General features: G+C 71.6%; 94 protein-coding genes and 2 riboswitches. Of the genes, 67 read left to right on the top strand and 27 right to left on the bottom strand.

Translation table 11 applies throughout. The annotated features are described in order from the left end of the window. Positions 1-1,760 (bottom strand): alpha-1,4-glucan--maltose-1-phosphate maltosyltransferase (locus tag ACTYVM_RS29460; RefSeq protein ID WP_445528879.1); only part of this gene is annotated, 1,760 nt, incomplete at its 3' end. 363 nt (positions 1,761-2,123) lie between these two features. Between ACTYVM_RS29460 and ACTYVM_RS29465 the strand changes: the two genes are divergently transcribed. Continuing rightward, complete coding sequence (locus tag ACTYVM_RS29465) at positions 2,124-4,763, top strand: glycosyltransferase family 1 protein (RefSeq protein WP_445528880.1); 2,640 nt, start codon at positions 2,124-2,126, stop codon at positions 4,761-4,763. 59 nt (positions 4,764-4,822) lie between these two features. Here the strand turns inward: ACTYVM_RS29465 and ACTYVM_RS29470 are convergent, their stop codons facing one another. The 6 genes from ACTYVM_RS29470 to ACTYVM_RS29495 form a co-directional block, all read right to left on the bottom strand. After that, positions 4,823-5,341, bottom strand: a complete 519-nt coding sequence (locus ACTYVM_RS29470; RefSeq protein WP_445528881.1) for a DUF1990 domain-containing protein — start codon at positions 5,339-5,341, stop codon at positions 4,823-4,825. A gap of 55 nt (positions 5,342-5,396) precedes the next feature. Next, positions 5,397-7,055: a M4 family metallopeptidase gene (locus ACTYVM_RS29475; protein ID WP_445528882.1), complete on the bottom strand. Its 1,659-nt coding sequence runs from the start codon at positions 7,053-7,055 to the stop codon at positions 5,397-5,399. Positions 7,056-7,430: 375 nt separating this feature from the next. Continuing rightward, positions 7,431-9,215, bottom strand: a complete 1,785-nt coding sequence (locus ACTYVM_RS29480) for an ABC transporter ATP-binding protein (RefSeq protein ID WP_445528883.1) — start codon at positions 9,213-9,215, stop codon at positions 7,431-7,433. Further along, on the bottom strand, positions 9,212-10,939 hold the full coding sequence (locus tag ACTYVM_RS29485) for an ABC transporter transmembrane domain-containing protein (protein WP_445528884.1): 1,728 nt from the start codon (positions 10,937-10,939) through the stop codon (positions 9,212-9,214). Before ACTYVM_RS29485 ends, ACTYVM_RS29480 begins: the two co-directional genes overlap by 4 nt. A 22-nt stretch (positions 10,940-10,961) precedes the next feature. Continuing rightward, entirely contained in the window at positions 10,962-12,821 is a 1,860-nt protein-coding gene (locus ACTYVM_RS29490; RefSeq protein WP_445528885.1) for an ABC transporter ATP-binding protein, read from the bottom strand. Next, entirely contained in the window at positions 12,818-14,653 is a 1,836-nt protein-coding gene (locus ACTYVM_RS29495; protein WP_445528886.1) for an ABC transporter ATP-binding protein, read from the bottom strand. Before ACTYVM_RS29495 ends, ACTYVM_RS29490 begins: the two co-directional genes overlap by 4 nt. A 208-nt stretch (positions 14,654-14,861) precedes the next feature. Between ACTYVM_RS29495 and ACTYVM_RS29500 the strand changes: the two genes are divergently transcribed. From ACTYVM_RS29500 to ACTYVM_RS29515, 4 genes are read left to right on the top strand one after another with little or no spacing between them, the layout of a single operon-like run. Beyond that, complete coding sequence (locus ACTYVM_RS29500; RefSeq protein WP_445528887.1) at positions 14,862-15,764, top strand: ABC transporter ATP-binding protein; 903 nt, start codon at positions 14,862-14,864, stop codon at positions 15,762-15,764. Continuing rightward, positions 15,761-16,510, top strand: coding sequence for an ABC transporter permease (locus tag ACTYVM_RS29505; protein WP_445528888.1), 750 nt, complete (start codon positions 15,761-15,763; stop codon positions 16,508-16,510). The genes ACTYVM_RS29500 and ACTYVM_RS29505 overlap by 4 nt, the downstream gene beginning before the upstream one ends. A gap of 38 nt (positions 16,511-16,548) precedes the next feature. Beyond that, positions 16,549-17,802, top strand: a complete 1,254-nt coding sequence (locus ACTYVM_RS29510) for a sensor histidine kinase (protein WP_445528959.1) — start codon at positions 16,549-16,551, stop codon at positions 17,800-17,802. Further along, a complete protein-coding gene (locus tag ACTYVM_RS29515) occupies positions 17,792-18,433 on the top strand; it encodes a response regulator (RefSeq protein ID WP_400037572.1) in 642 nt (213 codons plus the stop codon). Before ACTYVM_RS29510 ends, ACTYVM_RS29515 begins: the two co-directional genes overlap by 11 nt. A gap of 7 nt (positions 18,434-18,440) precedes the next feature. Here ACTYVM_RS29515 and glgX read toward each other — a convergent pair whose 3' ends face one another. Continuing rightward, on the bottom strand, positions 18,441-20,717 hold the full coding sequence (gene glgX, locus ACTYVM_RS29520) for a glycogen debranching protein GlgX (RefSeq protein ID WP_445528889.1): 2,277 nt from the start codon (positions 20,715-20,717) through the stop codon (positions 18,441-18,443). A gap of 350 nt (positions 20,718-21,067) precedes the next feature. On the opposite strand from glgX, the gene ACTYVM_RS29525 reads away from it, so the two are divergent. The 6 genes from ACTYVM_RS29525 to ACTYVM_RS29550 all read left to right on the top strand — a co-directional run bounded on the left by ACTYVM_RS29525 (position 21,068) and on the right by ACTYVM_RS29550 (position 26,974). Further along, complete coding sequence (locus ACTYVM_RS29525; protein WP_445528890.1) at positions 21,068-22,312, top strand: L,D-transpeptidase; 1,245 nt, start codon at positions 21,068-21,070, stop codon at positions 22,310-22,312. A gap of 94 nt (positions 22,313-22,406) precedes the next feature. Further along, complete coding sequence (locus ACTYVM_RS29530) at positions 22,407-23,174, top strand: enoyl-CoA hydratase/isomerase family protein (protein ID WP_445528891.1); 768 nt, start codon at positions 22,407-22,409, stop codon at positions 23,172-23,174. Between the two features lie 273 nt (positions 23,175-23,447). Then, a complete protein-coding gene (locus tag ACTYVM_RS29535; protein ID WP_445528892.1) occupies positions 23,448-23,951 on the top strand; it encodes an ATP-binding protein in 504 nt (167 codons plus the stop codon). Between the two features lie 91 nt (positions 23,952-24,042). After that, positions 24,043-24,834: a polysaccharide deacetylase family protein gene (locus tag ACTYVM_RS29540; RefSeq protein ID WP_445528893.1), complete on the top strand. Its 792-nt coding sequence runs from the start codon at positions 24,043-24,045 to the stop codon at positions 24,832-24,834. After that, the gene (locus ACTYVM_RS29545; RefSeq protein ID WP_445528894.1) at positions 24,834-26,018 is read left to right on the top strand and encodes a YncE family protein; all 1,185 of its coding nucleotides are present in this window, start codon (positions 24,834-24,836) and stop codon (positions 26,016-26,018) included. The genes ACTYVM_RS29540 and ACTYVM_RS29545 overlap by 1 nt, the downstream gene beginning before the upstream one ends. 44 nt (positions 26,019-26,062) lie before the next feature. After that, positions 26,063-26,974: a MerR family transcriptional regulator gene (locus ACTYVM_RS29550; protein WP_445528895.1), complete on the top strand. Its 912-nt coding sequence runs from the start codon at positions 26,063-26,065 to the stop codon at positions 26,972-26,974. A 36-nt stretch (positions 26,975-27,010) separates the two neighbouring features. Here the strand turns inward: ACTYVM_RS29550 and ACTYVM_RS29555 are convergent, their stop codons facing one another. Beyond that, entirely contained in the window at positions 27,011-27,565 is a 555-nt protein-coding gene (locus ACTYVM_RS29555; RefSeq protein WP_445528896.1) for a GH25 family lysozyme, read from the bottom strand. A 213-nt stretch (positions 27,566-27,778) separates the two neighbouring features. Here ACTYVM_RS29555 and ACTYVM_RS29560 point away from each other — a divergent pair, with 213 nt between their 5' ends. Then, positions 27,779-28,888, top strand: a complete 1,110-nt coding sequence (locus ACTYVM_RS29560) for an SPFH domain-containing protein (protein ID WP_445528897.1) — start codon at positions 27,779-27,781, stop codon at positions 28,886-28,888. 19 nt (positions 28,889-28,907) lie between these two features. Continuing rightward, positions 28,908-29,993, top strand: a complete 1,086-nt coding sequence (locus ACTYVM_RS29565) for a TFIIB-type zinc ribbon-containing protein (RefSeq protein WP_445528898.1) — start codon at positions 28,908-28,910, stop codon at positions 29,991-29,993. A gap of 32 nt (positions 29,994-30,025) precedes the next feature. Here ACTYVM_RS29565 and ACTYVM_RS29570 read toward each other — a convergent pair whose 3' ends face one another. The 4 genes from ACTYVM_RS29570 to gcvT all read right to left on the bottom strand — a co-directional run bounded on the left by ACTYVM_RS29570 (position 30,026) and on the right by gcvT (position 34,389). Beyond that, positions 30,026-31,393 carry an L-serine ammonia-lyase gene (locus ACTYVM_RS29570; RefSeq protein ID WP_445528899.1) on the bottom strand — a complete coding sequence of 456 codons (1,368 nt, stop codon included), beginning with the start codon at positions 31,391-31,393 and terminating at the stop codon, positions 30,026-30,028. A 100-nt stretch (positions 31,394-31,493) separates the two neighbouring features. Then, positions 31,494-32,756: a serine hydroxymethyltransferase gene (gene glyA, locus ACTYVM_RS29575; protein ID WP_445528900.1), complete on the bottom strand. Its 1,263-nt coding sequence runs from the start codon at positions 32,754-32,756 to the stop codon at positions 31,494-31,496. A gap of 17 nt (positions 32,757-32,773) precedes the next feature. Beyond that, positions 32,774-33,151, bottom strand: a complete 378-nt coding sequence (gene gcvH / locus ACTYVM_RS29580) for a glycine cleavage system protein GcvH (protein WP_400037597.1) — start codon at positions 33,149-33,151, stop codon at positions 32,774-32,776. A gap of 110 nt (positions 33,152-33,261) precedes the next feature. Beyond that, positions 33,262-34,389: a glycine cleavage system aminomethyltransferase GcvT gene (gcvT, locus tag ACTYVM_RS29585; RefSeq protein WP_445528901.1), complete on the bottom strand. Its 1,128-nt coding sequence runs from the start codon at positions 34,387-34,389 to the stop codon at positions 33,262-33,264. A 75-nt stretch (positions 34,390-34,464) separates the two neighbouring features. Then, positions 34,465-34,582, bottom strand: a riboswitch (glycine riboswitch). Then, a riboswitch (glycine riboswitch) is annotated at positions 34,583-34,679 on the bottom strand. A 213-nt stretch (positions 34,680-34,892) separates the two neighbouring features. Here gcvT and ACTYVM_RS29590 point away from each other — a divergent pair. The 8 genes from ACTYVM_RS29590 (at position 34,893) to ACTYVM_RS29625 (ending at position 44,710) form a co-directional block, all read left to right on the top strand. Then, positions 34,893-35,684, top strand: coding sequence for an enhanced serine sensitivity protein SseB (locus ACTYVM_RS29590; RefSeq protein ID WP_445528902.1), 792 nt, complete (start codon positions 34,893-34,895; stop codon positions 35,682-35,684). 199 nt (positions 35,685-35,883) lie between these two features. Continuing rightward, on the top strand, positions 35,884-36,678 hold the full coding sequence (locus ACTYVM_RS29595; protein ID WP_445528903.1) for an enhanced serine sensitivity protein SseB C-terminal domain-containing protein: 795 nt from the start codon (positions 35,884-35,886) through the stop codon (positions 36,676-36,678). 704 nt (positions 36,679-37,382) lie between these two features. Beyond that, positions 37,383-38,381: an ABC transporter permease gene (locus ACTYVM_RS29600; protein WP_445528904.1), complete on the top strand. Its 999-nt coding sequence runs from the start codon at positions 37,383-37,385 to the stop codon at positions 38,379-38,381. A 66-nt stretch (positions 38,382-38,447) separates the two neighbouring features. Further along, complete coding sequence (locus ACTYVM_RS29605; RefSeq protein WP_445528960.1) at positions 38,448-40,169, top strand: ABC transporter substrate-binding protein; 1,722 nt, start codon at positions 38,448-38,450, stop codon at positions 40,167-40,169. A gap of 90 nt (positions 40,170-40,259) precedes the next feature. Further along, complete coding sequence (locus tag ACTYVM_RS29610) at positions 40,260-41,270, top strand: ABC transporter permease (RefSeq protein WP_445528905.1); 1,011 nt, start codon at positions 40,260-40,262, stop codon at positions 41,268-41,270. After that, positions 41,267-42,349: an ABC transporter ATP-binding protein gene (locus ACTYVM_RS29615; RefSeq protein ID WP_445528906.1), complete on the top strand. Its 1,083-nt coding sequence runs from the start codon at positions 41,267-41,269 to the stop codon at positions 42,347-42,349. Before ACTYVM_RS29610 ends, ACTYVM_RS29615 begins: the two co-directional genes overlap by 4 nt. A 23-nt stretch (positions 42,350-42,372) precedes the next feature. Continuing rightward, positions 42,373-43,926, top strand: a complete 1,554-nt coding sequence (locus ACTYVM_RS29620) for an ABC transporter ATP-binding protein (RefSeq protein WP_445528907.1) — start codon at positions 42,373-42,375, stop codon at positions 43,924-43,926. 127 nt (positions 43,927-44,053) lie between these two features. Continuing rightward, positions 44,054-44,710 (top strand): trimeric intracellular cation channel family protein, encoded by a 657-nt coding sequence (locus ACTYVM_RS29625; RefSeq protein WP_400037613.1) that lies wholly within the window; start codon positions 44,054-44,056, stop codon positions 44,708-44,710. On the opposite strand, the gene ACTYVM_RS29630 is transcribed toward ACTYVM_RS29625, so the two are convergent. Continuing rightward, on the bottom strand, positions 44,619-45,857 hold the full coding sequence (locus tag ACTYVM_RS29630) for an alpha/beta hydrolase (protein WP_445528961.1): 1,239 nt from the start codon (positions 45,855-45,857) through the stop codon (positions 44,619-44,621). The genes ACTYVM_RS29625 and ACTYVM_RS29630 overlap by 92 nt on opposite strands. 152 nt (positions 45,858-46,009) lie before the next feature. Between ACTYVM_RS29630 and ACTYVM_RS29635 the strand changes: the two genes are divergently transcribed. Next, entirely contained in the window at positions 46,010-46,879 is an 870-nt protein-coding gene (locus ACTYVM_RS29635) for a thioesterase family protein (RefSeq protein ID WP_445528908.1), read from the top strand. 33 nt (positions 46,880-46,912) lie between these two features. Here the strand turns inward: ACTYVM_RS29635 and ACTYVM_RS29640 are convergent, their stop codons facing one another. Then, a complete protein-coding gene (locus tag ACTYVM_RS29640; RefSeq protein ID WP_445528909.1) occupies positions 46,913-47,539 on the bottom strand; it encodes a TetR family transcriptional regulator in 627 nt (208 codons plus the stop codon). 113 nt (positions 47,540-47,652) lie between these two features. On the opposite strand from ACTYVM_RS29640, the gene ACTYVM_RS29645 reads away from it, so the two are divergent. The 3 genes from ACTYVM_RS29645 to ACTYVM_RS29655 are packed head-to-tail and all read left to right on the top strand — an operon-like array spanning position 47,653 to position 49,362. Further along, positions 47,653-47,817 (top strand): hypothetical protein, encoded by a 165-nt coding sequence (locus ACTYVM_RS29645; RefSeq protein WP_400037619.1) that lies wholly within the window; start codon positions 47,653-47,655, stop codon positions 47,815-47,817. Between the two features lie 50 nt (positions 47,818-47,867). Then, positions 47,868-48,134, top strand: a complete 267-nt coding sequence (locus ACTYVM_RS29650; protein ID WP_445528910.1) for a DUF4190 domain-containing protein — start codon at positions 47,868-47,870, stop codon at positions 48,132-48,134. 58 nt (positions 48,135-48,192) lie between these two features. Next, complete coding sequence (locus ACTYVM_RS29655; protein ID WP_445528911.1) at positions 48,193-49,362, top strand: cysteine desulfurase family protein; 1,170 nt, start codon at positions 48,193-48,195, stop codon at positions 49,360-49,362. Between the two features lie 51 nt (positions 49,363-49,413). On the opposite strand, the gene ACTYVM_RS29660 is transcribed toward ACTYVM_RS29655, so the two are convergent. Then, on the bottom strand, positions 49,414-50,073 hold the full coding sequence (locus tag ACTYVM_RS29660; RefSeq protein ID WP_445528912.1) for an N-acetylmuramoyl-L-alanine amidase: 660 nt from the start codon (positions 50,071-50,073) through the stop codon (positions 49,414-49,416). A 59-nt stretch (positions 50,074-50,132) separates the two neighbouring features. Here ACTYVM_RS29660 and mnmA point away from each other — a divergent pair, with 59 nt between their 5' ends. Then, on the top strand, positions 50,133-51,269 hold the full coding sequence (mnmA, locus tag ACTYVM_RS29665) for a tRNA 2-thiouridine(34) synthase MnmA (protein ID WP_445528913.1): 1,137 nt from the start codon (positions 50,133-50,135) through the stop codon (positions 51,267-51,269). 22 nt (positions 51,270-51,291) lie between these two features. On the opposite strand, the gene ACTYVM_RS29670 is transcribed toward mnmA, so the two are convergent. The 3 genes from ACTYVM_RS29670 to ACTYVM_RS29680 form a co-directional block, all read right to left on the bottom strand. Then, the gene (locus tag ACTYVM_RS29670; protein WP_445528914.1) at positions 51,292-51,825 is read right to left on the bottom strand and encodes an SRPBCC family protein; all 534 of its coding nucleotides are present in this window, start codon (positions 51,823-51,825) and stop codon (positions 51,292-51,294) included. A gap of 87 nt (positions 51,826-51,912) precedes the next feature. After that, a complete protein-coding gene (locus tag ACTYVM_RS29675; RefSeq protein WP_445528915.1) occupies positions 51,913-52,851 on the bottom strand; it encodes a ketopantoate reductase family protein in 939 nt (312 codons plus the stop codon). A gap of 366 nt (positions 52,852-53,217) precedes the next feature. After that, a complete protein-coding gene (locus ACTYVM_RS29680) occupies positions 53,218-53,997 on the bottom strand; it encodes an alpha/beta fold hydrolase (protein WP_445528916.1) in 780 nt (259 codons plus the stop codon). A gap of 249 nt (positions 53,998-54,246) precedes the next feature. Here ACTYVM_RS29680 and ACTYVM_RS29685 point away from each other — a divergent pair, with 249 nt between their 5' ends. Continuing rightward, positions 54,247-55,449: an RNA-guided endonuclease InsQ/TnpB family protein gene (locus ACTYVM_RS29685; RefSeq protein WP_445528917.1), complete on the top strand. Its 1,203-nt coding sequence runs from the start codon at positions 54,247-54,249 to the stop codon at positions 55,447-55,449. A gap of 36 nt (positions 55,450-55,485) precedes the next feature. On the opposite strand, the gene ACTYVM_RS29690 is transcribed toward ACTYVM_RS29685, so the two are convergent. Beyond that, complete coding sequence (locus tag ACTYVM_RS29690; RefSeq protein WP_445528918.1) at positions 55,486-55,809, bottom strand: DUF427 domain-containing protein; 324 nt, start codon at positions 55,807-55,809, stop codon at positions 55,486-55,488. Between the two features lie 114 nt (positions 55,810-55,923). On the opposite strand from ACTYVM_RS29690, the gene ACTYVM_RS29695 reads away from it, so the two are divergent. The 5 genes from ACTYVM_RS29695 to ACTYVM_RS29715 all read left to right on the top strand — a co-directional run bounded on the left by ACTYVM_RS29695 (position 55,924) and on the right by ACTYVM_RS29715 (position 62,964). Beyond that, entirely contained in the window at positions 55,924-56,463 is a 540-nt protein-coding gene (locus ACTYVM_RS29695; protein WP_445528919.1) for an LOG family protein, read from the top strand. A 15-nt stretch (positions 56,464-56,478) separates the two neighbouring features. Beyond that, the gene (locus ACTYVM_RS29700; RefSeq protein WP_445528920.1) at positions 56,479-57,177 is read left to right on the top strand and encodes an SDR family oxidoreductase; all 699 of its coding nucleotides are present in this window, start codon (positions 56,479-56,481) and stop codon (positions 57,175-57,177) included. 79 nt (positions 57,178-57,256) lie between these two features. Beyond that, entirely contained in the window at positions 57,257-58,264 is a 1,008-nt protein-coding gene (locus ACTYVM_RS29705; RefSeq protein WP_445528921.1) for a methionine synthase, read from the top strand. A gap of 15 nt (positions 58,265-58,279) precedes the next feature. Further along, on the top strand, positions 58,280-60,475 hold the full coding sequence (ligA, locus tag ACTYVM_RS29710) for an NAD-dependent DNA ligase LigA (RefSeq protein ID WP_445528922.1): 2,196 nt from the start codon (positions 58,280-58,282) through the stop codon (positions 60,473-60,475). Between the two features lie 260 nt (positions 60,476-60,735). Continuing rightward, positions 60,736-62,964 carry a putative bifunctional diguanylate cyclase/phosphodiesterase gene (locus ACTYVM_RS29715; RefSeq protein ID WP_445528923.1) on the top strand — a complete coding sequence of 743 codons (2,229 nt, stop codon included), beginning with the start codon at positions 60,736-60,738 and terminating at the stop codon, positions 62,962-62,964. A gap of 64 nt (positions 62,965-63,028) precedes the next feature. Here ACTYVM_RS29715 and ACTYVM_RS29720 read toward each other — a convergent pair whose 3' ends face one another. After that, complete coding sequence (locus ACTYVM_RS29720) at positions 63,029-63,616, bottom strand: TetR/AcrR family transcriptional regulator (RefSeq protein WP_400037645.1); 588 nt, start codon at positions 63,614-63,616, stop codon at positions 63,029-63,031. Positions 63,617-63,705: 89 nt separating this feature from the next. Here ACTYVM_RS29720 and ACTYVM_RS29725 point away from each other — a divergent pair, with 89 nt between their 5' ends. The 12 genes from ACTYVM_RS29725 to ACTYVM_RS29780 all read left to right on the top strand — a co-directional run bounded on the left by ACTYVM_RS29725 (position 63,706) and on the right by ACTYVM_RS29780 (position 75,773). Next, positions 63,706-64,077, top strand: a complete 372-nt coding sequence (locus ACTYVM_RS29725; RefSeq protein ID WP_400037647.1) for a DUF4267 domain-containing protein — start codon at positions 63,706-63,708, stop codon at positions 64,075-64,077. Between the two features lie 220 nt (positions 64,078-64,297). Further along, a complete protein-coding gene (gene gatC / locus ACTYVM_RS29730) occupies positions 64,298-64,594 on the top strand; it encodes an Asp-tRNA(Asn)/Glu-tRNA(Gln) amidotransferase subunit GatC (protein ID WP_100572135.1) in 297 nt (98 codons plus the stop codon). Positions 64,595-64,599: 5 nt separating this feature from the next. Continuing rightward, positions 64,600-66,102, top strand: a complete 1,503-nt coding sequence (gene gatA / locus ACTYVM_RS29735; protein WP_445528924.1) for an Asp-tRNA(Asn)/Glu-tRNA(Gln) amidotransferase subunit GatA — start codon at positions 64,600-64,602, stop codon at positions 66,100-66,102. Continuing rightward, positions 66,099-66,341: a hypothetical protein gene (locus ACTYVM_RS29740; RefSeq protein ID WP_445528925.1), complete on the top strand. Its 243-nt coding sequence runs from the start codon at positions 66,099-66,101 to the stop codon at positions 66,339-66,341. The genes gatA and ACTYVM_RS29740 overlap by 4 nt, the downstream gene beginning before the upstream one ends. Positions 66,342-66,357: 16 nt before the next feature. Further along, positions 66,358-67,869 (top strand): Asp-tRNA(Asn)/Glu-tRNA(Gln) amidotransferase subunit GatB, encoded by a 1,512-nt coding sequence (gatB, locus tag ACTYVM_RS29745; protein ID WP_445528926.1) that lies wholly within the window; start codon positions 66,358-66,360, stop codon positions 67,867-67,869. Positions 67,870-67,990: 121 nt separating this feature from the next. Continuing rightward, a complete protein-coding gene (locus tag ACTYVM_RS29750) occupies positions 67,991-68,320 on the top strand; it encodes a hypothetical protein (RefSeq protein WP_445528927.1) in 330 nt (109 codons plus the stop codon). Between the two features lie 180 nt (positions 68,321-68,500). Then, positions 68,501-70,738 (top strand): MMPL family transporter, encoded by a 2,238-nt coding sequence (locus tag ACTYVM_RS29755; RefSeq protein ID WP_445528928.1) that lies wholly within the window; start codon positions 68,501-68,503, stop codon positions 70,736-70,738. Further along, positions 70,716-71,294 carry a GNAT family N-acetyltransferase gene (locus tag ACTYVM_RS29760; protein ID WP_445528929.1) on the top strand — a complete coding sequence of 193 codons (579 nt, stop codon included), beginning with the start codon at positions 70,716-70,718 and terminating at the stop codon, positions 71,292-71,294. The genes ACTYVM_RS29755 and ACTYVM_RS29760 overlap by 23 nt, the downstream gene beginning before the upstream one ends. A gap of 35 nt (positions 71,295-71,329) precedes the next feature. Further along, positions 71,330-71,920 carry a hypothetical protein gene (locus ACTYVM_RS29765; protein WP_445528930.1) on the top strand — a complete coding sequence of 197 codons (591 nt, stop codon included), beginning with the start codon at positions 71,330-71,332 and terminating at the stop codon, positions 71,918-71,920. 211 nt (positions 71,921-72,131) lie between these two features. Continuing rightward, complete coding sequence (locus ACTYVM_RS29770) at positions 72,132-72,317, top strand: hypothetical protein (RefSeq protein WP_445528931.1); 186 nt, start codon at positions 72,132-72,134, stop codon at positions 72,315-72,317. Positions 72,318-72,496: 179 nt separating this feature from the next. Beyond that, positions 72,497-75,556: a helix-turn-helix transcriptional regulator gene (locus ACTYVM_RS29775; protein ID WP_445528962.1), complete on the top strand. Its 3,060-nt coding sequence runs from the start codon at positions 72,497-72,499 to the stop codon at positions 75,554-75,556. 22 nt (positions 75,557-75,578) lie between these two features. After that, positions 75,579-75,773: a DUF6191 domain-containing protein gene (locus ACTYVM_RS29780; protein WP_445528932.1), complete on the top strand. Its 195-nt coding sequence runs from the start codon at positions 75,579-75,581 to the stop codon at positions 75,771-75,773. A gap of 10 nt (positions 75,774-75,783) precedes the next feature. Here ACTYVM_RS29780 and ACTYVM_RS29785 read toward each other — a convergent pair whose 3' ends face one another. Together ACTYVM_RS29785 and ACTYVM_RS29790 are read right to left on the bottom strand one after the other, a co-directional pair. Then, the gene (locus ACTYVM_RS29785; RefSeq protein WP_445528933.1) at positions 75,784-76,941 is read right to left on the bottom strand and encodes a PQQ-dependent sugar dehydrogenase; all 1,158 of its coding nucleotides are present in this window, start codon (positions 76,939-76,941) and stop codon (positions 75,784-75,786) included. A 140-nt stretch (positions 76,942-77,081) separates the two neighbouring features. Continuing rightward, positions 77,082-78,080 (bottom strand): aldo/keto reductase, encoded by a 999-nt coding sequence (locus tag ACTYVM_RS29790; protein WP_445528934.1) that lies wholly within the window; start codon positions 78,078-78,080, stop codon positions 77,082-77,084. Between the two features lie 78 nt (positions 78,081-78,158). Here ACTYVM_RS29790 and ACTYVM_RS29795 point away from each other — a divergent pair, with 78 nt between their 5' ends. From ACTYVM_RS29795 to serA, 6 genes are all read left to right on the top strand, one after another. Continuing rightward, positions 78,159-79,109 (top strand): 2-hydroxyacid dehydrogenase, encoded by a 951-nt coding sequence (locus tag ACTYVM_RS29795; protein ID WP_445528935.1) that lies wholly within the window; start codon positions 78,159-78,161, stop codon positions 79,107-79,109. 399 nt (positions 79,110-79,508) lie between these two features. Continuing rightward, complete coding sequence (locus ACTYVM_RS29800; protein ID WP_445528936.1) at positions 79,509-82,634, top strand: putative bifunctional diguanylate cyclase/phosphodiesterase; 3,126 nt, start codon at positions 79,509-79,511, stop codon at positions 82,632-82,634. Between the two features lie 242 nt (positions 82,635-82,876). Next, positions 82,877-84,721, top strand: a complete 1,845-nt coding sequence (locus ACTYVM_RS29805; protein WP_445528937.1) for an acetolactate synthase large subunit — start codon at positions 82,877-82,879, stop codon at positions 84,719-84,721. A gap of 20 nt (positions 84,722-84,741) precedes the next feature. Continuing rightward, on the top strand, positions 84,742-85,266 hold the full coding sequence (gene ilvN / locus ACTYVM_RS29810; RefSeq protein ID WP_400034823.1) for an acetolactate synthase small subunit: 525 nt from the start codon (positions 84,742-84,744) through the stop codon (positions 85,264-85,266). A 118-nt stretch (positions 85,267-85,384) separates the two neighbouring features. Next, entirely contained in the window at positions 85,385-86,383 is a 999-nt protein-coding gene (ilvC, locus tag ACTYVM_RS29815) for a ketol-acid reductoisomerase (protein WP_445528938.1), read from the top strand. 311 nt (positions 86,384-86,694) lie between these two features. Next, a complete protein-coding gene (gene serA, locus ACTYVM_RS29820; protein WP_445528939.1) occupies positions 86,695-88,284 on the top strand; it encodes a phosphoglycerate dehydrogenase in 1,590 nt (529 codons plus the stop codon). Positions 88,285-88,391: 107 nt separating this feature from the next. Here the strand turns inward: serA and ACTYVM_RS29825 are convergent, their stop codons facing one another. Beyond that, positions 88,392-89,963 carry an MFS transporter gene (locus ACTYVM_RS29825; protein WP_445528940.1) on the bottom strand — a complete coding sequence of 524 codons (1,572 nt, stop codon included), beginning with the start codon at positions 89,961-89,963 and terminating at the stop codon, positions 88,392-88,394. 97 nt (positions 89,964-90,060) lie between these two features. Between ACTYVM_RS29825 and ACTYVM_RS29830 the strand changes: the two genes are divergently transcribed. After that, positions 90,061-90,663, top strand: a complete 603-nt coding sequence (locus ACTYVM_RS29830; RefSeq protein WP_445528941.1) for a TetR/AcrR family transcriptional regulator — start codon at positions 90,061-90,063, stop codon at positions 90,661-90,663. Between the two features lie 231 nt (positions 90,664-90,894). Here the strand turns inward: ACTYVM_RS29830 and ACTYVM_RS29835 are convergent, their stop codons facing one another. After that, entirely contained in the window at positions 90,895-92,223 is a 1,329-nt protein-coding gene (locus tag ACTYVM_RS29835; RefSeq protein ID WP_445528942.1) for a PucR family transcriptional regulator, read from the bottom strand. 165 nt (positions 92,224-92,388) lie between these two features. On the opposite strand from ACTYVM_RS29835, the gene ACTYVM_RS29840 reads away from it, so the two are divergent. The 12 genes from ACTYVM_RS29840 (at position 92,389) to cimA (ending at position 106,571) form a co-directional block, all read left to right on the top strand. After that, positions 92,389-93,315, top strand: coding sequence for a proline dehydrogenase family protein (locus tag ACTYVM_RS29840; protein WP_445528943.1), 927 nt, complete (start codon positions 92,389-92,391; stop codon positions 93,313-93,315). A gap of 50 nt (positions 93,316-93,365) precedes the next feature. Next, the gene (gene pruA, locus ACTYVM_RS29845; protein WP_445528944.1) at positions 93,366-95,006 is read left to right on the top strand and encodes an L-glutamate gamma-semialdehyde dehydrogenase; all 1,641 of its coding nucleotides are present in this window, start codon (positions 93,366-93,368) and stop codon (positions 95,004-95,006) included. 87 nt (positions 95,007-95,093) lie between these two features. Continuing rightward, positions 95,094-95,957, top strand: a complete 864-nt coding sequence (locus ACTYVM_RS29850; protein ID WP_445528945.1) for an alpha/beta fold hydrolase — start codon at positions 95,094-95,096, stop codon at positions 95,955-95,957. Positions 95,958-96,225: 268 nt separating this feature from the next. Beyond that, positions 96,226-96,357 carry a hypothetical protein gene (locus ACTYVM_RS29855; protein WP_400034805.1) on the top strand — a complete coding sequence of 44 codons (132 nt, stop codon included), beginning with the start codon at positions 96,226-96,228 and terminating at the stop codon, positions 96,355-96,357. Between the two features lie 78 nt (positions 96,358-96,435). Next, positions 96,436-97,479, top strand: a complete 1,044-nt coding sequence (locus ACTYVM_RS29860) for a 3-isopropylmalate dehydrogenase (protein WP_445528946.1) — start codon at positions 96,436-96,438, stop codon at positions 97,477-97,479. Between the two features lie 250 nt (positions 97,480-97,729). Continuing rightward, positions 97,730-98,818 (top strand): branched-chain amino acid aminotransferase, encoded by a 1,089-nt coding sequence (locus tag ACTYVM_RS29865; protein ID WP_445528947.1) that lies wholly within the window; start codon positions 97,730-97,732, stop codon positions 98,816-98,818. 291 nt (positions 98,819-99,109) lie between these two features. Beyond that, positions 99,110-99,793, top strand: coding sequence for an urease subunit gamma (gene ureA / locus ACTYVM_RS29870; protein WP_445528948.1), 684 nt, complete (start codon positions 99,110-99,112; stop codon positions 99,791-99,793). Then, a complete protein-coding gene (locus ACTYVM_RS29875) occupies positions 99,790-101,478 on the top strand; it encodes an urease subunit alpha (RefSeq protein ID WP_445528949.1) in 1,689 nt (562 codons plus the stop codon). Before ureA ends, ACTYVM_RS29875 begins: the two co-directional genes overlap by 4 nt. Positions 101,479-101,507: 29 nt before the next feature. After that, positions 101,508-102,557 carry an agmatine deiminase family protein gene (locus ACTYVM_RS29880; RefSeq protein WP_445528950.1) on the top strand — a complete coding sequence of 350 codons (1,050 nt, stop codon included), beginning with the start codon at positions 101,508-101,510 and terminating at the stop codon, positions 102,555-102,557. Positions 102,558-102,687: 130 nt separating this feature from the next. Then, a complete protein-coding gene (locus tag ACTYVM_RS29885) occupies positions 102,688-103,314 on the top strand; it encodes a TetR/AcrR family transcriptional regulator (RefSeq protein WP_445528951.1) in 627 nt (208 codons plus the stop codon). A 64-nt stretch (positions 103,315-103,378) separates the two neighbouring features. Then, entirely contained in the window at positions 103,379-104,680 is a 1,302-nt protein-coding gene (locus ACTYVM_RS29890) for an MFS transporter (protein ID WP_445528952.1), read from the top strand. A gap of 286 nt (positions 104,681-104,966) precedes the next feature. Then, complete coding sequence (gene cimA / locus ACTYVM_RS29895; protein ID WP_445528953.1) at positions 104,967-106,571, top strand: citramalate synthase; 1,605 nt, start codon at positions 104,967-104,969, stop codon at positions 106,569-106,571. A 22-nt stretch (positions 106,572-106,593) separates the two neighbouring features. Here the strand turns inward: cimA and ACTYVM_RS29900 are convergent, their stop codons facing one another. Continuing rightward, complete coding sequence (locus tag ACTYVM_RS29900) at positions 106,594-107,199, bottom strand: GPP34 family phosphoprotein (protein ID WP_445528954.1); 606 nt, start codon at positions 107,197-107,199, stop codon at positions 106,594-106,596. Between the two features lie 222 nt (positions 107,200-107,421). On the opposite strand from ACTYVM_RS29900, the gene ACTYVM_RS29905 reads away from it, so the two are divergent. Then, entirely contained in the window at positions 107,422-110,439 is a 3,018-nt protein-coding gene (locus tag ACTYVM_RS29905) for a glycoside hydrolase family 3 protein (RefSeq protein ID WP_445528955.1), read from the top strand. A gap of 120 nt (positions 110,440-110,559) precedes the next feature. Further along, positions 110,560-112,074: a hypothetical protein gene (locus ACTYVM_RS29910; RefSeq protein ID WP_445528956.1), complete on the top strand. Its 1,515-nt coding sequence runs from the start codon at positions 110,560-110,562 to the stop codon at positions 112,072-112,074. Between the two features lie 7 nt (positions 112,075-112,081). On the opposite strand, the gene ACTYVM_RS29915 is transcribed toward ACTYVM_RS29910, so the two are convergent. Beyond that, entirely contained in the window at positions 112,082-112,693 is a 612-nt protein-coding gene (locus ACTYVM_RS29915) for a YceI family protein (RefSeq protein WP_445528957.1), read from the bottom strand. Positions 112,694-112,955: 262 nt separating this feature from the next. Between ACTYVM_RS29915 and ACTYVM_RS29920 the strand changes: the two genes are divergently transcribed. Next, positions 112,956-113,480, top strand: a complete 525-nt coding sequence (locus ACTYVM_RS29920) for a hypothetical protein (protein WP_400034779.1) — start codon at positions 112,956-112,958, stop codon at positions 113,478-113,480. A gap of 274 nt (positions 113,481-113,754) precedes the next feature. Beyond that, on the top strand, positions 113,755-115,338 hold the full coding sequence (locus tag ACTYVM_RS29925) for an acyl-CoA carboxylase subunit beta (protein WP_400034777.1): 1,584 nt from the start codon (positions 113,755-113,757) through the stop codon (positions 115,336-115,338). Positions 115,339-115,343 lie beyond the last annotated feature (5 nt).

Genomic DNA, 115,343 nt, shown 5'->3' on the forward strand with positions numbered 1-115,343 from the left:
CGTCGGCGGATGTCGTTGAGGCGGGTGATGAGGGGGGCGATGGTGCGGCCCTCGCGTGCGGCGGCCGCCCAGTCGCGGGGTTTGAGCTGGTACTTCTCCGAGTCGAGGTATTCCTCGCTGCCCGGTTTCAGGGCGGTGTTCTCGCACAGTTCGTAGCCGCTGTAGATGCCCCAGGAGGGGGCGAGGGTGGCGGCGAGGACGGCGCGGACCTCGAAGGCGGGACGGCCGCCGTCCTGGAGGTAGGCGTGCAGGATGTCGGGGGTGTTGGTGAAGAGGTTCGGGCGCATCCAGGCCGCCGCCTCGCCGGACAGCTCGGTCAGGTACTCGGTGAGTTCCTGCTTGGTGGTGCGCCAGGTGAAGTAGGTGTAGGACTGCTGGAAGCCGATCTGGGCCAGGGTGTGCATCATCGCGGGCCGGGTGAACGCCTCCGCCAGGAAGATCACGTCGGGGTCGGTGGCGTTGACGGCGGCGATCACGCGTTCCCAGAACATCACCGGTTTGGTGTGGGGGTTGTCGACGCGGAAGATCCGCACGCCGTGGTCCATCCAGTGCCGCAGCACGCGCAGGGTCTCGTCGATCAGGCCGTCCGGGTCGGCGTCGAAGGCCAGGGGGTAGATGTCCTGGTACTTCTTGGGCGGGTTCTCGGCGTAGGCGATGGTGCCGTCGGGGCGGTGGTGGAACCACTGGGGGTGCTTGTGCACCCAGGGGTGGTCCGGGGAGCACTGCAGGGCGAGGTCGAGGGCGACCTCCAGGCCGAGTTCGGCGGCCCGGGCGACGAAGTGGCCGAAGTCCTCCAGGGTGCCCAGGGCGGGGTGGACGGTGTCGTGGCCGCCCTCGGGGGAGCCGATGGCCCAGGGCACGCCGACGTCGTCGGGGTGGGCGTCGAGGGAGTTGTTGCGGCCCTTGCGGTAGGTGGTGCCGATGGGGTGGATCGGGGGGAGGTAGACGACGTCGAAGCCCATCGCGGCGATCGCGGGCAGGCGGCGGGCGGCGGTGCGGAAGGTGCCGTGCGGCTGCTCGGGGGTGCCCTCGGAGCGGGGGAAGAACTCGTACCAGGACCCGTACAGGGCCCGCTCGCGTTCGACGAGCAGGGCGAGTGGTTCGGAGGCGGTGACCAGGTCCCGCAGCGGGTGCCGCGCGAGGACCGCGTCCACCTCCGGTGTCAACGCCGCCGCCAGCCGGGCCGCGGCCGGCCGGTTCTCGTCCCGCAGCGCCGCCACGGCGGCCAGGACGACCTCACGGCCACCGCCGTCCCGGGGCACTGAGGCGGCGGCGCGCTCGTACAGGCGCGCGCCCTCCTCCAGGACCAGGTCGGTGTCCAGACCGGCGGGGATCTTGATCTGCGCGTGGTGCCGCCAGGTGGTGACCGGATCCGACCAGGCCTCGACCGTGTACGTCCAGTGGCCGGGGTCGCCGGCGGTCACGGTGGCGACCCAGCGGTCGGTGCCGGGGTTCTGCTCGTGCATCGGCGTCCACGGGCCGGGCCGGCCCTCCGGATCGCGCAGGACGACGTTCGCGGCCACGGCGTCGTGACCCTCGCGGAAGACGGTGGCCGAGATCTCGAACGATTCTCCGGTCACCGCCTTGGCGGGCCTGCGGCCGTGCTGGACGACCGGGCGGACGTCGAGGACGGGTATCCGGCCGACGGCCGTGGCACCCCCCGCGGAGGACCGATCCGGGGCCGGCGGGGTCTGCCGCGCGGCGCCGGGGCCGCTCTTGCTGGTTTTCCGTGGTGCTGCCGAGTGGTGCGTGGCGGGCATGACCGCTCCTGTCCGCGTCAACGAGGGTGTGGGCGGATGTGTGTGGGGAGGTGGGTCCTGCGGTGTTCTACGGGTCCTGCGAGGTTCTGCGGAGTTCTACGGGGTCCTGTCGTCGGTGTACCGGTGGAGCCTTCCCACCCTATTCGGGTGAGCAATCCGCCACTTTGTTAACTACTCGCGCGTATGTCCACACACAAGACCGGTCCCATCCGGACACGGACGCCACGGGGGTCGAACCGGTCCGTTCAGGTCGATGTCGGACGGTGTCCGAACCCAGCGGTGCCCGCACTCGGACCGGTACGGTGCTGTGTGACGGGGCGCACAGCGCAGTGCGTCCATCCAGCGAACGCGCCGAGGTGGCATGTGAAGGCGATCCGTCGGTTCACCGTCCGTCCCGTTCTCCCCGAGCCCCTGCGCCCGCTCAGCGAGCTGGCCCGCAACCTGCGCTGGTCCTGGCACGCCGAGACCCGTGACCTCTTCCAGTCCGTCGACCCCGAGCGCTGGGCCTCCTCGGGCGGCGACCCCGTACGCCTGCTCGGCAGTGTGCGTGCGGCACGGCTGACCGAGCTGGCCGGCGACCGTCGCTTCCTGCGCCGGCTGAGCGCCGCCGCCGACGACCTGCACGACTACGTGATCGGTGACCGCTGGTACCAGGCCAGGGCCGAGGGCCTGCCCGCCGCGGTCGCCTACTTCTCGCCCGAGTTCGGTATCACGGCCGCGCTGCCGCAGTACTCCGGCGGCCTCGGCATCCTCGCCGGCGACCATCTGAAGGCGGCCAGCGACCTCGGCGTGCCGCTGATCGGGGTCGGGCTGCTGTACCGGCACGGCTACTTCCGGCAGACCCTGTCCCGGGACGGCTGGCAGCAGGAGCACTACCCGGTCCTGGACCCCAACGAGCTGCCCGTCACCCTGTTGAAGGAGGCCGACGGCGCCTCGGCGCGGGTCTCGCTCGCGCTGCCCGGCGGCAAGGCCCTGCACGCCCGGATCTGGGTCGCCCAGGTCGGCCGGATTCCGCTGCTGATGCTGGACTCCGACATCGAGGAGAACGACCTCGGCGAGCGCGGGGTGACCGACCGGCTCTACGGCGGGGGCAGCGAGCACCGGCTCCTCCAGGAGATGCTGCTGGGCATAGGAGGGGTGCGGGCGGTGCGGACGTACTGCCGCCTCACCGGCCACCCCGAACCGGAGGTGTTCCACACCAACGAGGGCCACGCGGGCTTCCTCGGCCTGGAGCGCATCGCCGAGCTGTGCGACCGGGGGCTGGACTTCGACGCCGGTCTGGAGGCGGTGCGCGCGGGGACCGTCTTCACCACCCACACGCCCGTCCCGGCCGGGATCGACCGCTTCGACCGGGAACTGGTCGCCCGCCACTTCGGGCCCGACGCCGAGCTGCCCCGCATCGACGTCGAGCGGATCCTGCGGCTGGGCATGGAGACGTACCCGGGCGGCGAGCCGAACCTGTTCAACATGGCGGTGATGGGCCTGAGGCTGGCCCAGCGGGCCAACGGCGTCTCGCTGCTGCACGGGAGGGTCAGCCGGGAGATGTTCGCCGGGCTGTGGCCGGGATTCGACCCCGAGGAGGTGCCGATCACCTCGGTGACCAACGGCGTGCACGCCCCGACCTGGGTGGCCCCCGAGGTGTTCCGGCTCGGTGCCCGGCGGGTCGGCGCCCAGCGCACCGAGGACGCGCTGAGCGTGGGCGGCTCCGAGCGCTGGGACGCCGTCGCCGACATTCCCGACCAGGATGTCTGGGAGCTGCGCCGCGAACTGCGCGAGCAACTGGTGACGGAGGTGCGGGACCGGCTGCGGGCCTCCTGGCGGCAGCGCGGCGCCGGGACCGCCGAGCTGGGCTGGATCGACGGCGTCCTCGACCCGGAGGTGCTGACGATCGGCTTCGCGCGCCGGGTCCCGTCGTACAAGCGGCTGACGCTGATGCTGCGTGACCGGGACCGGCTGATGGACCTGCTGCTGCACCCCGAGCGGCCGGTGCAGATCGTGGTCGCGGGCAAGGCGCATCCGGCGGACGACGGCGGCAAACGGCTCATCCAGGAGCTGGTCCGCTTCGCCGACGACCCGCGGGTGCGCCACCGGATCGTCTTCCTGCCGGACTACGGCATGGCGATGGCGCAGAAGCTCTACCACGGCTGCGACGTCTGGCTGAACAACCCGCTGCGGCCGCTGGAGGCGTGCGGGACGTCCGGGATGAAGGCCGCGCTCAACGGCTGTCTGAACCTGTCCGTGCTGGACGGCTGGTGGGACGAGTGGTTCCAGCCGGACTTCGGCTGGGCCATCCCGACCGCGGACGGGGGTACCCCCATGCGTTCGGCCATGGGGGACGATCCTGACCACCGCGACGACGTCGAGGCCGCCGCGCTGTACGACCTGCTGGAGCAGCGGGTGGCGCCCCGCTTCTACGAGCGTGGCCGGGGCGGGCTGCCCGAGCGCTGGATCGAGATGGTCCGCCGGACCCTGTCCCTGCTCGGCCCGAAGGTGCTGGCGGGGCGCATGGTCCGCGAGTACGTGGAGCGGCTGTACGCTCCCGCCGCCCAGGCCCACCGCGCCCTCGGCCCGGACGCGGCGCGTGAGCTGGCGGCGTGGAAGGCGCGGGTGCGCGCGGCGTGGCACGAGGTGACCGTCGACCACGTGGAGACGTCGGCCAGTACGGCCACCGCCGAACTCGGTGCCACCCTCGGCCTGCGGGTGCGTGTGGGCCTCGGCGGTCTCGGCCCGGACGACGTGGAGGTGCAGGCCGTCTCCGGCCGGGTGGACGAGGAGGACCGCATCACCGACGCCACGGCCGTCCCGCTGAAGCCCGCGGGCGCCCCCGACTCCGACGGCCGCTGGGCCTACGAGGGTCCTCTGTCCCTGGACCGCACCGGCCCCTACGGCTACACGGTCCGCATCCTCCCGGCCCACCGCCTGCTCGCCTCACCCGCGGAGCTGGGCCTCCTGACCACCCCGCCGGAGAACCCCACCGAAAAGGCAGGCGTACTCCTGCGCTGACGGTCGGGGTCCGCCGCGCGCTGCCGGGCGGGGCGGGGTGCGGGGTGTGGTGTGCCGGGTCAGGGCTGCGGGATGTCGGCGCACAGCTTGCGCAGGACCGTGCCGCAGCGGCGGGCGTAGGCGTGTTGGAAACCGCGGGTGGCCGGGCCGGCCGCCCGGGCGTACCACTTGGCGGGGCGGCTGAACGCGGTGACCGTGAGCCAGACGGTGCCGTCGCCCGTGCGGTCGACCAGGAAGGCCTCCTCACCGCACTCCGGATGTCCGGGCAGGGTGCCGTAGGCCCAGCCGGCGCGGCGATGCTCCTGGGCCGTCCAGACCACCTGGCAGGGGGCCCTGACCAGGCCGGCGAGGCTGACGGTGACGTCGACGCCGGGCGCGGCCCGGTCGGCGCTCGCCTCGATGCCGACGCCGAGGGCGCGGTGCATCTCCCATGTCATCACGGCCTCGGAGGCCCGGTGGAAGACCTCCGTGCCCTCGCCTATGCGGGTGCGCACGTACAGAGGGTGGAAGCCGGGCGGGCAGTGACCCTGCTCGCGGGTCGCGCCGACCTCCTCGTAGGTGAAATGTGCCGTCGACATGCCACCCAAGCGTAGGGCGGCCCCCGGGGGCCGCCCCCGTTCAACGAGCCGGAGGTCAGGTCACGTTGACCGCGGACCAGGCGGCCGCGACCGCGTTGTACTCGGTGCTGCCGGAGCCGTACAGCGCCGACGCCGCGTTCAGGGTCGCCGTGCGGGCGGCCTTGTAGTTGGTGGTCGACGTCATGTACGTGGTCAGCGCCTTGTACCAGATCTGCAGCGCCTTGTCCCGGCCGATGCCGCTGACCGAGGAGCCGCTGTACGTCGGCGAGTTGTAGCTGACGCCGTTGATCGTCTTGGCGCCGCTGCCCTCCGAGAGGAGGTAGAAGAAGTGGTTCGCGACACCGGAGGAGTAGTGCACGTCCTTGTTGCCGACGGTGGAGGACCAGTAGTCGGCGGAGGCGCCGTCCTTGCTGGGCTTGTCCATGTAGCGCAGCGGAGTGCCGTTGCCGTTGAGGTTGAGCTGCTCCCCGATCAGGTAGTTGCCCGGGTTCTGCGCGGTGTGGGCGTAGAACTCCACACCGGTGCCGAAGATGTCGGAGGTGGCCTCGTTCAGGCCGCCGGACTCACCCGAGTAGTTGAGGCGGGCGGTGTTGGCGGTGACGCCGTGGCTCATCTCGTGGCCGGCGACGTCCAGCGAGGTCAGCGGGTGGGTGTTGCCCGAGCCGTCGCCGTAGGTCATGCAGAAGCAGCTGTCGTCCCAGAAGGCGTTGACGTAGTTGTTGCCGTAGTGGACCCGGGAGTAGGCGGCCGCGCCGTTGTTCTTGATGCCGTTGCGGCCGAAGGTGTTCTTGTAGAAGTCCCAGGTCATCTGGGCGCCGTAGGCGGCGTCCGCGGCCGCCGTCTGGTCGTTGATGGAGCTGGAGGCGGTGCCGGTGCCCCACACGTCGGTGGTGTTGGTGAACAGGGTGCCGGTGCCGGAGGTCCCCCCGGCCAGGTTGTTCGTCTTGTGACCGCCGCGGGTGGTGTCGTACAGCTGGTACGTCGACCCCGACAGGGTGGTGCTGAGGGTCACCGTGCCCGAGTACAGGGTCTTGCCGGTGCCGGTCTCGATGCCCTGGTACTCGAAGAGCTTCTTGCCGGTGGCCGCGTCGGTGATGACGTGCAGCTGGTTCGGGGTGCCGTCGTCCTGGAAGCCGCCGACGACGGTCTCGTAGGCGAGGACCGGCGTGCCGTCGCCCGCCCAGATGACCTTGCGGGGGGCCTGGTCGGCGGTGGTGTTCTCCGAGCCGGCGGCCTGGGCCAGGGTCACCGCCTGCTTCTCGGCCTTGGCCGTGGCGACCTTCGGGGTGAGCGTGGCGACCTTGATGGCCGTCTTGTTCGCTCTGGTCACGCCCTGGGTCTTGCCGGCCTTGGAGGTGTGGACGATCAGGTCGCCGCCGAGGACGGGCAGACCGGCGTAGGTGCGCTCGTAGCGGGTGTGCAGGGTGCCGTCGGCGTCCTGGACGACGTCTCGGGCGACCAGCTTCTCCTTGACGCCGAGGCCTATCTCCTGGGCGGTCCCGGAGGCGTCGGTCTGCGCCTGTTCGATCAGGGAGGTGCGGGCCGCGGCGGTCAGGTAGGTGGGGGCGGCGGCGAGGTGGGCCGCGCCGGTGGATTCGGCCGTGGTCTGGGCCGAGGCACTGGTGGTCAGACCGGTGCTGAGGAGGGCTCCGGCGGCGACAGCGGTGGCGACGGCCAGAGTGATGCGCTTGTGACGCGCGTAGCGGGGAGTCACACAAGCTCCTTATGTGGGGGTGATCCGGAAGGGCGTGGGGCTGCCGACCCGGATCGGGGGTGGGGGTGCTGTGCTCGTGCGGCGGGTGGAGGAAGAGTGGCACTGCGGACGCGTACATGTCAGCGCCCCGAAGTGATGTTGGCCGAAAAATGGATGTCCGGTAAACGGTGCGGCGTCCTGAACGGGCCTCAGCAGGCCGTGTGGGCAACGGAGCGGCGCCCGAGGTCCCGGCCTCGGGGTGGGCCGGAACAGGGGCGGTTTTCAGCCATCGGGGCGGCCGGATCGATACGGAGGCCACCGCGCCGGGAAGGCCCGATGTCGACCGAAACCCGAAGGTTGTGCGGCCTGTCGCGACCGGGCGAGGCGTGGTGGCCGCTACGAGACGGCGCCGCCGCCCCCACCCGGCGGCGTCGCGCCGTTCCCGTGCCAGGTGTGCCACAGCGCCGCGTACGCGCCGCCGGAGGCGACCAGGTCGTCGTGGGTGCCCAGTTCGGTCAGGTGGCCGTCCTCCATGACGGCCACCCGGTCGGCGTCGTGGGCGGTGTGGAGGCGGTGGGCGATGGCGATGACGGTCCGGCCCTGGAGGACGGCGGCGAGGGCCCGCTCGGTGTGGCGGGCCGTGGCCGGGTCGAGCAACGCCGTGGCCTCGTCCAGGATCAGGGTGTGCGGGTCGGCCAGCACCACGCGGGCGAGGGCGAGTTGCTGGGCCTGTGAGCCGTCGGTGCGGTGACCGGCCGCACCCAGGGCGGTGTCCAGGCCTTCCGGCAGGTCCCGCACCCAGATGTCGGCCCCCACGGCCGCCAGGGCCGACCACAATTGCTCGTCGGCGGCGGCGGGTTCGGCGATCCGCAGGTTGTCCCGGACCGTGCCGAGGAACACGTGGTGCTCCTGGGTGACCAGGACGACCTGGCGGCGCAGCCGCTCCGGTTCCAGACCGGCGACGGGCACCCCGCCCACCGTGACCGAGCCCGCGGTCGGCGCGTCGACGCCGGCCAGCAGCCTGCTCAGCGTGGTCTTGCCCGCGCCGGACGGCCCGACCACGGCGAGCCGCTCCCCGGGCCGCACCGTCAGGTCGACCCCGCGCAGCACCTCGCCGCCGCGCTCGTAGGCGTAGCGCGCCCCGGTCATGTCGATGCGGTCGTCCGCCGGTGCCGGACCGTCGCCCTCCGGCGCGGGCCCCAGGGCCCGGGCGAGCCCCTCCACCCGGGCGAAGGAGGCACCGCTGTTCTGCAGTTGCTCGACCCGCATCAGGATCTCGTCGAGCGGCTGGCTGAACTGGCGCAGATACAGCGCGGCCGCCACCACCGCGCCCAGGCTCACCGTCCCGTGCGCGTGCAGCACCCCGCCGACCAGGAGCACTCCGGCAACGGGCAGCACGTAGGACACTTCCACCACGGGGAAGAACACCGTGCGCAGGTACAGCGTGTGGAACCGGGTGCGCCGGGACGTCTCCAGCGCCTCGCGGCTGGCGGCGGTCCGCACCTTCGCCAGCCGGAACGCCTCGACCGTGCGCGAGCCCGCCGCCGTCGCCGCGAGGATTTCGGCGACCTCGGAGGTGGCCGCGCCCTCGGCGAGGTAACCGGCCCGCGCCCGGCGCAGGTACCAGCGCAGGGCGAACCAGATGGGCACCAGGCCCACGATGCCCACCGCGCCGAGCAACGGGTCGAGCACGAAGACCGCGCCGAGCACGAACAGCGCCTGCACGGTGCTGATGAGCAGCTCGGGTCCGGCATCGCGCAGGGTGGTGCCGGCGGTGGCCACGTCGGCCGTGCCGCGCGCCGTCAGGTCGCCGGTGCCGGCCCGCTCCACCACGGACGCGGGCAGCGCCAGCGCACGGTCCACGAACTCCTCGCGCACCCGGGCCAGCGTCCGCTCCCCGAACCGGTACCCCACGTACCGCGCCCAGCGCACCAGCAGAAGCTGCGCCAGCGAGCACAGCAGGATGCCGAGGGCCATCCGGTCCACGGCACCGACCCCGCCCCCGGCCCGCACCGCGTCCACGATGCGCCCGAGCAGCCACGGCCCGGCCAGCCCCGCCGCGGCCGCCGCCGCGTTCAGCGCCAGGACACCGGCGAAGGCGCGCGCGTCGGCCCGCACCAGCCGCACGGCGGCGCGACGCACCTCGGCGGGTTCGGCGACCGGAAGGTGACGGTCTGTCATCGCGCTACCTCCTCGGTCTCGTCCGCGTCCCGTGCCACCAGCGCCCGGTAGCCGGCCTCCTCCGCCAGCAGCCGCTGGTGGCTTCCGGTGGCCGTCACCTTGCCGTCGACCAGGAAGTGCACGACGTCCGCGCAGTCCAGGACGAGCGGGGAGGTGGTCGTCACCACGGTCGTACGGCCCTCGCGGGCCACCCGCAGCCGGTCCGCCACCGTCGCCTCGGTGTGCGCGTCCAGCGCGGAGGTGGGCTCCACGGCGAGCAGCACCTCCGGGTCGGCCAGCAGCGCGCGCACCAGCCGTACGCGTTGGCGCTGGCCGCCGGAGAGGTTGCGGCCCTGTGCGTCGATCGCCGAGTCGAGCCCTTCCGGCAGGCCCTGCACGATGTCGTCGGCCGCCGCCGTGCGCACGGCCCGCGCGATCTCCGCCTCGTCGATGTCGCCCGGCTCCCGGCAGCCGCCGACCAGGTGCCGCAGCGGCCCGGCGAACAGGTCCGCCTCGTGGTCGGCGACCAGGATCCGCTCGCGGACCCGCGGCAGGGCGATGCTGTCCAGGCGCACGCCGCCCCAGGTGGCCTCGGAGGGCGCGTACCGGCCCAGGCGGTCGACGACGTCGGCGGCGTCGGCGGGCCGCGCCGCGGCCAGCGCGGTCAGCCGTCCGGGCAGCACCCGCACCCCCGACTCCGGATCGTGCAACGGCGACGGCTCGGCCGGCGCGTCCGCCGTGCCGGCGTCCGGCGCGGGCTCCAGCCGCAGCAGCCGCACGACACGCCGGGCGGCGACCACGCCCCGGCTGAGCAGGTAGCTGCCCTCGATCAGGAAGGCCACCGGCCACCCGGCCAGCACCGCGACATACCCGTACACCGACACCAACTCGCCGATGCTGATGGCGCCCTGGGCGGCCATCCGGGCCGCCAGCCAGGTCACCACGGCGAGGAACAGCGTCGGCAGCCCCACTCCGAGCGCCTGGATCCAGCTGGTCACCGCCCCGACCCGATACCCCTGGGCGCGCAGCCCCTGCGAGTCCCGGCGGAAGGCGTCGGCGAACAGCGACTTGCCGCCGAGGCCGTTGAGGACGCGCAGCCCGCCCGCCAGGTCGCCGATCCGCGCGGTCAGCACGCCCTGACGCTCGCGGTACTCCGTCTCCGTGCCCTGGAGCCGCCCGAGCAGCGGCCCGACGATCACGCCGAGCAGCGGCACCCCGACCAGCACCACCACGGCCAGCGGTACCGACAGCGTGAGCAGCAGCCCCGCGACCACCAGGTAGGCGACGACCGCGCCGACGCCCGGTCCGACGACCGTCAGGGACTGGCTGATGGTCTGCACGTCGCCCACCCCGATCGTCACCACCTCCCCGGCCCCGACCTGGGCGGGCAGCGTGGCACCCAGCCGTACCGCCTGCCGGACGACCACCTTCACCGTGCGGAAGTTGGCGTCCATCCGCACCCGGGTCATCGTGCGGTGCCGCATGATGCTCAGCCAGGCGTTGAACGCGCCCACCAGGAACAGCAGCGTCGTCCACCCGGCCAGCGCGCCCATGTCGCCGGGCTCCAGACCCTCGTCGATCGCCTTGGCCATCAGATAGGGCGTCGCCGCCAGCAGCACCATCCAGATGCTGCCGTACACCGCCCCGGCGACGGACCGCCCCGGCTGCCGGGTCACCAGCCACCACAGGTAGCGCGGGCCGCTGCGGCGGTCGGCGTCGCCGGGGTCCTCGTATGCGTCGATCATCCGCGCCGGATCCCCCGTTCGCTCAAGCAAGGCTCTCCCGCCAGGCCCGGTGCAGCTCCGAGAACCGCCCGGTGCCCGCGATCAACTGCTCCGGGCTGCCGTCCTCGACGATGCGCCCGTGCTCCATCACCAGCACCCGGTCGGCGATCTCCACGGTGGACAGCCGGTGGGCGATCACCACCGCCGTACGTCCCCGCAGCACCGTGGCCATCGCCGTCTGCACCGACCGCTCGCCCGGGATGTCCAGGGAGCTGGTCGCCTCGTCGAGGATGAGCACCGCCGGATCGGCGAGCAACGCCCGTGCAAAGGAGACCAGTTGCCGCTGGCCCGCGGAGATGCGGCCGCCCCGCTTGCGTACGTCCGTGTCGTAGCCGTCGGGCAGGGCGCTGATGAAGTCGTGCGCGCCGATCGCCTTCGCCGCCTGCTCGATCTCCTCGCGGGTGGCGTCCGGGCGGCCGATCGCGATGTTCTCCGCGACCGTGCCGGAGAACAGGAAGGCCTCCTGCGTCACCATGACCACCCCGCGCCGCAGTTCGCTCACCGCGAGGTCGCGCAGGTCCACCCCGTCGAGCAGCACCCGCCCGGCGGTGGGGTCGTAGAAGCGGGCCAGCAGCTTGGCCAGGGTGGACTTGCCCGCGCCGGTGGAGCCGACCACGGCGACGGTCTGCCCGGCCGGGACGACCAGCTCGAAGCGGGGCAGCACCTCGCCGCCCGTGCGGTAGCCGAAGCCGACCCCGTCGAAGACCACCTCGCGGCCGGGCAGGTCCGTCCTCGGCGCCGGGAGCGGCCGGGGCGCCGGCGACTCGGGCACGGACGGCGTCTGCGCCAGCAAACCCGCGATCTTCTCCAGCGACGCGGCCGCCGACTCGTACGAGTTGAGGAACATGCCGAGCCGGTCGATCGGGTCGTACAGCCGGCGCAGGTACAGCACCGCCGCCGCCAGCACCCCCAGCTCCAGCGAGCCGTCCGCCACCCGGTAGGCGCCCCACAGCACGATCGCCGCGACCGCCGTGTTGGCCACCAGCCGGGAGCCGACGACATAGCGGGCCATCTCCAGCAGGGCGTCGCCGTTGGTGCGCTCGTGGCGCCGGTTCAGGACGCGGAAGGCGGCGTCGTTGGCGGCCTCGCGGCGGAACGCACGCACCGGCCGGATGCCGTTCATCGTCTCCACGAACTTCACGATCACCGCGGCGATCGCGGTCGACCGCTCCTGGAACACCCGCCCCGCGCGCCGCCGGTACGCCCGGATCAGCAGGTGCAGCGGCACGAACGACGCCACCGCCACCGCGCCGAGCCCCAGGTCCAGCCACAGCAGCATCGCCGAGATGCAGAGGAAGGACAGCACGACCGTGACGAGTTCCTGGAGCCCCTCGCTGAGCAGTTCGCGCAGCGACTCCACGTCCGTGGTGGAGCGGGAGATCAGTCGGCCCGAGGTGTAACGCTCGTGGAAGTCGACGCTGAGCGCCTGCCCCTGGCGGAAGATCCGGCCGCGCAGATCCAGCAGCACGTCCTGGTTGACCCGGGCCGAGGCGACGATGAAGGCCCACTGGAGTCCGCCGGAGGCGAGCGCGCACAGCAGATAACCGACCGCCACCGCGACCAGCGGGCCCCGGTCGTGGTCGCGGAACGCCGGTACGGCGGTGTCGATCGCGTACGCCACGAGGAGCGGGCCCGCCTGGACGGCCAGCTGCTGGAGCAGCAGCAGGAGCGTGGTGCCGGCGACCCGGGCCTTCATGGGCGCGAGCAGGGAGCGCAGCAGGGCGGCGGTGGCGCCCGGCGGGGTGGGCAGGACGTCGCGGTCGAAGGGGTCGCCGGTGTCCTCGGGGCGCGGCGGGTCCTGCTCGTCCCCGGTGGCCGGGACGGGTTTCGTGGGGGCCGTCATCGCTCGGCGTCCTCCTCGTGCGGCGAGCGTCCGCCCGACATCAGGTGGGCGTACTCGGCGTTGGTACGCAGCAGTTCGTGGTGGGTGCCCACGGCGGCGATCCGGCCGCCGGAGAGCAGGGCGACCCGGTCGGCCAGCAGGACCGTGGAGGGGCGGTGCGCCACGATCAGCGCGGTGGTGTCGGCCAGCACCTGGCGCAGGGCCGCCTCCACGGCCGCCTCGGTGTGCACGTCCAGGGCGGACAGCGGGTCGTCCAGGATCAGGAACCGGGGCCGCCCCACGACGGCGCGGGCCAGCGCGAGGCGCTGCCGCTGGCCGCCGGAAAGGCTGAGGCCCTGCTCGCCCACCTGGGTCGCGGTGCCCTGGGGGAGGGCGTGCGCGAAGCCGGCCTGGGCGACGGACAGCGCGCGGTCCAGTTCGGCGTCCCCGGCGCTGCCGTCGGCGCCCATCAGGACGTTGTCGCCGACGCTCGCCGAGAACAGGGTCGGCTCCTCGAAGGCCACCGCGACCCTGGTGCGCAACTCCTCGCGGGACAGCGCGGTGATGTCCTCGCCGTCCAGCGTGATCCGCCCCGACGTCACCTCGTGGAGGCGGGGGACGAGCGCCGTCAGGGTCGTCTTGCCGCTTCCGGTCGCACCGACCAGGGCCATCGACTCACCGGGGCGGATGTGCAGGTCGACACGGTCCAGGAGGGGCGGGGAGCCGGGCGGGGCGTCGGGGTAGCGGAAACGGACGCCGTCGAAGCGGAGCCCCGCGTGTGCCGGGTCGGGCAGCTCCGGGCCGCGCGTCGCCGGCTCCCCGGAGCCTGCCTCCTCGTCTTCCTCGTCCATCACTTCGAAGTACCGCTCGGTCGCCGTGGCCGCCTCCTGACTCATCGCCAGCAGGAAGCCGATCGACTCCACCGGCCAGCGCAGGGCGAGTGCCGTGGACAGGAAGGCGACCAGCGTCCCCGCCGAGAGACCGCCCGAGGCGACCTGCACCGCGCCCACCACCAGCGTGGCCCCGATGGCCACCTCCGGCAGGGTCATGATGACCGCCCAGATGGCCGCCAGCAGACGGGCCTTGTGCAACTCCGTGCCGCGCAGGGTCCGCGACAGGTCCCGGAACGCCCGGGCCTGACTGCGGTGCCGGCCGAACCCCTTGATGACGCGGATGCCGAGCACGCTCTCCTCGACCACCGTCGTCAGGTCCCCGACCTGGTCCTGCGCCAGCCGTGCCACGTGCGCGTACCGCTTCTCGAAGACCGCGCTGAGGGCGACCAGCGGCACGGCGGGCGCCAGCATCACCAGCCCCAGCGTCCAGTCCTGCAGCAGCATGATGGCCACGCCCACCAGGATCGTGACCCCGTTGACCAGCAGGAACGTCAACGGGAAGGCGAGGAACATGCGCACCAGCATCAGGTCCGTCGTGCCCCGGGACAGCAACTGCCCGGACGCCCACCGGTCGTGGAAGGCGACCGGCAGCCGTTGCAGACGCCCGTACAGGTCCGCCCGCATCTGAGCCTCGACGTTCGACAGCGGCCGCGCCACCAGCCACCGCCGCAGCCCGAACAGCACCGCCTCCCCGACCCCGAGCAGCAGCAGGTACAGCGCGCCGAGCCACACGCCGCGCGGATCCCGCTCGGCGATCGGCCCGTCCACCATCCACTTCAGGACGAGCGGGATCACCAGCCCCACGCAGGAGGCGACGATCGCGATGAACGCGGCGATGGACAGCCGTACGCGGACGGGCCGTACGTACGGCCACAGGCGCAGCAGGGTGCGGACGGCCGAACGGCCGGCCGGACCGGAGCGGTCGGTACGCTCCTCGGGGGTGTCAGGTGTCGTGGGCATCAGGGGCGAGCCTACGGACCGGCGCCGACATCGCCCACCGAGTTTTGGCCGGACCGGGCTCCGCCGCTGGTCCTACGACCTGCGTGTTCGACCGCGGGAACCGGCATGGGACCGGTTCGGTCGTAGGGCCGCGTCAACCGATCGGCTGATGCGGCATCGAGCGCGCCGGGCGATGTACGCGGGCGCCGTCCACCGGGATCCTGGTCGCATGTCCGTCATCGAAGTCAGCGAACTGCGCAAGTCCTACGGCGGTCGGGCCGTCGTCGACGGCGTCTCCTTCGCCGTCGAGGAGGGCGAGATCTTCGGCATCCTCGGCCCGAACGGCGCCGGCAAGACCACCACCGTCGAGTGCGTCGAGGGCCTGCGTGTCCCCGACGCGGGCCGCATCCGCGTCACCGGCCTCGACCCCGTCGCGGACCACGAACAGGTCGCCCGCGTGCTCGGTGCCCAGCTCCAGCAGAGCGAGTTGCAGGCCAAGCTCACCGTCCGCGAGGCGCTTCAGCTGTACGCGTCCTTCTACCCGGCTCCGGCCGACTGGCGGCCCCTTGCCGAACGCCTCGGCCTGGAGCAGAAGCTCACCACCCGCTTCGCCAAGCTCTCCGGCGGCCAGAAGCAGCGGCTGTTCATCGCGCTCGCCCTCATCGGCAACCCCCGGATCGTCGTGCTCGACGAGCTGACCACCGGGCTCGACCCACGCGCCCGCCGCGACACCTGGCAGCTCATCGAGGACGTCCGGGACCGCGGCGTCACCATCCTCCTGGTCACCCACTTCATGGAGGAGGCCCAGCGGTTGTGCGACCGGATCGCCGTCATCGACCGGGGACGGATCGCCGCCCTGGACACCCCGGACGGCCTGATCCGGAGCGCGGCGGGCGCCACCGTCATCAGCTTCACCCCGTCCGAGCCGCTGGACGAGGACGATCTGAACGGGCTGCCCGAACTCCACTCCGTGGCGCACAGGGACGGCCGTGTCACCCTCTCCGGGACCGACAGGACCGTCAACGCCGTCATCACGCTGCTCGCCCGCCACCACATCACCGCCCATCAACTCCGCGTCACCGACGCCACACTCGACGACGCCTACCTGGACCTGACGGAGGTCGAGGCATGAGCAACACCCTGGTCAACCCGGCCGTCCTGCGCGCCGAGATCCGCCTGTTCCGCCGTGAGCCCGGGGCGATCTTCTGGATCCTGCTGTTCCCCGTCCTGCTGCTGGTGATCCTGGGCTCCATCCCGTCCTTCCGCCACGCCGACGAGTCCTTCGGGGGCCTGCGCCCCATCGACGCCTACGCGCCGATCGCGGTGCTGCTCGGGCTGATCGTCAGCGGCGTGCAGGGCCTGCCGCAGGTCCTCACCGGCTATCGCGAACGCGGCATCCTGCGCCGGATGTCGACCACCCCGGTCCGGCCCGCCGCCCTGCTGTCCACGTACATGGTGGTGTTCGGCGGCGCGGCCCTGGCCTCGGCGCTGCTCGCGCTCACCGTCGGCCGGCTCGCCTTCGACGTGGCCCTGCCGAGGCAGCCCTTCGGCTACCTCCTCGCCCTGCTGCTGGCCGTGTCCGCCTCGCTCGCCCTGGGCTCGGTGGTCTCCGCGCTGTCCCGCACCACGAGGATCGCGGGCGCGATCGGGTCCGCGGCGCTCTTCCCGATGATGTTCTGCGCGGGCCTGTGGCTGCCCGTGCAGGCCATGCCGGACCTGCTCGCCCGGATCGTCGGCTACACCCCGTTCGGCGCCGCCGCGCAGGCCCTGAACCAGGCCGCGGCGGGCCACTGGCCGGGCTGGTCCCACCTGGGGGTGACGGCGGGGTGGGCGGTGCTGCTGACCGCGGCGGCCTCACGCTGGTTCCGCTGGGAGTGAGCAAAGACGTGCGCTGCTCCCGTCACCACACCGAGGGGATGGACGTCATCGAGGTGGTCGAACAGCGGTGGGCGATGTTCCACCGCTGGGGGCCGGTCGCGCTGCTGACCGTCGCCACCCTGGTCGCCTCGGCGTCGGCCGACGTGGTCGGCACGACCGGCGGCAAGCGGTACGCGGCCGCCGGCCTGGTCGTCGCGGCGTACGTCCTGGAGACGTGGTGGATGCGGGCCTCGCGCCGCGGCCCCGCCCCGTCCCGGGCGAGCGCCGGCTACTACGTCCTGCGCTGGGCGCTCGCCTTCACCCTGACCTGGCTGAACACGTTCTTCGCCTTCTACGCCATCATCGGCTACTTCTACGTCGACCGGCTGCTGCCGCAACGGCTGCGCAAGGCCGGCCTGTTCGCCTCCGCCGTGACGGTCGCCGGCTCCCAGGCGGGCGGGCTGCCCCCGCACGACCACGTGGCCTGGGCCATGTTCGGGGCGATCCTCGCGGTGAACGTCATGCTGCTGGCGCTGTTCGCCCACCTCGCCGGCCTCGAGGACGCCCGGGCCCGCGTCCAGGCCGAGACCATCGCCGAACTGGGGCGCACCAACGTGGCGTTGCAGCAGGCCCTCGACGAGAACGCCGCCCTGCACGCGCAACTCCTCGTGCAGGCCCGCGAGGCCGGGGTCGCCGACGAGCGCCGGCGGCTGGCCGCCGAGATCCACGACACCCTCGCCCAGGGCCTGACCGGCATCATCGCCCAGCTCCACGTCGTCGCCGGCACACCGGACGGGACCGTGGCCCGCGAGCACGTCGACCGCGCCCTCGGCCTCGCCCGGCACAGCCTGGGCGAGGCCCGCCGCTCCGTGCACAACCTCGCCCCCGTGGCCCTCGACGGCAACGGCCTGCCCGAGGCGCTCAAGCGGACGGTCGCCGAGTGGGGCGAACGCACCGGTGCCCGGGCCGACTTCACCGTCACCGGCACCGCCGAGCACCTGCACGACGAGGTCGCGGCCACCCTGCTGCGGATCACCGAGGAGGCCCTGTCCAACGCCGCCCGGCACGCCGGTGCCTTCCGTGTCGGCGTCACCCTGTCCTTCATGGGCGACGAGGTCGTGCTCGACATCCGCGACGACGGCCACGGCTTCGACCCGCTCGATGTCCCCGCCCGCACCCGCGCCGGCGGCTTCGGCCTGGACGGCATGCGCGCCCGCGCCCAACGCATCGCCGGCACCCTCACGGTCGAGTCCGAGCCCGGGCACGGCACGGCCGTCTCGGCTCGCGTACCGTTGGTGCGCCATGACCGATGACGCCGTGATCTCCCTGCTGATCGTCGACGACCATCCCGTCGTACGCGACGGCCTGCGCGGCATGTTCGAGTCCGCGCCCGGATTCACCGTCCTCGGCGAGGCGCCGAACGGCGTCGAGGCGGTCCGTATGGCCGCCGCGCTCGACCCGGACGTGATCCTGATGGACCTGCGCATGCCGGGCGGCTCCGGCGTGGACGCCATCCGCGAGCTGACCCGCCGCCGCGCCCGCGCCAAGGTGCTCGTGCTGACCACGTACGACACCGACTCCGACACCCTGCCCGCGATCGAGGCGGGCGCGACGGGCTACCTGCTCAAGGACGCCCCGCGCGAGGAGCTGTTCACCGCCGTCCGCGCCGCCGCGGAGGGCCGTACGGTCCTCTCTCCGGCGGTGGCCTCCCGGCTGGTCTCCGCCGTCCGCGCGCCCGCGCCCGGCAACGAGCCGCTCTCGGCCCGCGAGCGCGAGGTGCTGGCCCTGGTCGCCAGGGGGACCTCCAACCGGGAGATCGCCCGCGAGCTGTTCATCAGCGAGGCCACCGTGAAGACCCACCTCACCCACCTGTACGCCAAGCTCGGCGTCAAGGACCGGGCGGCGGCGGTCGCGGTCGCCTACGACCGGGGCATCCTCGGCTGAGGTCCGTCTACTCCACGACCTCGAGCAGCAGCACGGACCTCGCCGGCACGGTGATCGTGGCGCCCGAGACGTGCGCCGTGCCCGGCGGCCGGGCCTGCTCCTCCCGCGAGGTGTCCACGACCACCTCGTACCGCCGCGCCCACGGCGGCCCCGGCAGGACGAAGCCCACCGGGCGGTCCCCGGCGTGCAGCACCGCCAGGAAGCTGTCGTCGACGATCGGGTCTCCGCGCTCGTCGCGGCCCGGGATGTCGCGGCCGGACAGGTACATCCCCAGGGTGGCCGCGGGCGCGTACCAGTCCCGCTCCGTCATCTCCGTGCCGCGCGCGGTGAACCAGGCCAGGTCCCGCAGGCCGTCCGCCGAGTGCGCGCGGCCCGAGAAGAACGCGCGGCGGCGCAGCACCGGATGCCGGTGGCGGAGCGCGATCAGACGGGCGGTCAGCCGGCACAGCTCCCGCCAGCCGGGGTCCTCGAGCAGGCTCCAGTCCAGCCAGCCGGTCTCGTTGTCCTGGCAGTAGGCGTTGTTGTTGCCGCCCTGGGTGCGCCCCAGTTCGTCGCCCGCGACCAGCATCGGCACACCCGTCGACAGCAGCAGGGTGGTCACGAGGTTGCGCAGTTGCCTGCGCCGCAGCGCCCGCACCCGCTCGTCGTCGGTCTCGCCCTCGACGCCGCAGTTCCAGGAGCGGTTGTCGTCCGTGCCGTCCCGGTTGTCCTCGCCGTTGGCCTCGTTGTGCTTGCGCTCGTAGGACACCAGGTCGCGCAGGGTGAAACCGTCGTGCGACGTGACGAAGTTGACGGAGGCGTAGGGGCGTCGGCCGCCCCAGGCGTACAGGTCGCTGGAGCCGGACAGCCGGTAGCCCATCTCCCGCACGTCCGGCAGCGCGTGCCGCCAGAAGTCCCGCACCGTGTCGCGGTAGCGGTCGTTCCACTCCGTCCACAGCGGGGGGAAGGCACCCACCTGGTAGCCGCCCGAGCCGACGTCCCACGGCTCGGCGATCAGCTTGACCCGGCGCAGCACCGGGTCCTGGGCGATCACCGCGAGGAACGGCGAGAGCATGTCGACGTCGTGCATGGCGCGGGCCAGCGCGGCGGCGAGGTCGAAGCGGAAGCCGTCCACGCCCATCTCCGTCACCCAGTACCGCAGCGAGTCGGTGATCAGGCGCAGCACGTTCGGCTGGACCACGTGCAGGGTGTTGCCGCAGCCGGTGTAGTCCGCGTACCTGCGGGCGTCCGTCTGGAGGCGGTAGTAGCGCTGGTTGTCGACGCCCTTCAGGGACAGGGTCGGGCCGTACTCGCCGGCCTCCGCCGTGTGGTTGTAGACCACGTCGAGGATCACCTCGATCCCGGCCGCGTGCAGCGCGCGCACCATCCGCTTGAACTCGCCCACCTGCGGGCCCGCGGTGCCGGAGGAGGCGTAGCCGGCGTGCGGGGCGAAGTAGCCGATCGAGTTGTAGCCCCAGTGGTTGCGCAGGCCGCGGCGCAGCAGGTGGTCCTCGTGCGCGAACTGGTGCACCGGCAGCAGTTCCACCGCGGTCACGCCCAGCCTCACCAGGTGCTCGATCGCCGCCGGGTGGGCGAGACCGGCGTACGTCCCCCGCAACTCCTCGGGGATCCCCGGGTGCAGCCTGGTGAAGCCGCGCACATGCAGCTCGTAGATCACCGAGTCCGCCCACGGCGTACCGGGGCGGCGGTCGTCGGACCAGTCGTCGTCGTCGTGGACCACGACGCCCTTGGGCACGTACGGCGCCGAGTCCCGCTCGTCGCGCACGGTGTCCGCGACCTGCTGGTCCGGCCAGTCGCGGACGTGCCCGTAGACCTCGGGCGGCAGCCGGCTGTAATCATTTCCCTTGCCACCGTCCACCGCGCGCGCGTACGGGTCGAGCAGCAGCTTCGCCGGGTTCCAGCGGGCGCCCGTCCACGGGTCCCAGCGGCCGTGCACCCGGTAGCCGTAGCGCTGCCCCGGCAGGACTCCGGGCACGAAACCGTGCCAGGTCTCGTGGGTCAGCTCGGTCAGCGGGACCCTCGTCTCCTCCGCGTCCGGGCCCGGACCGTCGAACAGGCACAGTTCGACCGCCTCCGCCCCGCCCGCCCACAGCGCGAAGCCGGTGCCCGACGTCCCGTCAGGGCCGGCCCGGAAACGGGCGCCCAGCGGCGTCGGGGCTCCCGGCCACACGGGCACGCCGGGGCGCGGCGCGGCCCGGTCCGCGCCGTTCACGGCGGCGGGCGGGCGCCCCTCCTCGGTGGCGTGCCCGCCCGCCACCGCCTCCTGCTCGGCTGCGCTGGACACCAGGGCGGCCCCTCTTGTTCGGCTGTGCGGCTCTGTGCGGCTCTTCCGGCTCGTGTCCGCCTCCGGCCCGCCCCCCTGCGGCTGACCCCCGGTCGCGGCTCCCCGTCGCGCGGTCCTCCCCACTGTTCTGCCCAGAGCTTGCCTCGCACTCACGTTTCCCGGACGCGGTCGGACGACCGGGTGGGGGCGGAGCCGAGGGGTGAGGGGCGTTTGCGGGGAGCCGTCGAACTTGGGACGGAACAGTGACAATCGCCTGACAGCTTGCTCCTGACCTTGTGGTTACTATGCGCCAGAGCGCGTACGGCGCGCTGGGGCGCGGGTCTGTTCCGGCCCGGGGAGGGGAGAACAAGGTGAACGTGCGGCCGATTTCGGGGGCATCGGTGGGTGCGCGGAAACGACGGGGGAGCAAGGGGCTGCTGACGCTGGCCACCGGGGTGCTGCTCCTCGCCGTCACCGCGTGCGGCGGAGGCGGCGCCCACGACCCGTCGTCCCGTGGGGGGAAGGACAAGGACGTCGACACGGTGCGCAGTGAGCAGTCGCAGGCGGTCGTGACCATCGCGCCCGAGAACGGCGCGAAGGCCGTCGACACGAGCGGCGCCCTCAAGGTCGGTGCGAGCAAGGGCAAGCTCACCCAGGTCGTCGTCAAGGACGCCAAGGGCACCGCGATATCCGGGCAGATAGCCGCCGACGGTTCCTCGTGGACCCCGGACATCCACCTGGCCGCCTCCACCAAGTACACGGTGCACGCCGTCGCCAAGGACGCCGCGGGCCGTGAGGCGGCCGAGGACTCCGGCTTCACCACCCTGACGCCGCAGAACACCTTCGTCGGCTACTTCACGCCCGAGGACGGCTCCACCGTGGGCGTCGGAATGCCGTTCTCCCTCCGCTTCACCCGGGGCATCACGGCCCCGAAGGCCGTCGAGAAGGCGATCGAGATCACGACCGAGCCGGCCGTCGAGGTCGCCGGCCACTGGTTCGGCAACGACCGCCTCGACTTCCGGCCCGAGCACTACTGGAAGGCCGGCACCAAGGTCACCGTCAAGCTCAACTTCGACGGTGTCGAGGGCCGCCCCGGCGTCTACGGCAAGCAGACCAAGACGGTCTCCTTCACCATCGGCCGCAACCAGGTCTCCGTGGTCGACGCCAAGAAGCACACCATGAAGGTCATGCGGGAGGGCAAGGTCGTCAGGACCATCCCCATCACCGCGGGAGCGCCGGGCACCGCCACCTGGAACGGACAGATGGTCATCACCGAGAAGCTCACGGTCACCCGGATGAACGGTGAGACGGTCGGCTTCGGCGGCGAGTACGACATCAAGGACGTCCCGCACGCCATGCGCCTGACCAACTCCGGCACCTTCATCCACGGCAACTACTGGGGCGGCGGCGCCTTCGGCAACTACAACGCCAGCCACGGCTGCGTCGGCCTGCGCGACGTGCGCGGCGGCTACGACAGCGGGGTGCCGGCCGCCTGGTTCTTCAACCGCTCGATCATCGGCGACGTGGTCGTCGTGAAGAACTCCCAGGACCGTACCGTCGCCCCGGACAACGGGATGAACGGATGGAACATGTCCTGGGACGAGTGGAAGGCCTGACCGTCCCCGACGGCAGCAGGGCAGCACGACGGCACCGCCCGGTGTGAGGGACCGCACCGGGCGGTTCGCCGTTAGTGGACGTTAACCTGCACTCATGACCGTATCTCTGGAAGTCGCCGAGGGCGTCGGCACGCTGCGCCTGGACCGCCCGCCGATGAACGCGCTCGACGTCGCGACGCAGGACCGGATCAAGGAGCTCGCCGAGGAGGCCACCCGCCGCGAGGACGTGCGCGCCGTGGTGATCTACGGCGGGGAGAAGGTGTTCGCGGCCGGCGCGGACATCAAGGAGATGCAGGTGATGGACCACGCGGCGATGGTCGTGCGGGCCCGTGCCCTGCAGGACTCCTTCACCGCCGTGGCCCGCATCCCCAAGCCGGTGGTCGCCGCCGTCACCGGTTACGCGCTGGGCGGCGGTTGCGAGCTCGCGCTCTGCGCGGACTACCGGATCGCCGCCGACAACGCCAAGCTCGGCCAGCCGGAGATCCTGCTCGGCCTCATCCCCGGCGCGGGCGGCACGCAGCGGCTGTCCCGGCTGATCGGCCCCTCCAAGGCCAAGGACCTCATCTTCACGGGCCGTCAGGTCAAGGCCGACGAGGCCCTCGCCATCGGCCTGGTGGACCGCGTGGTCCCGGCCGCCGAGGTCTACGAGGCCGCGCACGCCTGGGCCGCGCGGCTGGCCCAGGGACCGGCCATCGCGCTGCGCGCGGCCAAGGAGTCGATCGACGCCGGCCTGGAGACGGACCTCGAGACCGGACTCGCCATCGAGCGCAACTGGTTCGCGGGCCTGTTCGCCACGGAGGACCGCGAGCGCGGGATGCGCAGCTTCGTCGAGGAGGGCCCCGGCAAGGCGAAGTTCCTGTGAATCCCCGCCCGCCCTCTTGCAAATGACGCGGCGTCTGATTCCGGGCCCCCCGGCGGGCGGTTTGTGGCAGCCTTGACGCAGCCGTGAGCCCGCCGTGCCGAGGGAGCCGGTCGATTGCCTCCAGCCGATCCGTCCGCCCAGGTCAACGGGGCCGCCGACGAGCCCGAAGTGCCATCGGCATATGCCGTTCGAATCCCGTGCGCAGAGGACACCCGGGGGGCGTATTCCGCGGGAACCGCCCCGCGGGGGGCCGCGGACGGCCATGATGGGGGCATGGCCGGGCTGGAAGGCATCGAACAGCCGCGGGGGCAGTCACGTGCGGCCGCGGCGCGCTGGTCGCCCGCGGTCGAGGACGAACGGGCGCTCAAGGCGCTGGAGTTGTACGGCAACCCGACGGAGTCGGAGGTTCCGCTGCCGTCCCGCCCCGAATCCGCCGCCACCGCCCGCAGGCTCGCCCAGGTCGTCGTCCTGCGCCAGTGGGGACTGTCCCCGAAACTGACCGAGGACACCGTCCTGCTCGTCTCCGAACTGGTGGGAAACGCCGTGCGGCACACCGGCGCCCGCGTCTTCGGGCTGCGGATGCGCCGCCGCCGCGGCTGGCTCCGCGTCGAGGTCCGCGACCCCTCCCGGGGGCTGCCCTGCCTGATGCCCGTGCAGGAGCTGGACATCAGCGGGCGCGGCCTGTTCCTCGTCGACCAGCTGTCCGACCGCTGGGGGGTCGACCTGCTGCCGCGGGGCAAGACGACGTGGTTCGAGATGCGCGTGGCCGACCGCTGACCCCCGGTTCGGCCGGACCTGACGGACGCTCATCCCGTATCCCTACGTGTGAATCGCCCGTTTTCTTACTCTCTGCCTCTTAAATGGTGCGGTGACCACGACCGACCGCCGCGGTGTGCTGCGGGCCGGTGCCGGGCTCGTCGCCGGTGCCGGGCTCGCCGCCGGGTGCTCCTCCACCGGTGCCGCCCCGCACGCCACCGCGTCCTCCACCTCGTTCGCCGCGTCCTCGGCCTCCTCCGCCGGGTCCCCGCGTGCCGCGCCCGCGCCGCGCCCCTTCCCCGGGCAGCCCGCGCAGATCGCCCACGGCCCGCGCGACCGGCCGCGCGTCGCCCTCACCTTCCACGGCCAGGGCGACCCCGAGACCGCCCAGGCCCTGCTCACGGCGGCCGAGAAACACGGCGCCCGCCTCACCGTGCTCGCCGTCGGCACCTGGCTCGACCAGCATCCGCAGCTGGCCCGCCGGATCCTCGACGGCGGCCACGACCTCGGCAACCACACCCAGCACCACGGGGCCGTCAACGCCATGGCGGAGGCCGACGCCCGCGCGGAGATCACCGACTGCGCTGACCGGCTGAAACGGCTCACCGGCTCGATCGGCACCTGGTTCCGCCCCTCGCGCGCCCCGACCGCCTCCCCCCTGGTCCAGCGGCTGGCCCGCGCGGCCGGGTACCCGCACGTGCTGTCCTACGACGTCGACTCCCTCGACTACACCCGGCCCGGCGCCCCCGCCGTCACCCGCACGGTCCTGGCCGGGATCCGCAACGGATCCGTGGTGAGCCTGCACTTCGGGTACCCGGACACGGTCGCCGCCCTCCCCGACGTCCTCAAAGAACTCGACCGCCGCGGCCTCCACGCGGTCACCACCACGGAGCTGCTGAGCTGATGCCATCCACTTCCATCGCCCGGGTCCTGACCGCGGGCGCCGCCTGCCTCGTGCTCACCGCGCTGTCCGCCTGCACCGGCGGGGGCTCGAAGAACCACGCCGACCAGGCCGTCGCCAGCAAGGAGCCCGTCCGGCCCCGGCAGCAGGCCGCCGACGTGCTGCCCGGCATGCCGCCGGTCCTCGACCCGACCGACGTCTACGCCGCCGACCGCCCGGGCAAACTCTCCCCGGTGGTCCGGGACTTCCCGTCCCGCGTCTACGTCCCCAACACCAACTCCAACACCGTCACGGTCATCGACCCCGAGACGTACAAGGTCGTCGAGACCATCCCGGTGGGCCGCCAGCCCCAGCACGTCGTGCCGTCCTGGGACCTGAAGACGCTGTGGGTCAACAACGACCTCGGCAACTCCCTGACCCCCATCGACCCGAGAACCGGCAAGGCGGGCAAGCCGGTCGACGTGCACGACCCGTACAACCTCTACTTCACGCCCGACGGCAAGTACGCCGTCGTCATGGCCTCCAAGGACCACCAGCTCGTCTTCCGCGACGCGCACACCATGAAGACGGTCAAGGCCGTGCCGGTCGCCTGTGCCGGCGTCAACCACGCCGACTTCTCCGTGGACGGCCGCTACTTCATCGTCTCCTGCGAGTTCAGCTCCGAACTGCTCAAGGTCGACACGGCGAGGATGGAGGTCGTCGGCCAGCAGAAGCTGGACTTCCCCGGCGCCATGCCGCAGGACGTGAAGATCTCGCCCGACGGCAAGAAGTTCTACGTCGCCGACATGGTGGCCGACGGGCTGTGGATCCTGAACGGCGACACCTTCGGCAAACCGACGTTCCTCCCCACCGGCAAGGGCGCCCACGGCCTGTACGTCAGCCGCGACTCCCGCGAGATGTACATCTCCAACCGCGGTGAGGGCACCATCTCCGTCTTCGACTTCCCCCAGGGCAAGCTGACCAGGAAGTGGCGTCTGCCGCACGGCGGAAGCCCCGACATGGGCGGCGTCTCCGCCGACGGCAAGGTGCTGTGGCTGTCCGGCCGCTACAACTCCGAGGTGTACGCCATCGACACCCGCACCGGCGCCCAGCTCGCCCGCATCAAGGTCGGCAGCGGCCCCCACGGCCTCGCGGTCTACCCCCAGCCGGGCCGCTACTCGCTGGGTCACACGGGCATCTTCCGCTGACCCGACTTGAGTCTCCAGCCGCTGGAAGGTCCACACTCGCCGACATGACCGAAGACGGCACCGGCCTTCTCACCATCGGCGAGCTGGCCCGGGTCACCGGACTGACCGTACGCACCATCCGCTACTGGTCGGACGAGGGCGTCCTGCCCCCGGTGGCCCGCTCCACGGGCGGCTACCGACTCTTCGACGCGGCCTGCGTCGCCCGCCTGGAGCTGATCCGCACCCTGCGCGAGCTGGGCCTCGGCCTGGCCGACGTGCGCGGGGTGCTGGCGGGGGAGCGGACGGTCGCGCAGGTGGCGGCGGCCCACGTGGTCGCGCTGGACGCGCAGATCCGCTCGCTGAGGGTGACCAAGGCGGTGCTGTCGACCGTGGCCCGACGCGGCTCGAGTGCGGAGGAGACGACCCTGATGAACAAGCTGGCCCGGCTGTCGGTGGCCGAACGCAGGAGGATCATGGAGGAGTTCGTGGAGGAGATGTTCCACGGGCTCGACACCGCCGACCCCGAGATCCACGAACGCATGCGGCGCACCGCGATGGACCTGCCCGAGGACCCGACACCCGAGCAGGTCGACGCCTGGGTGGAGCTGGCCGAACTGGTGCGGGACCCGGAGTTCCGGGCGCGGATGCGCCAGGCGGCCGAGTTCAACGCCGCCGACCGCGGCCACGAGACGCCCGCCGGGGCGTCCATGTGGTTCGTCAAGCGACTCGTCCAGCTGGCGGGGCAGGCCGTGGAACGCGGCCTCGCCCCTGAGGCCCCGGAAGCCGACGAGGTGCTGGACGAGCTGCTCGGCGACGCCGACCGCGCGGCCGTCATCGAGCGCCTGGAGGCGTCCCACAACGTCAGGCTCGCCCGCTACCGCGAGTTGCTGGCGACCCTGAAGGGGACGCCCGCACCGGCGTACCGGACGGAGTTCGCCTGGGTGGTCAACGCCCTGCGCGCCCGTGTGAACGACTGATCCGCGCGGGCCCGCGACAGCCGGCGCCGACCCGGATCAGATGGCCGCCCACTGCTGCAGCGCCGCCTTGCTGGCGAAGTTCGCCACGTCCGTGTCCAGCGGGTTGTCGGTGTACTGGTGGAAGAGCCACTTGGCCTTGATCCGGGGCTGCCCGGCGGTGACGTAGTCGGCGATCCACAGGCCGTCGCCCGCGTAGGACGTGGTGTCGATGGTGAGCCAGAAGTTCCTGTTCGTGTAGAGCACGACCCGGTTGTGCGGGCGCAGGGACTTGACCTTCCGGATGAACGCGTCCTTCTCCGCGTTACTCGCGTGCGTGCCCCCACCCGTCGTCTCCCAGTCGACGGCGAGGACGTCGCCCGCCTTCGCGGGGGCGTGCGCGACGAAGTACTCCGCCTGCGCGGTGATGTCGCCCGGCCAAAGGAAGTGGTAGAAGCCGACCACGAGACCGGCGTCGCGGCCGTGCTTGGTCTGGGCGCTGAGCTTGGAGTTGACGTACGAACGGCCCTCCGTCGCCTTGATGAAGACGAAGGAGAGGCCGCTCGTGCCGTAGGTGGAGGACTGGTAGGCGCTCACGTCGATGCCGTGCAGCATGCGCACTCCCTGAAGGTGCCGTGGGGGAGGAGTCGTCGGTCGGGTTCTGCCCCGTCCTGATACGGACGATCCCCTCAGGGCGTTCGAACATCAGCTCCGGGGGACCACCGAACCCGGTACGGCGGCCACCTCCGCGCAGGTCAGCGGCGATTGCTATCGTGCGGTCGCGAAGCAAGCCGCATGCAGAGGAAACGGGGGCGGGCCATGGGACTGATGGACCGTATACGTGGTGAGTTCATCGACATCATCGAGTGGACCGACGACAGCCGGGACACCATCGTCTGGCGCTTCCCGCGCTACGAGAACGAGATCAAGATGGGCGCCCAGCTCGTCGTCCGCGAGTCGCAGACGGCGGTCTTCGTCAACGAGGGGCAGATCGCCGACGTCTTCACGCCCGGCACCTACACCCTCGAGACGCAGAACCTGCCGGTGCTGTCCACCCTGAAGGGCTGGAAGTACGGCTTCCACTCGCCCTTCAAGGCCGAGGTCTACTTCGTCACCACCCGCCAGTTCACCGACCTCAAGTGGGGCACCCAGAACCCGGTCATCGTCCGGGACCCCGAGTTCGGCATGGTCCGGCTGCGGGCCTTCGGCGCCTTCACCGCGCGCGTCGTGGACGCCGCCGCGCTGCTGCGCGAGCTGGCCGGCACCGACCCGCAGTTCCGCACCGAGGAAGTGCAGGAGTACCTGCGGCAGCTGATCGTCGGCCGGCTGGCCACCGCCCTGGCCACGGCGGGCGTGCCGATGCTGGACCTGGCCACACGGCAGGACGGGCTCGGCGCCAGGCTGGCGGGCGCCCTCACCGAGGAACTGGCCCCGGTCGGCATCGCCGTGCCGAAGTTCATCATCGAGAACATCTCGCTGCCGCCCGAGGTCGAGGCCGCCGTCGACGCCCGCTCCCGGATGGGGATCGTGGGCAACCTCGACCAGTACACCCAGCTCCAGGCGGCCGACGCGATCGGCGACGCCGCGCGCAACCCCGGCGCCGCCGGCGAGGGCGTCGGACTGGGCGTCGGCATGGCCCTGGGCCGCCGCATGGCGGAGGGCCTCACCCCGCAGCAGCCCCCCGCGGCCCCGGCACCCGCTCCCGCCCCGGCCACCCCGCCGCCGCTGCCCCAGCAGCAGTGGTTCGTCGGCGTCGGCGGCGCCCAGCAGGGCCCGTACGACACCGCCGCGCTGACCGGCCTGATCAGCGCGGGCACCCTCACCCGGACCACCCTGGTCTGGCAGAACGGCATGGCCGGCTGGCTCCCCGCCGAGCAGGTCCCTGAGGTCGAACGCCTCTTCGGCAGCGTCCCGCCGCCGCTGCCGCCCCAGGCCTGAGCGGGCGGGGACGACGACCATGACCGAGGACCAGGCCACCGCCGCCCGCTCGTACCCCTGCGAGGCCTGCGGTGCCACCGTGGAGTACGCCCCGGGGACCGACGCGCTGCGCTGCCCCTACTGCGGGCACCAGCAGGCCATCGTGCCCGTCCCGCGTGCGGTACGGGAGCACCCGATCCAGGAGCTGGCGGCCCTCCCCGCCAAGCCACTGGCCGGACCCGGCTCCGTGAACACCTTCGTCTGCCCGGGGTGCGGGGCCCGCACCGAGAGCGACTCCCTCTCCGTGCGCTGCCAGTTCTGCGCCACGCCCCTGGTGGCCGACGCGGGCGCCACCGAGCGGGTCGTGCCCGAGGCCGTCGTCCCGTTCGGCCTGGACCGCGACGCGGCCCGGGAGGCGCTGCGCACCTGGACGTCTTCCCGCTGGTTCGCCCCGAAGGACCTGAAGAAGGTCACCGAGGCGGAGTCCTTCAAGGGCAGCTACCTGCCGCACTGGACGTACGACGCGGCCACCGTCTCCGACTACCGGGGCCGGCGCGGCGTGTACTACTACGAGACCGTGACGCGCACCGTCACCGAGAACGGCCAGACCCGCACCGTGACCGAGCAGGTGCGGCACACCCGCTGGTACCCGGCCTCGGGGACGGTCTCCCGGGACTTCGACGACGTGCTGGTGCCCGGCACCAGCCACGTCACCGCCAAGCAGCTCGACAAGCTCACGCCCTGGCCGCTGGAGGAGGCCAGGCCCTACCAGGAGGAGTACCTGGCGGGCTTCCAGACGGTGCGCTACGACATCGAGCCCGAGGACGGCCTGGCGACGGCCGAGCAGCGGATGGCCGAGGTCATCGAGGGCGACTGCCGCAGCGACATCGGGGGCGACGAGCAGCGGGTCGAGTCGGTCGACACCCACTACTCCGACGTCACCTTCAAGCTGATGCTGCTCCCGGTGTGGTTCCTGACCTACCTGCACGCCGGGCGGACCTGGCAGGTGACGGTGAACGCCCGCACCGGCGAGGTGGTCGGCGAGCGCCCCTACAGCACTGGCAAGATCGTCGCCGCCTCGCTCGCGGTGATCGCGCTGGTCGTCTGGCTGAGCGTCAGAAGGTAGCGGCCCGCGCGGCGGGCCCGGGCCGGACCTCCTCAGCACTCGATGATGTTCACCGCCAGGCCGCCCCGGGCCGTCTCCTTGTACTTCACCGACATGTCCGCGCCGGTCTCCTTCATGGTCTTGATGACCTTGTCGAGGGAGACCTTGTGGGAGCCGTCGCCGCGCATGGCCATCCGGGCGGCGGTGACCGCCTTGACCGCGGCCATGCCGTTGCGCTCGATGCAGGGGATCTGGACCAGGCCGCCCACGGGGTCGCAGGTGAGGCCGAGGTTGTGCTCCATGCCGATCTCGGCCGCGTTCTCGACCTGCTCCGGCGTGCCGCCCAGGACCTCGGCCAGGGCGCCCGCCGCCATCGAGCAGGCCGAGCCGACCTCGCCCTGGCAGCCGACCTCGGCGCCGGAGATGGAGGCGTTCTCCTTGAAGAGCATGCCGATCGCGCCGGCGGCGAGCAGGAAGCGGACCACGCCGTCCTCGTCCGCGCCGGGGATGAAGTTGATGTAGTAGTGCAGGACCGCCGGGATGATGCCGGCCGCGCCGTTGGTCGGGGCGGTGACCACCCGGCCGCCGGCCGCGTTCTCCTCGTTCACCGCCATCGCGTAGAGGGTGATCCACTCCATCGCGCGGGCCGCCGCGTCGCCCTCGGCGCGCAGCTGGCGGGCGGTGACGGCCGCGCGGCGGCGCACCTTCAGGCCGCCCGGCAGGATGCCCTCGCGGTTCAGGCCGCGCCCCACGCACGCCTGCATCACCCGCCAGATCTCCAGCAGGCCCTCGCGGATCTCCTCCTCGGTGCGCCAGGCCCGCTCGTTCTCCAGCATCAGGGACGAGATCGACAGGCCGGTCTCCTGCGTCAGGCGCAGCAGCTCGTCGCCCGAGCGGAACGGGTACTTCAGCACCGTGTCGTCCAGCTTGATGCGGTCCGCGCCCACCGCCTCCTCGTCCACGACGAAGCCGCCGCCGACCGAGTAGTACGTCTTGGCCAGCAGCTCGGCACCGGAGGCGTCGTGGGCCCACAGGGTCATGCCGTTGGCGTGGTAGGGGAGCGCCTTGCGGCGGTGCAGGACCATGTCGTCGTCGTAGGAGAACGCGATCTCGTGTTCGCCGAGCAGGCTCAGCCGGCCGGAGGTCCTGATCGTCTCCACCCGCTCGTCGGCCGTCTCCACGTCCACCGTGCGCGGCGAGGCGCCCTCCAGACCGAGCAGCACCGCCTTCGGTGTGCCGTGGCCGTGGCCCGTCGCCCCGAGGGAGCCGTACAGCTCGGCGCGGACCGACGCGGTCCGCGCCAGCAGGTCCTCATTGCGCAGCCGACGGGCGAACATGCGGGCCGCCCGCATCGGGCCGACCGTGTGGGAGCTCGACGGGCCTATGCCGATCGAGAACAGGTCGAAGACCGAGATGGCCACGGAGACTCCTCAAGACGGGGTGGTGCTGGGGGTGCCAGGGGCGGGGCGCCGCGCACGGACCGGGGTCTCCGGCCGTACGCGGCACTCCTGGGGACGGGACCTACTTGTTCAGCCCCGGGTACAGCGGGTGCTTGTCGGCCAGGGCGCGCACCCGGGCCTTGAGGGCGTCGGCGTCGTACGACGGCTTCAGCGCCTCGGCGATCACGTCCGCGACCTCGGTGAAGTCCTCGGTCGTGAAACCGCGGGTGGCCAGGGCCGGCGTGCCGATCCTGAGGCCGGAGGTGACCATCGGCGGGCGCGGGTCGTTCGGGATCGCGTTGCGGTTGACGGTGATCCCGATCTCGTGCAGGCGGTCCTCGGCCTGCTGACCGTCCAGCTCGGAGTCGCGCAGGTCGACCAGGACCAGGTGCACGTCCGTGCCGCCGGACAGGACGTCCACGCCGACCGCCCGGACGTCGTCCTGGACCAGGCGCTCGGCCAGGATGCGGGCGCCGTCCAGGGTACGGCGCTGGCGCTCGCGGAACTCCTCGCTCGCGGCGACCTTGAAGGACACCGCCTTGGCGGCGATCACGTGCTCCAGCGGGCCGCCCTGCTGACCGGGGAACACCGCGGAGTTGATCTTCTTGGCCAGCTCGGCGGTGGACAGGATGACACCGCCGCGCGGGCCGCCCAGCGTCTTGTGGGTGGTGGTGGTGACCACGTGGGCGTGCGGCACCGGGTTGGGGTGCAGGCCCGCGGCCACCAGGCCGGCGAAGTGCGCCATGTCGACCATGAGGTACGCGCCGACCTCGTCCGCGATCCGGCGGAACGCGGCGAAGTCCAGCTGGCGCGGGTAGGCGGACCAGCCGGCCACGATCAGCTTCGGCTTGGACTCCTTCGCCAGGCGCTCCACCTCGGCCATGTCGACCAGGCCGTCCTCGCCCACGTGGTAGGCGACGACGTCGTAGAGCTTGCCGGAGAAGTTGATCTTCATGCCGTGGGTCAGGTGCCCGCCGTGGGCGAGGTTCAGACCCATGATCGTGTCGCCGGGCTTGAGCAGCGCGAACATCGCGGCCGCGTTCGCCTGCGCGCCGGAGTGCGGCTGCACGTTGGCGTGCTCGGCGCCGAACAGCTCCTTGATGCGGTCGATGGCGATCTGCTCGACCACGTCGACGTGCTCGCAGCCACCGTAGTAGCGGCGGCCGGGGTAGCCCTCGGCGTACTTGTTGGTGAGGACCGAGCCCTGCGCCTCCATGACCGCGACCGGGGCGAAGTTCTCCGAGGCGATCATCTCGAGCGTGGACTGCTGGCGGTGCAGCTCGGCGTCGACCGCGGCGGCCACGTCCGGGTCGAGCTCGTGCAGGGGAGTGTTGAGAACAGTCATGTGCGTATGTCCGATTCTCAGCCGGCCGTCTCGGCGGCGTACTCGTCGGCGGAGAGCAGGTCGGCGGGCTCCTCGGCCAGGCGCACCTTGAACAGCCAGCCGCCCTCGAAGGGCGCGGAGTTCACCAGCGACGGGTCGTTCACCACGTCCTCGTTGGTCTCGGTGACCTCACCGCTGACGGGGGAGTACAGGTCGGACACCGACTTGGTCGACTCCAGCTCACCGCAGGTCTCGCCCGCGGCCACCGTGTCGCCGACCTCCGGGAGCTGGGCGTAGACGACATCGCCGAGCGCGTTGGCCGCGAACTCGGTGATGCCGACCGTCGCCACGCCGTCCTCGACGGGCGACAGCCACTCGTGCTCCTTGCTGTAGCGCAGATGCTGAGGGTTGTTCATGGCCTGAATTCTCCTGTACGCGGGTCAATGGTGATGAATGGGGAGCGCGAAAGGTGTGCGCGACCAGGGGTGACGTGCCTCACGTCGCCTCCGTGGCGGCTACGACGGTGTCACTTCTGGCGCTTGTAGAAGGGCAGCGCCACGACCTCGTACCGTTCGTGCTTGCCCCGGATGTCCACGCCCACACCGGGCGTGCCCTCGGCGGCGTGCGCGGCGTCGACGTACGCCATGGCGATCGGCTTGCCCAGGGTGGGGGAGGGGGCGCCGGAGGTGACCTCGCCGATCACTTCGCCGCCCGCGACGACCGCGTACCCGGCGCGCGGGACCCGGCGGCCCTCGGCGACCAGGCCGACGAGCACCCGGGGCGGCTCGGCGGCGGCGCGCTCGGCGGCGGCCAGCAGGGCCTCGCGGCCGACGAAGTCGCCCTCCTTCTCGAACTTGACCACCCGGCCGAGGCCCGCGTCGAACGGGGTCAGCGAGGTCGACAGCTCGTGCCCGTACAGCGGCATGCCCGCCTCCAGGCGCAGCGTGTCCCGGCAGGACAGCCCGCACGGGACCAGGCCGGCGTCCGCGCCCGCCTCGGTCAGCGCCTGCCACACCTTCTCCGCGTCACCGGGGGCCACGAACAGCTCGAAGCCGTCCTCACCGGTGTAGCCGGTGCGCGCGATCAGCGCGGGGACGCCCGCGACCGTGCCGGGGAGACCGGCGTAGTACTTCAGGCCGTCCAGGTCGGCGTCGGTCAGCGACTTCAGGATGCCGGCGGACTCGGGGCCCTGCACGGCGAGCAGCGCGTAGGCGTCCCGGTCGTCGCGCACCTCGGCGTCGAAGCCCGCCGCCCGCTCGGTCAGCGCGTCGAGCACCACCTGGGCGTTGGAGGCGTTGGCGACGACCAGGTACTCGGTCTCGCCCAGCCGGTAGACGATCAGGTCGTCCAGGATGCCGCCGTCGGCCCGGCAGATCATGGTGTAGCGGGCGCGGCCGAGGCCGACGGTGGCGATGTTGCCGACCAGGGCGTGGTTCAGCAGGGCGACGGCCTGCGGGCCGGTGACGGTGATCTCGCCCATGTGGGACAGGTCGAACAGGCCGGCCTTCGTCCGCACGGCGATGTGCTCGTCGCGCTCGGAGCCGTAGCGCAGGGGCATGTCCCAGCCGGCGAAGTCGGTCATCGTCGCGCCGAGCGAGCGGTGCAGCGCGTCGAGCGCGGTGCGGCGGAGTCGGTCGGGTGGGGTACTGCTCATCGGGCGGTCTCCAAGGCGATGGGGTCCCCCGCGCGAGCGAAACCGGGCGTGGGGGAGGGCAAGGACGGATCCATGTCCTCCCCATCTGTCATCGGAACCTGAGAGGTTCGCCATGACCGCCGTCGGACGGACGGTGCACGGCTTGCACCTTGGGTGGGGCCGCTGCGCCCAGCGGCCCGCTTTTCAGATGTGCCTCGCCCGCGCGGTAACGGTGCCTGAGAGATTCAAGGGAGGTACTTGCTCCTTCGGCGCCCCGGTGAGACGGCTGGGGACTCTCCCGCGCGGATTCAAACGGCCGATATGCAGTTGCGCGGACATCATTGCACGCCCGGCCCGCTTCGCGGCAGGGCGGCATCCGTGACCGTGCCGTGGCAGGACGTGCACGGGGCCGCGAGGGCGCTCGCCGGGGCAGCCGTGATCGCGGGCCCGGGATTTCTCGTGAGGTTCGGGCCGGTACCCGATAGCCTTTCGGCCACAGCAGTGTTCACAGCAGGCGGTAGCAGATGGACTTCCCGACGGACTTCTCCGCGGACTTTCCGGCACAGACGCACTCCCACCCGCACAGCGGATGGCCCGGCAACGAGCTGGAGGAGGTGCTGTCCGCCTCCCTCGGTGTCCCGTCCGCCGGTGGCCGGATCCTGGAGGTGCTCGGCCGCAGCCTCGTCTGGGTGCCCCTGCCCAACGGCGGCGGACCGCAGAGCGGGCCACTCGACCTGCCCACGGTGGAGATCGACGGTCAGGCCTACGTGCCGGTCTTCAGCTCCGAGGAGCAGTTCCGCCAGGTCGCGGGCGCCCACATGGCGTACACCGTCGCGCCCGCCGTCGAGTTCGCGCGCGGACTGCCCCCGCAGGCCGGCATCGCGCTCAACCCGGACGGCGTGGTCGGCGTCCCGCTGCCGCCGGCCGCCGTGGCCGAACTGTGCCGGGCCGGGCGCACCCACCTGGACGGTGCCTCCGCCGGCGGCCGCGTCCGCCTCTTCGAACCGGACTGGCAGGACGACCCGGTGGACTTCCTCGCCGCCGCCTGCGCCGAGTTCGCCGAGACCGGCGTGGTCAGCACCGCCCGCCGCTGCCTGGCCGCCGTCGAGACGGACGACCCGGTGATGTTCATCGGCGTCGAACTGTCCCAGTGGGACGGCGACCCACAGGCCCGCCCCCTGGACGCCCTGGGCCGGGCCCTGGCGAAGACCCCGGCCGGGTGGCCGGTCAACCTGGTCCTCCTGGACGTCGCCCAGGATCCCGTGGCGGACTGGATGAGGGAGCACGTCCGCCCGTTCTACCAGCACGCCCACTGAGTCCGACCGGGGACGCCGGGCGGGCGCACACGATCCGCAGTCGGCGGCGCACGGCGAGTCCCCGGCCGCCGGACGGCGGCTTAAGCTAGGCCCTGTTGTCAGACTCCCGCCTGCTCGCCGGGCGGACGACGGGAAGGTGACGACAGGACCCGGACCCACGGCTCGGTCGACACGTCGGTTGTATGGAGGGGCGGTACAAGTGAGCGCCAGCGGCACCACGGCCGGGCAGGTCGAGCAGACGCTGCGCCAGGTGACGCCCGGGCGTTACGACGCCTACGAGGCGCTGCTGCGCGTGCTGGCGACCCCGTCCTCCGGCCAGGTATGGATGCTGCTGTGGCACGGCCAGGCGGGTTCCCCCGACGCGCAGTACGGCCACATGGAGGTCGACGGCCACGGCTACGCGCCCTGCGTGACCTCCGCCCAGGAGCTGTCCGCCAGCGGCTGGAACCGTTCGTACGAGGTCGTGGACGGCCTCGACGTGGCCCGCACCCTCTACCCCGACCACTACGGCCTCTGGCTGAACCCGCACGCCCCGGGCGGCGGTGTCGGCGTCCCGTGGCTGGATCTGCGCCGCATCGCCACCGGTCTCGACCGCCAGCCCGCGGGCCCGCTGCGGCTGTCCGAACCCACCGTCGAGGCCTCGCGGTTCTACGCCCTGCTCACCCAGAACGCCCACCGCACCCCGGCCCTGCGCTCGCTGCGCCACGCCTGGGTGCAGCCCGCGCTCGGAGCGCCGTACCTCGCCATCGGCCTCGACGTGTACGACACCTCGCCGCCGGCCGTCGACTCGGTGCGCGTGATGATGCAGCAGTCCATCGGAGCCGTCCCCGACGGTCTGCCGGTGTCGACGGTCGCGATGTCCGACGAGTACGACCCGGTCGCCCTGTGGCTGCGCGCCAACTCCCGCCCGTTCTACGACCGGGAGAGCCACGTGGCCCCCGCGCAGGCCCCGGTGGCCGGCTACGGCTACCCGCCGGTCCACGGCGGCTACTGAGCCGGACCGACCGACGCGACCGGGGCCGCCTCCCCCAGGGGAGGCGGCCCCGCGGTGTTTCGCCAAAGGCGCGTGGAAATCGCGTCGGGTCGATTCGGCGTCGGAGTGCCGGCCCGGCTCTTGGACCGGCGGGAAGCGAAAAGCGGGTGCGCGGTGAGTGACGGGAATTCCTCTTTGCGTGATTGCGTCGATTGGCCGATCCGGTAGGGCGGACGAAAGGGCGCTTCTTTGTCCCGAGGGGGCAAAACCACGGGCAGGGCGTGAGGTGCATCACGCGCCGGTCGGCTGGTCAAGTTGCCTTTGCGTTTGAGGAGTTGACCGTCCGCTGCTGGCGCCGGCGGAGAGCGGCCGGGCGTCACGCTCTCTGCGCGTAGAGTCGGAGCTTTGGTCCCCCGGTGCCGTCAAATGTCCCAACTAGGACCCGTCCGACCCCCGTTACCCACTGTCCGGATAACGGAACCCCTCAACTCGTGTCACGTTTGCGCATCCATTCTTCACCAGATCTGGCGGGTGATCGTGAGCGCGTTGAAGACTCGCCTTCCAGATACGAGGCCGACGATCCTGTGATCGAGCCCAATCGGGGAACTCGCAGGGCAGTTGAGCCGCATCCATCTGTGGCCACCGCGCGGCAGGTAAGCGAACCAAGGCCGCCCACAGCGGCGGACGAAAGGCCGGTCACCACCGGCGAGAGGGGTCGGGTCACTGTGACCGCACCGATCGAGACCACCGGGGCGGAAGCCGGAGCACAGCCTGAGGCCGTGCTCGCCGGGGCCAAGAAGAGCCAGATCGAAGGGCGTTCACTGACACAGATCGCCTGGACCCGGTTCAAGCGGGACAAGGTGGCCATGGCCGGCGGTGTCGTCGTCATCCTGCTGCTTCTGATGGCGATCCTGGCCAAGCCCATCGAGTGGATCTTCGGGCTCGACCCCGACAAGTTCCACCAGGACCTCATCGACCCCGCCCTCCTGGCCCCCAAGGGCGGCTGGGGCGGCATGAGCTGGTCGCACCCGCTGGGTGTCGAGCCCCAGTACGGGCGCGACATGCTCGCCCGCATCATCGACGGCTCCTGGGTCTCGCTCCTGGTCGCAGGCGGCGCCACCCTGCTCTCGGTGGTGATCGGCACGGTGCTGGGCGTCGTCGCCGGGTACTACGGCGGTTGGGTGGACAGCCTCGTCAGCAAGCTGATGGACACCTTCCTGGCCTTTCCGCTGCTGCTGTTCGCCATCGCCATCTCGGCCTCGGTGCAGGACGGCTTCTTCGGCCTGGACGGGCTGTCGCTGCGCATCTGCGTGCTGATCTTCGTGATCGGCTTCTTCAGCTGGCCGTACATCGGACGCATCGTGCGCGCCCAGACCATGAGCCTGCGCAAGCGGGAGTTCATCGAGGCCGCTCAGAGCCTCGGGGCGCGAGGTCCGTACGTCCTGTTCCGGGAACTGCTCCCCAACCTCGTCGCGCCGATCCTCGTCTACTCGACGCTGATCATCCCGACGAACATTCTCTTCGAGGCCGCGCTGAGCTTCCTTGGAGTCGGTATCGCCCCGCCGCAGGCCTCGTGGGGCGGCATGCTCAGCAACGCCGTGGATCTCTACACCGCAGATCCGCAGTTCATGTTCGTGCCCGGACTGGCGATCTTCGTCACCGTCCTGGCCTTCAACCTGCTGGGTGACGGGCTGCGTGACGCGCTCGACCCTCGCAGCAAGTGATCCATCAATAGAGGGGGCTTTCCTCACGTGAAGACGAGAAGGGTTACCGCGGCGATCGCGTCGGTCATGGTGCTCTCGCTGGGTGCCGCGGCCTGCGGCGGCGGCGACGACAACGGCGGCGGCAGCAAGGGCAGCGGTAACAGCGGTAAGAAGGACGCGGCGCTGGACTCCATCGTCAACGCGTCGAGCAAGAAGGGGGGGACGGTCACGCTCGAGGAGTCGGACGTGCCGGACTCCCTCGACCCGGGCAACACGTACTACGGCTTCGTGCTGAACTTCTCGCGCCTCTACGCGCGCTCGCTCACCACGTTCAAGCCCGCGGCGGGTACGGCAGGCCTCGAGGTCGTCCCCGACCTCGCCGAGTCCCTGGGCGAGCCCAGCGCCGACGCCAAGACCTGGACGTACCACCTGCGTGAGGGCCTGAAGTACCAGGACGGCACGCCGATCACGTCCAAGGACGTCAAGTACGCCGTCGAGCGCTCCAACTTCGCGCCCGAGGTCATGTCCAACGGCCCCACCTACTTCAAGAGCTACCTGGTGGGCGGCGACAAGTACAAGGGCCCCTACAAGGACAAGTCGCCCGAGGGCCTGAAGTCGATCGAGACCCCGGACGACCGGACGATCGTCTTCAAGCTGAACCAGCCGTTCGCCGACTTCGACTACCTGACGACCTTCTCCCAGACGGCTCCCGTGCCGCAGGCGAAGGACGACGGCGCCAAGTACGTCCAGCACATCGTGTCGTCCGGCCCGTACCAGTTCGAGTCGTACCAGGAGGGCCGCAGCGCCACCCTCGTCCGCAACAAGAACTGGGACCCGAAGACGGACCCGATCCGCACGGCGCTGCCGGACCGGTACGAGGTCAAGTTCAAGGTCAACCCCGTCACGGTCGACAACGACCTGCTGGCCGACAAGGTCACCGGTGACATCGCCGGCACCGGCGTGCAGCCGCAGACCCAGCCGAAGGTGCTGAGCGGCAAGTACGCCAAGCAGACGGACAACTCCTACGCGGGTGCCACGTCGTACATCGCGCTGAACGTGAACGTGAAGCCGTTCGACAACATCCACTGCCGCAAGGCCGTGCAGTGGGGCCTCGACAAGCAGTCGGTGGTCGACGCCATCGGCGGCGCGCCCAAGGGCGACGTGGCCACCACGCTGCTGCCGCCGTCGGTCAACGGCTACACCAAGTTCGACCAGTACCCGTCCACCGGGAACAAGGGCGACGTGGACAAGGCCAAGGCCGAGCTGAAGCAGTGCGGCCAGCCGAACGGCTTCTCCACCACGCTGACGGCCCGCTCCGACCGTCCCGCCGAGGTGGCGCAGGCCACGGCGATCCAGAACTCGATGAAGGCCATCGGCATCAAGGTCGACATCAAGCAGTTCCCCTCCGGTAAGTACTTCTCCAACTTCGCCGGTGTCCCGAGCTACGTCCACGAGCACAAGCTGGGCATGATGTCCATGGCGTGGGGCGCCGACTGGCCGACCGGCTTCGGCTTCCTCGACCAGATCATCAACGGTGCGGCCATCAAGCCGTCGGGTGGCAACAACCTGATGGAGCTGAACGACTCGAAGATCAACGCCGCTCTGAAGGCCGCGATCGCCAACACCGACTCCGCGGCCCGTACCAAGGCCTGGGGCGAGATCGACAAGATGGTGCAGGAGAACGCTTCGGTGGTGCCGCTGGTCTACCGCAAGAACCTGCTGTTCCGGCCGGACTCCGCGACCAACGTCACGGTCTCGCAGGCGTACCTCGGCATGTACGACTACCTGCTGCTGGGCTCTTCGAAGTAACTGCAGGCCCGATTTCCCTGAAAGGCAGGTGAAGGCACCGGGTGGCCGGGGCGGACACACCCCGCCCCGGCCACCCGGAGCCGCACAGCTGTGGCTGCGTACATCATCCGACGCGTCTTCGGCGCATTGGTACTGCTGCTGGTGGTCAGCGCAGTCACCTTCGCCATCTTCTTCGTGGTCCCCCGTCTGGGCGGCCAGACAGCCACCCAGCTGGCTACCCAGTACGTCGGCAAGGACGCCAACCCCGAGTCCGTCGCCGCGATCAAGAAGAACCTGGGTTTCGACCACCCCATCTACATCCAGTACTGGGACTACATCAAGGGCCTGTTCGTGGGCGCCGACTACAAGTTCGGCCCTGACGCATCGCACTGCGGCGCGCCCTGCTTCGGGTACTCCTTCAAGAGTCACATCGAGGTCTGGCCCGAGCTCCAGCAGCGGATTCCGATCTCCTTCTCGCTGGCCGTCGGGGCAGCGGTGATCTGGTTGATCTTCGGCGTCACGACCGGCGTCATCTCGGCGCTGCGCAAGGGCCAGCCGGTGGACCGCATCGCGATGTTCATCGCGCTCGCCGGCGTCTCGCTGCCCATCTTCTTCACCGGTCAGATCGTCAACGCACTCTTTGTGTACCAGTGGCCCATCTGGGACAGCACCGACTACGTGCCGTTCACCGAGAACCCGGCCGACTGGGCGTGGCATCTGCTGCTGCCGTGGATCAGTCTCGCGTTCCTCTTCTCCGCCCTCTACGCGCGACTCACCCGGGCGGGCATGCTGGAGACGATGAGTGAGGACTACATCAGAACGGCGCGCGCCAAGGGACTCAAGGAGACGACGGTGGTGACCAAGCACGGCCTGCGAGCCGCGCTGACCCCGATCGTCACCATCTTCGGCATGGACTTCGGAATCCTCATCGGTTCCGCGGTGCTCACCGAGACCGTCTTCTCCCTGCAGGGGATCGGCGCGTACTCCATCCAGGCCATCAGGGACAACGACCTGCCCATCGTCATGGGCGTGACCCTGGTCGCCGCGTTCTTCATCGTCCTCTGCAATCTCCTCGTCGATCTGGTCTACGCAGCCATCGACCCCCGCGTGAGGTTCTCGTGAGCAAGCTCGACAAGGCGACGTCCGGCGAACCGGCCACCGCCGCATCCTCCGACGCCGACGACGCGTTCCTCTCCGTGCGCGATCTGCGTATCCACTTCAACACCGACGACGGCTTGGTCAAGTCGGTGGACGGCGTCAGCTTCGACGTCCGCCGGGGCGCGACCCTGGGCATCGTCGGTGAGTCCGGGTCCGGCAAGTCCGTCACCTCGCTCGGCGTGATGGGCCTGCACCGTTCGGCCAACGCCACGGTCTCCGGCGAGGTCTGGCTGGACGGGCAGGAACTGATCGGCGCCAACCCCGACGAGGTGCGCCGCCTGCGGGGCCGGAAGATGGCGATGATCTTCCAGGACCCGCTGTCCGCGATGCACCCGTACTACACGGTCGGGCAGCAGATCGTGGAGGCCTACCGGGTTCACCACAACGTCTCCAAGAAGGCCGCCAAGCAGCGCGCGATCGAGATGCTGGACCGGGTGGGCATCCCCGAGCCGGCCAAGCGTGCGGACAGTTACCCGCACGAGTTCTCCGGCGGTATGCGCCAGCGCGCGATGATCGCGATGTCGCTGGTCAACAACCCCGAACTGCTCATCGCGGACGAGCCGACCACGGCTCTGGACGTCACCGTGCAGGCGCAGATCCTCGATCTGATCCGCGACCTGCAGAAGGAGTTCGGCTCCGCGGTCATCATGATCACGCACGACCTCGGCGTCGTCGCCGAGATGGCCGACGACCTCCTGGTGATGTACGGCGGCCGCTGCGTCGAGCGCGGCCCGGCCGACCAGGTGTTCTACGAGCCCCGGCACCCCTACACCTGGGGCCTGCTCGGCTCGATGCCGCGTCTGGACCGCGAGCAGCAGGACCGGCTCATCCCGGTCAAGGGCTCCCCGCCCTCCCTGATCAACGTCCCGTCCGGCTGCGCGTTCAACCCGCGCTGCCCGTACGCCGACGTCCCGAAGGACAACGTCACCCGCACGGTCCGCCCCGAGCTGACCGAGGTCGGCAGCCGGCACTGGGCCGCCTGCCACATGACGCAGGAGCAGCGGGAGCGGATCTGGACCGAAGAGATTGCGCCGAAGCTGTGAGTGAGAACGCAGAGGACAACGCAGTGAGCATCCCTGCACAGAGCGACGGCGCCGAGGAGCAGGCCTCCGGTACGGCCACCCTCACCAAGGACGCCGCCCCGGGCGAGGTTCTGCTGAAGGTGGCCGGCCTGCAGAAGCACTTCCCGGTCCGGAAGGGCCTGCTGCAGCGCCAGGTCGGCGCGGTGCGTGCGGTCGACGGCATCGACTTCGAGGTCCGCTCCGGCGAGACCCTCGGTGTCGTGGGCGAGTCCGGCTGCGGCAAGTCGACGATGGGCCGGCTGATCACGCGGCTGCTCGAACCGACCGCGGGCACGGTCGAGTTCGAGGGCAAGGACATCACGCACCTCGGTGTGAGCGGTATGCGTCCGCTGCGCCGCGACGTGCAGATGATCTTCCAGGACCCGTACTCGTCGCTGAACCCGCGCCACACCATCGGCACCATCGTCGGCGCCCCCTTCCGGCTCCAGGGCGTCGAGCCCGAGGGCGGGATCAAGAAGGAGGTGCAGCGGCTGCTGTCGGTGGTCGGTCTCAACCCCGAGCACTACAACCGCTATCCGCACGAGTTCTCCGGTGGTCAGCGCCAGCGCATCGGCATCGCCCGGGCGCTCGCGCTCAAGCCGAAGCTGGTCGTGGCGGACGAGCCGGTCTCCGCGCTCGACGTGTCGATCCAGGCGCAGGTCGTCAACCTTCTCGACGACCTCCAGCAGGAGCTCGGCCTGACGTATGTGATCATCGCGCACGACCTGTCGGTCGTCCGGCACGTCTCGGACCGGATCGCGGTGATGTACCTCGGCAAGATCGTGGAGCTGGCCGACCGGGACTCGCTGTACAAGGCGCCGATGCACCCGTACACCAAGGCGCTCATGTCGGCCGTCCCGATCCCGGACCCCCGCCGCAAGAACGCCAAGAGCGAGCGCATCCTGCTCCAGGGCGACGTGCCCTCACCGATGTCCCCGCCGAGCGGCTGCCGCTTCCACACCCGGTGCTGGAAGGCGACGGAGATCTGCCGTACGACCGAGCCGCCGCTCAAGGAGCTGAGGCCCGGTCAGCGGGTGGCCTGCCACCACCCGGAGAACTTCGAGGACCAGGCCCCGCAGGACACCGTGCTGCTCACGGTCGCCAAGGAGGCCGCGGAGCTCGTGGCCGACGAGGTCCTTGCGGAGTCGGCGGCGACGTCGGCGGCGGTCGCCGCGGAGGTCGGCGAGACGCCGAATCCGGCTGAGTCCGCCAAGTCCGCCGGGACCTCGGAGTCCGCCAAGTCCGCCGGGACCTCGGAGTCCGCCGAGTCGTCCGAGTCCGTCGGGACTTCGGAATCCGCGGAATCCTCCGAGTCCTCGGAGTCCGCCGAGTCCTTCGAGTCCTCCGGGTCCTCCGAGTCGGCCGGGACTTCGGAATCCGCCGAGTCCTCGGAATCCGCCGAGTCCTCGGAGTCCGCCGGGTCTACGGAGTCCGCCGGGGCCTCTGAGCCTGCCGGGTCTTCGGAGACCTCGGGTGAGGGCTCCGGGTCCGCGGAGTCCGGTGCCGACGGTGGCGACGACGCCGGCGACTCCGGCTCTCAGGAGCCGAGCGGGAAGTAGGCGGCGCGGCTCGACGGAGTCGCGCGCGTGATCGAGCGGGAGAGTGCGGAGCCGGTGGCACACCGGCGGTCGCACTCTCCCGTTCCGTCGTGTTCGGGGGCGAACCGGCCGCGAGTAAGAATGTGGCGTGCTTCAGCAACTGTTCAGCCCTTCCGTCCAGCACACGCTCGACGTGGTCGGCATCTTCGTCTTCGCCATCTCCGGCGCGCTGCTGGCCGTCCGCAAGAACTTCGACGTGTTCGGCATCGCCGTCCTGGCCGAGGTCACCGCGCTGGGCGGAGGGCTGTTCCGCGACATCGTCATCGGGGCCGTGCCCCCGGCCGCCTTCACCGACCTCGGCTACTTCCTCACCCCCCTGTTCGCCGCGCTCGTGGTCTTCTTCCTGCACCCGCACATGGAGCGCATCCAGACCGCGGTGTACGTGTTCGACGCGGCCGGGCTCGGCCTGTTCTGCGTGGCCGGCACGACGAAGGCGTACGCCTATGGGCTGAACCTCACCGCGTCGGCGACGTTGGGCATGGCCACCGCCGTGGGCGGCGGTGTGCTGCGGGACGTGCTCGCCAACGAGGTCCCGTCGCTGCTGCGCTGGGACCGCGACCTGTACGCGGTCCCGGCGATCGTCGGCGCCACCATGGTGGTGCTGTGCATCCACTACGACGCGCTGAACCCGTTCACCAGCGGGCTCGCGGTGGTCACTGCCTTCGTCCTGAGGCTGCTCGCGATGCGGTATCACTGGCGAGCTCCGCGGGCCTGGAACCGCCGCTCGACCGTACGGGAGGAGTGAGCGCCGTCCGGACGTGATGGGGTGAGCGCGGCCCCAGCTGCCTGGTCAGCCAGCGGAACGCCGCCGGGATCTGGGGGCGCCACAGCGCCATGCTGTGGCCGCCCGCGCTGCGCGGCAGGAAGACCACGCGCACGTGCGTCGGAGGCTTGGCGATCCGCGCCAGGGCGACGCCCGCCTGGTACCCGTCGCCGCTCTGCCCCGAGAGGTAGAGCGCGATGTGCGGCGGGGTGCGGTAGTTCTTCAGCAGGACGTAGGGGTTGTTCGCGCGCCGCAGCCGGAGGGTCTGGGCGGCGAGCGAACCGCGTTCGCCGATGGGGTCGTTGTAGCCGGACAGGCTCACCGCGGCCCGGTAGCGGTCGGGGTGGGCGACGGCGAGCTTGGTCGCGCAGTGTCCCCCGGCCGAGTAACCGGCCGTGGCCCAGCCGTTCGGAGCGGACTGGGCACGGAAGTTGTCCGTGATCATCTTCGGTACGTCGATGCTCAGCCAGCTGTCCGCGTTCACCGTGCCCGGGATGTTGGCGCAGCCCGTGTCGATCCTGGCGATCAGGTTGGTGCGCGGCGACACCAGTATGAACGGGGCGATCCGCCCGCTCCGCATCAGCGGTTCCAGTTGCTCGTGCACCTTCAGGGAGCCGAACCAGGCCTTGGCCGAGCCCGGGTAGCCCGACAGCAGCTCGACCACCGGGAACCGCTTGTTCTTGTAGGCGGGGTCGTCGTACTGGGGCGGCAGCCACACGTAGACCTCGGCGTTCACCCCCGAGACCCGGCCTCTGAGCTGGGTGACCCTGACCCCGCCGGACGCACGCATCCCGGGCCCCTCGGCCGGGCCGAACTTCTGCACGACCCGGGGCAGCTCCCGGTAGGCGATGCCTCCGGTGCCGTCGGTGCCCAGGTCGGCGGCCTGTTGCACATGGTTGCCCGTGCCGAGCAGGTCGGCCCAGTTGTCGTACAGGTTGTTGGCGTTGTTCACCAGTACGAAGACCAGGGCGATGGCCGTGGCCTGGGCGAAGACCAGCATCAGCGCCCGGACGGCCGCACGCAGCGCTCGGGGGCCCTTCAACCGCGTCCACAGGACGAACGGCAGGACCAGCGCGACCACGGCCAGTGCGATGGCGGTGTACAGGAACGGAGTCCCGGTGAGGCTCATGTCCCCATAGAGGGAGAACAGGACCTCGGGGTTACGGGCGAGTACGGACACTTACCGAGAAATGGCCTGATTCTCACCCGGTGAACTAATCGTCATATGAGCACACCGGGCAAAAGCTACCGCTTAGTAGTGACCTGTTGTACCGTTCACCCATGTCTGAAGCAGCCACCGCCGCGGCCGCCCGGGCCATGATCGGCGACAGCGAGTTCGATCGGGACACCGCGCTCACCCGGAGCGAGCCCGGTGTCTACGGCATCGACCTCTCCGCCGGCTGGACGATCGCCAACGCCGTCAACGGCGGGTACCTGCTGGCCGTCCTCGGCCGCGCGCTCGCGGACGCCCTGCCGCACCCGGACCCGTTCACGATCTCGGCGCACTACCTGACCGCGTCCCGGCCCGGTCCCGCCGTCGTCCGCACGGACGTGGTCCGCGACGGCCGCACCCTGTCGACCGGCCAGGCCTCCCTCTTCCAGCGCGACGACGACGGCCGCGAGGTGGAGCGCATCCGCGTCCTGGCCTCCTACGGCGACCTCGACGCGCTTCCCGACGATGTGCGCACCTCGGCGAAGCCGCCCGCGATCCCGCCCCTGGAGCAGTGCTTCGGCGCCCAGGACGCCCCCGACGCCCCCGCGCCCGTACCCGGCGGCTCGGCCATCACCGACCGCCTGATGCTCAAGCTGGACCCCGCCACCCTCGGCTGGGCGCTCGGCTCGCCCTCCGGGAAGGGGGAGATGCGGGCCTGGTTCGGCCTCGCCGACGGCCGGGACCACGATCCGCTCTCCCTGCTGCTCGCGGTGGACGCGCTGCCCCCGACCGCGTTCGAGCTGGGCATCACGGGCTGGGTGCCGACCGTCGAGCTGACCGTGCACGTCCGCTGCCGCCCGGCGCCGGGCCCGCTGCGCGTGTCCATCACCACCCGCAACCTGGCCGGCGGCTTCCTGGAGGAGGACGCCGAGGTCTGGGACGGTGCCGACCGGCTGGTGGCGCAGTCCCGGCAGCTCGCGCGGGTCCGGCTCGACTGAACGGTCGCGCCCCGGCGGCGCCCGGCCGGACCGTCACTCCAGCCAGTGCCGGCGGCCGATGCTGATCAGGCGCAGCTGCCGGGCCGCGACCCGGCAGACGCGCTCGCGCTCCTCCTCGGGGGCGTCGAGCGCCTCCAGGAGCAGTGAGCCGGTGATCAGCATCTGATCGACGTACAGCTGGGCGAGCATCAGCAGGTCGTCCTCGCTCCACCCCGCGGACTGGGAGTCCTCGGCGAGTTCGTCCCTCACCTCGCGGGCGAACCGGGCCAGCTGGTCGCGGACGACCTCCCGCACCCGCTGCACCCCGCCGTGGCGTTCTCGCGCGATGAAGCGGACGTGGGCGGGGTACGTCTCGACATGGCGGGCGATCAGCCGGACCGCGCGCGTGATGCGCTGCTCGCTGTCGTCCGCCGCGGAGACCGTCGACCGGATCATCGGGTGCAGGCTGCTCAGCGCCTCCTCGACCAAGGCCACGCCGAGATCCGCGGTGGAGTGGAAGTGGCGGTAGAAGGCGGTCGGGGCGACGCCGGCGGCGCGGGTGACCTCGCGCAGCCCGAGGCTGCTCAGGCTCTGCTCCTCCAGCAGCCCCAACGCCGCGTCCATCAGGGCCTGTCGGGTCCTCTGCTTCTGGGCCTGCCGGACGCCGGGAGTGTGACTCATGCCATTCAGTCAACAAGTGTTCTCCGGATTGTCAAAGCCGGCACCGCGTTAGACTGGGTAGTCAGTGAACAAATGTAACTACAAGCGTTCACCGACAAGGGGGATCCGATCTCATGCTGTTCCTCGTCGCCGCACTGCTGCTGTTCGGTGTCGTCCTGGGCACGGTGGCCCACGCGCCGCTGGACCTCACGGCCGTCGCCGCCGTGGTGATCGCCGTCTGGCTCGGCGTCTTCGCGCTCCGCGAGCGCCACGGCCGCAGGCGCGGCACCTCCCGCTGACGCCTTGCCCGCCCGGCCCGTTCCCCACGACCGTCTGGAGCAGACCCGCCATGCACCTCACCGCACCGGCCGCACGCCGCACCGGCACGCACGACGCCGACGGCATGGCCGTCGCGTCCTTCGTCCTCGGCCTGCTCGGCCTGCTCGTCCTCAACCTGTTCCTCGGCCCCGTCGCCATCGTCCTGGCCGGTGCCGCCCTGTGGCGCGGCACGACCCGCCGCGGCCGTGCCTGGCTCGGCGTCGCCCTGGGCATCGCCGACCTCGTGGTCCTGCTGGCTTTCGTGCAGATGGACAACACCCTGTCCTGGAGCCTGTGACACCTGGCCCATCCTGATCTCCAGGCAGGCCGGCGGCGCCCGTAGAATCAGGCTCACCATGGCTTACCTCGACCACGCGGCGACCACCCCGATGCTCCCGGAGGCGGCAGAGGCGCTGACCGCGGCACTGGGTCTCACCGGCAACGCCTCCTCCCTCCACGCGTCCGGGCGCGCGGCCCGCCGCAGGGTCGAGGAGGCCCGAGAAACCCTCGCCGAGGCGCTGGGCGCCCGTCCCAGCGAGGTCGTCTTCACGTCCGGCGGCACCGAGGCGGACAACCTCGCCGTCAAGGGCCTGTACTGGGCCCGCCGCGACGCCGACCCGGCCCGTACCCGCGTCCTGGCCAGCCCCGTCGAGCACCATGCCGTCCTCGACGCCGTGCACTGGCTCGGCGAGCACGAGGGCGCCACCGTCGAGTACCTGCCGGTCGACGCCCACGGCCGCGTCCATCCCGAGACGCTGCGCGAGGCCATCGCCCGCAACCCCGACGACGTGGCCCTGGCCACCGTCATGTGGGCCAACAACGAGATCGGCACGCTGTTGCCGGTGCGCGAACTGGCCGCCGTGGCTGCCGAATTCGGGGTCCCGATGCATGCCGACGCGGTGCAGGCCTTCGGGCAGGTCCCGGTCGACTTCGCGGCCTCCGGACTGGCCGCGATGACGGTGTCCGGCCACAAGATCGGCGGCCCGTACGGCGTCGGCGCGCTGATCCTCGGCCGCGAGTACACCCCTGTGCCGGTCCTGCACGGCGGCGGCCAGGAACGGCACGTCCGCTCCGGCACCCTCGACGTGCCCGCCATCGCCTCCTTCGCCGTGGCCGGCCGGCTCGCCGCCGAGCGGCGCGAGTGGTTCGCCCGCGAGATCGGCGCGCTGCGCGACGAGTTGGTCACGGCTGTGCGCTCGGCGGTCCCGGACGTGATCCTCGGCGGCGACCCGGCACCGGAGGGCCGCCTCCCGGCCAACGCCCACTTCACCTTCCCCGGCTGCGAGGGCGACTCCCTGCTGCTCCTGCTGGACGCCCAGGGCATCGAGTGCTCGACCGGCTCCGCCTGCACCGCGGGCGTCGCCCAGCCCAGCCATGTGCTGCTCGCCACGGGCACCGACCCGGACCTGGCCCGCGGCACCCTCCGCTTCTCCCTCGGCCACACCTCCACGAAGGCCGACATCGACGCGGTGGCGAAGGCCATCGGCCCGGCGGTCGAACGAGCCCGTGCGGCCGGCCTGACGTAGGCCGACGGAACGGGACCGGCAGTTCGGGTCCTGCGGGGCGGGCCCCTTGCTTCAGGTCCGGGCGGTTCTGGCCGCGCGGACCAGGCGTATGTAGCGGTCCCAGTCCCAGTGGCGGCCCGGGTCCGTGTGGTCGGTGCCCGGGACCTCGACGTGGCCGACGATGTGCTCCCGGTCGACGGATATGCCGTACCGGCCGCAGATCGCGGCCGTCAGCCGCGCCGAGGCCGCGTACATCGCGTCGGTGAACGACGAGGCGTCGTCGACGAAGCCCTCGTGCTCGATGCCGACGCTCCGCTCGTTGTACGCCCGGTTGCCCGCGTGGAAGGCCACGTCCAGCTCGCGGATCATCTGCGTGACCTGCCCGTCCGCGCCGACGACGTAGTGCGCGGCGGCCCCGTGTCCCGGGTCCTGGAAGACCTTCACAGCGCTCGCGTAGCTGCCCTGCGTGACGTGGATGACGACCCGGTCGATCCGGTAGTCGTCCGGACGGTCCGCCAACCGGTAGTTCGCCGGCGAGGCGGCGACCCACCGCGCGCCCGCGAAGTCGACCGCGCCCGCCACCCGCGGCTTCTGCGCGCCGGGCAGCCGCCACCACAGCCGGGACAGCCCGCTGCGCTCCAGCGCGGCCCCGCCCACCACCAGTGCCACCCCGCCGACCAGCAGGGCCCGTCGGCCCAGCCGCCGCTTCGGATCCGCCTTCTTCGCCCCCACGCGATCTTCAACGCAGCCCGGACGGCCCCGGTTCCCGCGCCCCGTACTCTGGAAGGGCTATGACTGACATCCCGCAGCGCTCCCGCCCCCTCCGCGTCCTCGCCGCCATGTCGGGCGGGGTCGACTCCGCCGTCGCCGCCGCGCGCGCCGCGGAAGCCGGCCACGACGTCACCGGCGTCCACCTCGCGCTCTCCGCGAACCCGCAGTCCTTCCGTACGGGTGCCCGGGGCTGCTGCACCATCGAGGACTCGCGCGACGCCCGCCGCGCCGCGGACGTCATCGGCATCCCGTTCTACGTGTGGGACCTCGCCGAGCGCTTCCGCGAGGACGTCGTGGAGGACTTCGTCGCCGAGTACGAGGCCGGCCGCACCCCGAACCCGTGCCTGCGCTGCAACGAGAAGATCAAGTTCGCGGCGCTGCTGGACAAGGCGCTCGCCCTCGGCTTCGACGCGGTCTGCACCGGCCACTACGCCAAGGTGGTCGTGAACGAGGACGGCACCCGCGAGCTGCACCGCGCCTCCGACATGGCCAAGGACCAGTCGTACGTCCTCGGCGTCCTCGACGACCAGCAGCTCGCACACGCCCTGTTCCCGCTCGGGGACACGCTCACCACCAAGGACGAGATCCGCGCGGAGGCCGAGCGCCGGGGCCTGGCCGTCGCCAAGAAGCCCGACTCGCACGACATCTGCTTCATCGCCGACGGCGACACCCAGGGCTTCCTGGCCCGCCGCCTGGGCAAGGCCGAGGGCGACATCGTCGACGAGTCGGGAGCGGTCGTCGGCACCCACGAGGGCGCGTACGGCTTCACCATCGGCCAGCGCAAGGGCCTGCGCATCGGTACCCCGGCCCCCGACGGCAAGCCGCGCTACGTCCTGGACATCTCCCCGGTGACCAACACGGTGACGGTCGGCCCGGCCTCCGCCCTGGACGTCACCGGCCTCACCGCGATCAAGCCCCGCTGGTGCGGCACGGCTCCGTCCGGCCCCGGCACCTACACGGCCCAACTGCGCGCCCACGGCGGCGAGACCGAGGTCACCGCCGAACTCGTCGGCGGCGAACTCCGGGTCACCTTCACCGAGCCGGTCCGCGGCGTGGCGCCCGGCCAGGCGGTCGTGCTGTACGACGGCACGCGCGTGGTGGGCTCGGCGACCATCGCCTCGACGATCCGGGCGAAGGAGCCGACCACGGCCCTCTGATCCCGGACCGCGGCCGGCCCGGCTAGGACCGGCCTTCCGCCGTCTCCTTGATGCCTGTCAGGGTGGTGTCCATGCCCTTGCCGAGGTCGTCCAGGCGGTAGGCGATGATCGCCTCCTCCTGGTCGGGGGCCTGGTCGATGTACGCGCTCAGGCCGGAGCGGCCGGGGCCGATCGTGACCGACTGGCGCACGACGGTGCCGCCCTCCGGCGCCGGGGTCAGGGCGAAGGACCAGGTGGACATCCGGTCCTCGGGATCCTCGCTGGCCTTGCCGTAGCGTCCGTCGGGGTCCAGCACGCACCAGGTGAGGGTGCGCTCCGGGACGACCTCCGTGATGTGGGAGAGGGTCCGCCACTCGCCCACGATCGGGTTCTTGTTGTGCCCCAGGTAACGGGCGCCCGGCACCGGCCGGTCGGCTCCGTCCTGCCACTCCACGCCCACCAGCTCGGGACTCCACCCGGTCATGGCCTCGACATCGGTGACGACTTCCCAGACCCGTGAGGGTTCCGCCGCGATGTGGACCTCGCGGTGGATGCTGGGCCGGTCGGCGTAACGCATGGCTGCTCCCCGTGCGGACGCGGTCGTTCGCCGCCTCCGCACGGGGAGTCTAGGCTCGCCAACTCTCCCTGAAATATGTCACGTTGGTCACACGTGCGGCAGTTCGGACACCAGCCGGGCGGCGGTCGGCGCCGGAACGCCGTGCCGCTTCGCGGTGCGCAGTACGGCGCCGCCGATCGCGTCGAGCTCCAGGGGGCGGCCCGCCTCGGCGTCGCGCTGCATCGAGGACTTCATCCCGGCCGGAAACGCGTCGTACATCGCGAGGGTCCGGTCCGGGTCGAGCGGTGCCCCGGCGGCGCGGCCGACGGCGGTGATCTCGTCGACGAGGGCGAGCAGTTCCTCGCGGTGATCGGTGCGGACGGCGCCGATGGCGACGCCGTAGCGGGTGGTGAGGAGGGCGAAGGGGGCGAGGAAGGCCAGCTTCGCCCACAGGACGGCGGTCTCGGACCCGGCCACGCGGCTGCGCACCCCGGCGGACTCCAGCACGGCGGCCAGGCCGGTGAGCCGATCCGTACCCGCCCCGGCCAGGTCGATCTCGGTGAACGGGCTGCCGTGCTCGACGACCCCGGGCGCCACGCGGGTCGACTCGACGCGGATGACGCCCGCGGCCACCCGGTCGTCGCCGTAGTGGCGGCGCAGCGTTTCGGGGTGCTCGACGCCGTTGAGGAGCGGCAGGACGAGGCCGTCCGCGCCGAGCATGGCCGGTGGGACCCGGTCCAGTGCGGCGTCCAGGCTGGTGTGCTTGACGGCCACCACGCACAGGTCGACCGGTTCCCGCAGCTCGGTGTCCGCCTCGACCTCGGCGGTGAAGTCCCCGAACTGGCCGCTGCGCACGCGTATCCCGCCCTCGCGCAGGGACCGCGCCGTCGCGTCCCCGGCCAGGCAGATCACCCGGTGACCCGCCCGGGACAGCAGCGCGGCGAGCAGTCCGCCGACGCCGCCGGGGCCGAGCACGGCCACGGTGCAGGGGCGGGGAGCAGTCCTCGCGGAAGTGGCTTCGGTGGCGTCGGGAGTGGTGCTGGGCATGGCTGAGGTGTCCCTTCCGGTCGCGATCCGGTCGCGGGCGGCACCCGTTGGGCGGGCCGCCTTCTCGGTGGAGGCCAACAAGGAAGCGGCGCCGCGCATTTCCGGCCCGGCCCGAGCCGTCGGCGGGGACCGTGCCGGGCCCGCGGGAGGGCCGGGCGGCGCGCGGGCGCGGCGGACGACCGCGACCGGGGACACGGTCGCCCGGCGTCCGTCCGGCGTCCGTCCGGCGTCCCTCCGCCCGGCGTCCGTCCGGCCGGTGCTCGCCCGCCCGGGGAGAACACCGCCAGGGCGTGACGACCCGTGGGCTCGTCGGGCGCGAGGGACTGGGGCGGCGTCCGGGCGTGGGGGTCCGCGGGGGAGCCCTGTTCAGGAAGTGAAGAACTCCGCCAGCACCGGCGCCAGCACCTCCGGCTCCACCGCGTGGGTCTGGCCCTCCAGGGCCCGGTACGCGCCCCGGGGCGCGGCCTCGGCGATCGCTCTGGCCGCCTCGCGCAGCCAGGCCGGGCTCGCGCCGCCCGCCACGGACAGAACCGGCACCGTGACCGAGGCCAGCAGGTCGCGGGGGACCAGTCCGTCCCCCATCACCGCGTCGTCGTGGGCGAGCGTGGGCGCGATCGCCTCCATGCCCGCCCACATGGGGGACTGGCGGGCGCTGGCGATCATCTGCGGGGCCAGCCCGGTCAGGAGCAGGAACAGCTCCACCGCGTCCCCGCGCCGGCCCTCGGCGAGCGCCGCCGCCAGCTTTCCGGTGTACTCGGCGCGTTCCTGTTCGCCGCCCTCGTACACGGCGAACGGCGGCTCGTAGACGGCCACCTGACGGACCGGCAGTCCGCTCGCCGCCGCCCTCAGGGCCAGCGCACCGCCCGAGGAGGCGCCGTACAGCGCCGCCTCGCCGCCCACCGCGTCGATCAGCGCCGCCAGGTCCTCGACCTCGCGTTCCACCGCGTACGGCGCCGTGTCACCGCTCCCGCCGCGGCCCCGGCGGTCGTAGACGACGACGCCGACGCGGTCCGACAGCGCCGCCGCCAGCGGTGCCACCGTGGCGCCGGTCGACATCGCGCCACTGACGAGGACGACCACCGGGCCCTGCCCGGTGCGGCGGTAGGCGAGGGAGGTGCCGTCACGCGAGATGGTCTTCGTGTCCATGGCTGTGAAGATTGCCACGGAAGAGCAAACTTGTCGGGTTCATCGCGTCGCCATGTCTCTGGCGGCGAGCGATCGCATCCCGCTTCCTGCGGCGAGGCGCGCCCTTGCCGCCTGTCCGGCAGAGCCGAGCGAAGCGAACGCATGTGCCCTTCTTCGCTGGTTGGGGTGTCGTGGCGGAAGAGGCGTCCCGGAGTGCGGGTGTCGTACGTACGGTCAGTGAGTGAAGGCTAATCAGGACGGGGTGGCGGCATGACGGCGATGGAGGGAACCGACGGAGCCGGACCCGCCCGGTACACGTACAGGCTGCGGGTTTCGGCCACGGCCCGTGCGGGGCTGGAGGCAGAGTGGGGTCGGTGCCGGTGGGTGTGGAACGAGTGCGTGGCCCGTTCGAAGAAGGCCCACGCCGACGAGGAAAAGTGCGGCCCCGCTCTGCTGGACAGGATGCTGACCCGGGCCCGCTCGGTGACGCCGTGGCTGGCTGGAGGCTCTTCCGTGCCGCAGCAGCAGGCCATCCGTGATTTCGGCAAGTGTCGTGCGAAGGCACTGAAGGACATCAAAGACCGGCTGCCCATGAAGCAGCGGGCTGGAATGCCCAAGCACAAGAAGAAACGCGAGACCGACCCGACACTGAACTACACGCGGCGCGGCTTTCGTCTCAAGAACGGGCGCCTGCACCTGGCTGGCGGCATTGTTCTTACCGTGGTGTGGTCCCGTGCTTTGTCGGCCGAGCCGTCGAGCGTTCGGGTGTACCGTGACAAGACTGGTCACTGGTACGCGTCCTTTGTTGTCCCCGCCATGCTCCAGCCGCTTCCGCCCACAGGCGCGGTGATCGGAATCGACTGGGGTGTAAAAGAGACGGCGACCACCACCTCGGACAACCACGATCTTCCGCACGCCCACCATGGCAAGAAGGCCCAGGCCAAGCTGAGCCGCTACGACCGGATGATGGCCCGACGTAAACCGAAGAAGGGGCAGCCCGCGTCAAAGGGCTATCGAGAGGCGAAAAGACTGCGGGCGAAGGTATACCAAAAGATCGTTCGTCAGCGGCAGGACACCAGTCGTAAGTGGGCCAAGAAGGTCGTGACCGACCACGATGCCATCGCGGTGGAGGACTTCCACCCCAAGTTCCTCAGCCGCACCGCCATGGCGGGCAAGGCGGCGGATGCCGCGATCGGCGTCACCAAGCAGGCCTTGATCGAGATGGGCCGCAAGCACGGGCGGGACGTCCGTCTGGTGCATCCCGCGTACAGCACGATGGACTGCGCGCAGTGCGGGGCGAGAGCCAAGCACGCACTGCCGTTGTCGGAACGCATCTATACCTGCACCGTGTGCGGAGCAGTCTGTCCCAGGGACAAGAACTCCGCCCGCGTGATGCTTGTCCGGGCTGGTCTGGCCCCGGCTGGTGTCGAGGGCGCAAGACCTCCTGGAGTGCTGCTCCAGGAGGCGGCCTGAGCCAGAAATCCTCTCTCCTCCCGCGAGGGGGAGCAGTCAAAACACCTCGACGTCGTAGAAGCACAGATGGTCCTTGATCTCGGCGACGTCCGGCTTCGGGGCGGGGTAGCCCCACACCAGGTCCGCCGCGTCGGGCAGGGACCAGTAGGACGCCGTGCCCTTGAAGGGGCAGTACGTGTGCGTGTCGGACGCCGTCAGGAGATCCAGGCGTACGTCCTCGGGCGGCAGGTAGTAGCGCGGGGGGCACCCGGTCTCGCGCAGTACCAGGGCGCGGTCGCTCTCCGCGAGGACCTGGCCGCCGCGCACCACACGCACGTGCTCACCGCTCTTGTGGATCGTGATCGTGTGTCCTTGGGTCATACCCGTACAGCACCCGCCGGCCCCCGCTTCTTCCCCACCACCCCCGCTTCTTCCCGGCCGTTCCTGCTTCTTCCCGTCCACGGGGCCGGTGGACCCGCCGCGTACCGTGGGCCCATGAACATCTGCGTCTTCCTCTCCGCCGCCGACCTCGACGACCGCTACACCCGCCCCGCGCGGGACTTCGCCCGGCTGATCGGCAAGGGCGGGCACAGCCTGGTCTGGGGCGGGTCCGACACCGGGCTGATGAAGGTGGTCGCGGACGGGGTGCAGGAGGCGGGCGGCCGGCTCGTCGGGGTGTCGGTCGACTTCCTGTCGGCGAAGGCACGGCCCGGGGCGGACGAGATGGTGATCGCCCGGGACCTCGCCGAGCGCAAGAAGCTGCTCCTGGAGAAGGCCGACGCGGTCGTGATCATGGTGGGCGGCACCGGGACGCTCGACGAGGCCACCGAGATCCTGGAGCTGAAGAAGCACGGCAGGACCGCCAAGCCGGTGGTCCTGCTGAACACCGACGGCTTCTACGACGGCCTGGGGCAGCAGTTCCGCCGGATGGAGGAGGACGGGTTCCTGCCCCGGCCGCTCGCCGAGCTGGTGTTCTTCGCCGAGGAGCCCGCGGGCGCGATGGCGTATCTGGACGAGGCGCTCGGCGGCAGCTGAGCCGGTGGTGCGAGCATGGCGGACATGGCTACTCATGTGATCACCGGGGCCGGCTCCGGCATCGGCGCGGCCGTCGCCCGCCGCCTGCACGCGCGCGGGGACGAGCTCGTGCTGCACGCGCGCGACGCCGGGCGGGCCAAGGAACTGGCCGCCGCGTTCCCCGGCGCCCGGACACTCGTCGGCGACCTGGCCGACCCCGACCGGCTGAGCTGGGCGTTCTCGCACCAGACGCTGCCCGAGCGGGTGGATTCCCTGCTCCACATCGCGGGCGTGGTCGACCTCGGCCCGGTCGGCGAGCTGACCCCGAAGAGCTGGCGTCACCAGCTCGACGTCAATCTGATCGCCCCCGCCGAACTGACCCGCCTCTTCCTGCCCCAGCTGCGCGCCTCGCGCGGCCACGTGGTGTTCGTCAACTCGGGCGCGGGCCTGAGCGCCCACGCCGACTGGTCCGCGTACGCCGCCTCCAAGCACGGCCTGAAGGCGCTGGCGGACTCGCTGCGGCAGGAGGAGCACGCGGGCGGCGTCCGGGTCACCTCGGTCTACCCGGGCCGCACCGCCAGCCGTATGCAGGCCAAGATCCACCAGCAGGAGGGCAAGGAGTACGACCCCGGGAAGTGGATCGACCCCGACTCCGTCGCCACGACCATCGTCATGGCGCTCGACCTGCCGCGGGACGCGGAGGTCAACGACCTGACGGTCCGCCCGGGCCGGTGACGGAAGACCGGGGGCGGTCCTCGCAGGAGGTCGCCCCCTGAGGCGGTCCCGCCCCCGCCGGGTTGCGTAGGCTTCCCGGGTGAGTGACAACAGCCAGTTCAGGTTCGGTGCCGCCACCGGTGTCGGGTCCATGCCCGGTGGAGACGCCCGGGAGGCCGTCAAGACCGTCACCGGCACCTTCGAGGACTTCCCCTTCCTGCCGGAGCTGCCCGCGCGCGGGCCCGGTGCCGACATGATCGGGCGTACCGCGGGCATGCTCGTCGAGCTGTACGCGCGCGTGGAGCCCAGCGGCTGGCGGCTCGGGGACCGGCCGGGCCGGGACACCCGGCGGGCACGGTCCTGGCTCGGAGAGGACCTCGACGCCCTGGAGGAGTTCACCCAGGGGTACGAGGGTGCGCTCAAGGTGCAGGCGGTGGGGCCGTGGACGCTCGCCGCCGGCCTGGAGCTGAGGAACGGCGAAGCGGTCCTGTCCGACCCCGGCGCCTGCCGGGACCTGGCCGCCTCGCTCGCCGAGGGGCTGCGGCTCCACCTCGCGGAGGTCCACAGGCGCGTCCCCGGCGCCCGGCTCGTCCTCCAGCTCGACGAACCCTCCCTGACCGCCGTCCTGCGCGGGCAGGTGCGGACCGCCAGCGGCTACCGCACCCACCGCGCCGCCGACCGGCAGGTCGTCGAGGCCACCCTCCGGGACGTCCTCGGGGCGCACGACCAGGGGCCCGTCGTGGTCCACTCGTGCGCCGAGGACGTCCCGCTCGCCCTGCTGCGCCGTGCGGGCGCCGCGGGGGTCTCCCTCGACGTCTCGCTTCTCACCGAGCGTGACGACGAGGTGATCGGAGAAGCGGTCGAGGCGGGCACCGGGCTCTTCGCCGGTGTTGTCCCCGGCACGGACGGCCCGTTGTCAGACCCTGCCGGTAGCGTCATGGGTGTCAGGACGATGTGGCGCAGGCTGGGGCTGCGCCCGGAGCTCCTCGCCGAGGCGGTCACGGTCACCCCGGCGTGCGGACTCGCGGGCGCTTCCCCCGCGTACGCGCGCCAGGCGCTCGCCCACTGCGTCCGGGCGGCGAGATCGCTCGCGGACAACCCAGAGTAACGGGAGGACAACACGGTGGCCGGCGACAAGCAGCAAGCGGAAACAGCGGTGCCCGTCGAGGCACGGGAGAAGCACGCGCGGCTCGCGGAGCAGGTCGAGGAGCACCGCTTCCGGTACTACGTCAAGGACGCTCCCGTCATCAGCGACGCCGAGTTCGACCAGCTCCTGCGCTCACTGGAGGAACTGGAGGAGGAGCACCCGCAGCTGCGCACGCCCGACTCGCCGACCCAGAAGGTCGCCGTGGCGTACCAGACCGACCTCGCCGAGGTCGAGCACCGCCAGCGGATGCTCTCCCTGGACAACGTCTTCGACGACGAGGGGCTCGCCGCCTGGGTGGACCGCGTAGCCAAGGACGTGGGCACCACCGGCCACCACTTCCTGTGCGAGCTCAAGGTCGACGGCCTCGCGGTCAACCTGACGTACGAGGACGGCAGGCTCACCCGCGCGGCCACCCGCGGCGACGGCCGGGTCGGCGAGGACATCACGCCCAACGTCATGACGATCGCCGAGATCCCGCACCGGCTGGACGGCGACCACGTGCCGAGCCTGGTGGAGATCCGCGGGGAGGTCTACTTCCCCATGGAGGCCTTCCAGGACCTCAACGCCCGCCGGGTCGCGGCCGGCGAGAAGCCGTACGCCAACCCCCGCAACTCCGCCTCGGGTTCGCTGCGCCAGAAGGACCCCAAGGTCACCGCGACCCTTCCGCTGCACATGGTCGTCCACGGCATCGGCGCCCTGGAGGGGTACGAGGGCCTGACCCGCCTCTCCTCGGCCTACGAACTGCTCAGGTCCTGGGGCCTGCCCACCTCCCGGCACAACAGGGTCGTCGACGACCTCGACGGCGTCCGCGCGTTCATCGCCCACTACGGCGAGAACCGCCACTCCGTGGAGCACGAGATCGACGGCGTCGTCGTCAAGCTCGACGAGATCCCGCTCCAGGGCCGCCTGGGCTCCACCTCGCGCGCGCCGCGCTGGGCGATCGCCTACAAGTACGCGCCGGAGGAGGTCAACACCAAGCTCGTCAACATCCGTGTGGGCGTGGGCCGCACCGGTCGGGTCACGCCCTACGCGCAGGTCGAGCCGGTGACGGTGGCCGGTTCCGAGGTCGAGTTCGCCACCCTGCACAACCAGGACGTCGTCAAGGCCAAGGGCGTGCTCATCGGGGACACGGTCGTGCTGCGCAAGGCCGGTGACGTCATCCCGGAGATCCTCGGGCCGGTCGTCGACCTGCGCGACGGCAGCGAGCGCGAGTTCGTGATGCCCTCCGAGTGCCCCGAGTGCGGTACGCCGCTGAGGCCGATGAAAGAGGGCGACGTCGATCTGCGCTGCCCCAACGCGCGGGCGTGCCCGGCCCAGTTGCGCGAGCGTCTGTTCTACCTCGCGGGCCGCAAGGCGCTGGACATCGAGCACTTCGGCTATGTCGCCGCGGCCGCCCTCACCAAGCCGCTCGAACCCGCCGAGCCGCCGCTGAAGGACGAGGGCGACCTGTTCGACCTGACGATGGAGCAGCTCCTGCCCATCAAGGCCTACGTCCTCGACCAGGACAGCGGTCTGCCCAAGCGCGACCCGAAGACCGGCGAGGAGAAGATCGCCACGGTCTTCGCCAACCAGCAGGGCGAGCCCAGGAAGAACGCGCTCGCGATGCTGGAGAACATCCGGGCCGCCCGGCAGCGCCCGCTCGCCCGTGTGCTCACCGGCCTGTCGATCCGTCATGTCGGACCGGTCGCGGCCCAGGCGCTGGCCCGGGAGTTCCGCTCCATCGACCGCATCGAGCAGGCTGGTGAGGAGGAGTTGGCGAACACGGAGGGCGTCGGCCCGATCATCGCCGCCTCGCTCAAGGAGTGGTTCGCCGAGGAGTGGCACCAGGAGATCCTGCGCAAGTGGCGCGAGGCCGGTGTCCGCATGGAGGAGGAGAGCTCCGGCGAGGACGAAGGCCCGCGCCCGCTCGAGGGACTGACGGTCGTGGTGACCGGCACCCTGGAGCAGTTCACCCGCGACGGCGCCAAGGAGGCGCTGCAGAGCCGGGGAGCGAAGGTGACCGGCTCGGTCTCGAAGAAGACCTCCTTCGTGGTCGTGGGCGACAACCCCGGTTCGAAGTACGACAAGGCGATGCAACTCAAGGTGCCCGTGCTGAACGAGGACGGTTTCGCCGTCCTCCTGGAGCGCGGACCGGACGCGGCGGCCGAAGTCGCCCTTCCGGCCGGCGAGTAGGGGTTGAACTCCGCGCGTTCGGTGCATATCAGATGCATACGGGTGGCCGGGGCGCATTCGGGCAACCGTCGACGACCGCTGCCCGTGGAAGCCTTCCGCGGCCTACTGTTGAGCTGTGCGCCCGCCGTGCCCAACCGCGGTCGGTGCATCCCCGTGCTCGTCAGGAGTACGCGGAAGGGTTTTCCAGCGCGGTGCCGTCCAGGGGTTGTGGGGCATCGGGCCGCGTGGCGTGGGCACCGCCGGCTGTGAGAGGGACGGGAATGGAACCGACCGAGAGCGCCGCCCCGCACTCACGGCTGCGCCGGATGGCCGGCGCGTGGTGGGTGAGCCGGGGGAGGGCGCTGGAGCGCGCCGGACGCGTTGCCGGACAGTACACCGTCGCGCGAGCCCGCGCGTTGACGCACCCGCCCGTCGAACATTTTTCCGCACTGCCCGGCGTCGAGCCCGAACGGCAGCGCTCCCGCCCGGTGTTGCCCGCGGCGATCGTCGCGGCGGCCGCGTTGGCGCTGGGCGTCGGCGTCCAGGGGGCGTTCACCGACCACCACGCGCTCTTCCCGTCCGGCACGGTCGGCTGGTGCCTGGCCCTGCTCACCGGTGTCATCGTCGGCCACCTGGTCATGCTCGGCCGGGCCCGCTGGTGGGGCGGCACCGGCTCCGGAGCCACCCTCACCGTCGCCGTGCTGCTGCTCTACGGCTGGGTGCCCGCCGGCATGGTCAGCCTCACCGTCGTCGTCCTGGTCGGCATCGCCCGGCGCCACCGCTGGCGGCAGGGCGTGCTGCACGGGGCGGTGGACATCCTCGGCATCGGCGCCGGCGCGCTGGTACTGGGTGCCTTCGGCCGCGTGCCGACGGTGGAGAGCCCCTGGAACCCGGACGGTTGGACCGCCTCCACCGTGCCCCCGGTGGTGCTGGCGGCCGGCGCCTACCTCCTGGTCACCCGCGCCCTGCTGTGGTACGTGCACATCTCCCGCAACGACGGAGTGCCCACCGTCGCCCGCACCGCCGTGGTCAGACAGGGCCTGGTCGCCGTCGCCCTGCTCGGCATCTCGCCGCTGGTCTGCGTCGTCGCCGTGGCCAAACCCGTCCTGCTGCCGCTGTTCGCCGTCCCGCTCATCGCCCTCGACTCCACCCTGTGGATGGCCCGTGCCCGGGCCGAGGAGCAGCTGCGCGACCCGCTGACCGGCCTGCCCAATCGGCAGTGGCTCCTCGAGCGCATCTGGACCGCCCTGGACGACGCCGAACGCATCGGCGCCCGGTCCGCGTTGATGCTGATCGACCTGGACCGGTTCCGTTCGGTCAACGACACACTCGGTCATCTCGCCGGGGACCGGCTGCTGTTGCAGATCGCCGACCGGTTGCGGCAGGCGCTGCCGCGTGGGGCGGAGGCGGCGCGGCTCGGCGGCGACGAGTTCGCCGTGCTGCTGCCGGTCGCCGACTCGACGACGTCCGCGACCCGTATCGCGCGCGCCCTGGTCACCGTGCTCAGCTCCCCGCTCGACCTCGACGGACTCATCCTGGTCCTGGAGGCCAGCGCGGGAGTCGCCGTCTTCCCCGACCACGCCCTGGACGCCGAAGGCATGCTGCGCCGGGCGGACGTGGCGATGTACCAGGCCAAGCGGGACCGCACGGGCGTGGAGGTCTACGAGTCCAAGCGGGACTCCAACACCCCCGACCGGCTGGGACTGCTGGGCGACCTGCGCCGCGCCCTCGACGCCCATGAGGTCCAGCTGCACTACCAGCCGAAGGTCCGCTTCGACGGACAGGTCGCGGGCCTGGAGGCGCTCGTCCGCTGGGTGCACCCCGAGCGCGGCAAGGTGCCGCCGGACGAGTTCATAGCGATCGCCGAGTCCTCGGGTCTGATGCCCCATCTGACGGAGTACGTGCTGGAGACCGCGCTCGCCCAGGTCGCCCGGTGGCGGGCCCAGGGCCTGTACGTCCCGGTCGCGGTCAACGTCTCCCCGCGCGATGTGCACATCCCCGGGTTCGCCGGTTCGGTGGCCGCCCGGCTGGCCCGGCACGGCGTGCCGGCCGGAGCGCTCCAGCTGGAGATCACCGAGCACGTCCTGCTGGAGGACCCGCAGCGGGCCGCCGACACCCTGCACGCCCTGACCGGCCACGGCGTGAAGATGTCCCTGGACGACTTCGGCACCGGCTACTCCTCGCTGGTGCACCTGCGCCGGCTGCCGGTGAGCGAGCTGAAGATCGACCGCTCGTTCGTGGCCCGGCTGGCGGTCGACACGGAGGACGCCGAGATCGTGCGCTGCACCGTCGACCTCGCGCACTCCCTCGGTCTGCTGGTCGTCGCGGAGGGCGTCGAGGACGACGAGACCTGGGAACGGCTGCGGGACCTCGGCTGCGACGCCGTACAGGGCTGGCTCGTCGCGGCCGCGATGCCGCCGGAGGAGACGACCGCGTGGCTGCTGGCGCGCGGTTCGCGCGGCTGGCAGCGTCCGGCCGCCGCGTTGCCCGCGGCGGCGGCCGACGAGTGACCGTCCCGCCCGCCCGCCGGTACTGAAAGCCGCCGGTACGGAGAGCCGGCCGGGCTCGCCCTGATCAGTCCGTGCCGGGCGGCACGAAGTGGCCGATCAGCAACGCGAGCCGGCGCTCGTGGGCGTGCTCCGGCAGCCGGCCGCTGCGCATCAGGGTCACCAGGCCGTGCAGTCCGGCCCAGTACGTCTCCGTCAGCAGGCCCGGGTCGTCGCCCTTCGCCGCGACGGGTTCCACGGCCCGCAGCAGTTCGCCGAACGCCTCCCACAGGGCTGCCGGGGCCTCCGGGGTGGCGAAGGGCAGGTCCACCGCGAGCGTGAACATCGCGTCGTAGAGCGCGGGGCGCCGCCGCGCGAAGGCGGTGTAGGCCTCGCCCACCGCGGCCAGCGCCTCGCGCGCGCCCCCGGCCGCCTCGCGGGCCGTGCGCATCTCGACGGCCAGCTCCGCGCAACCCTGGACGGCGACCGCCGCCATGATCGCGCCCTTGCTCTTGAAGTGGCTGTAGAGGACCGGCTGGCTGTACTCGATCTCGGCGGCCAGCCGGCGGGTGGTCACCGCGTCCCAGCCCTCGGCCTCCGCCAGTTCCCGTGCGGCCGTCACGATCAGCCGTCGGCGCTCCGCTCGTTCGCGCTCCCGGCGCGTCTGGATCGACATGCCCCGGATTCTAGCAGTGCTAGAACTTCTGCCGACGTTCTGCTAGCTTCACTCGTAGTCCTAGCGTTGCTAGTAAAAGGGGGAGAAACATGACCGTCACCGCGTACACCCTGGCCGTCCTGCTCGATCTGTTCTGCGTGTTCCTCGGTTACGGCTTCCTGTTCCGGCCCGGTCCCTCCGCGGCCGGCTACGGCGTCCCGGCCGACCCGCGCGGCGACGCCCGCGCCTATCTGTCGATCAAGGGTCTGCGGGACGGCACCTTCGGGCTGCTGGGCCTCGCCCTGCTGGTCTTCGCCGGAGCCCGTGCCGAGGCATGGTTCATGGTCGCCGTGGCGCTCGTACCGCTCGGCGACACCCTCATAGTGCTGCGCAACGGCGGCACGAAGGCCGTCGCCTTCGGGATCCATTTCGCCACCGCGCTCGTGGTACTGCTCAGTGCCGCACTGCTCTTCGCGGTCTGAGGACATCCGGCCTCCGGCAGGGAGATCGCGTCAGGCCGGCGCGGCGACCCGGTCGTCGTGCCGCCGGGCCGCCCGCACGCGTTCGCCGCCGCCCTGGGCCGCGGGGCGGGTCACTGGACGCGGGCCCCGAAAGGCGGGGCCCGGCAAACCGTTTCACGGGCACGGGGCCCCGCCCCATAGGATTGGCCCAAAGCACACACACTCACCAGAGGATCGCTGCATGCCTGGCATCACGCGCGAGGAGGTCGCCCACCTCGCCCGGCTGGCGCGTCTGGAGCTGAAGCCCGAGGAACTCGACCACCTCGCGGGACAGCTGGACGACATCATCGGCGCGGTCGCCCGCGTCAGCGAGGTCGCCGACCAAGACGTACCGCCGACCTCCCACCCGCTGCCGCTGACCAACGTCATGCGCGCGGACGAGGTCCGTCCGTCGCTCACCTCCGAGCAGGCGCTGTCCGGCGCCCCGGCCCAGGAGCAGCAGCGTTTCAAGGTGCCGCAGATCCTGGGTGAGGAGTGAGAGTCGTGACGGACATGAACAGCATCATCAGGCTCACCGCCGCCGAGACCGCCGAGAAGATCGCCTCCGGCGAGCTGACGGCCGTCGAGGTCGCCGAGGCCCACCTGGCCCGGATCGAGGCCGTCGACGAGAAGGTGCACGCCTTCCTGCACGTCGACCGCGAGGGCGCGCTGGCCCAGGCCCGCGCCGTCGACGAGAAGCGGGAGCGCGGCGAGAAGCTCGGCCCGCTGGCCGGCGTGCCGCTCGCGCTCAAGGACATCTTCACCACCGAGGGCGTGCCGACCACGGTCGGCTCCAAGATCCTCGAGGGCTGGATCCCGCCGTACGACGCGACGCTCACCAGGCGGCTGAAGGACGCCGACGTGGTGATCCTCGGCAAGACCAACATGGACGAGTTCGCCATGGGGTCCTCCACCGAGAACAGCGCCTACGGGCCCACCGGCAACCCCTGGGACCTCACCAGGATCCCCGGCGGCTCCGGCGGCGGGTCGAGCGCCGCGCTCGCCTCCTACCAGGCCCCGCTCGCCATCGGCACCGACACCGGCGGCTCCATCCGCCAGCCGGCCTCCGTCACCGGCACGGTCGGCGTGAAGCCGACCTACGGCGCGGTCTCCCGCTACGGCATGGTCGCCTTCTCCTCCTCCCTCGACCAGGGCGGCCCCTGCGCCCGTACGGTCCTGGACGCGGCCCTGCTGCACGAGGTGATCGCCGGGCACGACCCGCTCGACTCCACCTCCATCGACGAGCCGGTCCCGCCGGTCGTCGAGGCCGCCCGGAGCGGCAGCGTGGCCGGCATGCGCGTCGGCGTCGTCAAGCAGTTCCGCGGCGAGGGCTACCAGGCCGGCGTCATCCAGCGGTTCGACGAGTCCGTCGAGCTGCTCAAGGAGCTGGGCGCCGAGATCGTCGAGCTGGACTGCCCGTCCTTCGACCTGGCCCTGTCGGCGTACTACCTGATCGCGCCGTCCGAGTGCTCGTCCAACCTGGCCCGCTTCGACGGCCTGCGCTACGGCCTGCGCACCGGCGACGACGGCACCCGCTCCGCCGAGGACGTCACCTCCCTCACCCGTGAGGAGGGCTTCGGCGCCGAGGTCAAGCGCCGGATCATGCTCGGCACGTACGCGCTCAGCTCCGGCTACTACGACGCGTACTACGGCAGCGCCCAGAAGGTCCGCACCCTGATCAAGCGGGACTTCGACAAGGCGTTCGAGCAGGTCGACGTGATCGTCTCCCCGACGACCCCGACCACCGCCTTCGCGATCGGCGAGCGCGCCGACGACCCGATGGCGATGTACCTCGCCGACCTGTGCACCATCCCGACCAACCTGGCGGGCAACGCGGCCATGTCGCTGCCGTGCGGTCTCGCCCCGGAGGACAACCTCCCGGTCGGCCTGCAGATCATCGCCCCGGTGATGAAGGACGACCGGCTGTACAAGGTGGGTGCCGCCGTCGAGGCCGCCTTCGTGGAAAAGTGGGGGCACCCGCTGCTCGAGGAGGCTCCGTCGTTGTGAGCAAGGCACTCGCCAAGGCCAAGGGCTTCAAGAAGTCCAAGTCCGGTACGTACCTGTCCATGGCCACCACCGCGTTCGGCGCGGTCGGTGTCGCCAAGCAGATCAAGAAGGCCCGCGCCGAGCACGACACGCTGCGCCTGATCGACGCCACCGTGTCCGCCGCGGCGATCGTCACCGGCCTCGCCATCCTCTACCGCGAGCTGAAGCGGCTGGGCGACGACGACGTCCTGCTGGGCTGAGAGGGAAGTTTTCACCGTGACCACCACGACCGACCTGGTGTCGTACGAGGACGCGCTGGCGTCGTACGACCCCGTCATGGGCCTCGAGGTCCATGTCGAACTCGGCACCGCCACCAAGATGTTCTGCGGCTGTTCGACCGCGCTCGGCGCCGAGCCGAACACGCAGACCTGCCCGACCTGCCTCGGCATGCCCGGCGCCCTCCCGGTCGTCAACGCGACCGGCGTGGAGTCCGCCATCAAGATCGGCCTCGCGCTGCACTGCGAGATCGCCGAGTGGTGCCGCTTCGCCCGGAAGAACTACTTCTATCCGGACATGCCGAAGAACTTCCAGACCTCCCAGTACGACGAGCCGATCGCCTTCAACGGCTACCTCGACGTGCAGCTGGAGGACGGCGAGACCTTCCGCGTGGAGATCGAGCGCGCCCACATGGAGGAGGACACCGGCAAGTCGACGCACGTCGGCGGCGCCACCGGCCGCATCCACGGCGCGTCCCACTCCCTGCTGGACTACAACCGCGCCGGCATCCCGCTGATCGAGATCGTCACCAAGCCGATCACCGGCGCCGGCGAGCGCGCCCCCGAGGTCGCCAAGGCCTACGTCCGCGAGCTGCGCGAGCTCATCCGGGCGCTCGGCGTGTCCGAGGCCCGGATGGAGATGGGCCAGATGCGCTGCGACGTCAACCTGTCGCTGATGCCCAAGGACGCCGACAAGTTCGGCACCCGCTCCGAGACGAAGAACGTCAACTCGCTGCGGTCCGTGGAGCGTGCGGCCCGCTTCGAGGTCCAGCGCCACGCCGCCGTGCTGAACGGCGGCGGCACGGTGATCCAGGAGACCCGCCACTTCCACGAGGACACGGGGTCCACGACCTCCGGCCGCGTCAAGGAGGAGGCCGAGGACTACCGGTACTTCCCCGAGCCGGACCTGGTTCCGGTGGCGCCCTCGCGCGAGTGGGTCGAGGAGATCCGCGCCGGGCTGCCCGAGCTGCCGCTGGTGCGCCGCAACCGGCTCCGCGAGGAGTGGGGCGTCACGGCCACCGAGATGCAGGCGATCCTCAACGCCGGCGCCCTCGACCCCATCGTCGCCACGATCGACGCCGGCGCGGACGCCGCCTCGGCCCGCAAGTGGTGGATGGGCGAGCTGGCGCGCGCGGCCAACGAGTCCGGCAAGGCGCTGGACGAGCTGTCGATCACGCCGGCGCAGGTCGCCCGGGTCACCGAGCTGGTCACCAACGGCGATCTGAACGACAAGCTGGCCCGCCAGGTCATCGAGGGCGTCCTCGCCGGTGAGGGCACTCCGGACGAGGTCGTCGACAAGCGCGGCCTGAAGGTCGTCTCCGACGAGGGCGCGCTGACCGCCGCCGTCGACGAGGCCATCGCCGGGAACCCGGCCATCGCGGACAAGATCCGCGGCGGCAAGGTGGCCGCGGCCGGCGCCCTGGTCGGCGCGGTCATGAAGGCCACCCGCGGCCAGGCCGACGCGGCCCGCGTCAAGGAGCTGATCCTGGAGAGGCTCGGCGTCGAGGGCTGAGCCCGCGAACCGTCTCGGGGGGTGCATCGGGTCCGGTGCACCCCCCGAGTCATGTCCGCGTGGGGGACGGTCCCACCCCCTGTCGGTGTGCCGTCATACGGAGGCGCTACGCTCGCGCGCCATGAGTGGACGCGCCGATTCCGAAACGCACCCCGAGATGTCCGGGGACGACGACGGCCTCGAGGACGAACCGGAGGATCTCGCGGAGGTGGCACGCCGCGCCCGGTGGACGGCGGCCGGAGCCGGGGCCCTGCTGACGCTCGCCGGACTCGCCGCCGCGCTGCTGAGGCTGTCCCGCTCGGCCTCCGTACTGGCCCCGGCCGCCTACGCCGCCGGCGCCGCCGTCTGCGCCGTGGCGGCGCTCATCGGCTCCCGGGGGCGCACCCGGCGGGCCCTGTGGCTGCTGATCGCCGGGGTGATGGTGATGGCGCTCGGCGACCAACCCGGCTGATGACCGGCTGTCCTGTGAATTGGGTCGCACTGATGTGAATCGGCCCACGAACGGGCTAAACGATCAGATTCTCCTGCAAGAGTGGTCTTCAGATTGCTCATGCGTTCTTTGCGGGCTGTTTCCGATCATGGACGACTTCTCCCGGTCAAAGATCCACAAATCTCCCCTGGGAGCACGTTCGTGGCAGCCCTAGCGCGCTGGTGTGTCCGGCACCGCCTCGTCGTCGTACTGCTCTGGCTGCTTGCCTTCGGCGGGATCACCGCCGCCGCCTCGGTCACCGGCTCGACGTACTCCAACGACTACGAGGTCCCCGGCACCGAGTCGGGACGCGCCACCCAGCTGCTCAAGGAGGGCTTCCCGGGACTCGGCGGCGACAGCGACACCGTCGTCTGGCACACCCCGTCCGGCACGGTGCGCGCCCCGGACGTCGAGCAGACGATGACCCGCACCCTGGACAAGATCGCCGCCCTGCCCCAGGTGGCGTCCGTGACCAGCCCCTACAAGGACCAGGCGACCCAGGGCTCCGACCAGATCAGCCCCGACGGGCACACCGCGTACGCCACCGTCACCTTCACCCGCCCGTCCGAGGACATCACCAAGCCCCAGGCCGAGGCCGTGGTCCAGACGGCCAAGGCGGCCGCGACCGGCGGGCTCCAGGTGGAACTCGGCGGCAGCGCGATCAGCCTCACCGCGCCCTCCGGTGACCACACCGCCGAGATCGTCGGCGTGCTCGTCGCCGCCGGGGTGCTGCTCGTCGTCTTCGGCTCGCTCGCCGCGGCCGTGCTGCCCATCGCCACCGCGCTGCTGAGCGTGGGCACCGCCCACGCCGCCGTCGGACTCCTCGGCCACGCCATGACGGTCGCCGACTTCGCGCCCATGCTGGGCATGCTGATCGGACTCGGCGTCGGCATCGACTACGCGCTGTTCATCGTCACCCGGCACCGGCGCGGACTGAAACGCGGACTCACCTCCACCGAGGCGGTCACGAACGCCGTCGCCACCACCGGACGCGCCGTGGTGTTCGCGGGTGCCACGGTGTGCATCGCCCTGCTCGGCATGCTCATCCTGCGGCTGGGCTTCCTCAACGGCGTGGCGGTCGCCGCCTCGCTGACCGTCGTCCTCACCGTCGCCGCCTCCGTGACGCTGCTGCCCGCGCTGCTGTCCTTCATCGGCCCACGCGCCCTGAGCCGCCGCGAACGGCGCCGCCTGGTCGAACACGGGCCCGAGCCCGAGGTGCCCACCGGGTTCGCCGCCCGCTGGTCGGCCTTCGTCGAACGCCATCCCAAGGCGCTCGGCCTCGTCGCCGTCGCCGTCGTCACCGTGCTGGCCCTGCCCACGCTCTCGCTCCACCTCGGCACCTCCGACCAGGGCAACGACCCCAGCACGGCGACCACCCGCAAGGCGTACGACCTCGTCGCCGAGGGCTTCGGTCCCGGCGTCAACGGGCCGCTCACGCTGGTGACCCGGGTGGACGGCGCCGAGGGCAGAGTCGCCCTGGACGGCCTCGACACCACCCTGCGCGCCACCGAGGGCGTCGCCGCGGCGACCCCGGTGACCTACAACTCCGGCGGCACCATGGCCTACCTGAGTGTGGTCCCCGACTCCGCGCCGCAGTCCCAGCGCACCAGCGACCTCGTCCACCGGCTGCGCACCGAGGTGCTGCCGCGCGCCGAGACCGGCACCACGCTCGACCTGCACGTCGGCGGGGTCACCGCCGGATACGACGACTTCGCCGGCGTGATCATCGGCAGACTGCCGCTGTTCGTCGGCGTGGTCGTCGGGCTCGGCTGCGTCCTGCTGCTGCTCGCCTTCCGGTCCCTCGGCATCCCGCTGAAGGCCGCCGCGATGAACATAGCCGCCGTCGCCGCCGCGTTCGGCGTCGTCGTCACGATCTTCCAGTGGGGCTGGGGCAGCGAGTTCCTCGGCCTCGGCCGGGCGGGACCGATCGAGCCCTTCCTGCCCGTGATCATGGTGTCGGTGCTCTTCGGGCTCTCCATGGACTACCAGGTCTTCCTGGTCAGCCGGATGTACGAGGAGTGGCTGGAGACCGGCGACAACCGGCGGGCCGTCCGCGTCGGCCTCGCCGAGACCAGCCGGGTGATCAACTCCGCCGCGGTCATCATGATCTCGGTCTTCCTCGCCTTCGTCCTCAGCGGCGACCGCGTGATCGCCATGTTCGGCATCGCGCTCGCCTCCGCCGTCGCCCTCGACGCCTTCGTGCTGCGCACCCTGCTCGTGCCCGCCCTGATGCACCTGCTCGGCCGCGCCAACTGGTGGCTGCCGCGCCGGCTCGACCGCGTGCTGCCCCGGATCAGCATCGAGCCGCCGGAGTGCCGCGCGGCGCATGAGAGGCTCGCGGAGGTCGTGGACGAACTGGCGAAGGAGACACAGCGAGATGTACGCGATACCCCTGGGTGACGACGGGGCCGAACTGCGCCCCCTGGAGACGTGGCACGCCGAGGAGTTCCTCGCGCACCTGGAGCGGGGGCGGGAGTTCATCACGCGCTACATTCCGTTCGGCGCGCACGCCACGGACGTCGACTCCGCACGCGGCATCCTCCAGTCGTACGCCGACCGGCACGCCGCTGACAGCGGCTTCCTGCACGGGCTGTGGCTGGAGGGCACACTGGTCGGCGGGTTGCTGTTCCGCGTCTTCGACACGGCCACCGGGACCTGCGAGATCGGCTGCTGGCTGGAGCCGGCCGGCACCGGGCGGGGGCTTGTCACGCGCGGGGCGCGCGTCCTCATCGACTGGGCGTTCGACGAGCGGGGCATGCACCGCGTGGAGTGGCACGCCGCCGCGGCCAACGAGGCGAGCGTCAACACGGCGCGACGGCTGGGGCTGACCCGCGAGGGCGTCCTGCGGGAGAGCTTCCCCCACCGGGGCGTGCGCCAGGACACGGAGGTGTGGGCGGTGCTCGCCCCCGAGTGGCGCGAGGCACGCGCGCGCGTGCCGGCCGGCGACGATCATTAAGAGACCTCTCAGACAGCGTCCGTACGGTGCGGGGCATGGCAACGAAGACTGCAGACGAGGGCGGAGTGGCGACCGCCGCCGAGAGAGACGACGAGCGCGAGGCGGTGGACGCCACGACGTCCGGCGAGAGCGCCGGTGAAGTGACGGAAGCGGAGGCCGGGAACGGCGTCGAGACCGATGCCGAGCGCGGCGAGCCGGACGATGCCGCGTCGGCCGGGTCCGAGGCGCACGGCCCGTCCGGCGTCGGCCAGGGGGCGGGTGCCGTCGTCTCCGCCGCGCTGGGCCTGGTCTCGCTCAGCGGCAGCTGGCTCGGCACCGTGGCCGGGGCGCGTGAGCAGCTCATCGGCCAGCTGCGGACCTCGTCCGACGCGAGCGTCGCCGAGCAGATCAAGACGATCTACGGCGACGCCTGGCAGGCCACCGCGCTGTGGAGCGGGCTGTTCGCCCTCGTCGCGCTGATCGTCGGCGTCGTGGTGCTCGCGCGGCCCGCGTTCGGCGCCCCGGGCAGGCCGCAGGCGCCCTGGATCAAGTCAGTGGCCTGGGCGGGCGTCGCGCTCGCTGTCATCGGCCTGCTGCTGGCCGTCCTGAAGTACACCGACGTCCTGCTCGGACTGCCGTCCGCCTGAGCAACCCCCGCTTCCCGAGGGGCCTGAGCGGCCATGGCCACCGGTGCCTTACGGTCGACCTGAGGCCCCTCACGCGCGTCTAAGGCCCCCGCGCCGCGGGAAGATGCGGAACTCTCCCGATGTGGCGGACCCCCCTGGGAGACCACAGTGGAGGCATCGCGGAAGGCGACGCCGAAACCATCGGTCACCGCGACGACCCAGGGGAGACGCCATGCTGCACTACGAACTGCACCGGCTGCGCGCCGCCGAACTCGGCCGCACCGCCGAGCAGGAGCGCCTGGCCCGCGAGGCCCAGCGCGCCCGCCGTGCCGCCCGCCGCCCGGCCGACGGGCGAACCTCCGAGGCGGAGTCCCATACCCACGACTCGCGCCGGCAACGGTTCACCCGCGCGGCGTGAACACGGGCCGGCGGGACCCGGGCGGTCAGGACGGTTCGGGCCGCCCGGGCGGTCAGGACGGTCAGCACGGCCCGTACGGTCAGGACGGCCCCGGCTCCACGGCAGTGGACCGGGGCCTCGTGCTCTTGCAGCCGTCCGCCGTGCGGAAAACAGGTGCCGCGCTGTCGGACCCGCATGCGATGCTCGGAGTTGTGGAGACCAGGTCCGTCAGTCCGGTGTTCGTCGGCCGCGCCGACGAGTTGAGCACGCTGCACGACGCGCTCACCCGCGCGGCCGGGGGAGAGCCGCAGGCCCTGCTGCTCAGCGGTGAGGCGGGCGTCGGCAAGACCCGCCTGGTCGAGGAGTTCGCCGACGCCGCCGTTGGCGCGGGCGCCGTCGTGGTGGTCGGCGGCTGCGTGGAGATCGGCGCCGACGGACTGCCGTTCGCGCCCTTCTCCGCCGCCCTGCGCGCCCTGCGCCGCGAACTGCCCGGCGAACTCGCCGCCGCGGCCGCCGGACAGGAGGAGGAACTCGCCCGGCTGCTGCCCGAACTCGGTGTGCCGGCTCCCGCGCGAGGCATCGGCCGGCACGACGAGGAGGGCATGGCCCGCCTCTTCGAACTCACCGCCCGCCTGCTGGAGCGCGTCGCCGCCGACCACACCGTCGTCGTCGCCCTGGAGGACCTGCACTGGGCCGACGCCTCCACCCGGCACCTGCTCGCCTACCTCCTGCGCACCCTGCGCACCGGCCGCCTCGTCGTCCTGGCCACCTACCGCTCCGACGACATCCACCGCCGCCACCCGCTGCGGCCGCTGCTCGCCGAACTCGACCGGCTGCGCACGGTCCGCCGCCTCGAACTCGCCCGCCTGACCCGGCAGGAAGTGGGACGCCAGCTCGCCGGCATCCTCGCCACCGAACCGGACCCGGCCCAGGTCGACGAGATCTTCGCACGCTCCGACGGCAACGCCTTCTTCGTCGAGGAACTCGCCGTCGCCGCCCACGAGGGCTGCCGCACCAGCCTCAGCGACTCCCTGCGCGACCTGCTGCTCGTGAGGGTCGAGAAGCTGCCCGAGCCCGCCCAGCGGATCGTCAGGATCGCCGCCGAGGGCGGGTCCACCGTCGAGCACCGGCTGCTCGCGGCCGTGTCCCGGCTCGGCGAGGACGACCTCATCGAGGCACTGCGGGGCGCCGTGAACGCCAACATCCTCATCGCCGCCCCCACCGGCGACGGCTACCGCTTCCGGCACTCCCTGGTGCGCGAGGCCGTCGGCGACGACCTGCTGCCCGGCGAGCGCTCCCGCCTCAACCGCCGCTACGCCGAAGCCCTGGAGGCCGACCCCACGCTCGTCCCGGCCGACGTGCGGGTCACCCGGCTGGCCAGCTACTGGTATCACGCCCACGACCCGGCCAAGGCTCTGCCCGCCGTCCTCGAGGGCTCCGTCGCGGCCCGCGCCCGGCACGCCTACAGCGAGCAACTGAGGCTGCTGGAAAGGGCGATGGAACTGTGGGACGCCGCACCGCAGGACGTACGCTCCCGGCTGCGCCTCATCGACTACACCGCGATGTACTCCCTGTGCGGCTGCGACCCGGCGACCACCCCACTGACCTACCTCGACCTGCTCGCCGAGGCCGCAGTGGCCGGCCGCTTCTGTGGGGAGCGGGACCGCTCCATGAAGATCATCAAGCGGGCGCTGCGTCTCCTGGAGGAGGAGAACGACCCGCTGCGGGCCGCCTGGTTCTGGGTCCAGCGCTCCTGGCTGGTCCAGGCGAAGGACCACGGCGACGGCTGGCGGGAACTGGGCACCGCGCAGGATCTGGTGCGCGGGCTGCCGCCGTCCGAGGTGCACGCGGAGGTGCTGGCCGACGTCGCCCGGTGGTCCATGGTGCACGCGCCGGGACCCGACGCCCTCTCGGCCGCCGAACGGGCCGTGGAGTACGCGCGCATGGTCGGCGCCTGCGAGATCGAGATGAACGCGCGGCTCACCCTGGGCGGTCTCATGGTCCAGGCCGGCGACGTCGAGGCGGGCCTCGCCGAGATGTACGAGGTCAACCAGCGCACCGTCGACGACGGCATCTCCGGCGTCGCCGGCCGCTCCTACGTCAACCTGCCCAACGAACTGGAGTCCGTCGGCCGCTCCCGCGAGGCCGTGCCACTCATGGAACAGGGGATCGCCTTCACCCGGCGCTTCGGACTGCTGGACAGCGAGGCCTGGGTGTGGGGCAATCTCGCCGAGTCGCTGTTCACCCTGGGGCGTTGGGACGAGGCCGCCGAGGCGGCCTCCCGGTCCTGGCGCGTCGGCCAGTACGCCAAACCACGCGGCTTCCACGCCAGGGTCCGCGCCGAACTCGCCTTCGAGCGCGGTGATCTGGCCGAAGCCTCCGACCAACTGGCCGAGGCCCTCGAAAACTTCGGCACCCACGACCAGGCGCCCCAGCACGCCCTGCCGCTCGCCCGGATCGCGATCGGGGTCGCCGCGGGCGAGGGCCGCCTGCTGGACGCCCGCGCCGCACTCGAACGCGTCCTGGACGACGGCCTCCCACCCGGCACCCAGCGCTACGGCTGGCAGTTGCTGCTCACCGCCGCCACGGTGGAGACCCACGCGGCAGGGCTGCCCGCCGTCGCACCCGGACGCGCCGAGACCTTGCAGCGCATCCGCGGCGCCGCCAAGTCACTGGCCACCAACGTGCCCGTCTGGCAGGCGTACGAACGCTGGGTGCGCGCCGAACTGCTGCGCGCCGAGGGCCGCGGCTGCCAGGAGGAGTGGGCCGAGATCGTCGCCGCCTTCGAGACACTGGAACGCCCCTACGACCTCGCCCGCGTCCGCTTCCGCCTCGCCGAGGCCCTGCTCGGCACCGACGAGGACCAGCGGGGCCGTGCCACCGAGCTGCTGCGCCTGGCGCACGCCGTCGCCGAGCACCTGCGCGCCCGCCCGCTCGCCGACTCCGTCGCCCTGCTGGCCCGCCGCGGCCGCCTCGCCCTGACCGGCACCCCGCAGCAGCCCTCCGCTGACACCGACCCCGTCGAGGCCCTGGGCCTGACCAGCCGGGAGCGCGACGTCCTGCGCCTGGTCTCCGCCGGCCGCACCAACCGCCAGATAGCCGAGGAACTCTTCATCTCGCCGAAGACAGCCAGCGTCCACGTCTCGAACATCCTGGCCAAGATGGGTGTGTCGGGCCGCGGAGAGGCGGCCGCACTGGCCCACCGGCTGGGCCTGTTCCCGCCGGGATCCGAAGACCGGCTGTTCGCGGGACGACCGTGAGGCGCCGACCGGGAGGGAAGCCGTGTTCAACGTGTTCGAGGAACTGTTCGCGCCCGGCCGCAAGCACACCCGGGACGAGCAGAACCGGCTGGAACTGACCCGGGAGGACGTCGGCGACACCGACCCCGGTCGTGGGCCGATCGACCTTGCCTCCGGGAAGGTCGTCGTACGGCCACCCGAGCCTCCCGCGGAGGAGGCCGGAACCGCCGGGGAATGAGGGCCGGGGCCTACTTCACCTCCAGTTCGAGGATCCGGTCGTCGCCCTTCTGCGGAGTGCCGCGGCCGTCGGTGTTGCTGGTGACCAGCCAGAGCTTGTCGCCGCCCGCCGAGGCCACCGTGCGCAGGCGGCCGTAGGTGCCGGTCAGGAAGGCCTCGGGGGCCGCCGAGAGCTTGGTGCCGCGCAGGGGGATGCGCCACAGGCGCTCGCCCTTCAGACTCGCCATCCAGACGGAGCCCTGGGCGTAGGCGATGCCGCTGGGGGAGGCCACGTCCGTGTGCCACTGGGCGATCGGGTTGTGGAACCTCGGGTCGTTCGACTTGCCCTCCGCTTCCGGCCAGCCGTAGTTGTCACCCGGCTTGATCGCGTTCAGCTCGTCCCAGGTGTCCTGGCCGAACTCGGAGGCGAACAGGCGCTGCTTGTCGTCCCAGGCCAGGCCCTGCACATTGCGGTGGCCGTACGAGTACACGGGGGAGTCGGGGAACGGGTTGCCCGGGGCGGGCCGGCCGTCCGGGGTCAGTCGCAGGATCTTGCCGCCCAGGGACTTCCTGTCCTGGGCCAGGCCACGGTCACCGGTCTCGCCCGTGCCCGCGTACAGCATCCTGTCGGGGCCGAAGGCGATCCGGCCGCCGTTGTGGATGACCCCCTTGGGGATGCCCTTGAAGATGGTGTCGGGTGCGCCCAGTTGCATTCCGGCCGGTTTCCTGTCGTCGTACAGCATCCGGACGATGCGGTTGTCCGAGGCCGAGGTGAAGTAGGCGTAGATCATGTGGTCGGAGGCGTAGTCCGGGGACAGTGCGATGCCCAGCAGGCCGCCCTCGCCCTCCGGTGCGACCCCCGACACCCTGCCCAGTTCGGTCTTCTGCCCCGTCTTCTCGTCGATCCGCGTGATCGTTGCCTTGTCACGGGAGGAGACGAGGAGACCGCCGCCGGGGAGCGGGGCCAGCCCCCAGGGGCTGTTCAGGCCCTCCGCGACCGTGCGCAGGACCTTCACCGAGCCCTTGGCCGGCGGCGCGCTCTCCGTGGGTGCCGGTGCCGAGGGCGAGGACACCGCCGTCGCACGGCCGGGCGCCATGCCGCCCCCCTCGGCCGACGGGCCCCCGGAGGAGCAGCCGGCCGTCAGCAGCAGGGCGGCGGCCAGCACGCCCGTCACAGCTCGACGTTGCACGATCTTCGTCCCTTCGACGCGGAGGTTCCACCTGTCTTACACCGCCCGAGCCTCCCAGGTTCCCGATCGCCCGCATCCCACGCCCGCACCGCCCTGACGGCCGGGTCGCCGGCCCGGAGCGGCCGCGTCCACGGGCCGGCTCAGTCCCAGGAACCCCGGGCCGCCGGCAGCCGGCCCAGTTCGGCCAGATCGCCGGCCGTCAGCCGCAGCCCTGCCGCGCCCGCGTTCTCCGTCACCCAGCGCTCCTGCTTGGTGCCGGGGACCGGGATCACGTGCCGGCCCTGGGCCAGTACCCACGCCAGGGCCACCTGGGCCGGGGTGACGTCCTCGCCGTGCCGGGCGGCCGTCCGCCGCAGCCCGGCCACGATCGGCTGGTTCCCGGCCATCATCTCGGCGGTGAAGCGGGGATGCCGGGCCCGCACGTCGTCCGGCTCGAACCCCTGGCCCGGGGTGAGGGTGCCGGTCAGGAAGCCGTTGCCCAACGGCATCGCCGCCAGGAAACCGACCCCGCGCTCGGCGCACCACGGCAGCAACGACTCCAGCGCCTCGGGCGACCACACCGACAGCTCCGCCTGCACCGCGCTGACCGGGAAGACCTGCTGCACCCGCTCCAGCTGGCGGATCGTCCCGTCGTGCAGACGCGCACCGGACCGGCGTCGGCCGCGCGCACCCACCGCGCACAGGCCGAGCGCCCGCACCTTCCCGGCCCGCACGAGTTCCGCCATCGCCCCCCAGGTCTCCTCGACGGGGACCTCCGGGTCGGCGCGGTGCAGCTGGTAGAGGTCGATCACGTCGGTCTGGAGACGCCTGAGCGAGGCGTCGCAGGCCCGCCGTACATAGCCGGGACGGCCGTTGGCCACGATGTGCTGCTCGCCCACCAGGAGGCCGACCTTCGTCGAGACGAAGGCGTCGGACCGCCGCCCCCTCAGCGCCCGCCCCAGCAGCAGCTCGTTGGTGAACGGGCCGTACATGTCGGCCGTGTCCAGAAGGGTCGAGCCCAGGTCCAGCGCCCGGTGCACGGCCCTGAGCGAATCCGCTCCCCGCCGCCGCGACGCGCTGTACGCCCAGTTCATCGGCATGCACCCCAGTCCCACGGCCCCCACCGCGAGTGCCGCCGCGCCGATCGTCCTGCGCTCCACTTGGCCGTAACCCTCCCTCTCTCGGGGCCCACCAACCTAACCTCTGGCTCCACGTGCCCCTGGCATAGCCTCCTGAGCATGACTGCTGACGTGTGGCTGCCCATTCCGCCGGACGAGATCGAGGGGCTTCCGCAGGGGCTCTCCTACCGCTTCTGGGACGGCGCCGAGGAGTTCCCCGCGGACCCCGCCGACTGCGCCTTCTACGTCGTGCCGTACATGAAGCCCGGCGGCGTCGGGCGGCGCCCGCTGCCCCGGATGAGTTCCGTGCGGGTCGTGCAGACACTGTCCGCCGGCACGGACCAGGTGGAGCCGGGTCTGCGCGACCTGCCGCCGGGCGTACGGCTGTGCAACGCGCGCGGGGTGCACGAGGCGAGTACCAGTGAGCTCGCCCTGACGTTGATCCTGGCCTCGCTGCGCGGCGTCCCCGGCTTCGTCCGGGCCCAGGACCGGGGCGAGTGGGGCGGCGGCTTCCGTCCCGCCCTCGCCGACAAGAACGTCCTCATCGTCGGCTACGGCTCGATCGGGGCCGCCATCGAGGACCGGCTCGTGCCCTTCGAGGTCGCGCGGGTGGCGCGGGTGGCGCGCTCCGCGCGCACCACGGAGCGCGGCCCGGTGCATCCGTTCACCGATCTGCCCTCCCTGCTCCCGCAGGCCGATGTCGTCGTCCTGTCCACGCCCTTGACCAAGGCCACGCGCGGGCTGGTGAACGCGGACTTCCTGGCGCGGATGAAGGACGGCGCGCTGCTGGTCAACGTCGCGCGCGGCGCCGTGGTCGACACCGAGGCACTGCTCGCCGAGCTGGACAGCGGCCGTCTGACCGCCGCCCTCGACGTCACCGACCCTGAGCCGCTGCCCCCGGGCCACCCCCTGTGGCACGCGCCGGGCGTGCTGATCAGCCCCCATGTCGGCGGTCCCACGTCCGCCTTCCTGCCGCGCGCCACACGGCTTCTGACGGACCAGTTGCGCCGTTTCGTGAACCGGGAGCCACTCGCCAACGTGGTCCTCACGACGGGCACGGCAGGCGCCTGATCCGCTTCGGGTACGGTCCGCGACTCTTCGAACGCGGTCCGTACCCACATTGGCGCTGGTCGTCACGGAGCGTAGAGACGCTATGTCCCTGAGTGACGAGACTGGTGTATCGTCCCGACAGGGGCCGCGCCGCGCACAGTTCGGCGCCGGGGACGGACATTCCACACTGCGAGGGGGGCGACGGGCGATGCACGGCCTATGGACGAACGATCCGACGCGGCGGGGCCGTCGGCGGCGGCCCTGGCACACGGCCGCGCGCAGACGCGGCCACCACAGTCATCACGGTCATCACCACCGCAGGCCCGGCGGTCGCCGGAGGCATGCCCACCCGGCGCACCGGAAGCCGGGAGACCCGGCCGCACGGACCGGGAGGCCCCGGTGAGCCCGCCATCGCCTGCCATGACCGCGTTCGACGGCGCGCTGCGGCCGCCGTCCGAACCGGGGGTGCTGCTGCCCCCGCCGGCCGCCGTCGTCCGTTCGAGAGTGGCGCCGCAGCTCCTGCTGGCCCTGGTGTGCGCGGGATTCGCCATCGGTGCCGCGTGCGGCTGGGGTTCCAGCAAGGTGGCGCTGTTCATGGGCGACTTCGGGCTGAGTGCCGCGGCCGGCACCGCCGCGGTCTCGTGCGCGCTGTACGCCCGCGGCCGTCACGTCCGCTTTCGAACAGCCTGGCTGCTGTTCGCCCTCTCCTCGGCGATGGCGGCCCTGGGCAACGCGGTCTGGGGGTGGTACGAGGTCGTCCTCGGCGTGTCCGTGCCCAGTCCCAGTTGCGCCGACCTGTTCTTCCTGTGCTTCGCGCCGCCCGCGATCGTCGGCCTGCTCGTGCTCGCCAAGCGGCCGGCGAACAGGGCCGGGTGGGTGTGCCTGGCGCTGGACTCGTGGCTGATCGGCGGCTCGCTGCTCACCCTGTCCTGGAGCCTCGCCCTCGCCCAGGCGGCCAGGTTCGACGGGTCGAGCGTCGCGCACACCGCGCTCTCACTGGCGTACCCGCTGCTGGACATCGCCCTGGTCTCCATGGTGCTCGCGCTGCACTTCCGGTGTTCCCCGATCAACCGCACCGCCGTGAACACGGCGATCGGCGGGCTCGCCCTGACCGTGCTGTGCGACGCGCTGTTCACCTCGCCGCTGCTGCACAACAGCTACCGCTCGGGGCAACTGCTCGACGCCGGCTGGTTCGCCGGCTCCCTTCTCCTGGCGTACGCCCCCTGGGCGGCGCCCCGCCCCGGACAGCAGGCCGCGGAGCGGCACGACGTCGACGCGTACCACCCGTACGATCCGGAACACCCGTACCGGACGGGCCCGTGCCAGGCCCAGGGGCACCAGCCGGACGGGTGCGACCCGGACGCGCGCTCCGCCGACGGGCACGCGCGCGTGGCCGACGCCCACGGGCGCGGCCCCGACGGCCACGTCCGCGGGCCGGTCGTCCATGTGCCCAGGCAGCATTCCGCGGTCGCGCGCCCCGCGCACGGCGGGCCGCCCGCACCGGAGGAGGATCCCGACCGGTATCCGGCCGGCCGGCCCCTGGCCGGCTCCCTCGCCGCCCTCACCCCGTACCTCGCCGCGGCCGTGTGCACGCTGGGAGTCCTGTACAACGCCCTCAACGGCCACAGCGTCGACCGCGTGGTGCTGATCACCGCCGGCGCCGTCGTGCTGGTGCTCGTCGTGCGCCAGGGCATCGTGCTGCGCGACAACATCGCCCTCACCCAGGAGCTGGCCCAGAAGGAGAACCACTTCCGCTCCCTGGTGCAGGGCTCGAGCGACGTCATCATGATCGCCGCGCCCAACGGCGTCCTGCGGTACGTCTCCCCGGCCGCCGCCGGGGTGTACGGGCGGCCGGCGGAGGCACTGGTCGGCACCGAACTGGCGGGGATCATCCATCCGGAGGACCTGGGCTCCGTGGTGCACGAGGTGCGCCGTTTCCTGGTCGCCAGCCCGCTCGAAGAGCCCACCACGCGCATCGAGTGCCGCTTCCGCTCCGGCAACGGCGGCTGGCTCAACGTGGAGTCGACCGTCAACCGCCACCACGGCGGCCTCATCTTCAACAGCAGGGATGTGACCGAGCGGGTGCGCCTCCAGGCGCAGCTCCAGCACAACGCCGAGCACGACCCGCTCACCGACCTGCCCAACCGGGCGCTGTTCACCAAACGTGTCCGGCAGGCCCTGTCCGGTCGCCGCTCGACCGACCACGGCACGGCCGTGCTCTTCATCGACCTCGACGGCTTCAAGGCAGTCAACGACACGATCGGTCACCAGGCCGGGGACGAGCTGCTCGTCCAGGCCGCCCGCAGACTCCACGAGGCGGTACGGCACGGGGACACCGCGTCCCGACTCGGGGGCGACGAGTTCGCGACCCTGATCGTCGGGGACGGCACCCGCGACCGCACCGCCCGCGAACGGCACATCCTGGAGCTCGCCGACCGCCTCAGGGTGACGCTGTCGCATCCGTACCTCATCGACGGCGACGACGTGCGCGTGGCCGCGTCCATCGGGGTGGCCTTCGCCGAGCCGGGCCTCGACGCGGGGGAGCTGCTGCGCAACGCCGACCTCGCCATGTACCGCGCCAAGGCGGCCGGCAAGGGCCGGGTCGAGCTGTACAAGCCGCAGATGCAGCAGGACGTCGTCCGCAGGGCGGAGCTGGCCACCCGGCTCAGAAACGCCCTGCACGAGGGCGAGTTCACCCTGCTGCACCAGCCGGTGGTCCGCCTGGAGGACGGCGGGATCACCTCGGTCGCCGCGCAGGCGCGCTGGCGCTCCTCGCAGGGCGTGCTCTTCACCCCCGCCGAGTTCCTGCGGGTGGCCGAGGACAGCGAAAGGACGGCCGAACTGGGCCGCTGGATGCTGGAGGAGGCCGTCGCACAGGCCGCCGACCGCGCCTCGACCGGTCCGAACGTGTCCGTGGTGGTCCGGATGGGCGCCCGCCGTCTGGTGGATCGCTCGCTGCCGCCCGGCTCCGTGGAGGCCCTGCTGACCCGGCACGGGCTGCCGTCCGGATCCCTGGTGATCGAGCTGTCCGCCCCCGACCCGCGGGTGCCGCTGGACGAGCTGGAGCGCCGTCTGGCCGCCCTCCGGCGGCTCGGTGTGCGCATCGCCCTGGACGGCTTCGGCAGCGGCCACGGGGCGGTCACGGCCCTCAGAAGGCTCCCCGTCGACGTGCTGAAGCTCGACCGCAGCCTGGTCGAGGGCGTCGTCGAGTCCGCCCGGTTGCACAAGATCACCAGTGGTCTGCTCCGCATCGCCGCCGACCTCGGGCTCCGCTCCGTGGCCGACGGCGTGGACCTGCCGGAGCAGGTCGTGGCCCTGCGCGCGATGGGCTGCACCCACGGTCAGGGCATGGCGTTCTCCGGCCCGCTGGACGAGTACCGGCTGCGCCGGGCGCTCACCTCCGGCGGCTACCCGGTGCCGCACGGCCCGGCCGAACCGGTGTTCGCCGGGGGACGCGCCGGGGCCTTCACCGCGGCGGTGCCCGCCGCCCTCGGAGGCGGGACGGCCCTCCGCTCACATGATGAGACTCCCGTCCCACCCACTTGACACCGGGTGCGTGCCGGAGGGAGGGTCATTTCCATGCGCACCCGAATTCTCGTACTTGGACAGCGCGTCGGCTGAGCTGGGACCCACCGGACAATGATCCGGAACCCGGCGACCACACCGGCGCGCTTCCCCTCGCTTGCCTTGCGGCACGAGGGGTTTTTTGTTGCACGAGCACCTGGCGTGCCGCGTCCGAACTCCGCCCAAACCTCGCAAAAACCCTCAGCGTCGAGAAGAGAATGCCGATGACCGAGCAGGCCACCGGGGCCCCTCATCCGCAGCCGCGGCCCCGATCCGGAGGACACCCGTCCGCGCCCGAGCGCGTCACGGGTGCGAAGTCCCTCATCCGCTCGCTTGAGGAGGTCGGGGTCGACACCGTATTCGGCATTCCCGGCGGCACGATCCTTCCCGCCTACGACCCGATGATGGACTCCAGCCGGGTGCGCCACGTGCTCGTCCGCCACGAACAGGGCGCGGGCCACGCGGCCACCGGTTACGCGCAGGCGACCGGCAAGGTCGGCGTCTGCATGGCCACTTCGGGCCCCGGTGCCACCAACCTGGTGACGCCCATCGCCGACGCGAACATGGACTCGGTGCCGCTGGTCGCGATCACTGGCCAGGTCGTCTCCAAGGCGATCGGCACGGACGCCTTCCAGGAGGCGGACATCGTCGGCATCACGATGCCGATCACCAAGCACAGCTTCCTGGTCACCAGGGCCGAGGACATCCCCAAGACGATCGCGGAGGCGTTCCACATCGCCTCGACCGGTCGCCCCGGTCCGGTCCTGGTCGACATTCCGAAGGACGTGCTGCAGACGCAGACGACCTTCTCCTGGCCGCCGGTCATGGACCTGCCCGGCTACCGCCCGGTCACCAAGCCGCACGCCAAGCAGATCCGCGAGGCGGCCAAGCTCATCACCTCCTCGCGTCGGCCCGTGCTCTACGTCGGCGGCGGCGTCATCAAGGCCGGCGCCACCACCGAACTGAAGGTCCTCGCGGAACTCACCGGAGCGCCCGTCACCACCACGCTGATGGCGCTCGGCGCATTCCCCGACAGCCACCCGCTGCACGTGGGAATGCCGGGCATGCACGGTGCGGTCACCGCCGTCACCGCGCTGCAGAAGGCCGACCTGATCGTCGCCCTCGGAGCCCGCTTCGACGACCGCGTCACCGGCAAGCTGGACAGCTTCGCCCCGTACGCCAAGATCGTCCACGCCGACATCGACCCGGCCGAGATCGGCAAGAACCGCGCCGCCGACGTGCCGATCGTCGGGGACGCCCGCGAGGTCCTGGCCGACCTGATCCAGGCCGTCCAGAAGGAGCACAGCGAGGGCCACCGCGGCGACTACACCGCCTGGTGGAACGACCTCGGCCGCTGGCGCGAGACCTACCCGCTCGGCTACGAGCAGCCCGCGGACGGCTCGCTCTCCCCGCAGCAGGTCATCGAGCGCATCGGGCAGCTCGCCCCCGAGGGCACGGTCTTCGCCGCGGGCGTCGGTCAGCACCAGATGTGGGCCGCGCACTTCATCCAGTACGACAAGCCCGCCACCTGGCTGAACTCCGGCGGCGCCGGAACCATGGGCTACGCCGTCCCGGCCGCGATGGGCGCCAAGGCCGGACAGCCGCAGAAGACCGTCTGGGCGATCGACGGCGACGGCTGCTTCCAGATGACCAACCAGGAACTCACCACCTGCGCGCTCAACAACATCCCGATCAAGGTCGCCGTCATCAACAACGGCGCCCTCGGGATGGTCCGCCAGTGGCAGACCCTGTTCTACAACCAGCGGTACTCCAACACGGTGCTGCACTCCGGCCCCGACGACGTCAACCCGGACGCCAGGGGCACCCGGGTCCCCGACTTCGTGAAGCTGTCGGAGGCCATGGGCTGCTACGCCATCCGCTGCGAGTCCCCGGAGGACCTCGACAAGGTCATCGAGGAGGCGAACTCCATCAACGACCGCCCGGTCGTCGTCGACTTCATCGTCCACGAGGACGCGATGGTCTGGCCGATGGTCGCGGCCGGCACCTCCAACGACGAGATCATGGCCGCCCGGGACGTCCGTCCCGACTTCGGCGACAGCGACGACTGACAGAGAGCTGAGTGAGAACCATGTCCAAGCACACCCTCTCGGTCCTCGTCGAGAACACGCCCGGCATCCTCGCCCGGATCGCCGCCCTGTTCTCCCGCCGCGGCTTCAACATCGACTCCCTCGCGGTCGGCGTCACCGAGCACCCCGACATCTCCCGCATCACCATCGTGGTCAGCGTCGAGGACTTCCCGCTGGAGCAGGTGACCAAGCAGCTCAACAAGCTGGTCAACGTGCTGAAGATCGTCGAGCTGGAGCCGTCGCACGCCGTGCAGCGCGAACTCGTCCTGGTGAAGGTGCGCGCCGACAACGAGACGCGTTCCCAGATCGTCGAGATCGTCCAGCTGTTCCGCGCCAAGACCGTCGACGTCTCCCCGGAGGCCGTGACCGTCGAGGCCACCGGGTCCAGCGACAAGCTGTCGGCCATGCTCAGGATGCTGGAGCCGTTCGGCATCAAGGAGCTGGTCCAGTCCGGAACGATCGCGATCGGACGCGGCGCCCGCTCCATCACCGACCGGTCGCTGCGCGCCCTGGACCGCTCCGCGTGATCCGGGTCCGGGCGGTCGGGTGACACCGGCCGCCCGGATATCGAGACTCCCAGACCTCCCGTCCCCTCACCGGCATACGGTGGGAAGCACAAACTGCACACCAAGGAGAGAACCCAAAGTGGCCGAGCTGTTCTACGACGCTGACGCCGACCTGTCCATCATCCAGGGCCGCAAGGTCGCGGTCATCGGCTACGGCAGCCAGGGCCACGCCCACGCCCTGTCGCTGCGCGACTCCGGTGTCGACGTCCGGGTCGGTCTCCACGAGGGCTCCAACTCCAAGGCCAAGGCCGAGGAGCAGGGCCTGCGCGTGGTCACCCCGGCCGAGGCCACCGCGGAGGCCGACGTCATCATGATCCTGGTGCCGGACCCGATCCAGGCCCAGGTCTACGAGGAGTCCATCGCCCCGAACCTGAAGGACGGCGACGCGCTGTTCTTCGGCCACGGCCTCAACATCCGCTTCGGCTTCATCAAGCCCCCGGCCGGTGTGGACGTCTGCATGGTCGCCCCGAAGGGCCCGGGCCACCTGGTGCGCCGCCAGTACGAGGAGGGCCGCGGCGTTCCCTGCATCGTCGCCGTCGAGCAGGACGCCTCGGGCAACGCCTTCGCGCTGGCCCTGTCGTACGCCAAGGGCATCGGCGGCACCCGCGCCGGCGTCATCAAGACGACCTTCACCGAGGAGACCGAGACCGACCTGTTCGGTGAGCAGGCCGTCCTGTGCGGTGGCACCGCGGCGCTGGTGAAGGCCGGCTTCGAGACCCTGGTCGAGGCGGGCTACCAGCCGGAGATCGCCTACTTCGAGTGCCTGCACGAGCTGAAGCTGATCGTCGACCTCATGTACGAGGGCGGCCTGGAGAAGATGCGCTGGTCGATCTCCGAGACCGCCGAGTGGGGCGACTACGTCACCGGCCCGCGCATCATCACCGACGCCACCAAGGCCGAGATGAAGAAGGTCCTCGCCGAGATCCAGGACGGCTCCTTCGCGCGCACCTGGATGGACGAGTACCACGGCGGTCTGAAGAAGTACAACGAGTACAAGAAGCAGGACTCCGAGCACCTGCTGGAGACCACCGGCAAGGAGCTGCGCAAGCTCATGAGCTGGGTGAACGAGGAGGCGTGAGCCTCACCCCGAAGGGGCCGGAGCCGTACCGCTCCGGCCCCTTCGGCGACCGGGCGACACCGCCGGCCGTGACCGGTTTCCGGTGTTGTCCCGACCGTCCAGCCACGGACGGGTGATCCTTCCGCGGTGGCGCAATACGATGCACCCGGCGCCATTACACTTCTGAACTACAACGCGTCAGGCCCACAGCGTCGTGCGTCTTCCACGCGGCTAGCCCCCTCCTCCGCCTGCGGCCGTCGGGACACGGCCGTCCGCATGCTCCCCCCTAGCTTCAAGGCATGGGAGGTGCCCCCAGATCTGTGAGGACTCACGTGAGCTCGAAACCCGTCGTACTCATTGCTGAAGAGCTGTCGCCCGCGACCGTCGACGCGCTCGGACCGGACTTCGAGATCCGGCACTGCAACGGCGCCGACCGGGCCGAACTGCTCCCCGCCATCGCCGACGTGGACGCGATCCTGATCCGCTCGGCGACCAAGGTCGACGCCGAGGCCGTCGCCGCGGCGAACAAGCTCAAGGTCGTCGCACGAGCCGGCGTCGGCCTGGACAACGTCGACGTCTCCGCCGCCACCAAGGCCGGCGTGATGGTCGTCAACGCCCCGACCTCCAACATCGTGACCGCCGCCGAACTGGCCTGCGGCCTGATCCTGGCCACCGCCCGCAACATCCCGCAGGCCAACGCCGCGCTGAAGAACGGCGAGTGGAAGCGCAGCAAGTACACCGGCGTGGAACTCGCCGAGAAGACCCTCGGCGTCGTCGGCCTCGGCCGCATCGGCGCCCTGGTCGCTCAGCGCATGTCGGCCTTCGGCATGAAGGTCGTCGCCTACGACCCGTACGTGCAGCCCGCGCGGGCCGCGCAGATGGGCGTCAAGGTGCTGACGCTGGACGAGCTGCTCGAGGTCTCCGACTTCATCACCGTGCACCTGCCCAAGACGCCCGAGACCCTCGGCCTGATCGGCGCGGAGGCGCTGCACAAGGTCAAGCCGACCGTGCGCATCGTCAACGCCGCGCGCGGCGGGATCGTCGACGAGCAGGCGCTGTACTCGGCTCTCAAGGAGGGCCGTGTGGCGGGCGCCGGTCTGGACGTGTACGCCAAGGAGCCGTGCACGGACTCGCCGTTGTTCGAGTTCGACCAGGTCGTGTCCACCCCGCACCTGGGCGCCTCCACCGACGAGGCCCAGGAGAAGGCCGGCATCGCCGTCGCCAGGTCCGTCCGCCTCGCCCTCGCCGGGGAACTGGTCCCGGACGCGGTGAACGTCCAGGGCGGCGTCATCGCCCAGGACGTCAAGCCGGGCCTGCCGCTTGCCGAGCGCCTCGGCCGCATCTTCACCGCGCTCGCCGGCGAGGTGGCGGTCCGCCTCGACGTCGAGGTGTACGGCGAGATCACCCAGCACGACGTGAAGGTGCTGGAGCTCTCCGCGCTCAAGGGCGTCTTCGAGGACGTCGTCGACGAGACGGTGTCCTACGTCAACGCGCCGCTGTTCGCCCAGGAGCGGGGCGTGGAGGTGCGCCTGACCACCAGCTCGGAGTCGGCCGACCACCGCAACGTCGTCACCGTGCGCGGCACGCTCGCGGACGGCGAGGAGATCTCCGTCTCCGGCACGCTGGCCGGCCCCAAGCACCTCCAGAAGATCGTCGCGGTCGGTGAGTACGACGTCGACCTCGCGCTCGCCGACCACATGGTCGTCCTGCGCTACGAGGACCGTCCGGGCGTCGTCGGCACCGTCGGCCGTGTCATCGGCGAGGCCGGCATCAACATCGCCGGTATGCAGGTCGCCCGCGCGGCCGCGGGCGGGGAGGCGCTGGCGGTGCTGACCGTCGACGACACGGTGCCCGCGGGGGTCCTGGCGGAGGTCGCCGAGGAGATCGGGGCGACGTCGGCTCGTTCGGTGAACCTGGTCTGAGGTCACCGTCTCCGGGGGCGCTGCCCCCGGACCCCCGTTCGCCCTGAACGGGCTCGTCCTCAATCGCCGGACGGGCTGCTTGAGCCCCGTCCGGCGATTGTGTGTTCTCAGGCCGCGGCCTTTGCCGCCTCGGACTTTGCGACGGGCGCCGCCGTCTCCCTGACGAGGATGCGGCGCAGTGTCGTCGGCGCACCGGCCGCCGCGAGGAGCAGGACCGCCGCGCCGGTGAGCGCCGCGCCGTGCATTCCGCTGGTGAAGGCCTCCCGGGCGGCGGTGGCCAGGGCGTCTCCCGCGCGCCCCGGCAGGTGACCGGCGACGGCCAGCGCGCCACCCAGGGTCTCGTGGGCCGCCGCCGGGGCCGAGTCCGGGATCCCGTGGCGGTAGATCGCCGTGCCGATCGAGCCGAGGACCGCCATGCCCAGGGCGCCGCCGAACTCCGCGCCGGTCTCCAGCAGTGAGGAGGCCGCGCCCGCCTTCTCCACCGGGGCCGCGCTCAGCGCCAGGTCGGTCATCTGGGACAGCACCGTCACGATGCCGGAGGCGAGGACGCCGCTCGCGGCCAGCACCAGCCAGAGCGAGTCCGTGCCGGCCAGGGCCAGCATGCCGTAGCCCACCGCGGCGACCGCGAAGCCCGCCGTCACGACGTAGGCGCGGTTGACGCCCTTCTGGACGAGCGCGGCGGCCACCGGCGCGGCCATCCCGATCGGCACGGACGGCAGCAGCGCCCACAGGGCCGCCTCCATCGCGCTCTTGCCGAGCACCGACTGGAGGTACTGCGTGGTGAAGAACGCCGAGCCCAGCATCGCGAAGGACGAGACCAGGTTGAGGACCACCGCGGGCGCGAAGCCCCGGCCGCGGAACAGGGCCGGCGAGATCATCGGCGAGGCCGCCGTGCGCTGACGGCGGACGAAGAGGGCGGCGAAGAGCAGGCCGACGGCGACGGAGACGACGTACAGCGTGTGGACGCCCTCGGACGGGATCTTCTTCAGGCCGTAGATCACGGGCAGCACCGCCGCCATGGACAGGGGCACGCTCAGCAGGTCGAAGCGGCCCGGCTCGGAGCTCTTCGACTCCGGCAGCAGGAGCGGGCCCAGCACCAGCAACAGCACCATCGCGGGCAGGTTGACCAGGAACACCGACCCCCACCAGAAGAACTGGACCAGCACACCGCTCAGCACGGAGCCGAGCGCGATCCCCGCGGTCATCACGCCCGACCAGATACCGATCGCCTTCGCGCGCTGGGCGGGGTCGGCGAACATCGTGCGCACCAGCGCCATCGTGGACGGCATCAGGGTCGCCCCGCCGATGCCGAGGACGGCGCGGGCGGCGATCAGGGTCTCGGCGCTGCCCGCGTACGCCGCCGCCAGCGAGGCGACTCCGAAGGCGGCGGCGCCGATCAGCAGCAGTTTGCGGCGGCCGATGCGGTCGCCGAGCGACCCCATCGTCATCAGCAGCCCGGCCAGGACGAAGGCGTAGATGTCGAAGATCCACAGCTGCTGGGTGCCGCTCGGCTCCAGGTCGGCGCTGATCGCCGGGATGGCGAAGTACAGGACCGAGACGTCCATCGAGACCAGCAGCAGCGGCAGCATCAGCACGCCGAGAGCGGTCCATTCGCGGCGCCCCGCGCGTGGCGGGTTCACGGGGGGCGGGGTCGTGGTGGTGCTCGTCGAGTTCGTCATGCCCCGCAATGTACGGGCGTCTTAAACGCCTGTCTAGAACGTTCGTATAAATCAGTTGTCTAGGACGGTTGTATGGATCGCGGGTAGGGTGGCCGGCATGGGACACCGTGAGGACCTGCTGGACGGCGCCAAGCGCTGCCTGCTGCAGAAGGGCTTCGTGCGCACGACCGCGCGCGACATCGTGAAGGAGTCGGGGACCAACCTCGCCTCGATCGGCTACCACTACGGCTCGAAGGACGCGCTGCTGGTGCAGGCGTACGTCTCCCTCATCGAGGGGATGGGCGACCGGTTCGAACCCGGATGGGGCGCGGGCGGGACCACCGAGGCGCCTCCCGGCTCGCTCGAGCGCTTCCGCGAGGTGTGGGCGAACATCATCCGCTCGATGCCCGAGTCACGGGGGATCTGGCTGCTGGGCTTCGAGATCGTCCTCCAGGGCGACCGGCTCCCCGAGGTGCGCAAGATGCTGGTGGAGGCGGAACAGCAGGGTCGTTCCGGGCTGCTGCCGCTGTTCAACGGCATCCCCGAGGCCGACCAGAGCGAGGAGGTCGTCGACAGCGAAGGCCGCTTCTACCAGACCCTGTTGCAGGGCCTGATGGTGCAGTGGCTCTTCGATTCCGACTCCGCGACCGACGCCGACCAGCTCACCGAGGGCCTGCGCCGGGTCATCGAAGGAACCGAACGCGACTCCGACAGGGCCTAGGCCCTGTCGTCAAACTCCCGTCTGCCCCGCGACGCCATGCACGCTCCCCCAAGCTCTTCGAGCAGGGGGGACCCCCACTCGCCGCACCGGGCCCTGACCCAAGTACATCCAGTACGAGGGCCAGGGCCCGGCACTCCCCCAAGCTCTTCGAGCAGGGGGGACCCCCAGAGCACGCACCTGACGCCGCGAGGCCCGCCCTCCGGGCGGACGACGGGAGTTTGACGACAGGACCTAGAGCCGCGCCGCCTTCAGTGCCATGTGCAGCAGCAGGCGGTCCTCGCCGTCGTCCAGGTCGAGGCCGGTGAGCTGTTCCACCCGGGACAGCCGGTAGTACAGGGTCTGGCGGTGGATGCCCAGCGCGGCGGCGGTGCGGCCGGCCTGGCCCGCGCAGTCCAGGTAGGCCTCGGCGGTGCGGGCCAGCTCCCGGTGGGCGGGGGAGAGCAGCCCGTGCAGGGCGGGGTCGTGCGCGGCCCGAGGCGGCAGCGCGGTGAGCAGCCGGTACGGCCCGATGGCCGCCCACCGCGCGACCGGTCCCAGCCGCGGTTCCGCCAGCGCGGCCCGCGCCGCCGCCGAGGCCTCCGCCCACGCGGTACCCAGCTCGGCGAGCCCCGTCCGCGCCCCGGCGATCCCGGCGGCCACCCCGCCGCCACCCGGCGTGGTCCGGCCCGGACCGTCCCGTCCGGTCGTCCCGTCCTGAGCGGAGGCTCCTCCGGTCCCGGCACCGGTGCGGCCCGCGCCGCCGGACCCCGACGCGGCCGCCCGCTCCAGCAGGCGGGTCGCCGCCGACACCGCCGGTGTCAGGGTGTCCGTGGAGCGCAGGCTGACCAGCAGGACCAGGCTCTGGCCACTGCCCCCCACCGCATCGAGGGCGTGGGAGGTGCCCCCGCCCCAGGGGATCGCGCACAGGGCCCTGGCGCCCGGCAGGGTACGGACCGAGGGGGCGTCGTCCGGGTCCGCCGACGGCCAGGGGGCCACGCACACCACCGTGTGCGGGCCGTCCGCGCCGGAGCCCAGGGCCGTCCGCAGCTCCGCCACCGCCATGTCCCGCGGCCAGCCCGGCTCGGCGGTCAGCACCGCCCGCAGCTCCCGGGTCAGGTCCGCGCCGTGCTGGGCCTCGTCCGCCAGCAGCGCGCCGATCCGCGCGGTCACCAGCATGGCCGCGGCCAGTTGCTGCTCACTGGGCCCCGGGTCGTAGTCCAGGAGCCAGACATACCCGAGGACGACACCCCGATGGCGGACCGGAAGGCAGATCCGTCCCCGGTACACGCCCGCCTCCGGGGTCCGCGGGATCCGCACCGGACCGGTCGCCCGGGTGATGCCGAAGCCCTCGAACCAGTGGCGGACGGCCGATGTGGAGCGGCGGGTGAGGATCGAGCGGGTGCGCACCGGGTCCAGGGCGGACGGATCCAGGTCGCCCTCGCTGTCGTAGGCGCCGAAGGCGATCAGCTCGAAGTTCCGGTTCTCCAGGGTCGCCGGGGCGCCGAGCAGCTCCGAGATCTCGTCGACCAGCTCCTGGTAGTCACCCTTGTCACCGGTTGTCACTCGGGCATTCTCTCCCATTTCCGCCGGGCCTTCATACATCTGTCTGAGATCATGTGCGCGGATGCGTGACAGCTGTCGATGGCCGACGATCTGAGGAAACCTTTACTTTCACGGTGGTTCTCCGTGCCGCCCCCGAATCGTCGGGCCGCGGCCTTGTGTTGCTTGTTCGTGTGGAGGTTCCCCGTGCTGGGTCCCGTGATTCTCGCCGCGTCGCGCAGCGACCGGATGCGACGCCTGATCTCGGCGGCCCCCGGGACGAAACAGGTCGTCGACCGCTTCATCCCCGGTGAGACCGTGGGCGACATCGTCCCGATCATCGAGGACCTCACCGGCAGGGGCCTGGAGCTGACCATGGACGTGGTCGGCGAGGACATCACCACCCCCGAGCAGGCCGCCGCCGCCCGGGACGCGTACCTGGAGCTGGTCGACCGGATCAAGGACCTGGAGCTCGGCCCGAAGGTCGAGATGTCCGTGAAGCTGTCCATGTTCGGCCAGGCCCTGGAGAACGGCCACGAGCTGGCGCTGAAGAACGTCCGCCCGGTCGTCGAGGCCGCCGCCGCCATCGGCACGACGGTCACCCTGGACGCCGAGGACCACACCACCCTCGACTCGATGTTCGCCATCCACGAGGAGCTGCGGAAGGACTTCCCGCAGACCGGCTGCGTCATCCAGGCCTACCTGTTCCGCACCGAGGCCGACGCCCGCCGCCTCGCCGCGAGCGGCAGCCGGGTCCGCCTGGTGAAGGGCGCCTACAAGGAGCCCGCCGAGGTCGCCTACCAGAACAAGCACGAGATCGACAAGGCGTACGTCCGGATCCTGCGGGTGCTGATGGAGGGCGACGGATACCCGATGATCGGTTCCCACGACCCGCGCCTGATCTCGATCGGGCAGGAGCTGGCCCGCAACGCCGGCCGCAAGCTCGACGAGTACGAGTTCCAGATGCTGTACGGCATCCGCAGCGACGAGCACCTGCGCCTGGCCGCCGAGGGCCACCGGATGCGCGTCTACACCGCCTACGGCACCGACTGGTACGGCTACTTCATGCGCCGTCTCGCGGAGAAGCCGGCCAACCTGCGCTTCTTCCTCCGGAGCATGGTCAGCAAGGGCTGAGCCTCCGCACCCCGCTCGCAACACCGCTCAAGTCAAGGAGTTCGGAACTGATGGACGCTGTGACCCAGGTCCCCACCCCCGTCAACGAGCCGGTGCACGGCTACGCCCCCGGTTCGCCCGAGCGGGCCCGTCTGGAGGCCAAGCTCAAGGAGCTGGCCGAGAACCCGGTCGACCTGCCCTGCACCATCGACGGTGTCCGGCGCATGGGTGGCGGCGCGTCCTTCGAGGTCGTCCAGCCGCACAACCACAAGGCCGTCCTCGGCACCTCCCGCAACGCCACGAAGGCGGACGCGCAGGACGCCATCGACGCCGCGCTCGCCGCGGCCCCGGCCTGGCGCGCGATGTCCTTCGACGACCGCGCCGCGATCATCCTGCGCGCCGCCGAGCTGCTGTCCGGCCCGTGGCGCGAGACGATCGCCGCCTCCACGATGCTCGGCCAGTCCAAGACCGCGCAGCAGGCCGAGATCGACAGCCCCTGCGAGCTGGTGGACTTCTGGCGCTTCAACGTCCACTACGCCCGCCAGATCCTCGCCGAGCAGCCCCCGGCCAACTCCCCGGGCGTGTGGAACCGCATGGACCACCGCCCGCTGGAGGGCTTCGTCTACGCGATCACGCCGTTCAACTTCTCGGCGATCGCGGCCAACCTGCCCACCGCGCCGGCCCTCATGGGCAACGTGGTGATCTGGAAGCCGTCCCCGACCCAGACGCACGCCGCCGTGCTGCTCATGCAGCTGCTGGAGGAGGCGGGCCTGCCCAAGGGCGTCATCAACCTCCTCACCGGTGACGGCATCGAGGTCTCCGAGGTCGCGCTGAACCACCGCGACCTGGCCGGCATCCACTTCACCGGTTCGACCAAGACCTTCCAGTACCTGTGGAAGACGGTCGGCACCAACATCGAGAAGTACCGCGCCTACCCGCGCCTGGTCGGCGAGACCGGCGGCAAGGACTTCGTGGTGGCCCACCCGTCGGCCGACCGCGCGGTGCTGAAGACCGCGCTGACCCGCGGTTCCTTCGAGTACCAGGGCCAGAAGTGCTCGGCGTCCTCCCGGGCGTACATCCCGGCGTCGATCTGGAACTCCGGCTTCAAGGAGGAGTTCGCCGCGGAGGTCGACGGCCTGACCATGGGTGATGTCACCGACCTGTCGAACTTCATCGGCGCGGTCATCGACGACCGCTCCTTCGCGAAGAACAAGGCCGCGATCGACCGGGCGAAGCAGGACCCGTCCTGCACGATCGTCGCGGGCGGCACCTACGACGACTCGGTCGGCTACTTCGTCCGCCCGACCGTCATCGAGTGCACCGACCCGGAGAACGAGGTCTTCACGACCGAGTACTTCGGCCCGATCCTCGCGGTGCACGTGTACGACGACAGCGCGGCCGACGGCTACGACGAGATGCTGACCCAGATGGAGTCGGTGTCGGACTACGCCCTGACCGGCTCGGTCGTCGCGGGCGACCGCGCCGCCGCGGCGTACACGATGGAGAAGCTGCGCTACGCGGCCGGCAACTTCTACATCAACGACAAGTCGACCGGCGCCGTGGTCGGCCAGCAGCCCTTCGGCGGCGGCCGTGCCTCCGGCACCAACGACAAGGCGGGCGCCCCGCAGAACCTGATGCGCTGGACCCTGACCCGCGCCATCAAGGAGACCCTGGTCCCGCCGACCGACTACGGCTACCCCCACATGGGCTGACCAGCCCTCCCCGGCACGGGCCGGGAAGCCTGACCCCCGAGCAGGCTTCCCGGCCCGTTTCCATGCCCGCCGAGGCAGACTCTCCCCATGACACGAGCGGTGGGGGACAGGGTGGAGACGGACGACGGAGTACGCCTGTGGGCGGAGCGCTCGGGCCCGGACGGCACCCCGCTGGTGCTGTGCCACGGCGGCCCGGGCCTCTGGGACATGTTCGGGGACCTGACCGGCCTGCTGACGGACGTGGCCCCGGTCGTCCGCTGGGACCAGCGCGGCTGCGGCCGCTCGCAGCGCTGCGCCGGGCCGTGGACGAGCGAGCGTTTCGTCGCCGACCTCGATTCCGTACGCCGTCACTTCGGCCTCGACCGGATGGCGCTGCTCGGTCACTCCTGGGGCGCACAGCTCGCCCTGAGCTACGCGCTGGCCCGCCCGGAACGGGTGAGCGCCTTGGTCTACGTGGCCGGAACGGGGATCGGGCCGGACGCGGACTGGCATCCCGCATACCGGCGGAACTTCCTGGCCCGGCTGGGCGAGGACCCCGAACGTCTCGCCCGGTGGCGGGAGTTGACGGACCGTCCCCGGCGGACGGAGGCGGAGGACCGGGAACGGGCGGTGCTCCAGTGGTCGGCCGAGTTCGCGGACCGGGAGCGGGCGCTCGCGCTCGCCGAGCGCATGGCCGACCCCTGGTTCGGCGTCAACTCGGCGTGCAACACAGGGCTGAACGAGGAGCGGAAGCGGACCTGGGGCACATCAGGGCTCGACGCCGCCTGCCGTCGCCTCGACCTGCCGGTCGTGATCGTCGACGGCGGCAGGGACATCCGCCCGCGCACGGCGGTGGACTCCCTGGAGCGGGCCCTGCCCCGGGTGAGCCGGACCACCTTCCCGGACGCCGGGCACCTGCCCTGGGTCGAGGAGGCTCAGGGTTTTCGGCGGGCGGTGGCGGCAGTGCTGTGAACCCCTGTTCGGAGGAAAGGGGCAGGTCGGCGGGGGGTGCTCCGACACGCCGTCTCAGATAGTAGGAAGTCCGAGTAATTGTGGAGACAGGCGCCCGTTCCTCGCTTAGTTTTGTAGAAGCCGAACGTTCTCGCTGATCAAGCGAACGGCGGTCGTGAGCCGGGCCCCGCGCAGGACACCCCTGCGGTACCGCTCCCCGCCCCTTCCGGCATCTCGTCACCCCTTTTCCTCATCCGCACTCCACGTGTGCCGAAGGAGTTGGTTCCCCATGGCCGCAACCGCTCTGCGCCGCCGTGTCCGTCACACCTCCCGTGCCGGCGAGTCCGACCGCAAGAACGCCGCAGCCGCCCTCCAGCGTGCCCTCGACCGCCGTGACAACGGTGGCCAGACGGGTCACTGAGGCCGGGGAGGCGGTCCCCGGGTGTCCGGATCGCGGACGCTCCATGTCAGCTCATGGGACGAGGAGTAGGGTGCCGGCATGTCTCGCAGCATCGATCTCGCAGTGATCCCCGGCGACGGAATCGGCCAGGAAGTCGTGGCCGAGGGCCTGAAGGTCCTGTCCGCCGCCCTCCCGCAGGATGTGAAGCTGGAGACCAAGGAGTACGACTTCGGTGCCCGGCGCTACCACGCCACCGGCGAGACCCTCACCGACGCCGACCTGGAGCAGCTGGCGCGGCACGACGCCATCCTGCTCGGTGCCATCGGCGACCCGTCGGTGCCCTCCGGCGTCCTGGAGCGCGGCTTCCTGCTCAAGCTCCGCTTCGCCTTCGACCACCACGTCAACCTGCGCCCGAGCAGGCTCCTGCCCGGTGTCGCCACCCCGCTCGCGGGCGACCCGCAGATCGACTTCGTCGTCGTCCGCGAGGGCACCGAGGGCCCGTACACGGGCAACGGCGGCACCATCCGCAAGGGCACCGAGCACGAGGTCGCCACCGAGGTCTCCGTCAACACGGCCTTCGGTGTCGAGCGCGTGGTCCGCGACGCCTTCGCCCGCGCCCAGGCCCGTCCGCGCAAGAAGCTCACGCTCGTCCACAAGAACAACGTGCTGACCTTCGCGGGCCACCTGTGGACGAACATCTTCAACAAGGTGGCCGAGGAGTACCCCGAGGTCACCACCGAGTACATCCACGTCGACGCGGCCACCATCTACCTGGTGACCCAGCCCGAGCGGTTCGACGTCATCGTCACCGACAACCTCTTCGGCGACATCATCACCGACCTCGCCGCGGCCGTCTCCGGCGGCATCGGCGTCGCCGCCTCCGGGAACATCAACCCGAGCGGCGAGTTCCCGTCCATGTTCGAGCCGGTCCACGGCTCGGCCCCGGACATCGCAGGTCAGGGCAAGGCCGACCCCACCGCCACGGTCCTGTCCGTCGCCCTGCTCCTGCGCCACCTCGGCTACGAGTCCGAGGCGACCCGGATCGAGGACGCCGTCTGCGCCGACCTCGCGGAGCGCGGCGCGCTGCCCGCGCGCTCGACCGCCGAGATCGGCGACGCGCTCCGCGTACGAGTAGCGGGCTGACCTGGCCGCACTCGAAATCTTCGAAGCCGTCGGGTCGCATAAGCGCCCGGCGGCTTCCCCCTGTCCGCCGCCGGGTGCCACCATCAGTACCTGGGCCGCATTCACCCCGTTTTCTTCCGCCGTCGGCTCCGCGTGATAATCGGACGCGGAGCCGCGGTATGAGGGAATGCTCGGACGTCCTAGCACAGGCCACCGGCCGTACGGGCGTGAGCGCGGCCTGTCACAACAACTCGGTGAAGGACACTCACTCATGACGACGCCCACGATCGAGCTCAAGCCTTCGGCCAACCCGCTCTCCGATGCGGAGCGGGAGGCGATCCTGGCCAACCCCGGATTCGGCCGCCACTTCACCGACCACATGGTGACGATCAGGTGGACGGAGGGCCGGGGCTGGCACGACGGCCAGCTCGTCCCGTACGCGCCGATCTCCCTCGACCCCGCCACGCACGTCCTGCACTACGCGCAGGAGATCTTCGAGGGCCTGAAGGCCTACCGCCAGCCCGACGGCTCGGTCGCCACCTTCCGGCCGGAGAAGAACGCCAGGCGCTTCCAGGCGTCCTCCCGCCGCCTGGCCATGCCCGAGCTGCCCGTCGAGACGTTCATCGAGGCCTGCGACGCCCTGGTCCGGCAGGACAAGGCGTGGGTGCCGGCGCACGGCGGCGAGGAGTCCCTGTACCTGCGCCCGTTCATGATCGCCACCGAGGTCGGGCTGGGCGTCAAGCCCGCCAACGAGTACCTGTTCCTCGTGATCGCCTCCCCGGCCGGCGCGTACTTCCCGGGCGGCGTGAAGCCCGTCTCCATCTGGGCCTCCGAGGACCGCGTCCGCGCGGTCCCCGGCGGCATGGGCGACGCCAAGACGGGCGGCAACTACGCGGCCTCCCTGCTCGCCCAGGCCGAGGCCGCCGCCGAGGGCTGCGACCAGGTCTGCTACCTCGACGCCGTGGAGCACAAGTGGGTCGAGGAACTCGGCGGCATGAACCTGTACTTCGTCTACGGCGACAGGATCGTCACCCCGTCCCTGAGCGGTTCGATCCTGGAGGGCGTCACCCGTGACTCGCTGCTGGCGGTCGCCCGCGACCTCGGCTACGAGTCCGAGGAGGCCCGCGTCTCCATCGAGCAGTGGCAGCGCGACTCCGAGAACGGCACGCTGACGGAGGTCTTCGCCTGCGGCACGGCCGCCGTCATCACCCCGGTCGGCACGGTCAAGCGCGCGGGCGCCGAGTGGAAGCAGTCGGGCGGCGAGCCCGGCGAGGTCACGATGAGGCTGCGCCGGGCCCTGCTGGACATCCAGCGCGGCGTCACCGAGGACAAGCACGACTGGATGCACGCGCTGGCGTAGGCGCCTGCCCGGCGCTTCGCCGGACCGGCCGCCTCCCGTTCCCCTTCCCCGTTCGCTGTTCCTCGTTCGCCGATCCCTGTTCCCCGTCCGCCGGTTCGCCGACTTCGCGAACCGGCGGGCGGGGAACTGCCGTTCAGGGGTCCCGCCGGTTTCGGTCAGCCACCTCCGACTGTCCGGAGATTGGAGCGACGCTCAATGCGGCCTCGGAGTGCTTCGCCGTCAACGGTTCCTTTCCGCGGATTCCACCTTTAGAGTGTTGCTCTAATGTGAGGAGCAAGGAGGCGCCGCGGCGTGAGACTGACCCCCACCGAGCGTGACCGGCTGCTGCTGTTCGGCGCCGCCGAACTGGCCCGCGCCCGCAAGGCCCGCGGCCTGAGGCTCAACGTGCCCGAGGCCACCGCCCTGATAGCCGACACGGTGTGCGAGGCCGCCCGCGACGGCGCCCGGCTCGCCGAGGCGATCGAACGCGCTCGTACGGTGCTCGGCCCGGACGACGTCCTGCCCGGCGTGGCGGACGTGGTCACCGAGGTCCATGTCGAGGCCGTCTTCGACGACGGCTCACGCCTCGCGGTGGTCTCCGACCCGATCGCCGGGGGCGGGCTGGGCGACCGGGGCCCGGGTGCCCTGCTGCCGGGACCGGAGCACACCGAGCCGGAGGCGGCCGTGCGGCTCACGGTCACCAACACCGCGTCCGTGCCGGTCTCCGTCACCTCGCACTTCCACTTCTTCGAGGTCAACCCGCGCCTGGACTTCCCGCGTGAGCGGGCCTACGGCATGCGGCTCGCGGTGCCCGCCGGATCGTCCGTGCGGTTCGGGCCGGGGGAGAGCGTCGAGGTCGGCCTCGTGCCGATCGGCGGCGCGCGGGTCGCGATCGGCTTCGCCGGCCTCGTCGACGGGCCCCTGGACGCGCCGGGGGCGAAGCAAGAGGCCCTGCGCCGGGCCGCCGCCTGCGGATACCTGGGAGCCGACCGATGAGCATCGACCCGTACGCGTACGCGGCCACCCATGGCCCGCGGGCCGGTGACCGCGTCCGCCTCGGCGACTCCGGGCTCGTGGTCCGGGTCGAGTCCGACGCGCAGCGGTACGGCGACGAGTTCCTCGCCGGCTTCGGCAAGACCGCCCGGGACGGACTGCACCTCAAGGCGGCGGCGGTCCGTGAGACCTGCGACGTCGTGATCAGCAACGTCGTCGTCATCGACGCCGCGCAGGGCATCCGCAAGGTCTCCATCGGCATCCGCGAGGGCCGGATCCAGTCCATCGGGCGGGCCGGGAACCCCGACACCCTCGACGGTGTCGACGTCGTCGTCGGAACCGGCACCACGATCGTCTCCGGAGAGGGGCTGATCGCCACCGCCGGCGCCGTCGATACCCATGTGCACCTGCTGTCGCCGCGCATCATGGAGGCCTCGCTCGCCTCCGGCGTGACCACCATCATCGGCCAGGAGTTCGGGCCGGTGTGGGGCGTGGGCGTCAACTCGCCGTGGGCGCTGCGGCACGCGTTCGGCGCCTTCGACGCCTGGCCGGTCAACATCGGCTTCCTGGGCCGTGGTTCGTCCTCGCACGCCGCCCCGCTCGTCGAGGCGCTGGCCGAGGGCGGCGCCTCGGGCTTCAAGGTGCACGAGGACATGGGCGCCCACACCCGCGCCCTCGACACCGCCCTGCGGGTCGCCGAGGAGCACGACGTACAAGTCGCCCTGCACAGCGACGGACTGAACGAGTGCCTGTCGGTCGAGGACACCCTGCGGGTCCTGGAGGGCCGCACGATCCACGCCTTCCACATCGAGGGCTGCGGCGGCGGACACGTCCCCAACGTGCTGAAGATGGCCGGGGTCCCGAACGTCATCGGCTCCTCCACCAACCCCACCCTGCCGTTCGGCCGGGACGCGGTCGCCGAGCACTACGGCATGATCGTCTCCGTCCACGACCTCAAGACCGACCTGCCCGGTGACGCCGCCATGGCCCGCGACCGCATCCGCGCCGGGACCATGGGTGCCGAGGACGTGCTGCACGACGTGGGCGCGATCGGCATCACCTCCTCCGACGCCCAGGGCATGGGCCGGGCCGGCGAGACCGTGCGCCGCACCTTCGCCATGGCCGGGAAGATGAAGGCGGAGCTGGGCCCGGTCGAGGGGGACGGCCCGGACGACGACAACGCGCGCGTCCTCCGCTACATCGCCAAGCTGACGATCAACCCCGCCATCGCGCACGGCCTGGCCCACGAGGTCGGCTCGATCGAGACCGGCAAACTGGCCGACATCGTGCTGTGGCGCCCCGAGTTCTTCGGCGCCAAGCCGCAACTCGTCCTCAAGGCGGGCTTCCCCGCCTACGGTGTGGTCGGCGACCCCAACGCGGCCACGGACACCTGCGAACCCCTGGTGCTGGGACCGCAGTTCGGTGCGCACGGCGCCACCCCGGCCGAGATCTCGGTCGCGTTCGTCGCCCAGGCCGCCGTGGACCAGGGCCACGACACGATGCCCACCCGGCGGCGCCGGGTCGCCGTGCGCGGCACCCGCGGCATCGGCCCCGCCGACCTGCGCCTCAACTCCCGTACCGGATCCGTCGACGTCGACCAGCGCACCGGCCTGGTCACCCTGGACGGCGAGCCGGTCCGCTCCGAGCCCGCCGACTCGGTCTCCCTCAACCGCCTGTACTTCCTGTGACCTCCGTGACCTCTGCGAGGACCCCCGACATGAACACCCCCGCCGCCGACGGCTTCCGGATGCCCGCCGAGTGGGCGCCGCACGAGCGCACCTGGATGGCGTGGCCGGGCCCCAACCCGACCTTCGACACCGCCGACGACGTCGCCGCCTCCCGGGCCGCCTGGGCGTCGGTGGCCCGTGCCGTGCGCCAATTCGAGCCGGTGACGGTGGTCTGCGGCCCCGGCCAGTCGGCCGAGGCCCGCACCCTCCTGGGGGAGGGCGTCGACACCGTCGAACGCGATCTGGACGACGCCTGGATGCGCGACATCGGCCCCACCTTCCTGACCGACGGCGCGGGTGAACTCGCCGCCGTGGACTGGACGTTCAACGGCTGGGGAGCACAGGACTGGGCCCGCTGGGAGCACGACGCGAAGATCGCCTCGTATGTCTCGGACCTCGCGGGCGCGAAGACGTACACCTCCTCGCTCGTCAACGAGGGCGGCGGGATCCATGTCGACGGCGAGGGCACGGTCCTGCTGACCGAGACCGTGCAGCTCGGCCCCGAGCGCAACCCGCACTGGACGAAGGAGCAGGTCGAGGCGGAGATCCACGCCCACCTCGGCACCCGCAAGGCGATCTGGCTGCCGCGCGGCCTGACCGGTGACTACCCTCCCTACGGCTACGGCACCCTCGGCCACGTCGACATCGTGGCCGCCTTCGCCCGCCCCGGCGTCGTCGTCGCCCACCACCAGCCGGACCCGGCCCACCCCGACCACGAGGTCACCAAGGAGGTCATCGGCGTCCTGAAGTCGGCCACCGACGCGGAGGGCCGCCCCCTGGAGGTCGTCGAAGTCCCCGCCCCCACCGTCCTGGAGGCCGACGGGCACTGGGCCGACTACTCCTACATCAACCACTACCTCTGCAACGGCGGCGTCGTCCTGTGCGGCTTCGACGACCCGCGCGACGAGCACGCGGCCGGCATCTTCCGCCGGCTCTTTCCCGACCGCACGGTGACCCAGGTCGACGCCCGCGCCGTCTTCGCCGGCGGCGGAGGCATCCACTGCATCACCCAGCAGCAGCCGAAGACCGTCGTCGGATAGAGGAGACGGTCGTCCGGCAGAGGACAGTCAGGTAGAACGTACGAGTGAACGTACTGGTCTGTGCGGCCCGCACCCGCCCCGTCTCCGAGCCGCCGCCCGCCCCGCCGACCGCCGGCCCCGGGGGCACGGCATGAGCACCGCCCCGGCGCCCCGCAGGCGTACTCCCGCGCCGCCGCGTGAGGAGGTGCTCGCCGCCGCCATGGAGATGATCGCCGAGCGCGGTCTGGAACAGCTCACCATGGCCGCGCTCGGCCGCGAGGTCGGGATGAGCAGCGGTCATCTGCTGTACTACTTCCGCTCCAAGGACGAACTGCTGCTCCAGACGCTGGAGTGGAGCGAGAGCCGGCTCGGGGCCGAGCGCGGCCGGCTGCTGACCCGTGCCGCCCCGGTCCGCGAACGCCTCGACGCCTACGTCGACCTGTATGTGCCGGACGGCCACCGCGACCCGCACTGGACGCTGTGGCTGGAGGTCTGGAACCGCTCGCTGAACGCCGGCGAGGACGCCCGCGACCGGCAGGCCGCCATCGAGGGCGCCTGGCACCGGGACCTGGCCGCGCTGGTCGCCGAGGGCGGCTCGCGCGGCGAGTTCCGGCCGGTCGACGCCGACCGCTTCGCCGCCCGGCTGCGCGCCCTGCTCGACGGCTTCTCCATCCACGTCGCGATCGGGCTGCGCGGCACCGACCGGGCCCAAGTCATGAGCCACGTACAGGAGTTCATCGACGACGCGCTGGGCGGGCCGACGCCGACGGAGGCCTGAACCCTCCCCTCCGACTGGCCGATTCCCACGCGTCCCCACCGCCCGGCCGGGGCAGTGAGGGCTCATGGGACGACAGCACTGGAAGAAGATCTGGATCGGTTCGGCCGGGAACATGGTGGAGTGGTACGACTGGTTCGTCTACGCCAGCTTCGCCACCTACTTCGCCGGGGCGTTCTTCCCCGACGGGAACCCGACCGCCCAGCTCATGAACACCGCGGGCATCTTCGCCGTCGGCTTCTTCATGCGCCCGGTCGGCGGCTGGCTGCTCGGCAGGGTCGGCGACCGAAAGGGCCGCAAGGCCGCGCTGACCCTGACCGTCACCCTCATGTCGGCGTCCGCCGTCCTCATCGCCGTGGCACCGACCTACGCCGTCGCCGGCTACGGCGGCGCCCTAGTGCTGCTCGCCGCGCGCCTGCTCCAGGGACTGTCCGTGGGCGGCGAGTACGCGGCGAGCGCCACCTATCTCACCGAGGCCTCCGCCCCCAGCCACCGCGGCTTCGCCTCCAGCTTCCAGTACGTGTCCATGACCGCCGGCCAGATCCTCGGCCTCGGCCTGCAGATCCTGCTCCAGCGCACCATGTCCGACGAGGCCCTGCACAGCTACGGGTGGCGCATCCCGTTCGTGGTCGGCGCGCTCGGCGCGGCCGTGGTGTTCTACCTGCGCCGCAGCATGCTGGAGACCGAGGTGTACGAGGCCGGTGCCACCGGTGGCGAGGAGCGCGGCACCCTGCGCGCGCTGTGGCGGCACAAGCGGGAGGTGTTCCTGGTGATGGCCCTGACCATGGGCGGCACCGTGGCCTACTACACGTACACCACCTACCTGACGAAGTACCTGTCGAACTCCGCGGGCCTGCCCAAGCAGACCGCCACCCTCGTCTCCTTCACCGCGTTGATCGTCTTCGCCTGTCTCCAGCCGCTCGCCGGGCGCCTGTCCGACCGGATCGGCCGCCGGCCCCTGCTGATCACCTTCGCCGTCGGCTCGACGGTCCTGACCGTGCCGATCATGACCCTGCTGCGGCGCGCGGACAGCTTCTGGCCGGCGCTCGGGCTGTCCCTGCCGGCCCTGGTCGTGGTCACCGGATACACCTCGATCAACGCGTGCGTGAAGGCGGAACTGTTCCCCACGGGCGTGCGCGCGCTCGGTGTCGCCCTGCCCTACGCTCTCGCCAACGCCCTGTTCGGCGGTACCGCGGAATACGTCGCCCTGTGGTTCAAGAACGCCGGCGCGGAGTCCGGATTCTTCTGGTACGTGGCGGCCTGCGCGGCCGTCTCGCTCGTGGTGTACATCACCATGCGGGAGACCAGGGACCTGGATCTGACGCGGATGAAGGACGCCGAGGCGTCCAGGCTGACGCCCGCATCCTGAGACGCGATGTCCGAAGGGGGCGGGACTGTGCCAGACTGCCCCCGTGCTCTCGTCCGCCATGATTATGGGCAGCAGGCGCGCCGGTCCGCAGTGACCGCCACGTACGACCAGGTACGGGCGGCCATCGTCGTCCTCGACCCGCGCGCAGACCTCTCGCACCCGCGAGGGGTCTTTCGTTTTCCTGGCCCACCCACAGCCGGGACCGCCGCGCGAGGGACTATTGGGGGGACGGTGGAGCCGGTCATTGACGGCAAGACCGAGATTGCAAAACAGGAGCCTTGAGACCATGACCGCAACCAGCCAGCTCGACGATTCGTTCCACGTCTTCGACACCACCCTGCGCGACGGCGCCCAGCGCGAGGGGATCAACCTCACGGTCGCCGACAAGCTGGCCATCGCTCGGCACCTGGACGACTTCGGCGTGGGCTTCATCGAGGGCGGCTGGCCCGGCGCGAACCCGCGGGACACCGAGTTCTTCGCCCGCGCCCAGCAGGAGATCGACTTCAGGAACGCCCAGCTGGTGGCCTTCGGCGCGACCCGGCGGGCCGGCGGCAAGGCCGCGGACGACCCCCAGGTCAGGGCGCTGCTGGAATCCGGCGCCGAGGTGATCACCCTGGTCGCCAAAGCGCACGACCGCCACGTGGAGCTGGCGCTGCGCACCACGCTGGAGGAGAACCTGGAGATGGTCCGCGACACCGTCTCCCACCTGCGCGCCGAGGGCCGCCGGGTCTTCGTCGACTGCGAGCACTTCTTCGACGGCTACCGCGCCAACCCCCACTACGCCAAGGCCGTCGTCCGCACCGCCGCGGAGGCCGGCGCGGACGTGGTGATCCTCTGCGACACCAACGGCGGCATGCTGCCCGCCCAGGTCCACGCGGTCGTCTCCACCGTCCTCGCGGACACCGGCGCCCGCCTCGGCATCCACGCCCAGGACGACACCGGCTGCGCGGTCGCCAACACCCTCGCGGCCGTGGACGCCGGCGCCACCCACGTGCAGTGCACGGCCAACGGCTACGGCGAGCGGGTCGGCAACGCCAACCTCTTCCCGGTGGTCGCGGCCCTGGAGCTGAAGTACGGCAAGCGGGTGCTGCCCGAGGGCCGGCTGCGGGAGACGACCCGCATCTCGCACGCCATCGCCGAGGTCGTCAACCTCACGCCCTCCACCCACCAGCCCTATGTGGGTGTTTCCGCCTTCGCCCACAAGGCCGGTCTGCACGCCTCCGCCATCAAGGTCGACCCGGACCTGTACCAGCACATCGACCCCGAGCAGGTCGGCAACACGATGCGCATGCTGGTCTCCGACATGGCCGGCCGGGCCTCCATCGAGCTCAAGGGCAAGGAACTCGGCATCGACCTCGGCGGCGACCGCGAACTGGTCGGCCGCGTGGTCGAGCGGGTCAAGGAGCGCGAGCTCAAGGGCTACACCTACGAGGCGGCGGACGCGAGCTTCGAACTGCTGCTGCGCGCCGAGGTCGAGGGCAGGCCGCTGAGGTACTTCGACGTCGAGTCCTGGCGGGCCATCGTCGAGGACCGCCCCGACGGCACCCACGCCAACGAGGCCACGGTCAAGCTGTGGGCCAAGAGCGAGCGCATCGTCGCCACCGCCGAGGGCAACGGCCCGGTCAACGCCCTGGACCGCGCCCTGCGCGTGGCCCTGGAGAAGATCTACCCCTCGCTCGCCTCCCTCGGCCTGGTCGACTACAAGGTCCGCATCCTGGAGGGCAAGCACGGCACCTCCTCGACCACCCGCGTCCTGATCTCCACCTCGGACGGTCAGGGCGAGTGGTCCACGGTGGGCGTGGCCGACAACGTGATCGCGGCCTCCTGGCAGGCCCTGGAGGACGCGTACACCTACGGCCTGCTGCGCGCCGGCGTGGAACCCGCGCGGTAGCCGGTGGAGCGGCGCGCTCCCGTCAGGGAGCGCGCCAGATGTTGTCGAAGGCCGCGTTCTCGATGCGCCGCCGCTGCCGTACGGCCTCCAGCTCCGTCACCGCGTCGTTGACGGTGGCCAGCACGGTGACCAGGGCGTCGTCGTCCGGGGCGGTGAGCGGGGCACCCGGCTCGGCCTCGATGCCCACGGCGGCCGCGAGACCGGCGATGACGGGGTCGCCGGAGGCCCAGCGCTCGGCGGCCTCGCGCCGCGCCGGTGTGCCGGCGGGCGCCTCCCGGTCCCCGCGGGCGGGCATCCAGCGGTGCCGTCGCCCGGTGAGCTGCCCCTGTGCGTCCAGGGCGTCGTGGTAGGCGGCGGCCAGACCCTCGCCGCGGCGCCACAGCCAGTCCTCGACGGACTCGTGCGGCGTCCGCTCCCTGAGCGCCGCCGCCGCCTGGTCCAGGAGCCGGTCCCCGGTGTCCCGCCGGGGGAGCGGCACGATGCGGTCGCCGTCCAGGCCGGCGGCCCCGGCGGCGAGGAGGTCGGCCAGTTCGGCACCCGCCAGCGCGAGCGACAGGTCGCCCTGCTCGACGGGGCGCTCGGACGGCACGTCCATGCTGATGATCAACAGGTCCCGGGGTGTGGTCATGCCGGCGCTCCTGGTCGGGATGGTCATGTCGGGCACGGGGCACCCCCGACGATACGTCCGCGGGGAGCCGCCGGCCCGGTGTGCCGCCCTTCGTGAGGTGGGGGAGGGGGCGTGCGGGCGGTCTTGACGGTGGCGAGGGGCGCTAGTTCACTCAAGGCGTGATCTAAGTCGTGAGTGAATCATGAACCCAGGCAAGTCCCAGAGCCGAGGGAAGGTCCGCCCATGCGAAGAACCGCCCTGCTCGTCTCCGCCGGTCTGCTCGCCGCCCTGATCCCGCTCGCGTCGGCGCACGCCGCCGAGGACCCAGCCCCCGCACCCGTGTCCATCGACCGTTTCGAGGGCGAGGTGCCCTTCGCCGCACAGCCCGCCGAGGGCATCTTCACCTGGGGCGGCGACAGCGACGATCCGCCCACTCTGGCGCTCGTGGAGCGCTCCGACGCACCCGAGGGCGCCAAGGTCCTCTCCGGTACGTACGACATCAGCGGTTACGGCGGCTTCACCCACGACTTCGCGGCCGACCTGCCGGCCCACGACTGGTCCGCCCACCAGGGCATCCGGTTCTGGTGGGAGGGCCAGGACAACGGCCGGAAGGTCGCCTTCGAGATCAAGGACGGCGGTGCGCACGGCGAGGCCTCCGAGCTGTGGACGACGTCCTTCACCGACGACTTCACGGGCTGGAAGCAGATCGAGCTGCCCTTCACCGACTTCGCCTATCGCACGGACTACCAGCCGGTCGGCGGCATCGACCACGTCCTCGGCCTCACCGCGATGTGGGGGTACGCCGTCACCCTGCCCACCGGCGTCAAGGGGCGATTCGCCATGGACGACGTGCAGTTGTACGGCAGGGCCGACCAGTCGCTGCGCGCCTCCGTCACCACCGACGCGCCCGTCTACCCGGTCACCGGGGGCGGCACGGCCGCGGTGAAGGTCACCCTCGCCACCACCGGCTCCGCCCCGCTCGACGAGCCCGTGACGGTCGCCTACCGCACCGGCACCGGCACCGCCGAGCCCGGCAGGGACTACAGCCCGGTCTCCGGCACCCTCACCTTCCCCGCGGGTACCGCCTCCGGCACCTCCCGCACCGTCAAGGTCACCACGCTCAAGGCCAAGGCGGCGCAGGCCGCCGGGACGATTCCGCTCCAGTTCACCGTCACCGGCGCCAGGGCCCCCGCGGAGACCCGGCAGATCGTCGTCGACGCGCACGGGCTGCCGTACCTCGACAGCAGGCTGCCGGTGCGCAAGCGGGTCGCGGACCTGCTCTCCCGGATGTCCCTGGAGGAGAAGGCCGGGCAGATGACCCAGGCCGAACGCGGGGCGATGACCGCGCCGGGCGACATCGCCTCCTACGCCCTGGGCTCCCTGCTGTCCGGCGGCGGTTCGACCCCCACGCCCAACACCCCGCAGGCCTGGGCGACGATGATCGACGACTTCCAGCTGCGCACCCGGGCCACCCGCTTCCAGATCCCGCTGGTCTACGGGGTGGACGCGGTGCACGGGCACAACAACCTGGCCGGCGCCACGGTCATGCCGCACAACATCGGCATCGGCGCCACCCGTGACCCCCGGCTGGCCGAGAAGACCGCCGCGGTGACGGCGAGCGAGGTCCGCGCCACCGGGATCCACTGGGACTTCGCGCCCTGCCTGTGCGTCACCCGCGACGAACGCTGGGGCCGCTCCTACGAGTCCTTCGGCGAGGACCCGGCGCTGGTGGAGTCCATGGAGACCGTCATCCAGGGCCTCCAGGGGCGCGCGGACGGGCGGGACCTGAGCCGTGGCGACAAGGTGCTGGCCACCGCCAAGCACTTCGTCGGCGACGGAGGCACCCTGTACGGCTCCTCCACCACCGGCACCTACACCACCGACCAGGGCGTCACCAGGGTCACCCGGCAGCAGCTGGAGGACATCCACCTGGCGCCGTACCGGACGGCCGTGGACCGCGGCATCGGCTCGGTCATGCCGTCGTACTCCTCGCTGGACGTCGTCGGCGACGGTCAGGGCCCGGTGAAGATGCACGCCCGCGGCGACCTGCTCAACGGCGTGCTCAAGGACCGCATGGGCTTCGACGGCTTCGTCATCAGCGACTGGGCCGCCATCGACCAGCTTCCCGGCGACGCCGCCGCGCAGGTCCGCACGTCGGTCAACGCCGGGGTGGACATGATCATGGTGCCGTACGCGTACCAGGACTTCCGGGCGACCCTGATCGCCGAGGTGAAGGCGGGGCGGATCAGCGGGCAGCGGATCGACGACGCGGTCTCCCGGATCCTCACCAAGAAGTTCGAACTGGGCCTCTTCGAGCACCCCTACGCCGACACCTCCGGCGCCCTGCGGATCGGGTCCGCCGACCACCGTGCCGTCGCCCGGCAGGCCGCCGCCGAGTCCCAGGTGCTGCTGAAGAACAAGGGCGGCCTGCTGCCGCTGAAGAAGAAGGCCAAGGTCTACGTGGCCGGGTCCAACGCCGACGACCTCGGCAACCAGACCGGCGGCTGGACCATCACCTGGCAGGGCGAGTCCGGCACCCACACCCAGGGCACGACGATCCTCCAGGCCATGCGCAAGGCGGGCGGCAACGTCACCTACTCCAAGGACGCCTCGGCGCCCACGACCGGTCACGACGTGGGGGTGGTCGTCGTCGGCGAGACCCCGTACGCCGAGGGTGTGGGCGACGTGGGCAACGGCCACGACCTCCAGCTGTCGGCCGCCGACCGGGCCGCCGTGGACACGGTGTGCGGGGCCATGAAGTGCGTGGTGCTGATCGTCTCCGGGCGCCCGCAGCTCATCGGCGACCGGCTCGGGAAGATCGACGCCCTGGTCGCCTCCTGGCTGCCGGGAACCGAGGGCGACGGCGTGGCCGACGTGCTCTACGGCGCCCGGCCCTTCACCGGGCAGCTCCCGGTGACCTGGCCGAAGTCGCAGGATCAGCTCCCGATCAACGTGGGCGACACGGCGTACGACCCGCAGTTTCCCTACGGCTGGGGCCTGACCACGCTCACCGGTGTCCCGGCCGGCGGTACGGCGACGCTCAAGGCGCTGGGCCTGGCGGCACGGGCGGCCGAGCGGGTGGGCGTCGACGCCGTGGGCCGCGAGCTGGTCACCAAGGCCCGGCTGATCGTCCAGCAGAAGGCGGACAGGCGGATGAGCGCGGCGGTGGCGAAACCCTTCGCCGACGCGGATCACCTGCTGCTGACCGGGCGGTACGGGGCGGCGGTGGAACAGCTCACCAAGGCTTACACGGCCGCGTGATCACTGATGAGTGATCAGTGAGCGGGGGCGTGCCGCGCGGGTGCGCGGGGCGCCCCCGCCCAGGCGTGCACCGTCCCCTTCGAGCGGCCGGTTATGTCCGGCTTCGGGTAGCTTCGAAGTATGAAGGTCGTCGCCCCGGGCCGAGCCCTTCTCCGTCCGCTGCTCACCCTCGCGCCCGCGGTCGCGGCCGCCGTGCTGGTCGCGGTGCCGGCCTCCGTCGCGGCGGCCGGGACGGTGGACGCCGGGACGACGGCGGGAGCCACCCGTTCTGTGGCCGCACCGGTCAGGAACGTCCTGCCCGACGGACCGGTGAGGAACGTCCTGCCGGACGGAGTGCCCCGGGTGACGGCGCCCGGGGGCGTGCCCCGGGCCGCGACGGCCACCAGTGTCTCCACGATCGCCGCAGAGCTCCGCAGGAGCCCGGTCTACGTCGACCCGGCCGCGTCCGCCCAGCTGTCGCCCGCCGAGGCCGCCGCCCTCACCCGGCGGATCAAGGAGGCCGGAAAGCCCTTGTTCATCGCGGTGCTGCCGGCGAACTACCCGACGCGGAACCTGTTCACCGAGCTGCGCACGGCCACCGGTATCACCGGCGCCTACGCCGTCCGCCTCGGCGACCGCTTCGACGCCCGCGCCGACTCCTCGGTGCTGTCGCACACCGCCGTGAGCAACCTCGTCACCAGCGTCCAGGGGGAGAGCGCCCCGACCCAGCTCACCGACTTCACCGACCGTGCCCTCACCACCATGGGCGGCTCGGCGCCCTCCACCTGGGGCTACACCGGCCGCGGCGGCACGCTGCCCGGCCCGGCGCTGATCACCGTCGCCGTGGTCCTGGTGGCGGGCGGCGTGGGTGCGTACACCCTCGCCCGGCGCGGCAGGAGCCGTCGGGAGGCGGAGCAGCGGGGCGCGCTGGAGAAGCTGCGGGTCGTCGTCGACGAGGACATCACCGCCTTCGGCGAGGAGCTGGACCGCCTCGACTTCCATCCGGCGGAGGCCGGCGCCGACGACGCCATGCGGGCGGACTACGAACGCGCGCTGGACGCCTACGAGCAGGCCAAGCAGTACATGGCCGACGCCCGCAGACCGGAGGACGTGCGGGCGGTGACCCGGGCCCTGGAGGACGGGCGGTTCTCGCTCACCCTGCTCGCCGCGCGCCGCGAGGGCCGTCCGCTGCCCGAGCGCCGCCCGCCCTGCTTCTTCGACCCGCGTCACGGCCCCTCGGTCGCCGACGCCACCTGGACGCCTCCGGGCGGGGCGGCCCGTCAGGTCCCGGTGTGCGCCGCCGACCAGGTCCGCCTGGCCGACGGCCGCGACCCGCATGCCCGCGAGGTCGACACCGAGGGGGGCCGTCGCCCCTACTGGGACGCCGGCCCCGCCTACGGTCCCTGGGCGGGCGGCTACTTCGGCGGCGGCCTGCTGCCCGGCCTCCTGGTCGGCACGCTGCTCGGCAGCATGATGGCCACCCCGTCGTACGCGGCCGACTACGGCACCGGCTATGGCGACTTCGGCGCGAACGGCTACCAGGGCGGCGACCTGTCGGGCGCGGACTTCGACCCGGGTGACTTCAGCGGCGGCTTCGGTGACGGCGGGGGCGGCGACTTCGATGGGGGAGGCGGGGACTTCGGGGGTGGGTTCTGAGCCCGGCTCAGGAGTTCTTGACGGCCGAGATGTCGAAGTTCAGCTTGATCTTGTCGGAGACCAGGACGCCACCGGTCTCCAGGGCCGCGTTCCAGGTCAGGCCCCACTCCGAGCGCAGGATCTCGGCCTTGCCCTCGAAGCCGACGCGCTCGTTGCCGAACGGGTCCTTGGCGGCGCCGTTGAACTCCAGGTCGATGGTGAGCGGCTTGGTGACGCCGAGGATGGTCAGGTCGCCGGTGATGCGGTAGTCGTCGCCGCCCAGGGCCTTCGCCTCGGTGGAGCGGAAGGTCATCTGCGGGAACTCCTCGGTCTTGAAGAAGTCCGCGCTCTTCAGGTGGCCGTCGCGGTCCGCGGAGCCCGTGTCGATGCTGTCCATCGTGACGTCGATGGTCGCGGTGGAGGCGGCGGGGTCGGTGCCGTCCAGGCGCAGGGTGCCGGTGAAGTCGTTGAACTTGCCCTTGACGTTCGTGACCATGGCGTGCCGCGCGACGAAGCCGAGCGTGGAGTGGGCCGGGTCGATCGTGTAGTCGCCGGTGAGCGCGGCCAGGTCCGGGTTCACGGCGACGGGGGTGGCGGTGGTGGTGCCGGCGGCGTCGTTCTTGCGGCCGAAGATGCCCATGAGGTGCTCCTTTGAGGACGGTGGGTCGCTCGGCGCGGAGACTCGGCGCCGAGTATGTTGAAGATTCAATGAAGTGAACGACTACGACGGTAGACCTATTCCGTTCGACTTTCAACATCATCCGGTGCGTGTTCGCGGAATCGCGCACGGTTATTCACCTACGCCCTCTGGCGGACGCGCGTAGACCTCGGGCACTATCTCCCTGCACCACCTGCACAGCCGCCCCATAGGACGCACGGCCACCAGCAGGAAGGTTCCCCCCATGAAGACCACCAAGGTCGGCAAGCTCACCAGGGCCCGCGCGGCGGTCACCGCCCTCGCCCTCGTCGTCGCCCCCGGAGTCGCGGTCATCGGCACCGCCACCGAGGCCTCCGCCGACACGAAGATCAGCCACGCCACCGCGACCCAGATGTTCAGCAGCGTGGGCATCACCTGGTCGTCCTCCGGCGGCTGCTCCAATCGCAACGTCGCGACCTGTACGTCCTTCGACCAGCTCAACCTCGCCACCGCGCAAGGGGCCCAGACCCTCAAGCGGGCCAGTGGCTGCGCCCTCAACATCACCGGTGGCACGGAGACCGGTCACGCCTCCGGAACCTACTCCCACTGGAACGGCTACAAGCTCGACTTCGGCAAGAACACCTGCGTGACCAACTACGTCAAGAACTACTTCGCGTACATCGGCCTGCGGGGCGACGGCTACCCGCAGTGGCAGTCCGGCTCCGGCAACATCTACGCCGACGAGGGCAACCACTGGGACGTCCTGTACTACAACTGCGGCGGCTGCTGACCCGCGGCCCGTCACCCCGGACGGCGGCTACGCTCTGTGCGAGCCCGCCGCCGTCCGGGTCTGCACATCACTCCAGCGAGGGCATCTGCCGCGTCCGAATGTGAGCAGGCTCCCATGCCCGGACTTTGTGACGTCCCCACAATGCGGAAGCCCTCTGAGCAGTCGGAAGAGCTGCAAGCCGCCACGGTTCTGTTCGGTCGCACCAGGAAAACGGGTCGGAGACTGTACGGAGTCAACGGCCCGCTTTCACGGGTGTCCTTCGTAAGGTCGCTGCATGACCGTTTTGGAAGAGACGACGGGTGAGCCGGCGGACGCGCGCGGCCGGGTCGCCGAACTGCACGGGATCCGTGCGCAGGCGGTGGCGGGCCCCAGCGAGAAGGCGACCGCGGCGCAGCACGCCAAGGGCAAGCTGACCGCGCGGGAGCGGATCGAACTGCTCCTTGACCCGGGTTCCTTCCAGGAGGTCGAGCAGCTGCGCCGGCACCGGGCCAGCGGGTTCGGGCTCGAGGCCAAGAAGCCGTACACGGACGGTGTGATCACCGGCTGGGGCACGGTGGAGGGCCGGACGGTCTTCGTCTACGCCCACGACTTCCGGATCTTCGGCGGTGCGCTGGGCGAGGCCCACGCCACGAAGATCCACAAGATCATGGACATGGCCATCGCGGCCGGCGCCCCGCTGGTCTCCCTCAACGACGGCGCCGGCGCCCGCATCCAGGAGGGTGTCTCCGCGCTGGCCGGCTACGGCGGCATCTTCCAGCGCAACACCAAGGCGTCCGGGGTCATCCCGCAGATCAGCGTGATGCTCGGCCCGTGCGCCGGCGGCGCCGCCTACAGCCCGGCGCTGACGGACTTCGTGTTCATGGTGCGCGAGACCTCGCAGATGTTCATCACCGGCCCGGACGTGGTCAAGGCGGTCACCGGCGAGGAGATCACCCAGAACGGCCTCGGCGGCGCCGACGTGCACGCCGAGACCTCCGGCGTGTGCCACTTCGCCTACGACGACGAGGAGACGTGCATCGCCGAGGTGCGCTACCTCCTCTCGCTGCTGCCGCAGAACAACCGGGAGACCCCGCCGCGGGTGGAGTCGACCGACCCGGTCGACCGCCGCTCCGACGTCCTGCTGGACCTGGTCCCGGCGGACGGCAACCGGCCCTACGACATGGCCAAGGTCATCGAGGAGATCGTCGACGACGGCGAGTACCTGGAGGTCCACGAGCGCTGGGCGCGGAACATCATCTGCGCGCTGGCCCGTCTCGACGGCCAGGCCGTCGGCATCATCGCCAACCAGCCCCAGGTCCTGGCCGGTGTCCTGGACATCGAGGCCTCCGAGAAGGCCGCCCGCTTCGTGCAGATGTGCGACGCCTTCAACATCCCGATCGTCACTCTTCTGGACGTACCCGGCTTCCTGCCCGGCGTCGACCAGGAGCACGGTGGAATCATCCGGCACGGCGCCAAGCTGCTCTACGCCTACTGCAACGCCACCGTGCCGAGGATCTCGCTGATCCTGCGCAAGGCGTACGGAGGTGCCTACATCGTCATGGACAGCCAGTCGATCGGGGCCGACCTCACCTACGCCTGGCCCACGAACGAGATCGCCGTGATGGGCGCCGAGGGCGCGGCCAACGTCATCTTCCGCCGCCAGATCGCCGGGGCCGAGGACCCCGAGGCCATGCGGCAGAAGATGGTCAAGGAGTACAAGGCCGAGCTGATGCACCCCTACTACGCGGCCGAGCGCGGCCTGGTCGACGACGTCATCGACCCCGCCGACACCCGCGAGGTCCTGGTGAAGTCCCTGGCGATGCTGCACTCGAAGCACGCCGACCTGCCCTCCCGCAAGCACGGCAACCCCCCGCAGTAACCCAG

The sequence above is a fragment of the Streptomyces cyslabdanicus genome (genome assembly GCF_052663305.1).

Excerpts from the sequence above, each read along its gene's own strand:
- ACTYVM_RS29470 (WP_445528881.1), bottom strand. The coding sequence starts at position 5,341 with ATGTCGACGGCACATTTCACCTACGAGGAGGTCGGCGCGACCCGCGAG.
- ACTYVM_RS29480 (WP_445528883.1), bottom strand. The coding sequence starts at position 9,215 with ATGACAGACCGTCACCTTCCGGTCGCCGAACCCGCCGAGGTGCGTCGC.
- ACTYVM_RS29485 (WP_445528884.1), bottom strand. The coding sequence starts at position 10,939 with ATGATCGACGCATACGAGGACCCCGGCGACGCCGACCGCCGCAGCGGC.
- ACTYVM_RS29490 (WP_445528885.1), bottom strand. The coding sequence starts at position 12,821 with ATGACGGCCCCCACGAAACCCGTCCCGGCCACCGGGGACGAGCAGGAC.
- ACTYVM_RS29495 (WP_445528886.1), bottom strand. The coding sequence starts at position 14,653 with ATGCCCACGACACCTGACACCCCCGAGGAGCGTACCGACCGCTCCGGT.
- ACTYVM_RS29500 (WP_445528887.1), top strand. The coding sequence starts at position 14,862 with ATGTCCGTCATCGAAGTCAGCGAACTGCGCAAGTCCTACGGCGGTCGG.
- ACTYVM_RS29505 (WP_445528888.1), top strand. The coding sequence starts at position 15,761 with ATGAGCAACACCCTGGTCAACCCGGCCGTCCTGCGCGCCGAGATCCGC.
- ACTYVM_RS29510 (WP_445528959.1), top strand. The coding sequence starts at position 16,549 with ATGGACGTCATCGAGGTGGTCGAACAGCGGTGGGCGATGTTCCACCGC.
- ACTYVM_RS29515 (WP_400037572.1), top strand. The coding sequence starts at position 17,792 with ATGACCGATGACGCCGTGATCTCCCTGCTGATCGTCGACGACCATCCC.
- ACTYVM_RS29530 (WP_445528891.1), top strand. The coding sequence starts at position 22,407 with ATGACCGTATCTCTGGAAGTCGCCGAGGGCGTCGGCACGCTGCGCCTG.
- ACTYVM_RS29535 (WP_445528892.1), top strand. The coding sequence starts at position 23,448 with ATGGCCGGGCTGGAAGGCATCGAACAGCCGCGGGGGCAGTCACGTGCG.
- ACTYVM_RS29545 (WP_445528894.1), top strand. The coding sequence starts at position 24,834 with ATGCCATCCACTTCCATCGCCCGGGTCCTGACCGCGGGCGCCGCCTGC.
- ACTYVM_RS29550 (WP_445528895.1), top strand. The coding sequence starts at position 26,063 with ATGACCGAAGACGGCACCGGCCTTCTCACCATCGGCGAGCTGGCCCGG.
- ACTYVM_RS29555 (WP_445528896.1), bottom strand. The coding sequence starts at position 27,565 with ATGCTGCACGGCATCGACGTGAGCGCCTACCAGTCCTCCACCTACGGC.
- ACTYVM_RS29560 (WP_445528897.1), top strand. The coding sequence starts at position 27,779 with ATGGACCGTATACGTGGTGAGTTCATCGACATCATCGAGTGGACCGAC.
- ACTYVM_RS29565 (WP_445528898.1), top strand. The coding sequence starts at position 28,908 with ATGACCGAGGACCAGGCCACCGCCGCCCGCTCGTACCCCTGCGAGGCC.
- glyA (WP_445528900.1), bottom strand. The coding sequence starts at position 32,756 with ATGACTGTTCTCAACACTCCCCTGCACGAGCTCGACCCGGACGTGGCC.
- gcvH (WP_400037597.1), bottom strand. The coding sequence starts at position 33,151 with ATGAACAACCCTCAGCATCTGCGCTACAGCAAGGAGCACGAGTGGCTG.
- gcvT (WP_445528901.1), bottom strand. The coding sequence starts at position 34,389 with ATGAGCAGTACCCCACCCGACCGACTCCGCCGCACCGCGCTCGACGCG.
- ACTYVM_RS29590 (WP_445528902.1), top strand. The coding sequence starts at position 34,893 with ATGGACTTCCCGACGGACTTCTCCGCGGACTTTCCGGCACAGACGCAC.
- ACTYVM_RS29605 (WP_445528960.1), top strand. The coding sequence starts at position 38,448 with ATGGTGCTCTCGCTGGGTGCCGCGGCCTGCGGCGGCGGCGACGACAAC.
- ACTYVM_RS29630 (WP_445528961.1), bottom strand. The coding sequence starts at position 45,857 with ATGAGCCTCACCGGGACTCCGTTCCTGTACACCGCCATCGCACTGGCC.
- ACTYVM_RS29635 (WP_445528908.1), top strand. The coding sequence starts at position 46,010 with ATGTCTGAAGCAGCCACCGCCGCGGCCGCCCGGGCCATGATCGGCGAC.
- ACTYVM_RS29640 (WP_445528909.1), bottom strand. The coding sequence starts at position 47,539 with ATGAGTCACACTCCCGGCGTCCGGCAGGCCCAGAAGCAGAGGACCCGA.
- ACTYVM_RS29645 (WP_400037619.1), top strand. The coding sequence starts at position 47,653 with ATGCTGTTCCTCGTCGCCGCACTGCTGCTGTTCGGTGTCGTCCTGGGC.
- ACTYVM_RS29650 (WP_445528910.1), top strand. The coding sequence starts at position 47,868 with ATGCACCTCACCGCACCGGCCGCACGCCGCACCGGCACGCACGACGCC.
- ACTYVM_RS29655 (WP_445528911.1), top strand. The coding sequence starts at position 48,193 with ATGGCTTACCTCGACCACGCGGCGACCACCCCGATGCTCCCGGAGGCG.
- mnmA (WP_445528913.1), top strand. The coding sequence starts at position 50,133 with ATGACTGACATCCCGCAGCGCTCCCGCCCCCTCCGCGTCCTCGCCGCC.
- ACTYVM_RS29670 (WP_445528914.1), bottom strand. The coding sequence starts at position 51,825 with ATGCGTTACGCCGACCGGCCCAGCATCCACCGCGAGGTCCACATCGCG.
- ACTYVM_RS29675 (WP_445528915.1), bottom strand. The coding sequence starts at position 52,851 with ATGCCCAGCACCACTCCCGACGCCACCGAAGCCACTTCCGCGAGGACT.
- ACTYVM_RS29680 (WP_445528916.1), bottom strand. The coding sequence starts at position 53,997 with ATGGACACGAAGACCATCTCGCGTGACGGCACCTCCCTCGCCTACCGC.
- ACTYVM_RS29685 (WP_445528917.1), top strand. The coding sequence starts at position 54,247 with ATGACGGCGATGGAGGGAACCGACGGAGCCGGACCCGCCCGGTACACG.
- ACTYVM_RS29690 (WP_445528918.1), bottom strand. The coding sequence starts at position 55,809 with ATGACCCAAGGACACACGATCACGATCCACAAGAGCGGTGAGCACGTG.
- ACTYVM_RS29695 (WP_445528919.1), top strand. The coding sequence starts at position 55,924 with ATGAACATCTGCGTCTTCCTCTCCGCCGCCGACCTCGACGACCGCTAC.
- ACTYVM_RS29700 (WP_445528920.1), top strand. The coding sequence starts at position 56,479 with ATGGCGGACATGGCTACTCATGTGATCACCGGGGCCGGCTCCGGCATC.
- ACTYVM_RS29715 (WP_445528923.1), top strand. The coding sequence starts at position 60,736 with ATGGAACCGACCGAGAGCGCCGCCCCGCACTCACGGCTGCGCCGGATG.
- ACTYVM_RS29720 (WP_400037645.1), bottom strand. The coding sequence starts at position 63,616 with ATGTCGATCCAGACGCGCCGGGAGCGCGAACGAGCGGAGCGCCGACGG.
- ACTYVM_RS29725 (WP_400037647.1), top strand. The coding sequence starts at position 63,706 with ATGACCGTCACCGCGTACACCCTGGCCGTCCTGCTCGATCTGTTCTGC.
- gatC (WP_100572135.1), top strand. The coding sequence starts at position 64,298 with ATGCCTGGCATCACGCGCGAGGAGGTCGCCCACCTCGCCCGGCTGGCG.
- ACTYVM_RS29750 (WP_445528927.1), top strand. The coding sequence starts at position 67,991 with ATGAGTGGACGCGCCGATTCCGAAACGCACCCCGAGATGTCCGGGGAC.
- ACTYVM_RS29760 (WP_445528929.1), top strand. The coding sequence starts at position 70,716 with ATGTACGCGATACCCCTGGGTGACGACGGGGCCGAACTGCGCCCCCTG.
- ACTYVM_RS29765 (WP_445528930.1), top strand. The coding sequence starts at position 71,330 with ATGGCAACGAAGACTGCAGACGAGGGCGGAGTGGCGACCGCCGCCGAG.
- ACTYVM_RS29770 (WP_445528931.1), top strand. The coding sequence starts at position 72,132 with ATGCTGCACTACGAACTGCACCGGCTGCGCGCCGCCGAACTCGGCCGC.
- ACTYVM_RS29775 (WP_445528962.1), top strand. The coding sequence starts at position 72,497 with ATGCTCGGAGTTGTGGAGACCAGGTCCGTCAGTCCGGTGTTCGTCGGC.
- ACTYVM_RS29795 (WP_445528935.1), top strand. The coding sequence starts at position 78,159 with ATGACTGCTGACGTGTGGCTGCCCATTCCGCCGGACGAGATCGAGGGG.
- ACTYVM_RS29800 (WP_445528936.1), top strand. The coding sequence starts at position 79,509 with ATGACCGCGTTCGACGGCGCGCTGCGGCCGCCGTCCGAACCGGGGGTG.
- ACTYVM_RS29805 (WP_445528937.1), top strand. The coding sequence starts at position 82,877 with ATGACCGAGCAGGCCACCGGGGCCCCTCATCCGCAGCCGCGGCCCCGA.
- ilvN (WP_400034823.1), top strand. The coding sequence starts at position 84,742 with ATGTCCAAGCACACCCTCTCGGTCCTCGTCGAGAACACGCCCGGCATC.
- ACTYVM_RS29825 (WP_445528940.1), bottom strand. The coding sequence starts at position 89,963 with ATGACGAACTCGACGAGCACCACCACGACCCCGCCCCCCGTGAACCCG.
- ACTYVM_RS29830 (WP_445528941.1), top strand. The coding sequence starts at position 90,061 with ATGGGACACCGTGAGGACCTGCTGGACGGCGCCAAGCGCTGCCTGCTG.
- ACTYVM_RS29835 (WP_445528942.1), bottom strand. The coding sequence starts at position 92,223 with ATGGGAGAGAATGCCCGAGTGACAACCGGTGACAAGGGTGACTACCAG.
- pruA (WP_445528944.1), top strand. The coding sequence starts at position 93,366 with ATGGACGCTGTGACCCAGGTCCCCACCCCCGTCAACGAGCCGGTGCAC.
- ACTYVM_RS29850 (WP_445528945.1), top strand. The coding sequence starts at position 95,094 with ATGACACGAGCGGTGGGGGACAGGGTGGAGACGGACGACGGAGTACGC.
- ACTYVM_RS29855 (WP_400034805.1), top strand. The coding sequence starts at position 96,226 with ATGGCCGCAACCGCTCTGCGCCGCCGTGTCCGTCACACCTCCCGTGCC.
- ACTYVM_RS29860 (WP_445528946.1), top strand. The coding sequence starts at position 96,436 with ATGTCTCGCAGCATCGATCTCGCAGTGATCCCCGGCGACGGAATCGGC.
- ACTYVM_RS29865 (WP_445528947.1), top strand. The coding sequence starts at position 97,730 with ATGACGACGCCCACGATCGAGCTCAAGCCTTCGGCCAACCCGCTCTCC.
- ACTYVM_RS29875 (WP_445528949.1), top strand. The coding sequence starts at position 99,790 with ATGAGCATCGACCCGTACGCGTACGCGGCCACCCATGGCCCGCGGGCC.
- ACTYVM_RS29880 (WP_445528950.1), top strand. The coding sequence starts at position 101,508 with ATGAACACCCCCGCCGCCGACGGCTTCCGGATGCCCGCCGAGTGGGCG.
- ACTYVM_RS29885 (WP_445528951.1), top strand. The coding sequence starts at position 102,688 with ATGAGCACCGCCCCGGCGCCCCGCAGGCGTACTCCCGCGCCGCCGCGT.
- ACTYVM_RS29890 (WP_445528952.1), top strand. The coding sequence starts at position 103,379 with ATGGGACGACAGCACTGGAAGAAGATCTGGATCGGTTCGGCCGGGAAC.
- cimA (WP_445528953.1), top strand. The coding sequence starts at position 104,967 with ATGACCGCAACCAGCCAGCTCGACGATTCGTTCCACGTCTTCGACACC.
- ACTYVM_RS29900 (WP_445528954.1), bottom strand. The coding sequence starts at position 107,199 with ATGACCACACCCCGGGACCTGTTGATCATCAGCATGGACGTGCCGTCC.
- ACTYVM_RS29905 (WP_445528955.1), top strand. The coding sequence starts at position 107,422 with ATGCGAAGAACCGCCCTGCTCGTCTCCGCCGGTCTGCTCGCCGCCCTG.
- ACTYVM_RS29910 (WP_445528956.1), top strand. The coding sequence starts at position 110,560 with ATGAAGGTCGTCGCCCCGGGCCGAGCCCTTCTCCGTCCGCTGCTCACC.
- ACTYVM_RS29915 (WP_445528957.1), bottom strand. The coding sequence starts at position 112,693 with ATGGGCATCTTCGGCCGCAAGAACGACGCCGCCGGCACCACCACCGCC.
- ACTYVM_RS29920 (WP_400034779.1), top strand. The coding sequence starts at position 112,956 with ATGAAGACCACCAAGGTCGGCAAGCTCACCAGGGCCCGCGCGGCGGTC.
- ACTYVM_RS29925 (WP_400034777.1), top strand. The coding sequence starts at position 113,755 with ATGACCGTTTTGGAAGAGACGACGGGTGAGCCGGCGGACGCGCGCGGC.